Here is a 114023-nt window from a genome sequence, read left to right as displayed (position 1 = left end):
GGACCACCGCCACCAGGTGCCCGGCGGCCTCGTCCAGCGGGGCCTGCCAGAAGCAGTCGGGGCGGTCGTTCTCCGGCAGGCCCATCATCCCGGAGTCCCGGTAGCGGCCCGGGCCGCCCAGGAAGCGGACGTCGGTGACGCCCAGCTCGCGCATCGCGGCGGTCAGTTCGCCGATCCGGTACTCGCCGAGGGTGTCGGTCCGGTCCGCGGTCAGCTCCGCCAGCTCCGGCGGGATCACCTCACCGCCCTCGCCGAGCGTGCAGGTCACCAGCGTGACGGCGGCACCCTCGGCGGCGTACCTGGCCATGGTCGCGCCGTTGCCGATCGACTCGTCGTCGGGGTGGGCGTGCACCAGCAGCAGCCGGCGCTCGGGCCGGTCGGAGGCAGCGGTCATACCGGGCAGCCTACCGACCGGCCGATCCCCTCGGCCCTAGAGCTTGATGCCGTTGATCATGCCGGCCACGTTGCTGGTCATCTGCTGGATCGAGGGGGCGATCGAGCTGGACGCCAGGTAGAAGCCGAGCAACGCACAGATGACCGCGTGCGCCAGCTTCAGTCCGGAGCGGCGGATCAGTACCACCACGATGACCAGCATCAGCAGAGCTGCGGAGATGGAGAGAGCCATCAGGCTCACACCCTTTCTCGGGTGCACCACCCTGGGTGGGCGGCGGGGGGACGTGATGGCTCAAGCAATACCCGATCGGTGAGCGGAGCATTACGTTCCGTGAGTCCTCCGGCCCGTTCGGAGCAGCCCGCCACCCGCCCGCCGGGCCGGTGGGAGAGGGCCCGAAGCCCTCGGCGACGCCGGTGACGATCCCTGCTCCGAACGAGTGATCACCATCTAGGGTTTGGTGCCATGACCTCCGACACTTTTCCCCGGCAGTACGCGCGCACCCAGCGCTTCACCGTCGGCGCACCCCGGTCGTTCGCCGTCGCACCCGACGGGTCCCGGGTCGTCTTCCTCCGTGCCAAGAGCAGCGAGGAGCGCGCCAATCTGCTCTGGACCCTCGACCCGGCCACCGGCGTGGAGCGGATCGCCGCCGACCCGGTGGCCCTGCTCGGCGGCGGCGAGGAGAGCCTGTCAGCGGCCGAGCGGGCCCGCCGCGAGCGCAGCCGTGAGGGCTCGGCCGGCATCGTCGGCTACACCCTGGACGGCTCGGGTGCGCTGGCCGCCTTCGCGCTCTCCGGACGCCTGTTCGTCGCCGACCTGACGGGGGCCGGGCCGACCCGCGAGCTGCCCGCCGCCGGGCCGCTGGTCGACCCCCGGTTCTCGCCCGACGGACAGTACGTGGCGTACGCGACCGTCGAGGGCGAGCTGCGGGTGACCCGGGCCGACGGCTCCGGGGACCGCGCGCTGGCCACCCCCGAGCAGGCCGGGGTGACGTGGGGCCAGGCCGAGTTCATCGCCCAGGAGGAGATGGACCGGGACCGTGGCCACTGGTGGGCCCCGGCAGGTGACCGGCTGCTGGTGGCGCGGGCGGACGACGCCCCCGTGCAGCGCTGGTTCATCGCCGACCCGGCCAACCCCGGCACCGTGCCCGCCGAGGTGGCCTACCCGGCGGCCGGCACCGCCAACGCCGAGGTCGGCCTCTGGCTGCTCGGCCTGGACGGTTCCCGCACCGAGCTGGACTGGGACCGCGAGGCGTTCCCGTACCTGGCCCGGGTGCACTGGTCCGAGCAGGAGCTCACCCTGCTGGTGCAGGCCCGCGACCAGCGCAGCCAGCGGTACCTGACGGTCGACCAGGCCACCGGTGCCACCAGCACGGTGCTGGAGGAGAGCGACCCGGTCTGGTTGGACCTGTTCTCCGGTGTCCCGGCCAGGGCCGCTGACGGCCGGCTGGTCCGGATCGCGGACCAGGACGGCGCCCGGGTCCTGGTGGCCGGGGAGCAGCAGCTGACCGACCGTCGGCTGCACCTCAGGTCGGTGCTCTCGGTGGGCGCCTCGACCGTGCTGTTCACCGCGAGCGGCGGCACCGAGGAGACCGACCCCGTACCCGGCTGGATCGGCACCTTCGAGATCGGTCTGGACGGCTCAGGCTTGAACCGGCTCGGCGCGGCCGGTGTGGTCTCCGCCGTCCGGGGCGGCGACGTCACGGTGCTGGTCAGCACGGACCCGTCCTGGACCGGGGCCCGGGTCGAGGTGCTGGTCGACGGSGAGCCGCTGGCCACCGTCGCCTCGTACGCCGAGACGCCGCTGATCACCGCCCGGCCGGAGTTCGTCTTCGCGGGCGAGCGCCGGATCCCGACCGCCGTCCTGCTGCCGACCGGCTACGACCGGGACCGGGACGGGCTGCTGCCGGTGCTGATGGACCCGTACGGCGGCCCGCACGGGCAGCGGGTGGTGCAGTCGCAGAACCCGCACCTGACCTCGCAGTGGTTCGCCGACCAGGGCTTCGCGGTGATCGTGGCGGACGGCCGGGGCACCCCCGGGCGGAGCCCGGAGTGGGAGAAGGCGATCGCCTTCGACTTCGCCGGGGCCACCCTGGAGGACCAGGTGGACGCGCTCCGGGCGCTGGCCGGGCAGTACCCGCTGGACCTGGAGAAGGTCGCCATCCGGGGCTGGTCGTACGGCGGTTACCTGGCCGCGCTCGCGGTGCTGCGCCGCCCGGACGTGTTCCACGCGGCCGTCTCGGGTGCGCCGGTCACCGACTGGCGGCTCTACGACACCCACTACACCGAGCGCTACCTCGGCCACCCGGACCAGCGTCCCGAGGTCTACGACGCCAACTCGCTGACCGCCGACGCCGCCAAGCTGGAGCGCCCGCTGATGCTGGTGCACGGTCTGGCCGACGACAACGTGGTGGCCGCGCACACGCTGCGGCTGTCCTCCGCGCTGCTCGCCGCCGGGCGCCCGCACACCGTGCTGCCGCTCTCCGGGGTCACCCACATGACCCCGCAGGAGCAGGTGGCGGAGAACCTGCTGCTGCTCCAGGTCTCCTTCCTGAAGGAACAGCTGGGCAGCTGACGCCCTGTCACGGGCCCCTGTCACACGGGGCCCGTGACATCCGTCATGCGGAGCACACGACTGTGCACACTGACGGCGAAACCCCCCTTCCCGGGATTCTTGAGGAGTCAGAACAACGGGGAGAGGGACACAGATGAGTACCGAGGTGGCTGCCTTCCGGCAGGTGAGCAAGAGCTACGGCACGGTCCAGGCGGTGAACGGTCTCGACCTGGTGCTGCGGCCCGGCGAGACGGTCGCGCTGCTCGGCCCGAACGGGGCGGGCAAGTCCAGCAGCCTGGATCTGCTGCTCGGTCTGCGGGAGCCCGACCAGGGCACCGTCTCGCTGTTCGGCGGCAGCCCGCGGGCCGCGATCGAGGCCGGCCGGGTCGGCGCGATGCTGCAGAGCGGTGGGCTGCTGGGCGAGGTCAAGGTCCGCGAACTGGTCAGGTTCGCCTGCGACGTCCACCCCCGGGGCCACAACCCGGCGAAGGTGATGGAGCAGGCCGGGATCACCGAGCTGGCCGAGCGCAAGGTCGACAAGCTCTCCGGGGGCCAGGAGCAGCGGGTCAGGTTCGCCCTGGCGATCGCCGGGGCCAACGACCTGATCGTGCTGGACGAGCCGACCACCGGTATGGACGTCTCGGTCCGCCGGCAGTTCTGGGCCGCGATGCGGGCCGAGGCGGACGCGGGCCGCACAGTGCTGTTCGCCACCCACTACCTGGAGGAGGCGGACTCGATCGCCGACCGGGTGCTGGTGCTGCACCGGGGCCGGCTGATCGCCGACGGCACGTCCGCCGAGATCAAGGCCAAGGCCGGCGCCCGCCGGATCTCCTTCGAGCTGCACCCCGCCGACGGGGCCGCCGAGGAGAGCGTGCTGCGCGCCCTGCCGGGGACCGTGGGACTGGATCTGACGACCCGTCCGGACGGTGTGCGCAGCGTCCGGATCCGCAGCACCGACGCCGACGCCGGGGTGGCCGGCCTGTACCGGGCGGGGCTCTACCCCCGGGCCCTGGAAGTCACCAGCCTGGGCCTGGAGCAGGCCTTCCTGACCATCACCGGCGAGGCCGACGAGGAGAACGCGCGATGAAGACCCTGGTGCAGCTCGAGATCCTGCGGACCCTGCGGAACAAGCGCTACCTGATGTTCACGGTGCTCTACCCGGCCCTGCTCTACGTCTTCTTCATCAGCGCCTACGGCAGCGCGGAGACGGTGGCCGGCGGCCTGTCGGTGAAGACGTACTTCATGGTCTCGATGGCCACCTTCGGCGCGGTCGGCGCGGTGCTCACTGGCAGCGCGCAGCGGATCTCGCTGGAGCGGAAGAGCGGCTGGGTCCGGCAGTTGCGGCTGACCGCACTGCCCGGACGGGCGTACACCATCGCCAAGATCGCCTCCTGTGCGGTCACCACGCTGCCCGCGATCGTGGTGGTCTTCGTGATCGGCGCGTTCGAGGGCGTCTCGCTCTCGGCCACCGAGTGGCTCGGCCTCGGCCTGGCGCTCTGGCTCGGCAGTTTCGTCTTCGCGGCGCTCGGGGTGGCGCTGGGTTACGCGGCCCAGCCGGACGCGGTGCAGCCCATCGTGATGATCGTCTACATGCTGATGGCGCTGCTCGGCGGCACCTGGTTCCCGGTCGGGGACTCGCTCAGGACGGTGGCGCAGTTCAACCCGGTGTACCTGTACAACCAGTTGGCCACCTTCGTGCAGCCCGGCCAGTCGTTGGACCTCGCCGCGGTGGCCGGTCTGCTCGGCTTCCTGGTGGTGTTCGTCGCCGGGGCGGCCTTCCTCTACCGCAAGGACACCAAGCAGGCATGATGGCCGGCATGTCGAAGTTCCTCCCCGCCCGCTTCCGTCCCACTGGGACGGGGGCGGGCGGTGCCGCCGAGTCGTTCGCCGTGGTACCCGGCGCCCGGGTCGAGAACGTCCGCCAACTGGTGGTCAAACTCGCCTGGATGCTGCTCTGGATGGTCTACCTCTACTACCCCGTGGAGGACCTGCTCGGCGACGAGCACACGCTGGCGGGCAAGATCGCCGGCTGGATCGCGCTGACCCTCTTCCTGTGCGCCTACCTGGGCATGGTGGCGGTCCGCTCGATGGCCTCCCCGCACTGGCACGGCGGGCTGGCGGTGGCGGTGCTGATGCTGGTGCTCGCGCTGGTCACCTCGCTCTCCTTCGGGGTGCCCTGGCTGGTGCTCTTCACCTACACCTCGGTCTGTGTCGGAGCGGTGCTGCCGCCCAGACTCGGTCTGATCGGGGTGGCCGGGATCACCGCGATCGCGGTCCTGATCGCCCTGCTGATCCACACCGAGCGGGACACCATGGCGGCGATCGTGCTGCCCTGTTTCCTCAGCGGGCTGGCCATGAACGGCCTGCAGCGGCTGATCAGCACCATGCGCGAACTCCGCGAGGCCCGGGCCACGGTGGCCCACCTGGCGGCCTCGGAGGAGCGGCTGCGGCTGGCCCGCGACCTGCACGACCTGCTCGGCCACTCGCTCTCACTGATCACCATCAAGGCCCAGCTGGCCGGCCGGCTGCTCGACCAGGAGAAGGGCGAGGCGGGCCGGGCCCAGGTGGACGACATCGAGCAGGTCGCCCGGCAGGCGCTGACCGACGTCCGGGAGGCGATCGGCGGCTTCCGGCGCCCGACCCTGGCGGTCGAACTGGCCGCCGCTCGCAGCGCCCTGACGTCGGCTCAGATCACGGTCGAGGCCGACCCGGCGATCGCCGACCCGCAGCCCGGCCTGGAGGCCCCGGAGGCCGCCGTGTTGGCCTGGGCGCTCCGGGAGGCGGTCACCAACGTGGTCCGGCACGGCCAGGGCGCCACCAGGTGCGGCATCGGACTCGACCGCACCTGGGAGGAGGACGGCAGCCGGTTCGCCGTCCTGGAGGTCAGCGACAACGGCCGCGGACCGGGCAAGTCGGCGGCCGGCAACGGACTTTCGGGCCTGCAGGAGCGGCTCGCGCTGGTCGGCGGCCGCCTCGAGACCGGCCCGGGGGCGCGGGGGAAGGGATTCCGCTTGCGGGCCCTGGTCCCGGTCCGGGCGGTGGCCGATAGTGTGCCCGGATGATCAGGGTGCTGTTGGCCGAGGACCAGGGAATGGTGCGGGAGGCGCTGGCCGCGCTGCTCTCGCTCGAGGGCGATATCGAGGTGGTCGCCCAAGTGGCGCGTGGCGACGAGGTGGTGGCCGCGGTGCTGGACCATCAGGTCCAGGTCGCCGTACTGGACATCGAGATGCCCGGGATGACCGGCATCGAGGCGGCGGCGGAGCTCCGCCGGGCCGCACCCGGCACCCGGGTGGTGATCGCCACCACCTTCGGGCGGCCCGGCTACCTGCGCCGCGCGATGGAGGCCGGGGCGGACGCCTTCCTGGTCAAGGACGCCCCCGCGGCGGAGCTCGCGGAGGCGGTCCGGCGGGTGCTCCGGGGTGAGCGGGTGATCGACCCGACGCTGGCCGCGGCGGCGCTGGCCGAGGGTGCCAACCCGCTGACGGCGAGGGAGCGGGACGTGCTCGGGGCGGCGGCGGACGGGGCGGTGAACGCGGAGATCGCGGCGCGGTTGCATCTGTCCGAGGGGACGGTGCGGAACTATCTCTCGATGGCGATCCAGAAGACCTCGGCGCGGAACCGGGCCGAAGCGGTGCGGGTGGCCCGGGAGAAAGGGTGGCTCTAGGAACAGCGAAAGTGCCTGACCATTTACGTACGGATCACCTTTTTTGAGGTCGGCGTCGCAGTTCCCCGAGCCCCTGATGGCTGATGCCCGGAGCGCAGGTGCCCGGAGCAGCCCCTCAGTTGAGGCGGTGGCGGGCGGCGCGGGCTTCGTGGCGGGTGCGGGTGGCGCCGTCGGGGTCGAAGGCGTCGAGGATCTCCGCGTAGGCGTCCATCTCGGCGGCGCCTGCGATGAAGTCTCCGGTGCGGACCAGGAGTTGGGCGCGTTCCAGGCGGAGCTGGGCGGGGTGGCGGGGGAGCAGCAGGGAGAGTTCGGTGGCCCAGAGCTGGGTGCGGGCGTGTTCGGGGCGGTCGGCGGCCCAGCTACGGATGTTGCCGAGGATCCGCAGGACGACGTCCAACGGCTGTGCGGGGGAGAGCATTTCGGGGGAGAAGTGGTGCCCGGCATCGGTGGCCAGCCGGGCCACGTCGGGCAGGTCGAGCAGCCGGCCGCCGTGGTACGGGTCCGCCAGGACGTACTCCTCGCCGCCGGCCGGGTCTCCCACCGCGACGATGAAGTGGCCCGGCAGCGCCACGCCGTGGGCGGTCAGCCCGGCTCGGCGGGCCACGGTCTGCCAGACCAGCGAGAGCATGATCGGCAGGCCACGCCGCCGCCGCAGCACGTCCGGCAGTAGCGAGGACTCCAGCCGCCCGTAGTCGGCCGGCCGCCCGTGGAACCGTTCCCGGCCGCCGAGCACGGCCGCCAGCAGCGCGGCGACCTCGTCGGCCCCGGCCGGCGCCCGCTCGCTCACTGCCAGCCGGACGGCCGCGGCGTGCCGGTCGAGGGCGGCCTGACAGGCCGCCACCAGCTCGTCCAGGGTGGGCGGTTCGGAGCCGTCGGAGGGCGGCTCGGCCAGCGTGTGCTCGGCGGCGGCGAGCACACAGAGCAGCACCGGGTCAGGGTTGTCGGCCCTGGCCTCGGCGCGGAAACGTGTACGGCTCTGCTCGGTCACGGTCCACACTCTCCGGTGACGCTACCGCCGGGGCAGGCCGGCGTAGTGGTAAGTGTGACTGGTGGTGAAGCCCAGTCGATCGTAGAGCGCGATTGCGCCGGTATTCGTCACCTCGACCTGGAGGTAGGCGCCGGTGGCGCCCTCCTCGGCGGCGCGGGCCGCCAGCACGGCCATCATGGTGGAGGCCAGCCCGGTCCGGCGGGCGTGCGGGTCCACCTCGATCGCACCGAAGCAGGCCCAGGGGCCGTCGATGACGCACCGTCCGATCGCGATCGGCGGTTGCCCCGGCAGGCCGGGCACGGTGCCGAACCAGACCGAGGGCCCGCCGTGCAGCACCTGGCGGGCGGCCCGTTCGACCTCGGGGTCGCCGGTGACCCGGCGGTACCGGGAGAGCCAGTCGGCGTCGGCGGTCCGGGAGAGCCGTACCCGGTCGTGCCCCGAGCCGAGCTTCACCAGCGTGGCCAGCGGGGCGGTGCGGACCGTGGTCGGGGCCTCCTCGGCACCGAGCCGGGCGAGCTCGGCGGCCAGCTCGGGCGGTGAGCCCGGAGTGGTCACCTCGAAGAAGGCGGGCAGGCCGCGCGCGGCGTACCAGTCCTGGACCGCGCGCAGCGCCTCGGGCAGCGGCAGGCCCGGATCGCCGAGCGTCTGGACCGAGTTGGCCCGCCGGGTGAAACCGGCGGAGGCACGCAGGGTCCACTCGCCGAGCGGCTCCTGCTCGACCGCAGGCCAGCCCCGGGCGGCGATCCGCTGGAGCTCGACCGGGGAACTGACGGGCAGTGGAGCGCGGCGCGCCGGGAACAGCGGCACCGGCTTGCCGGCCACCAGCAGCTTCTCCGGAAAGGAGACGTCAGGGCCGGTCCTGGGCACCACGGTGAGGCCGTTATCGTCCCAACGGGCGAGCACGCCGATCACATCGCGGAACACCGGACGGTCGTTCACCAGCTCCGAAATACGCCGTACGGAGACCCGTCGCCCCACGTCAGAGCGGTTGAGCCGGACCTCGGGACGGCCTCCGGCGACGGTTCCATCCATCATCAAGGGCACCTCCTGTGCATTTGCGGTCTCTGACCCGCGATACTAGGGGCGGGCATCGACGACGCCGCGCGTATCCGCGCACGCAAGCAATTAGTTTGGGCTGCCACGCCCAACCGAGGAGGAACGACAGCGTGACCTACGTCATCGCGCAGCCTTGTGTCGACGTCAAGGACAAGGCGTGCATCGAAGAGTGCCCTGTTGACTGCATCTACGAGGGCCAGCGTTCGCTCTACATCCACCCGGACGAGTGTGTCGACTGCGGCGCCTGCGAGCCGGTCTGCCCGGTCGAGGCGATCTTCTACGAGGACGACACCCCGGAGGAGTGGAAGGACTACTACAAGGCCAACGTCGAGTTCTTCGACGACCTGGGCTCCCCGGGCGGCGCCTCGAAGCTCGGCCTGATCGACTCGGACCACCCGTTCATCGCGGCCCTCCCGCCGCAGAACGCCGACAGCGGCCACTGAGCAGTGAGCACCGAAGACACCACGCACGCGCCGCTTCCGGGTCACCCGGGGGCGGCGCGCCGCGTCTCAGACCTGTTGCCCACGTTCCCCTGGGACAAGCTGGAGCCGTACAAGCGGACGGCCTCGGCGCACCCGGACGGACTCTGCGACTTCTCCGTCGGCACCCCGGTCGACCCGGTCCCCGACGTGATCCAGAAGGCGCTGGCGGCTTCCAGCGACACGCCCGGCTACCCGACGGTCTGGGGCCCGGTGGCGCTCCGCGAGGCGATCGCCGGCTGGCTGCGTCGCCGGCTCGGGGCCGAGATCGGTCCGGACGCGATCCTGCCGACCATCGGCTCCAAGGAACTGGTGGCCTGGCTGCCCGGCCAGTTGGGGCTCGGCCCCGGCGACCAGGTGGCCTACCCGACGCTGGCCTACCCGACCTACGAGGTGGGCGCCCGGCTGTGCGGGGCCGAGCCGGTCGCGTACGACTCGGTGGACGAGCTCGACCCGGCCCGGGTCCGGCTGCTCTGGCTCAACTCGCCGTCCAACCCGACCGGTCGGGTGCTGACGGCCGACCAGCTCCGGCACGCCGTGGCCTGGGCCCGGGAGCACCGGGTGCTGCTGGTCAGCGACGAGTGCTACCTGGAGCTCGGCTGGGAGGCCGACCCGGTCTCGGTGCTGAACCAGGACGTCTGTGGCGGCGACCACGAGGGCCTGCTCGTGGTGCACTCGCTCTCCAAGCGGTCCAACCTGGCCGGCTACCGCGCCTCCTTCGTGGCCGGAGACCCGGTGGTGGTCCGGGAGTTGCTGGAGATCCGCAAGCACGGCGGGATGATCGTGCCCGCCCCGGTGCAGGCCGCGACTGTCGCGGCGCTGGCCGACGACGCGCACGTGGCCGAGCAGCGCGAGCGGTACGCGGCTCGCCGTTCGGCGCTGCGGGCGGCACTGGAGGCGTACGGCTTCCGGGTCGAGCACTCCGAGGCCAGCCTGTACCTGTGGGTGACCCAGGACCGGCCGTGCTGGGACACCGTGGCGGAACTGGCCGAACTGGGCATCCTGGTGGCGCCCGGGGACTTCTACGGCCCTGCGGGTGACCGCTTCGTCCGAGTGGCCTTCACCGCCACCGACGAACGCGTCGCATCCGCCGTGGCCCGCCTCAAGCACTAGGCACACGGTGCACCCACCAGGGGCTCGGGGAACTGCGACGCCGACCCCTGCAAGGTGATCGTCGCGTAGGTGGTCAGGCACTTTCGCAGTGACCCCGGCGCCAGATCTCCTCGCCCCGCGGCGGATCCGCAAGTCAGCAGAGCCCCGAGCCCCTGGATAGTGCAAGTTTGGGCGCTGCGAAAAAGTGAGGGGCCCCTACCGACGCCGGTAGGGGCCCCTCACTGATGGAGGGTCAGCCGCCGATCGGCAGGCCACCGAGCGGGAGGCCCCCGCCGAGCAGGCCGGTCACCGAGCCGAGCGGGTTGCCCGCGCCGCCGAGGCGGTTGCTGCCGTCGGTCGGGTCCTGGGTGTCGACCGGGAGCTTGCCGGTGTCGGGCAGGACGTTGCCCAGACCGGCCGGGAGGGCGCCGGTGAGCTGGTGGGTGTCCGGCATGCCGCCGGTCGGCAGGGCGCTGGAGGCGAGGCCGGTGAGCGAGCCCGAGGTGAGCTGGCCGAGCGGCAGGCCGGGCATGGCGGCGCTGCGGGTGCCGGCTGCGGGGGAGCCCGGCAGGTGCGGCACCTTGTCGGTGACGGCGGGGGCGAGCCGGTCGACCAGGGCGGGGGCGGCCTTGCCCGCGACCGCGGCCAGGACGCCTGCGGTCTCGGTGGTCTTGGCGGCCGGGGCGGCCACCTTGCCGAGGGTCTGGTCGGCGTCCGGCAGGGCGCCGGCGACGGCCTTGCCCGCGACGTCCGCGGTGGCGGGGACGCCGGTCTGCACGGTGGCCGCGGTGGTGTCGGCGGCGGCGTTGCCCGCGTCGTGGGTGGCCCCCTGGAGCGTCGCGTTCGGGTTGTCGAGCTGGCTCAGCCCGGCCCCCAGGTCGGTCGGCGGCACCAGGTCGGCGGCGGACGCTGCGCCTGCTGCGGCCATCGGGGTCGCGACGGCGGCAACGAGCAGCGCGGCCTGGGCGATCCGGCGCGTGAGGGGGAGAGACATGGTGCTCCTAAGAGGTGAGGTCCCCCCGGCTGTGCACGTGCTCGGGCCAGGGGTGTCCGTCGGGCGGACGACGTTATTACCGCTGGAGCCGCCAGAAGGTTTCGCCGACCGAAGGTCAAGGGTCGGTAAAGATCGGACGATCCTCTTTCGGATATTCGGGACATTTCGCCCAGCTCGCACAGGGGTGGCGAAACGTCACACCTCTTGGCGTACAAGGAAAGTACGGAGACGGCCGATCAGGCCGCCCGGCCGCCCGGTGCCGTCCACCGGGATTGACCGGAATCACCCGGTCGGCCGGTGGTAGCTCACCAGTGCGTCAACCGGCTTTCGGGGCACCCAGTGTGACCAGCACCCGGTCCGCGCCGACGCCCTCGGCCCCCTTCGACTGCCAGCCGTCGGCGGGCTTGTCGACCTTCCAGACCTTGCCGTCGTAGGACACCTGACCGATCCCCAGGTCTCCGGCCTGGGCCACCGCCCACTGGGCCAGCGCCCAGCCGGTCTGCCGCTGCGTGGCACCGGCCTGCGGAGCCATCGCCAGCACCGTCCGGGTCTCCTTGCCGGCCGGCGGGACCGGCGTGGTGGTGACCAGCTTGCCGAACTCGCGGCGGGCCCGGTCGGCCAGACCCGGCTGCTGCTGCTCCTCGTTGGCCGCCGCGGTGGTGGCCGCCAGGTCGTGCACCACGCAGTTCAGTGCGGCGGGCTCCCGGCCGGTCAGGGCCGAGGCGAGCAGGGTCGCGTTGGTCTCGTGCTTGGCGTACGCCTGCGGGAAGCCGCTGCGCTGCACCTCCTGTGCCGCGTCGGTGAGCGGCAGCCGGGCGTAGCCGTTCACCTTGACCAGGCCGTCCAGGAACTTGTTGGTGGCGTACACCGGGTCCTTGATCTGCTCGACGGTGCCCCAGCCCTGCGACGGGCGCTGCTGGAACAGGCCGACCGAGTCGCGGTCGCCGCCGTCCAGGTTGTGGATCTTCGACTCCTGCATCGCGGTGGCCAGCGCGATGGTGACGGCCCGTTCGGGCAGGCCCCGGGAGAGCGCCACGGCGGTGATGGTGGCGGCGTTGGCGGCCTGGGCGAGTTCGAGGTCGCCCTTGCCCGTCCCGGTGGCCACCGTGCAGCCCTCGGGAGGCGGCATCAGCTTGTCCCGGTTGAGAAAGAGCACGGTGCCCGCGAGCACAGCGAGCGCGGTGAGCCCGATCAGCACCCGGCGCACCGGCCGGTGCCGACGGCCCGTCGTCTCCTCTGCCGCAGTCTCGGTCACCACAACCCCTCTCGCTTCGCGTTCCCGCCCGGACACCGTACCCACTCGGACGGCTGTGCGGTGGCGGTGGTTGCAGCGGCGGATACTACGCTGGCCGCCATGACCAGCCCTGACATCTCCCTGCACCAGAGCCTCGACCTCGGCCTCGACGGCGGCACGCTGACCGCCAGGCTGGTCGACTTCCCCTCCGTGAGCGGGAGCGAGGGGCCGCTCGCCGACGCGGTGGAGGCGGCGCTCCGGGCGTACCCGCACCTGACCGTCGACCGGTTCGGCAACAACGTGGTGGCCCGGACGAACCTGGGCCGGGCCGAGCGGGTGCTGCTGGCCGGGCACCTGGACACCGTGCCGATCGCCGACAACGTGCCCTCGCACGTCGAGGGCGACCTGCTCTACGGCTGCGGCACCTCCGACATGAAGTCCGGCGTCGCCGTGCAGCTCCGGCTGGCCGCCACCCTGCCCGACCCGAACCGCGACCTCACCTACGTGTTCTACGACTGCGAGGAGATCGAGGCGTCCCGCAACGGCCTCGGCCACCTGGTGGACCGTCATCCCGACTGGCTGGCAGCCGACTTCGCGGTCCTGCTGGAGCCCAGCGGTGCGATGGTCGAGGGCGGCTGCCAGGGCACCCTGCGGGTGGACGTGAGGCTGACCGGCACCCGGGCCCACTCGGCCCGCAGCTGGCTCGGCGACAACGCCATCCACAAGGCCGGCGAGGTGCTGCGGCGGCTCTCCGAGTACCAGCCGCGCTCCGTCGTGATCGACGGCCTGGAGTACCGCGAGGGCCTGAATGCCAACCTGATCAGCGGCGGGGTGGCGGCCAACGTGATCCCGGACGAGTGCGTGGTGCACGTCAACTTCCGCTACGCGCCGGACCGTTCGGAGCAGCAGGCCGAAGCGCACGTCCGGGAGGTGCTGGCGGGCTTCGAGGTGGTGGTCACCGACTCCGCCCCCGGCGCGCTGCCCGGTCTCGACCAGCCCGCCGCCCGGGCCTTCCTGGCGGCGGTCGGCGGCGAGGCCAGGGCCAAGTTCGGCTGGACCGACGTGGCCCGGTTCAGCGCCCTCGGCGTCCCGGCGGTCAACTACGGCCCCGGCGACCCGAATCTGGCGCACAAGCGCGAGGAGCACTGCTCGCTCACCGCCATCGCCGAGGTCGAGGACCGGCTGCGGGCCTGGCTGACGGCCAACTGACCGTCACCCGGCGTACCTTCCGTTGTTCCCCGAAAACGGGGAACAACGGGCGTAGGGTTTCGTCATGACAGGCACTGGAGACGAAAAGCACTACGGGGACAGCCCTGACCAGGGCCAGGACCCCAAGCGGAAGAACGTTCCGGAGAAGCGGAAGGGCCCGGTCCTGCTCCGTCGCGACCAGGTCGGCACCAGCACCACCGACCAGCGGCTGCTGGACACCACAGGACCGACCGACTGGCTGCACACCGACCCCTGGCGGGTCTGGCGGATCACCTCCGAGTTCGTCGAAGGCTTCGGCGCGCTGGCCGAACTCCCGCCCGCGATCAGCGTGTTCGGCTCGGCCCGGACCCCGGTCGACTCCCCCGAGTACGCGGCCGGGGTGGCCATCGGCCGGGCCCTGGTGGACGCGGGCTACGCGGTGATCACCGGCGGCGGGCCCGGCGCCATGGAGGCGGCCAACCGGGGTGCGTCCGAGGCCGGCGGCCTCTCGGTCGGGCTCGGCATCGAGCTGCCCTTCGAGCAGGGGCTGAACGAGTTCGTCGACCTCGGGCTGAACTTCCGGTATTTCTTCGTCCGGAAGACGATGTTCGTGAAGTACGCGCAGGGGTTCGTGGTGCTGCCGGGCGGCCTCGGCACACTGGACGAGCTGTTCGAGGCGCTCACCCTGGTGCAGACGAAGAAGGTCACCCGGTTCCCGGTGATCCTGTTCGGCTCGGCGTACTGGGGCGGGCTGGTCGACTGGCTGCGGGACACGTTGGTGGCGCAGGGCAAGGCGAGCGCGCACGACCTGGAGCTCTTCCACGTGGTGGACGAGATCGACGAGGTCCTCAAGATCATCGCGGAGAACCGGCGGCCGACCGACGAGATCTAGGCAGGCGCTCAGCCGGTTACGGTCCAGGGGCTCGGGGCCCTGCTGATGTGCGGCTCCGCCGCGGGGCGAGGAGATCTGGCGCCGGGGTCACGTACGAAAGTGCCTGACCATTTACGTACGGATCACCTTTTTCGAGGTCGGCGTCGCAGTTCCCCGAGCCCCTGGTCAGCTCCGGCTGAGCGTCAGGCGAGCCCGCGGCGGGCGACGGCCGGGGGGCGGGTGCCCTGGATGGCGGCGACCATGTCGAGGACCTGGCGGGTCTCGGCGACCTGGTGGGCGCGGTAGATCCGGGCGCCGAGCCAGGCGGAGACCGCAGTGGTGGCCAGGGTGCCGAGCAGGCGTTCGTCGACCGGGCGGTCCAGGGTCTCGCCGACGAAGTCCTTGTTGGAGAGCGAGACCAGCACCGGGAAGCCGGTCGCGGTCATCTCCGGCAGGCGGCGGGTGGCCTCCAGCGAGTGCCGGGTGTTCTTGCCGAAGTCGTGCCCCGGGTCGATGATCAGCGCGTCCCGCCGCACCCCGAGCCCGGCGGCCCGCTCGGCCAGCCCGACGGTGACCCGCAGGATGTCGGCCATCACGTCCTCGTACCCGACCCGGTGCGGCCTGGTCCGGGGCTCCGCCCCGCCCGCGTGGGTGCAGACCAGCCCGACGTCGTACCGGGCCGCGACCTCGGCCAGCTTCGGGTCGACCCCGCCCCAGGCGTCGTTCAGCAGGTCGGCGCCGACCTCGCAGACCGCCTCGCCGACCTCGTGCCGCCAGGTGTCGACGCTGATCACGGCCTCAGGGTGACGCTTCCTCAGCTCGGCCACGAACGGGACGGTCCGGCGCAGTTCCTCCTCGACCGTCACCTCCTCGCCGGGCCCGGCCTTCACTCCGCCGATGTCCAGGATCGCCGCACCCTCGGCCACCGCCCGGTCGGCGGCGGCGAACGCGGCCTCGTCGGCGAAGGTCGCGCCGCGGTCGAAGAACGAGTCGGGAGTGCGGTTGACGATGGCCATGATCACCAGTTCGTCCTCGCCGAATTCGCGTGGGCCCAGACGGAGTGCCACCGGTGTCTCCTCCACAGCTCGCCCGGGTGCAATGATGGGCCCCGGTCTGTTCGGGGACCATGATCCCATCTCGGGCCCTCTCCTACGGAGCACGCCGCCCGCCCGACGTGCTCCGTAGGAGAGGGCCCGGCTAGGTCCACTGGAAGGTACTGGAGGACAGCTCGTGTTCTGGTTGGTCGTGGTGGCGATGGCCGTGGTGGTCGGTGGAACCGCACTGGTGGCGCTGGGTGGTGGCGGGACTCTTCCCGAGGCGGTGCACGACCGGATCGCGGCGCGGCTGCCGCAGGACCGGCCGCTGAGCCGGACGGACGTGGACGAGATCCGGCTGCCGATGGCGGTGCGCGGCTATCGGATGGACGAGGTGGACGACGTGCTCGACCGGCTCGGCGCCGAGCTCGCGCTCCGCGACACCCGGATCTCCGAGCTGGAGGCCGCCGCAGTGCTGGTCGGCGCGGTGGTGGCGAACACGCCCGAGGGCGAGGAGCCGTTGCCCGGCCTGGAGGAGTTCGCCAAGGTGACGCACGGGACGCACGCGACGGACGTGGTGGACGTGACGAAGCGCCAGGACGGCGAGGCCGGGCAGTGACCGGAGCGGTGCTGGGCGCCGACGGCCTGCTGCGCTGCGGCTGGGGCGACTCGGCGGACGACTACCGGGTCTACCACGACACCGAGTGGGGCCGTCCGGTGCACGGCGACGACGCGCTGTTCGAGCGGGTCGCCCTGGAGGCGTTCCAGTCCGGGCTGTCCTGGATCACCATTCTGCGCCGCCGGGAGGGGTTCCGGGCCGCGTTCGCCGGCTTCGAGATCGCCAAGGTGGCGGAGTTCGACGAGGCGGACGCCGAGCGGCTGCTCCAGGATCCCGGCATCATCCGGAACCGTGCCAAGATCGCGGCCACCATCGCCAACGCCCGGGTCGCACGCGAGCTGGACGGCGGACTGGACGCGCTGATCTGGCAGTTCGCGGTCGAGCCCGGCTCCCGGCCGGCGCCGCGGATCCTCGCGGACGTACCGGCGGTGACGCCGGAGTCCACGGCGCTGGCCAAGGAGCTCAAGAAGCAGGGCTTCCGCTTCGTCGGGCCGACCACGGCGTACGCGCTGATGCAGGCGTGCGGGCTGGTCAACGACCACCTGATCGACTGTCACGCGCGCTGAACTTTTCTGCAGGGGCGCCCGGTTGCACTATCCAGGGGCTCGGGGAACTGCGACGCCAACCTCTGGAGCGTTCAACGTGCCTACTGGGTCAGGCACTTTCGCAGTGACCCGCACGCCAGATCTCCTCGCAGTTCCCCGAGCCCCTGACCGTAGATGCTGAAGCACCTGCGAAGGCTTACCGCCCGAGGTAGACCGGCTGTTGCTTGGCGACGAAGGCATTGACCGCGATGCGGTGGTCCTCGCTGGCGCCCGCCAGGGTCTGGAGCTCGTCCTCCTTGTCGAGGAGTTCGCTCAGCGTGTGGGTGGCCCCGTACGCCAGGGCGGTCTTGATCGCGCCGAGCGCGACCGTCGGACCCTGCGCCAGGCGCTGGGCGAACTCCCGGGCGGTGGCGGCCAGTTCGGCGGACGGGACGACCTTGGTGGCCAGCCCGAGTTCGGCCGCCTCGGCCGCCTTCACGGTGCGCGGGAACATCAGCAGTTCGGTGGCCCGGGCGTGCCCGACCAGCCGGGGCAGGGTCCAGGAGGCGCCCGAGTCGGCGGTCAGCGCGACCCCGGCGAACGAGGTGTTGAAGCCCGCGGTGTCGGCCACGATCCGGAAGTCGCAGGCGAAGGCCAGCGAGGCCCCGGCGCCGGCGGCGACCCCGCCGACCGCCGCGACGGTCGGCTTGTTCATCCCGGCCAGCGCCCGGACCAGTGGGTTGTAGTGCTCGGCGACGGTCTTCAGCGGCGCGTCGCTGGTGCCCAGCAGTCCGAGGTGCTCCTTGAGGTCCTGACCGACGCAGAAGGCCTTCTCGCCCGCACCGGTGAGCAGCACGGCCCGGACGGCGCTGTCCTCGGCCGCCGCGATCACGGCGTCCCGCAGTGCCACCTTGGTGGCGATGTCCAGGGCGTTCATCGCCTCGGGCCGGTTGATGGTGATGACGGCCAGGCCGCCGTCGTGTTCGAACAGCACGGAGTCGGACATGGGCGAGGGCTCCCTGGGGGTCGAGGGTGGGACGAAGTCAGCATGCCCGAGCACCACGGGTGCCGGGGAGTGTGAGGTCGGGCACCTTTTGGCGGTGTCGCCGGAGCAGTGCCGCCGGGGCTTCTGGCGGGTAATGCGGTGCTCTGGGCGGGTGTGGTCGGCGGTGCGGAGAGAGTGACGTTGGTCATCAAGCCATCTGATGCGGGATAATGGCTTCCGATCAATGCGTTCGATACCGGCGGTGGACGGACTGCCGGGACGTAGCTGAGCGGTTGCAGGAAGGGGAACGAGCATGGCGGCCATGAAGCCGCGGACGGGTGACGGCCCGCTCGAGGTCACCAAGGAGGGGCGGGGCATCATCATGCGAGTGCCGCTCGAAGGCGGCGGACGCCTCGTAGTGGAGCTCACGCCGGATGAGGCGAGCGCCCTGGGTGACGCCCTGAAGGCGGCCACCGGCTGACCCAGCGGGTGCCCTGCGTTCTCCCTGGAGACACGCGTACGACGCCGAGCCCGGCTCCGGATCACCGGAGCCGGGCTCGGTGCTGTCCGGGGCCGGATCGTGCCGGGGTCAGCGCTTCACGGCGCAGAGCAGGCCGTCGCTGACCGGCAGCAGGGCGGGCAGCAGTAGGTCGCTCTCCCGGACGTCCCGGACCAGTTCGCGGACGGCTCGGGTCTGCGGGTCGCGGTGGTTCGGTTCGGCCAACCGGCCCTCCTGGAACACTCCTTCGAAGCAGACCACGCCGCCCGGTCGGAGCAGGCGCAACGATTCTGCAAGGTACGACTGCGATTCGGCCGGGTCGCCGTCGCAGAAGACCAGGTCGTACTGACCGTCCGCCAGCCGGGGCAGCACGTCCAGGGCCCGGCCGGGGATGAAGCGCGCCCGGTTCGGGGCGAAGCCGGCCGCGTGGTACGCCTCCCGGGCGTACTGCTGGCGGACCGGCTCCAGGTCGACGGTGGTCAGCACGCCGTCAGGACGCATCCCGCGCAGCAGGTAGACCCCCGAGACGCCGGTGCCGGTGCCCACCTCGGCGATCGCCTTGGCGTCCACGGCGGCGGCCAGCAGCCGTAGCGTGGCGCCACCGCTCGGCCCGATCGCCCGGATGCCGGCCCGCGCGGACTGGGCCCTGGCATAGGTCAACACCGCGTCCTCGCCGACGTAGGTGTCGGCGAGAGCCGCGTGCGCGGGCCCGAACTCGGTGATGGCTGCCTCTTCCGGAGCGCCTGATGTCGATATTTCCAGCCACAGATTACTGGCCGGGCGGGAACCGCGTTCGAAGACCGGCCGTTGACCCTGAAGGGAAGTGGTGATCGGCCCATGGAGCGGGTGCTCCCAGGGCGGGAATCGGTGCTTTATCCGGAGCTGACGGGTGAGGTGGATATGGTGGTGGCCCTGCTGGGCAGAAGAGCCGACCGAGGAGGTGTGGCTGAGGGCGACGTCCTGACGCCGTGGCACCTGAGCGGCTCTACGTCGGCCCGTACGCCGAAGCCCGTGATGAACCAGCCTGTGCCCTCCCCCCTGGACAAGTCGACCGCAGCCGACACCGTGGTGGCCGACGCCCCCGCCCCGCTCGCGACCTTCGCCGAGGGCCCCGACGCGCAGACCTGGACGCCGCCGAGTTGGGCGGAGATCGTCGAGGCGCACAGCGCCCGGGTGTACCGGCTGGCCTACCGCCTGACGGGCAATCAGCACGACGCCGAGGACCTGACCCAGGAGGTCTTCGTCCGGGTGTTCCGCTCGCTCTCCACCTACACCCCCGGCACCTTCGAGGGCTGGCTGCACCGGATCACCACCAACCTGTTCCTGGACATGGTGCGCCGCCGCCAGCGGATCCGTTTCGACGCGCTCGGCGACGACGCGGCCGAGCGGCTGCCGAGCCGTGAGCCGAGCCCGGCCCAGCACTTCAGCGACACCCACTTCGACGCCGACGTCCAGCAGGCGCTGGACACCCTGGCCCCTGAGTTCCGCGCTGCCGTGGTGCTCTGCGACATCGAGGGCCTCAGCTACGAGGAGATCGCCGCGACCCTGGGCGTCAAGCTCGGGACGGTGCGCAGCCGGATCCACCGCGGCCGTTCGCACCTGCGTGCCGCGCTCAAGCACCGCGCCCCGGGGTCCGCTCCGGGCCGGGTGCGCCGGGGCGGGGCCGAGCCGGTGGCGGTGGGTGCCGAGCCCGCCGGGGCCGATCGGGGGTCGGCGTGACCTCCGCCGAACCCACCGGCCGGGCCAGGCGAGGCTCCGGCTGGGCCCAACTCGGCCGTCGGGCCGAGCCGGTGACGGAGCTTCGGGCGGTCCCGCTGCGGGCCGCCGCCGAGCCGCTCGCTGAGCAGCACCACCTCGGTGACCGGCTCTCCGCCTTCGTCGACGGCGAGCTGGACCACGACGCCCGCGAGCGGGTCCAGGCCCACCTGGCCACCTGCCCCGACTGCCTCGCCGAGGCGGACGAGAGCCGGGCCGCCAAGCAGCTGCTGACCCGTAGTGCCGCTCCCGACCCCTCCTCGCTGCTGATGGCCCGGCTGCTCGCGGTCGCCGCGCTGCCCGAGGACGACGAGCATCCCGGTGGCCCTTCCGTGCCCGGCGCGGGGACGCTCGGTGGCAGCCGGCTGACCGGCGGTTCGTTCGGCCGGGGTGCCGGGTCCTCGTTCGGGTCCGGAGCCCTCGGCGCCGGCGCCCCCCTGCCGGGGGTGGACCCGAGGGCCCGCCGCTCGTTCCGTCCGCTGGCGGCGGCGGCCGAGTCGCCGATGGCCCGCTCCGCGCCGCTCGGCCGGCGGTTCGTCTTCGCGGCGGCCGGGGCCTTCTCGGTCGCGGCGGTCACCCTGGGCGGGGTCTCCGCGGTCTCCGGTGAGGAACAGCACGGCACGGTCTCCCCGGTGAGCGGTCCCGGCGGCGGCTCCGTGGTGCTCCCGGTGGACTTCCCCGCGGCGTACCCCGTGCGGACGCCCGGCGGGCTGATGGCGGCGCTGCCCAGTTGGCAGCCGGGCGCGGAGGCCGTCCGCAATCCCGTCGCGCCGCAGCACTACCTCCGCTGATCCACCGCGGCGGGCTGCTCGGGGCCTGCTTCTTTGCCACAGCTTCATCAAGCTGGGGCCTTGGGACACGCCGGTGGCCATTACTCTGTACTGACGCTGTCCAGATTTCATCAGGTGCCGGGAGCTCGGGTGTTCACAGACGTAGGCCCACTTGAGGTCGTGACACTGGTCATCCTGGCCATCGTGATCTTCGGTCCGGACAAACTGCCGAAGCTGATCCAGGACGTGATGGGCTTCGTCCGCAAGGTGCGTACCTTCGCGGACAGTGCCAAGGAGGACATCCGCTCCGAGCTGGGCCCGGAGTTCAAGGACTTCGACTTCGAGGACCTGAACCCGAAGACCTTCGTCCGCAAGCAGCTGCTCGGCGGCAACGAGGACCCGCTGGGCTTCAAGGAGATCCGGGACGGTCTCGACATCAAGTCCGTGCTCAACGACGACCCGGCGCCGAGCCGGGCGGTCGCCGACCTGACCAAGTCGGCCTCGCCCCTCGCCTCGCCGATAGCCTCCCCGGTCGCGGCCGATCCGCTGCAGAAGGACGAGCGCCCGCCGTTCGACCCGGACGCCACCTGACCCCTGTTCGTCGCCCCGACGCCCCGCCCGGCCGCCGTGCTGAGCGGGGCGTCGGCGTGTCCGCCGCTATTGTGCTGAATGCTCTATCGATCAGTGCTGTACGAGGAGGCCCAGGAATGGACGCGACGAGCCGTGCGGTGGGGACGGCCACGGTGGGCGCCACCGTGGGAGCACAGACCCGGGCGGCGGTCGACCCGCTGACGCCGTACCTGGCCGCCGACTTCCCCTGGTACGGCCTGGACGACGGCTGGGCCGGGCGACGCTGGCTGATGCAGGCCGGGGCCACGCCGGGCCGGGTCGAGCAGCCGATCGACTACGGCACCCTCGGGCACGGCGAGGAGCCCGCCAAGCACTACGAGGCCCGGGACGTCCGCAAGTTCGCCGTGGTGGTCACGGTGGCCCGCCGGGACAGCCGCCGCAGCGCCGACAACACCGGCATGCTCGAAGCCACCTCCGCCTCCTCCGCCGCCTGGCTGGCCGGCTCGGGACTGCTCGCCGCCACCTGGCCCGGCCAGCTCGACCGCACCCTCCGCCAGGACTGGCTCGACCAGCAGAGCGCCCTCGCCTGGGACCTCGCCGACGACCTCGACGGCCCGGGCTGGTCTCCCCTCACCCTCCCCGTCAACGGCCTCCCGCAGCCCTTCCGCTACCGCGAGTCCGAATACGGCTGGGTCCTCGCGGGCGAGGCCCCCGGCGTCCTCCTCGGCGCCTACGGCCGCGGCATCAGCGCCTACGGCGCGGGCTTCGCCACCGTCCCCGACCTGACGGTCTACAACGGCCGCTGAGTCACCGATCGGCGCACCGGTAGGAGCCGTCGTCCTCTTGGCTGATCGCGGTGTGCCCCGAGCAGTGCAGCATCGGGGCCAGGGTCACCCCACGCCACCCGGCGAGGAGCAGCAACAGCCCGCAGACCGCCCCCGCGGTAGCGACCCGCCACCGTGACCCACCCCGGGCCGCCAGCAGGGCCCCGGCGACGGCGACCACCCCGACCACCAGGAGCAGCAGGGCGATCGGCCCATGGTTGGGCCGCAGCCCGGGGAACTGCTCCGGTGACTCCGCCTCGACGGTCGACGCCATGCTCAGCAGCAGCGTGAACGCTGCGACGGGCAGCAGGCCGACGATCAGACATCCCCTCATGATCCGGGGGACGCCGAAGGCCCCGGAACCGGTTCCGGGGCCTTCGGTGGCGGTGCGTCAGAACTTGTTCTTCGGGGTGAGCCCCAGGGAGAGGCCGGAGAGGCCGCGCTGGCGGCCGCCGAGCTTGCCGGCGATGGTGCGGAGGGCGGTGGCGGCGGGGGAGTCGGGGGCGGCCAGGACGACCGGGCGGCCGTCATCGCCGCCCTCGCGGAGGCGGACGTCGATCGGGATGGAGCCCAGGACGGGGACGGTGGCGCCGACGGAGCGGGTGAGGGCGTCGGCGACGGTCTGGCCGCCGCCGGTGCCGAAGACGTCGATCATCTCGTCGCAGTGCGGGCAGGGCATGCCCGACATGTTCTCGATCACGCCGACGATCTTCTGGTGGGTCTGCAGCGCGATGGTGCCGGCCCGTTCGGCCACCTCGGCGGCGGCCATCTGTGGGGTGGTGACGATCAGGATCTCGGCGTTCGGGACCAGCTGGGCGACCGAGATGGCGATGTCGCCGGTGCCCGGCGGGAGGTCGAGCAGCAGGACGTCGAGGTCGCCCCAGTAGACGTCGGCCAGGAACTGCTGGAGGGCGCGGTGCAGCATCGGGCCGCGCCACACCACGGGGGCGTTGCCGGGGGTGAACATGCCGATCGAGATGACCTTCACGCCGTGCGAGGACGGCGGCATGATCATGTCCTCGACCTGGGTCGGGCGGCCCTCGACGCCGAGCATCCGGGGGATGCTGTGGCCGTAGATGTCGGCGTCCACCACGGCGACCTTGAGGCCGTCGGCGGCCATCGCGGCGGCCAGGTTGACGGTGACCGAGGACTTGCCGACGCCGCCCTTGCCGGAGGCGACGGCGTAGACCCGGGTCAGCGTGCCGGGCTTGGCGAACGGGATCTCCCGCTCGGGAGCGCCGCCGCGGAGCAGGTGGGAGAGCTCCTTGCGCTGCTCCTCGCTCATCACGTCGAGCTCGACCTGAACCTCCGTCACCCCGGCGACGCCGGAGACGGCGGTGGTCACCCGTTCGGTGATGGTCTCGCGCATCGGGCAGCCCGAGACGGTCAGGTAGATCGCGACCCGGACGGCGCCGCCGTCACCGATCTCGACCGATTTCACCATGCCGATCTCGGTGATCGGGCGGTTGATCTCCGGGTCGTTGACGGTCGCCAGCGCCTCGCGTACGGACTCCTCCGTGACGCCTGCCGCAACCTCTGTCTCGTTGGCCATGCCTTGATGGTACGGCGCGCCGAAAGGCCGCCGACCCGGCGGTAACGTGCCGCCGGTCACAACCGGTCTGCGGCGCCCCGGCGTTCGTCCAGTTCCTTGAGCAGGGCCTGCAGTTCGGAACGGACGAAGTCGCGGGTGGCGACCTCGCCGAGCCCGTGTCGCAGGGCCGCGACCTCGCGGGTCAGGTACTCGGTGTCGGCGATGTTGCGGTCGCTGCGGGCCCGGTCCTGCTCCATGTTGACCCGGTCCCGGTCGTCCTGGCGGTTCTGTGCCAGCAGGATCAGCGGGGCGGCGTAGGAGGCCTGCAGGGAGAGCATCAGGGTGAGGAAGATGAAGGGGTAGTCGTCGAACCGCCAGCTGACCGGACCGAGGGTGTTCCAGACCACCCAGGCGACGACCACCACCGTCATCCAGACGATGAACCGGCCGGTGCCGAGGAAGCGGGCGATCCGCTCCGAGAGCTTGCCGAACGCCTCCGGGTCGTACACGGGCAGCGTGATCAGGCCGGGCCGGCTGGTACGCGGCTGGTCCAGCCGGCTGCGGACCGGGCCGCTCGGCTCGGGGCGGGCGGTGCGGCGCAGGGAGCCCTCGCGGGCGCGCAGTTCACGCAGCTCCCGGAGCTCGCGCAGCTCGCCCTGGAGGCGCTGGCGCGGGGTCTCGTCCCGGCGGCCCTTGCGATCAGCGTCCACCAGTCGCCTCGCTCTCGTGTGCGTCGCCCGCGTGCAGGGCGGCCTCGCGCCAGTCGTCAGGCAGCAGGTGGTCGAGCACGTCGTCGACGGTGACCGCGCCGAGCAGGTGGTCGGCCTCGTCCACCACCGGGGCCGCCACCATGTTGTACGCCGCCAGGTAGCTGGTGACCAGTTGCAGCGGGGTGTCCGGCGGCAGCGGGTCGAGGTCGTCGTCGACCAGCGAGCCGACCAGGGTGTACGGCGGTTCGCGGAGCAGCCGCTGGAAGTGGATGGTGCCGAGGTACTTGCCGGTCGGGGTCTCGTTCGGCGGGCGGCAGACGTACACCTGGGCGGCCAGCGCGGGCTTGTTGTCGGAGACCCGGACCCGGGCCAGCGCCTCGGCCACGGTGGCGTCCGGCTCCAGCACGATCGGCTCGGTGGTCATCAGACCGCCGGCGGTGTTCTCCCCGTAGCTGAGCAGCCGGCGGACCGAGGCGGCGTCGTCCGGCTCCATCAGGCGCAGCAACCGTTCGGCCGCCTCCTCGGGGAGGTCGGAGAGCAGGTCGGCGGCGTCGTCCGGGTCCATCGCCTCCAGCACGTCGGCGGCGCGTTCGTCCTTGAGCTTGCCGATGATCTCGACCTGGTCGTCCTCCGGCAGCTCCTCCAGGACGTCGGCCAGCCGGTCGTCGTCCAGCGCGGCGGCCACCTCGGCGCGGCGCTTGGGGGAGAGGTGGTGCATCACGTTGGCCAGGTCGGCAGGGCGGAGCTGTTCGAAGGTGGCCAGCAGGTTGGCCGCGCCCTGGCCCTCCTCGACCAGTGCGAAACCGCTGACGGCGGACCAGTCCAGGGTCAGCGTCTCGCCCTTGGCCTTGCGCAGCCGGGAGACCTTGCCGGACTGGACGAAGACCTTGCTGATCTCCCACTCGCGGACCCGGGTCTGCACCATCGCCACGTCCAGCACGGTGACCTCGGCGCCGGTCTTGGTCCAGGTGACGGTACGGTCCAGCAGCTCGGCCAGCACCAGGGTCTCGGACGGGCGTTGCTCGAACCGCCGCATGTTGATCACGCCGGTGGTGAGCACCTGGCCGGACTCCAGGCTGGTCACCCGGGTCATCGGCAGGAAGATCCGGCGGCGGCCGACCACCTCGACCACCAGGCCGAGCACCCGGGGCGGGCGTCCGCCGATGCGCAGCGAGACCACCACGTCGCGGACCCGGCCGACCTGGTCGCCGTTCGGGTCGAAGACCGCGATCCCGGAGAGGTGGGAGATGAAGACCCGGCTGCCTGGCCCTGCCATGGACTTCCTCTCTCGCGACGATCCGGGCCCAGGCTACCTGGCCGGGAACCGCGCAGCCCGCCGACCGGCGCCGGGTGGGTCGGCGGTACGGTCGGGGTTTCGGCTGTGGAGGGGAAGATCGTGAACGGTTCGTCACATGTCAGGATCGCCAGGCCGTCCGGGGACCTGGCGGCAGCGGAGCGGTTCTGGATCGACGGGCTCGGCCTGAGCGTGCTGTACCGCCACGAGGCCGACGGCACGACCGGGGAGCACTCGCTGCTGATGGCCGGCTGGCCGGACGCCGCCTGGCACCTGGAGCTGGTCGACGCCGGGGAGATCCGGCCCCGGCCGACCGTCGAGGACCTCTTCGTGGTCTACCTGGGCGAGGCCGTGCCGGAGGAGCTGGTGGCCCGGCTGGAGGCGCACGGCGGGCGCCGGGTGAAGGCGCACAACCCGTACTGGGACGAGTGGGGCGTGACGGTCGAGGACCCGGACGGCTACCGGCTGGTGCTCTCCACCCGGCAGTGGTCCAACGGCTGAGGCGCAACGGCTGGGCGCCGTCCGGGTCCTGACCGTGGGTCAGCCTGCGGTGACCGGCTCCTGGAGCTCGGTCACCCAGGTGGACGGGTCGCCCTCGCACTGGATGTACAGCTCGCGGCTGTAGCCGAGCGAGCGGTGGCCGGTGGAGTCGATCCACCGGGCCAGGGTCTGCGAGGTCGGCAGGATGTCGTCCATCGCCCCGCGGTGCACGATGGTGGCCGCCACCGGCAGGGCGGGCAGGTCGGCGACCTCGAAGCCGTACGCCGGGTCGGGCTCGGTGTTGACCGGGATCGCCACGAACGCGCGGACCTGCTCGGTGCCGGGCCCGACCTCCTCGTAGTACGCCAGGCTCGGGCCGGCCGCAGTAAGTCCCGCCTCGGCGAGCAGGCCGCAGAGCCGCCCGAACAGCGGGCCGACCGCCGGGCCGATGTACTCCGGTTCGAAGCTGTCCGCCACGGTGGACAGCCGGGCCACCCGGACCGCCGGGATGCTCTTGACCACAACGTCGTCGGAAGGCATGTGCCCCTCACTCTCGATCGTCCGGAGCCTCGACTCGACCCGGGCCAGCCGGACGGCTGCCTCCTGCACTGCCGCCGCCAGTTCCGCCTGTCGCAGGCGGAGCATCCCGCGCAGCTCCTCCGCGCTCACCTGCTCGTCGACGATGGCGGTCACCTGCTGGAGGGTGAAGCCGAGGTCCTTGAGCGCGATGATGCGGTTGAGCCGGGCGAGTTGGGCCGCCTCGTAGCCCCGGTACCCGGTGAACGGGTCCACCCGGGCGGGGAGCAGCAGGCCGATGGCGTCGTAGTGGCGGAGCATCCGGACGGATACCCGGCCGTGCTTCGCGAAGTCTCCGATGTTGAACATGATGGGGCTACTCCAGAGCCTGACACGGTGTGAGGGTCAACTCTTCGGCACGTGGTGCACCACCAGGGGCTCGGGGAACTGCGACGGTTCGTGGCTGGCGGGTCGAACTGCGAAAGTGCCTGACCGCCTACGCACGGATCACCTTTTCTGGGGTCGGCGTCGCAGTTCCCCGAGCCCCTGGCGTGTGCCACCAAACGCAGCTGCCTAGCGGGAACGCTTGAAGAGCAGCTTCGGCAGCCCCGCCGGGATCGGCTTGCGGGTGGTGGCCGGGGTGGGCATCGGGGTGGTGGCGTGCGAGGTGTCGGGCATGCTGCCGGGCTGCTCGGTGAGTGGGCCGGTGGGCGTCAGCCGGAGGACGCGGCACTCGCGGGCCCACCGCTCGGCGATGGTGTCGGTGTCGGGGGCGTTCAGGCGCTTGCCCTTGAGCTCCTCGACCGCGCCGAGCCAGGCGTCGCTGTCGGGGGCGAGCTCGGTGACGGTGGCGGGCCAGGCGGTGAGGCGGCCCCACTTGTCCTTGCTGCGGACGATGACCTCGGCGGGCTGACCGGCCGTCAGTCCGTGCAGGGGCTGTTCGATGCCGTCGCCGACCACCACCACCGCGCCGTCGTGCCAGGCGTGCCAGAGGGCCCGGCTCTGCGGCTGGCCCTCGGCCCGGACCCAGAGCAGACCGGACTTCTTCGCGGCCTCCTCCAGCAGTGCCCGGTCCAGCGTGGCCCGGTCGGGTCCGGTGGCGGCGTCGGTCGTCGTAGGCTCCATGGCCGACAGCGTAAGGCTTCACCGGCGGGTGCCGTCCGGGTGGTGTCTCACGGCTCAGGACGACAGTTCCATGGGTCTGTTACAGCCCTTACCGTGGTGTCCATCGGTATTCGTCATCCTGAGGAGAGCTGTGCCCGCCGCCCGGCCCGACACCGCCAAGCCCGCCCCGGCTGCGGCACCCGCGCTCACCGCCCACCCGGCCACGCTGCCCAGGGTGGACCTGCTGTTGCTGGCGGTCTCGATCGCCGGCATCTCGCTGTCCGCCCCGCTGATCAGTGCGACCGCCGCCCCCGCGCTGGCCATCGCGTTCTGGCGGAACGTCATGTCGGTCGGGGTGCTCGGCCCGTACGCGCTGCTGCGGCACCGGGCCGAGCTGCGCGGGATCGGCCGCCGGGCGCTGCTGCTGGCGGTGGCGGCGGGGGTGCTGCTGGCACTGCACTTCGCGCTCTGGATGCCGAGCCTGCGGATGACCTCGGTGGCGTCGGCGACCGCGCTGGTGACCACCACGCCGCTGTGGACGATCCTGCTGATGCGGCTGCTCGGGCACCGGCCACCCCGGCTGGTCTGGATCGGTACGTGCGTGGCGTTCGCCGGTGTGCTGGTGCTGACCGGTGTCGACATGTCGCTCTCGCCGGACGCGCTGCTCGGTGACGCGCTGGCGCTGGGCGCCGGGCTGGCCGCCGCCGGGTACATGCTGCTGGGCGCCGAGGTCCGACGGACCGTCAGCACCACCGCGTACACGCTGGTCTGCTACGCCACCACGGCCGTGGTGCTGCTGGCGGTCTGCCTGGTCGGCGGAGTGCAGTTGGGCGGCTGGCCGGCCGGGGTCTGGTGGCAGATCGCGCTGCTGATGGTGGCGGCCCAGCTGCTCGGCCACTCGCTCAGCAACCGGGTGGTGCGCACCCTCGGCCCGTCGGTCACCTCGACCGCGATCCTGCTGGAGACCCCCGGCGCCGCGCTGATCGCGGCGCTCTGGCTCGGCCAGCTGCCGCCGGTCGCCGCGTACCCGGCGCTGGTGGTCATCCTGCTCGGTCTGGTGCTGGTGGCCCGGGGCGGCCGCAGCACCAAGGCGGCCTAGAGCCAGCCGTTGCGGCGGAAGCCCCGGTACATGCCGATACAGAGGACGGCGATGCCGGCCATCACGATCGGGTAGCCGTACCGGGAGTGCAGCTCCGGCATGAAGTCGAAGTTCATCCCGTAGACGCCGGTGACCATGGTGGAGACGGCGAAGATGGCCGCCCACGAGGTGATCTTGCGCATGTCCTCGTTCTGCGCGACCGAGACCTGCGCCAGGTTGGCCTGGAGCAGCGAGTTGAGCAGTTCGTCGAAGCCGTGCACCTGCTCGACCACCCGGGTCAGGTGGTCGGCGACGTCGCGGAAGTACTTGCGGATGTCCGGGTCGACCAGCCGCTGGCCGGGCTCGGAGAGCTGCTGCATCGGGCGGAGCAGCGGCGAGACCGCGCGCTTGAACTCCAGCACCTCGCGCTTGAGCTGGTACACCCGGCCGACGTCCGCACCCCGGCCGCCCTTGTTGGCGAAGACGTCGAACTCGATGTCGTCCACGTCGGTCTGCAGCCGGTCGGCGACCAACAGGTAGTTGTCCACCACCTGGTCGGCGATGGCGTGCAGGACGGCGGACGGGCCCTTGGCCAGCAGGCCGGGGACGTCGCCGATCTCACCGGCGCTCTCCAGCCTGCGCCGCAGCTCGTGCAGCGAGCTGTGCCCGCCGTGCCGGACGGTGATCACGAAGTCGGGCCCGACGAAGACCATCAACTCGCCGGTCTCGACCACCTCGCTGGTCGGGGTGAGCTGGTCGTGCTCGACGTAGCGGATGGTCTTGAAGACCGCGAACAGCACGTCGTCGTAGCGCTCGACCTTGGGACGCTGGTGCGCGTGCACCGCGTCCTCGACGGCCAGCGGGTGCAGCCCGAAGCGCTGGGCGATGCCCTCGAACTCGGCCTCGGTGGGCTCGTGCAGGCCGATCCAGCTGAACGATCCTGCATCCGTCTCCCGGGCCGCGCGGACCCGGCGGGCGGCCTCCCGGGGGCTGCACCGCTCGCCGTTGCGCCTGCCGTCCTGGTAGACCGCGCAGTCCACCACGGCGGACGGGGTCTGGCTGTCGTGCGCCGGGTCGAAGCCGTTCAGCTCCGCCCGGCGGGGGCGTGGACGGACGGCGGCGCGCAGGTTGTTGATCATCGACATGACGGACTCCTCGGGCAGGAGGCGTCGCAGGGCGGCACGTGAGTGACGGACCGTGGTGCGACGGCAAGGCGGCACGTTCATGGCCGGCGGTAGCCGGTGTGCCGGAGCCGCGGAAAAAGTCCAGGTGCCTTGCTGGGGCGCGGTTTGGACGGTGCGACTCCGGGGAATGTGCTCTCCCGGTCGGACGTGACGCTGCCTCAGGAACTCCGTCGAGGAGTGGGGCCACCGCTCAGACGAGGGCGGGGTGAAGGCGACGCGGCCGGGCAGAGCTGCCGGTACTGCATGGTCGGCTGGTATCCACCGCGAACCACCTCCTTCACGTCGCGGCCCTGTGGGCGGAGACTCCCCAGTGGCCAGCTACATACCCTAACAGTTGACGGGGCGCCAGCGCTGTGGGTATGCACCGGCCGGATGCCGGCGGCGGGTTAGGGTCTGGCCATGGCGCACGACTTCCACGACCCCGCCGAGCTCTCCCGCGCGTCCGTGCTGGCCGCGGTCGAGGCCCGTCTACTGGCAACTTTCGGTGAACCGAGCGGCCGGGCCGCCGTCACCTTCCTGGGCGCGGACCGGATCGAGGTGCTGCGCTTCGGCCCGGAGGCCGACGCCCTGGTGAGGTATGTCACGCTCGGGATGTCCGCCGCACCGATGGCCGACCCCACCTCGGTGGTCGCCGATCCGGTCCGCGGCCCCCGGGTCGAGCTGGTGCTGACGGTCCGTGGGACGCACGACGACGTGCTCCGTACGCTGGCCACCTTCGCCGCCACCCCGCAGGTCGAGGGTCTGGTGCTGGCGCCGGGCGGTTCGCTCGACCTCGGTGCGCCGCTCTGGGCGGGCGCCCCGTTCACCTCGGTGCTGGCCGCCGAGCCCGGCGGGCTGGTCCCCGACCTGGAGCTGGCCGAGCCGGCCGAGCCGGTGCGCTTCCTGCCGCTGCTGCCGATGACCCCGAACGAGGCCGGCTACAAGCGGGTGCACGGTGCGGCCGTGCTGGAGGAGCGCTGGCTGCGGCACGGCACCGACCTGCGCGACCCGCAGCGCCGGGGCGTACCGCTGGACTGACTGCCGGTCAGGACTGGTAGTCCTTGATGAAGCCGTAGACGCCGCTGGCCACCAGCTGGACCGCGATGGCCGAGAGCAGCAGCCCGGAGAGCCGGGTGATCAGCACCACGCCGCCCTCCTTGATCAGCCGGATGATCACCAGCGAGAACCGCATGGTCAGCCACATCACCACGTGCATGGCCAGGATCGCGGTCCACACCGCCAGGTCCTGGGCCGCCCCGTGGGTGCCCTGGACCGCCAGGATCACCGCGACGATCGCACCGGGGCCGGCCAGCAGCGGGGTGCCGAGCGGCACCAGGGCGACGTTCACGTCCTTGGTCTGGGTCGGCTCCTCGATCTTGCCGGTCAGCAGGTCGAGGGCGATCAGCAGCAGCAGGATGCCGCCGGAGACCTGGAGCGCCGGGATCGAGACGTGCAGGTAGTCCAGGATCTGACGGCCGAACAGGCCGAAGCAGGTGATCACCCCGAGTGCCACGGCGGCGGCCTGCCAGGCCATCTTCCGCTGCACCTTGGCCGCCCGGCCCGAGGTGAGTGCCAGGAAGATCGGGATGGTGCCGGGCGGATCCATGATCACGAAGAGGGTGACGAAGAGCGACCCGAAGGTCGTGACGTCGAAGAAGGTCATCGGCGGGCGCTGCTCTCAGGGTGAAACGCGGCCTATGTGACGAATCGTCTGATTCTGGCACGTGCCGCGGCCCCAGACCCTCCGGCTCACCCGGAGATCGGCTTGGCTCCGGTCGCCTGGGCCACCAGCGCCTCGTACACGGCAGGGTCGGTGGTGTACTCGCCGAGGCGGACGGTCTTGCGGTGGCCGTGGTAGTCGCTCGACCCGGTGGCCAGCAGCCCCAACTCGGCGGCCAGCACCCGCAACCGGGCCCGGGTCTCCTCGTCGTGGTCCAGGTGGTCCACCTCAAGGCCGCCCAGACCGGCCGCCGCCAGATCGGCGATCACCTGGTCGGAGACCGTCCGGCCGCGCTTCACCGCGCCCGGGTGGGCGAACACCGGCACCCCGCCCGCGGCCCGGACCAGCCGGACGGCCGTCGCCGGGTCGGTCTCGTGCTTGGGTACGTCGGCCCGGCCGCCGTTGGCCAGCCAGTCGTGGGTGAACGCGTCCGAGACGGTCGCCACCACGCCCGCCTCGACCAGCGCGCTGGCGATGTGCGGGCGGCCCACCGAACCGGTGCCGGCGATCCGCTCCACCTGCTCCCAGCTGATCGGCGCCCCCAGCTCCCGGCAGCGCTCCACCACCGCCCGCCCCCGGCGGAACCGGTCGGTGCGGACCAGCTCCCGCTCGGCGGCGAAGGCGGGCTCGGCCGGGTCGAAGAGGTACGCCAGCAGGTGCAGGCTGATGCCGCCGACCCGGCAGGACAGCTCGGCCCCCGGCACCAGGGTCAGCCCGGTGCCGCGGATCGCCTCGGCCGCCTCGGCGTGGCCCGCCACCGTGTCGTGGTCGGTCAGCGCGACCACGTCCAGACCGGCGGCCACGGCGTTGGCGACCAGCTCGGCGGGGGAGTCGGTGCCGTCCGAGGCGTTGCTGTGGGCGTGCAGGTCGATGCGCACGGGTGACGGCTCCTCGCGGGTCGGTGGAGCCCAAATGTACGCGCCGGGGTTGGCCTCAGCCGAGCAGCCTCGGGGACGGTGCCCCACAGGGCAGCAGCCCGAGCTCGGCCCCCGCGTCCCGCAGATCGGTGAGCACCAGCTCGTCGTACATCATCAGCGCCGACTGCTCGGGCCAGGCGATCGCCCAGATCCAGAGCCCGCGCGCCTCGCCGACGTAGACCGCCCGGTCGTCCGGGGCCTCGGGGACGTGGAACATCGGGGTCGGCCGCCCGGCGGCGGTCACCTTGGCGTCGGCCGGCTTGTAGAGCGAGACGCTGGGGCCCGGATCAGGACCGGGCAGGCCCGCGTACCGGGCGCCGAGGCCGACGCCGAGCTCCTCGGCGACCAGCACCAGCTCGCCGAAACCGCCCAGCGGCCCCGGGCCCGAACAGGCCACGGCGGTGGCGCGGGCGCCGGAGACGTCGTCTCCCGCGTGCGCGATCCCGGTGAACAGCCAGCCAACCGGCAGCGGCCACGGCAGCCAGACCGGCACCTGCGACCGCGCCACGGCGACGCCCAGCGCCTCCACACTCGGTGGCAGCACCGGCTGCATCGGGTGCACGGCGCCGTGCTGGTCGCACTGCCAGGTATCGGAGAAGAGACCGGGCGCGCGGACCCGGCCGGCGCACCTCGGGCAGCTTGGCTCGCCCCTCATAACGGACAACGCTCCTCCCTCCGGAGCGCCGAGTCAAGGACGATCACCCGGATGGAGTGCGACTCCCGTCCGGGCCGGTGGCAGCCCCGTTGGGGGATGTCCCGTGGCGGGCGGTGGCAAACGTACGGCAGCTCGGAGCCGGTTGCGCGGCGGGCACACTGACGCCCCGTCACCGGTGCTGCTGGTGACGGGGCGTCAGTGGGGTATCGGGATCTCGGGCCCGGCCGAAGCCGGACCGGCCCCCGTCACACCGTCTTGAACGGGCGGATGTACAGGCGCTCGCCGGTGCGGGCGGCCCGCTCCACGAACTCGCGGACGGTGTCCGCGTCGGCGATCAGGGTGTCGGTGGCGATGCCCTGGACATCGTCCAGGCGGAGGATCTCGAAACGCATGGGTTCTCCCTTCCCTGCCTCACTGCATGACTGAGGCTTCAACTGACAGCTCGGTCTTCGTCGTCCGGGGTGCTGCTGTCGTACTGCTTCACCAATCGGCACCGGGCGGAAGCTGATCGAGCCTCATCAACCACGGTGCCGTACTGCTGCTTCGGGGCGGTTGCCCGCCCGTAAAGTCCCGGTTTCGGCGCACTGGGGCGCCGTACTCATCAACAGGGCGCGGAGCCCGATGATTCCCGGACAGAATCAAATATTACCCGAACTAACGAATCTCTGCCGGTCGAAAACCCGGGCAGGGCGCTGACCAGCGGCTATTCCGTCAGGTTCCAGAAGCCGGCGAGCACAGCGGCGGTCGCCGCCGGCTGCTCCGCGTTGGGCGAGTGCAGAGCCCCGGGCACCGTGGTGTGCCGGACACCCAGCCGGTCGGCCATCGAGATCTGCTCCGGTACCGGCCAGGCGTAGTCCTGCTCGCCGGAGACCACCTGCTTGGCCAGCGGGACCTCGGCCAGCTCGGCCACCAGATCCGGCGCGGAGACCAGGTGTCCGCCCATCACGATCAGTGCCTCCGGGCGGTTGGCCACCCAGCGGCGGTGCAGGAACTCGCCGATCTCGGGGTGCGGCCGGGGCTTGTCCTGATCCATCTGCTGCAGCAGCTGCCAGATCTCCTCCAGGCTCATCCCGCCCAGCGCGTCGATCAGCAGCTTGGTACGGGCGGCCTCGCCCGGGTCGATCGCGGCCGGGCCGGTGGAGAGCAGCGTGAGTGACCGCCACGGCAGCGGCCCGCCGCGCTGATCCGCCGTCAGCACGGCCTGCCGGCTGACCTGGCCACCGAAGGAGTGCCCCAGCAGGTGCAGCGGGGTCGCGGTGCCCAGCGCCGCGCTCAGCGCGATCAGGTCGAGCGCGAGCTCGTCGATCGCGTACGCGGCGGGCTCGTCGTCACCGCCGGTCTCGTACTGGCCGCGCTGGTCGACCGCCACCGTGCGGTAGCCCTGCTCGGCCAGCGGCTCCAGGAGGGCAATGAAGTCCTCCTTGCTCCCGGTGAATCCGGGCACCAACAGCGCAGTCCCCCGCACCGGCCCGGCCGGCTCGGCAACGAGGGAGGCAAAACTCCCCCGCGAGGTCGCCAGCCGAACAGCACTGGCACAGACGGGCAGCTTCAGAAACGGCGGAGTACTCACACCGCCGAGCCTAGTGGGCACATGACAGGGGCTCGGGGAACTGCGACGCCGACCTCGTACAAGGTCACTCCCGCGTGCGGGGTCAGGCACTTTCGCCTGTGACCCGCACGCCAGATCTCGTCGCTGTTCCCCGAGCCCCTAGGCAGTGCAACCTCAGGTCCGGCAGCAGGCTCAGCTCTCGTCGGTGACAGCCCGACGGGTGCGGGTCCGGCGACGCGGGGCGTCACCCTCGGCGGCCGGAGCGGCCTCGACCACTGCAGCCGTCTCGGTGCCGGCGGCAGCCGAACGCGGGCGACGCCGACGCCGACGCGGAGCGTCACCCTCGGCCCCGGCCTCGACCGGCACGGCCTCGGTGACCGCGGCCGCCTCGTCGACGACGACCGCACCGTCGGCGGTGGAGCCGCCCCGGGTACGGCGCCGCTCACGCGGTGCGCGGGCCGGGCGCTCGGCGACGGCTGCTTCGGCAGCAGGCGCCTCGGTGGCGGCCGGACCGGAGCGGCGGCCACGGGCACCACCAGCGGCGGCGGAGCCGCGTGCACCACGCCCACCGGTCTCGCCGAGGTCCTCGATCTCCTCGGCCTTCAGACCCGCCCGGGTCCGCTCGGAACGCGGCAGGACACCGGTGGTGCCGGGCGCGATCTTGAGCAGCTCGTACAGGTGCGGCGAGGTGGAGTAGGTCTCCTCCGGGTCCGGGAACTTGAGGTCCAGCGCCTTGTTGATCAGCTGCCAGCGCGGGATGTCGTCCCAGTCGACCAGGGTGACGGCGGTGCCGAAGGCGCCGGCCCGGCCGGTGCGGCCGATCCGGTGCAGGTAGGTCTTCTCGTCCTCGGTGCACTGGTAGTTGATGACGTGCGTGACGCCCTCGACGTCGATGCCACGGGCCGCGACGTCGGTGCAGACCAGCACGTCGACCTTGCCGGCCCGGAAGGCCCGCAGGGCCTGCTCGCGGGCGCCCTGGCCGAGGTCACCGTGCACCGCGCCGGCCGCGAAGCCGCGCTGGGTCAGCTGGTCGGCGACGTCGGCGGCAGTCCGCTTGGTCCGGCAGAAGATCATCGCCAGGCCGCGGCCGTCGGCCTGCAGGATCCGGGCGACCATCTCGACCTTGTCGAGCGAGTGCGCGCGGAAGATGTGCTGGGTGGTGTTGGCCACGGTGTGGCCGGTGTCGTCCGGCGCGGCGGCCCGGATGTGGGTCGGCTGGCTCATGTACCGGCGGGCCAGCGAGATGACCTGGCCGGGCATGGTGGCCGAGAAGAGCAGGGTCTGCCGCTTGGCGGGCAGCATGGTGATGATCTTCTCGACGTCCGGCAGGAAGCCCAGGTCGAGCATCTCGTCGGCCTCGTCGAGCACCAGTGCCTTGACCTTGGAGAGGTCCAGCTTGCGCTGGCCGGCCAGGTCGAGCAGGCGGCCCGGGGTGCCGACGATGATGTCGACGCCCTTCTTGAGCGCCTCGACCTGCGGCTCGTACGCCCGGCCGCCGTAGATCGCGAGCACGCGCACGTCGCGGACCTTGCCCGCGGTCTGCAGGTCGTTGGTGACCTGGGTGCAGAGCTCGCGGGTGGGCACCACGATGAGCGCCTGCGGGCCGTCGGAGAGCTGCTCCTCGGTGGCCCGGCCGGCGTCCACGTCGGCGCGGACCACGACGCGCTCGATCAGCGGGAGGCCGAAGCCGAGGGTCTTGCCGGTGCCGGTCTTGGCCTGGCCGATCACGTCGTGGCCGGTCAGGGCGACCGGGAGGGTCATCTCCTGGATCGGGAAGGGGTGGATGATGCCGACAGCCTCCAGGGCCTCGGCGGTCTCCGGGAGGATCCCGAGGTCCCGGAAAGTGGTCTTGGTGGGTTCAGCGGTGGTGGACAGGGTGCTGCCTCTTCCATGTGGTGGGGCCGAGAGCGAGAGGGCGGGCGGGCAGCCTCGTGAGCGGCAACGGGCCGCAGAACAGCCCGACTCGTCGGATACGAGGTCGCACAACCGCGCCGGCCCCTGCGGCCTGCCGACCCGAACGGCCCGTGACGGGCGCGTCGATCGGCGGCGTGGGGGAGGATTTCCCGTGAGGGGCCAGGCGCGGGACCTGCGCCAGGGCGGCGCGGTCCGCGGCGGCCCTCGCTCGGCCACTGATGCGGTGCCAGGGCCCGAGGTCCGGGCCATGGTCGGAGCCGATCGGGTCTCCGACCGGGCATCCGCGTACGTGAACGCCCGGTGTCCGTACGCGGCACTTCACCGTGCCACCGGGATACATCGAGCTTCCCTACCACCATACAGTCAGGCGACGACTCGAACACGTGACGTGCCCTACTCTGCGCCGGGCGGCCCGGGGCACGGGCGATAGGGTGGCCACAATGGAGACTCAGGCAGCCGACGACGGCACCCCGCTGGACGCATCCGTCACTTCCGTCGCTTCCGACCCGCCCGCCTCGATCGGCGGCTGGGCCGCCCGTTCGGCCGACCCGGACTACCGGGCCGCCGTGCTGGAGCTGCTCGGCGCCTTGGCGTACGGCGAACTGAGCGCCTTCGAGCGGCTCGCCGAGGACGCCAAGTTCGCGCCCGGGCTGGTCGACAAGGCGGCGCTGGCCAAGATGGCCTCCAACGAGTACCAGCACTACCAGCTGCTGCACGACCGGCTGGTCGAGGTCGGCGCCGACCCGACCGGGGTGATGACCCCGTTCGTCGAGCCGCTGGAGGCGTTCCACCGGATGACGGCGCCCTCGGACTGGCTGGAGGGCCTGGTCAAGGCGTACGTCGGCGACGCGATCGCGACCGACTTCTACCGCGAGGTGGCCGCCCGGCTGGACGACGACACCCGGGAGCTGGTGCTCTCGGTCTCCGGTGACACCGGGCACGCCCAGTTCGCGGTGGACCGGATCCGGCAGGCGATCGAGGACGACCCCCGGGTCGGTGGTCGGCTGGCGCTCTGGGGCCGGCGGCTGATGGGCGAGGCGCTCAGCCAGTCCCAGCGGGTGGTGGCCGAGCGGGACGCGCTCTCCAACCTGCTGGTCGGCGGCGCCGCGGTGCAGGGCTTCGACCTGGTCGAGGTCGGCAAGATGTTCAACCGGATCACCGAGGCGCACACCCGGCGGATGGCCGCGCTCGGGCTCGCTTCCTAGCGCTCAGGCGTGCCGGTGCCGGTGCCGCCCCGTCCCGGCCAGCAGGTCGGGGCGGGCGAGCACCGAGACCAGCAGCACCGCGCTGACCGCCGAGAAGAGCAGCGCCAGCGCGGGCAGGTGGTCGTCCAGCGCGTAGCCGGAGATGCCGCCGCCGAGCAGGGCGGCGATCACCGCGGTCACGACGGTCAGGCTCCGGGCAGCCGGGAAGTACGCGGGCAGCAGCGTCACCGCGCCGACGCCGACGGCCAGGCCGATGAGCACGAAGGCGATCGTTTCGAGGACCACGGGCTGCCTCCCTGAAGGTTCCCTCTCGGCCATACCCCGTTGCCCCGGTCGGTACGCGCACCGACGCCGAACGGCCGCCCCCTGTTCGGGGACGGCCGTCCGGTCGTGCTGAGACTGCGTCAGATGGTGCCGAAGCCCACCTTGCGGACGCTGGGCTCGCCGATCTCCACGTACGCCAGGCGCTCGGCCGGGACGATGACGCGGCGGCCGTGCTCGTCGGTCAGCGTGAAGAGCTTCGAGGTGCCCTCCAGCGCCTTGGCGACCGCGCTCTCGACCTCATCGGCAGTCTGCGTGCTCTCGAGAACGATCTCTCGGGGCGCGTTCTGCACGCCGATCTTGACCTCCACGGCTTCCGTCCCTCCGGGTTGCAGCCATCCATACGCTCGAACCGCTGTTCGCGGGCGTCGCGCCGTACGGCTTCACCATAGACCAGGCACCACGCTCAACGGCGAAGGTCCGCTGATCGCCTATTCGGCGGCAGCATCCGAGGGCTCCTGGCCAGGGTGCATCGGGAAGCCCTTGAGGCCGCGCCAGGCCAGGCTGGCGACCAGCTTGACGGCCGCGTCGCGAGGGATCTCCAGGTCCTGCGAGAGCCAGTACCTGGCGGTGATCTGGGCCAGGCCGCAGACGCCGACGGCGAGCAGCTTGGACTCCGCCTCCGGCAGGTCGGTGTCCTCCGCGATGACCTGGCTGACCAGCGTCGCGCTGGCGTCGGCGGCCCGCTCGACCCGCTCGCGCACGGCGGGCTCGTTGGTCAGGTCGGACTCGAAGACCAGCCGGAAGGCGCCGGACTCGCTGGAGACGTAGTTGAAGTACGCCTCCATGGTCGCGGCCACCCGCAGCTTGTTGTCGGTGGTGGTGGTGAGCGCCTGGCGGGTGGACTCCACCAGGGCGTCGCAGTGCTTGTCGAGCAGCGCGAGGTAGAGCTCCAGCTTCCCGGGGAAGTGTTGGTAGAGCACCGGCTTGCTGACGCCGGCGCGGTCGGCGATGTCGTCCATGGCCGCAGCGTGGTAGCCCTGGGCGACGAACACCTCCTGCGCGGCACCGAGCAGTTGTTCACGGCGGGCGCTGCGCGGCAGGCGGGCACCACGCGGGCGCTCCTGCGCCTCCTGGACGGCCGTCACGGGCGCTCCTCACTTCACGGTCTGCGGCAGCGCCCTCTGGGGCGGGTGTGCCGGGCATTGCTGGCAAGGTGACTGATTCTACTTTTGGGTAACCCGATCCGCGCCGGGCGAGGGCGAGAAAAGCGCCCGGCCCCCTTGTCGGAAGCACACAATACGGGGCTCACCTGCGCTGTCCAGAGCCTGAGACGTCGTGGATGCTGGGCTGGAGCGGTACTGCTCACTACGATCGTGCCTCATGAGCACTGAGCAGCAGGTGGCGGCGGAGGAACCGGGGCCGGAGCGGACCGTGCAGGTCCCCGGGGCGGTGCTCGCGGTGAGCGGTCCCGCAGCGGCCACCGAGGGGCTGCCGCCCGCGCTCTTCGTGCACGGGCTCGGCGGCTCGGGCGACAACTGGACCGAGCTGATCGCCGAGCTCGGCGGGGAGCTCGCGGCCGAGACGGTCGACCTGCCCGGCTTCGGCTGGTCCGCGCCGCCGCAGGACGGCAACCTCTCGCTCTCCGGGCACGTCCGGGCGGTGATCGGGTACCTGGAGGCGGCGAACCGGGGCCCGGTGCACCTGTTCGGCAACTCGCTCGGCGGCGCGGTCGCGGTCCGGCTGGCCGCGCTGCGGCCCGACCTGGTGCGCAGCCTCACGCTGATCTCGCCCGCGCTGCCCGAGCTGCCGCCGCAGTACACCGCCTGGCCGACCGGCCTGCTCGCACTGCCCGGCGTCCCCGCCCTGCTGGGCCGGACCCGCAGCCCCGGCGGCGACGTCGAGCAGGCCACCCGGGAGCTGCTCGCGCTGGTCTACGGCGACCCGGCGGCCGTGCCGCCCGCGCAGTGGGACCGGGCGGTGGCCGAGTACCGGCGCCGGGCCGGGCTGCCGTACGCGCTGGCGGCGCTGGCCGGTTCGGCGCGCGGGATCGTCGCGGCGTACACCGAGCGCGGTGAGCAGGCGCTCTGGCGGCAGGCGGCGCAGGTGAAGGCGCCGGTGCTGCTGGTGTACGGGCTGCGCGACAAGCTGGTCTCGTACCGGTCCGCCCGGCGGGCCTGCGCGGAGTTCGCGGACGCCCGGCTGCTGGTGCTGCCGGAGTCGGGGCACGTGGCGATGCTGGAGCACCCGGAGCTGGTGGCGCGCTCGGTGCGGGAGCTGCTGGCCGAGAGCTGACGGGGCGTCGGATCGGCGGCGGATCGGACGGCCGGAGAACGGCGGACTGCGGTCGAGGTCACGCGGGTTCACTCGTTCAGGTGGCTGCCGGGTCCGTGACCGATGGGTCGTCAGCGTTTCGTTCTACCTTCGTGGTGTCGGACCGAACAGGTGTGGGGGAGCAGCAGGCGTCTGCGGCTGCGCAGGGTGTCGAGCGGTGCGGTGGAGCCCGCCGGGAGCCCGTTCTGAGTACTGGTACGTCGGCTGAGGCCGTGGCGTAACCGCACCCGGTCAAGGGAACCGCTCTGCTCTGGAGGTCGTCGTGCGCATTGCTCTGCTCACCGAGGGTGCCAGCTCGTACGCACAGCGTGCCGACAGCTGGTGCGGGCGGCTGATCGAGGGTCTGCCCGAGCACGAGTTCCGGCTCTACCTGCTGGGCGGGGGTGGCGGGCCCGACGAGGGCCCGGTGCCGGTCGCCGAGCTGCCGCTCTGGGGGCGGCGGCCGAAGGGGCGTGGGCCCGCGCTGCACCGGCGGCGGTCCTACCAGCAGGCGTACCGCGCGCTGATCCGCTCACTGGTGATACCCGGCGAGCGGGAGTCCTTCGGCCCCGCGCTGCACCGGCTGGCGGCGCTCGGTCGGGAGGACGGCGCGCTGCCGGCCTTCCTGGCATCGGGGCCGGCCCAGCGGGTGCTTGAGCAGGCTTGGCGTTCGCCCGGCGCCGAGACGGCGGCGGGCCAGCCGCAGGTCAGGGACGTGCTGGTGGCGGCGGACCTGCTGGAGCAGTGCCTGCGACCGCTCTCCGCGCCCTGGTACGGCACCGGCCCCGGCGGGCTCGGCTCGGCCGACCTGTGCCACGTGGTGGGCGGCGGCCCGGCCGCACTGCCCGCGCTGGTCGCCAAGCAGCTTCACGGCGTGCCCTTCGTGATCACCGAGCACGGGCTGCACCTGCGCGAGCAGTACCGCAGCTACCGCACCGCGCCGTACCGCTGGCCGGTCCGCGCGCTGCTGATCGGCTTCTTCCGGCTGCTCACCGAGGAGACCTACCGGCAGGCCGCCGTGCTCACCCCGGGCAGCGGCTACGACCGGCACTGGCAGGAGCGCTGCGGGGCCGACCCAGCGCGGATCAGGGTGGTGCACGAGGGCACCCCGGCGGTGGCCAGGGCGGCGGCCGGGCCCGAGCCGGAGGGCGGCCCGGTGCTGGTCTGGGCCGGGGCGCTGGAGCCGGGGCGTGATCCGGCGCTGATGCTGCACGCCTTCGCCCGGATCAGGGCCGAGCAGCCCGCCGCCCGGCTGCGGATGTACGGCGAGGAGGGTGCGCCCGGCTTCCTGGCGCACTGCCGGGAGATAGCCGAGCGGCTCGGCGTGGACGCGGCGGTCAGCTTCGAGGGCAGGCCCGAGAGCGGCCCGGCCGAGGTTTGGGCGGCGGGCAGCCTGGTGGTGTTCTCGGCGCTCGCCCAGCGCAGCCCGCGCCTGCTGGCGGACGCGATGCTGAGCGGCCGCGCGGTGGTGGCCACCGAGGTCGGGGTGGCCCGCGAGGTGGTCGGGCCGACCGGCCTGCTGGTGCCGCCGCGCGACCCCGCCGCGCTGGCCACCGCCTGCCTGGCGCTGCTCGGCGACGAGGAGCGGCGGGCCAGGCTCGGTCTGGCCGGGCGGCTGCGGGCCCAGGAGCGTTTTGCGGTGGAGCCGGTGGTGACGGCCTTCCGGGAGATCTACCTGGAGCTGGTCTCCCGCTGGCCCGCCTTCCCGACGGTGGCCAAGGCGGCGGCCCGGCCGTTCGCCCGGCCCGCCGAGTACTGGGTGGCAGGTCCCGCCACCGCCGAGCCCGTGGCCGAGGCCGTCTGATGACCGGGCGGGAGGTGGATCCGGTACGGGAGTTGATGGAGCGTCACCGCACCTCGTGCGAGCAGGCCGTGGACGCGCTGGAGATCGCCGCCGCCCTGGAGGACGCCGGTCTCGGCCCCGCCGAGGCGGCCCGCTGCCGGCACGCCGACGTGTTCTCGCTGGCCGAGGAGCTGTACGCCCGGGTCCCGCGCCGCCCGCCGACCGCCCCGGTCCCGGTGCCGCCGGTGCGCTGGCAGCAGCGGTCCTGGCAGGCGCTGCGCAGTGCCGTCCGGCACGGTCTGCCGGCGGCGGCGCTGGCCGGTGGCGTGGCCGTTCTGCCGCCGGTGGCCCGGGGGCCGCTGGCCGTGCTCTGCGGCGGCTGGCTGGCCTGGGCGGCCGCCCGTCCTGACGGAGCGTCAGCGCCGGACGGAACGGTTCTGCACCGGGCCGGCTACGGCGCCGGAGTGGCCCTGCTGGTGGTGCTGCCGGTGACGACCGGCGGCCCGGCCGGAGCCGTGCTGGGCGTGGCCGTCGCGACGGCCGTCGGCGCGGTCGAGTGGACCACCGGCTGGCTGCGGCAGGTGGGCTGGGGCCACCTCGGCGCGGCCCGCACGATGGCCGACTTCCGGGCCCGGATGTGGCCGGCCCTGCCGGTGGCGTCCGCGCTGCACCTGCTGGCGACGGCCGGACTCGGCCTGACCGGCCTGCTGCTGCTCACCGCCGTCGGCCCGCGCCCGGGCGGCGGCCTGCTGTACGAGGCCGTGCACCGGGCGACCGGCCCGCAGTGGGCCGGCCAGGCCGCGCTCGCGCTGCTGCTGCTCCCGGCGACGGTCCTGCTGCGCTGCGGCCGGGCGACGCCGGCGGTGGCCGGGCTGCTGGCGGCCGGCACGGCGGGCCTGCTGCTCACGGCGGCGGCCCGGTACCGGCCGGAGACCGCCCAACTGCTCGCCTGCGGATCGGCCGCCGCCCTGCTGCTGCCGTACGCCTGGCTGGTGCTGGGCCGCCCGGGCGCGCACCGGCGATAACCCCCTCTGTCCCCCGTACGAATCTCATGGAAGGACACCCCCTGATGAGGGTGCTGCTGCTGGGCGCCGATGGCTTCATCGGCCGTCGGGTCGCCGAACGACTGCTGGTCGAACCGGACCTCCAGGTCACCGTGCTCGGCCGACGCGACTCGGCCGACATCCGCTTCGACCTGACGGCGGGCAGCCCCGGCGCGCTGGCCCGGTTCCTGGACGCGGTGGCTCCGCAGGCGGTGATCAACTGCGCCGGGGCGACCTACGGCAGCTCACGGGCCCTGATCCGGTCCAACACGCTCGCGGTGGCCACCGTCTGCGAGGCGATCCGGCGCAGCCGGGAGCCGGCCAGGCTGGTGCATGTCGGCTCGGCCGCCGAGTACGGGCCGATGCCGAGCGGGGTGCCGGTCCCGGAGACTGCGGAGCCCCGGCCCGCCGGCCCGTACGGGGTCTCCAAGCTGGCCGGGACGGAGCTGGTGCTGGCCTCCGGCCTGGACGCGGCGGTGCTCCGGGTCTTCGACGTGGTCGGTCCCGGCTCGCCGGCGGCCTCGCTGTTCGGGCGGCTGGCGGAGGGGCTGCGTCGGGCGTTGGAGCAGGAGGAGCACCAGGTCCGGATGCCGGACCTGTCCGGATACCGGGATTTCGTCGACGTCAGGGACGTCGCCAGGGCGATCCAGTCGGCCGCGGTCTCGGCCGCCACCGGGGTGATCAACATCGGCAGCGGCCACGCGGTCCGGGCCAGGGACGCGGCGCAGTTGCTGGTGCGGGCGTCCGGGTTCGAGGGTTCGATCAGCGAGGATGCCCGGGTGGCGGCGCTGCCGGTGCAGCCCGGGGCGGGCCAGGAGCACCCGCCGCACTACCCGCCGCACCGCCCGTCCGGCGAGCCGGCGCAGTGGCGGCAGGCCGACGTCAGGACGGCGCGGGACCGTCTCGGCTGGCGGACACAGGTGCCGCTGGAGGAGTCGCTGGGCGACATCTGGCTGGAGACCGCCTGTCGGGTCTGACCGCCGCCCACCAGGGGAGTTGAGCCCTCGGGGAGTGGTCCCAGCATCCGGCGACGACTGTCTCACCCATCGGACCTGCTGTCTCGGAATACCCCGACCGAGTGACACTGTTGGCGTATCAGAGTCACCGATGGTGGCTCATGCCAAGCCCCGAACTGACGACCATCGGAGTCCCCGTGTCGCTGCCACCCCTGGTCGAGCCGGCCGCCGAGCTCACCGTTGACGAGGTCCGCCGGTACTCCCGCCACCTGATCATCCCCGATGTCGGGATGGCCGGGCAGAAGCGGCTGAAGAACGCCAAGGTGCTCTGTGTCGGCGCCGGCGGCCTCGGTTCGCCCGCCCTGATGTACCTGGCGGCGGCGGGTGTCGGCACCCTCGGCATCGTCGAGTTCGACGTCGTCGACGAGTCGAACCTGCAGCGGCAGATCATCCACGGCCAGTCCGACATCGGCCGCTCCAAGGGCGAGTCGGCGCGGGAGTCGGTCCAGGAGATCAACCCCTACGTCAACGTGATCCTGCACGAGGAGCGCCTCGACAACGACAACGTGATGGAGATCTTCTCCGGCTACGACCTGATCGTCGACGGCACCGACAACTTCGCCACCCGGTACCTGGTGAACGACGCCGCGGTGCTGCTCGGCAAGCCGTACGTGTGGGGCTCGATCTACCGCTTCGACGGCCAGGCCAGCGTGTTCTGGGCCGAGCACGGCCCGTGCTACCGCTGCCTCTACCCCGAGGCCCCGCCGGCCGGCATGGTGCCGTCCTGCGCCGAGGGCGGCGTGCTGGGCGTGCTCTGCGCCTCGATCGGTTCGATCCAGGTCACCGAGGCGATCAAGCTGCTGGCCGGCATCGGCGAGCCGCTGGTGGGCCGTCTGATGATCTACGACGCGCTGGAGATGAACTACCGTCAGGTCAAGATCCGCAAGGACCCTGACTGCGCGCTCTGCGGTGAGAACCCGACGGTCACCGAGCTGATCGACTACGAGGCCTTCTGCGGCGTCGTCTCGGAGGAGGCCCAGGCCGCGGCCGCGGGCTCGACCATCACCTCCAAGCAGCTCAAGGAGTGGCAGGACGACAACGAGGACATCTTCCTCGTGGACGTCCGCGAGCCCGGCGAGTACGAGATCGTCAACATCCCGGGTGCCGTGCTGATCCCGAAGAACGAGTTCCTGATGGGGAACGCGCTGGAGACGCTGCCGCAGGACAAGAAGATCGTGCTGCACTGCAAGTCGGGCGTCCGCTCGGCCGAGGTGCTGGCCGTCCTCAAGTCGGCGGGCTTCTCGGACGCGGTCCACCTCGGTGGCGGCGTGCTCGGCTGGGTGAACCAGATCGAGCCGCACAAGCCGGTCTACTAGGACGCGAGCAACGGGAGAGGGGCGCGGGGCCACTGGCCACGCGCCCCTCTCGGCGTTTCGGTTACAGCGCGCCTCTGCGTTGCAGGACGTTGTAGCAGAACCAGCCGGGGATGACGGGCAGCCAGAAGGTCAGCGCCCGGTACAGGAAGACCGCCGAGGTGGCGATCGGGGCGGGGGCACCGCTGATGGTCAGGGCAGTGATCATGGCGAACTCGACCGCGCCGATGCCACCCGGGGTCGGGATCGCCGAGCCGGCCGCGTTGGCGGTCAGGAAGACCACCGCGACGGCGGAGAAGCTCATCGAGTACCCGAAGGCCCGGATCGAGGCGTCCAGGCAGGCGGTGAAGCTCAGGGTGAGCAGCAGGATGCCGCCGAAGCCGGTGAGCAGCTTGGTCGGGGTCTGCAGCAGGTCGAGCATCCGGGGCACCACGCCGAAGAACAGCGAGCGCACCCGGGTCACCACGAACCGCCGCAGCGGGCCCACCGCCGCGATCACCAGGGCCAGCACCGCCGCGGTCAGGATCGCGATGATCACTGCCTTGTCGGCGCCCTCGCCGCCCTCCTTCTGACTGCCCGTCACCAGGCCGAAGACGAAGAGCAGTCCCAGGTGCCCGGCCAGCCCGGCCAGCTGGGAGGCGCCGACGCTGGCCACCGCCGGGCCGGAGCGGATGCCGGAGCGCTGCAGGTAGCGGGTGTTCAGCGCGATGCCGCCGATCGCGGCGGGCGCGACCAGCTTCACGAACGAGCCGGCGATCTGGGCCGCCACCGTCCGCCGGAACGGCAGCCGTTCCGGCACGAAGCCGGTCAGGCTCATCGAGGCCGCGACATAGGTGAAGGCGGCGGCGGCCAGCGCGGCGGCCGCCCAGCCCCAGTTCATCTGGTCCAGGTTGAACTGCTCGGGCTTGATCGTGGTCAGCGCGAAGTACGCCGCGAAGGCCAGCGCCACCACGGTGATCACGGTCTTCGGCTTGAGCCGCTCGAGCTTCGCCGGTGCCAGCGGGGCCTCCGGGACGACCTGGAGGATCTGGCCGCGGATCCGGCTGAGCAGGTCCTCGCTCGCCGTCACGATGTCCTCCTCGGCCTGCTGCTGGGTCCGCTCGCCCGCCGCGACCTGCTCCAGCGCCAGTGCCTGGGCGGCGGACTTGCGCTCCTTGTTCAGCCGGGCCAGGTCGATCCGGGTGGACCGGTTCAGGCCGACCGGCTGGAGCAGCGGCAGCGCAGCCGCGACCCGGTCCGCGCCGAGCGCACCGTTGGCGACCGCCACCGCGCGCTCCGGGCCGATCCGCAGCGCGAAGGTGGTGAGCAGCTGGGCGACGTCGATCCGGAGCGTCAGGTCGCCCGCCGCGATGTCGCCGCCGGAGAGGTTGACCAGGTAGCCGGTCTTGTCGTCGACCACCAGCAGGGATTCGCCGGTCAGCCGCCGGTGGGCGATCCGGCGCTCGTGCAGCGCGTCGATGGCCTCCCAGAGCGAGGTCATCAGCTGGTCGGTGATCTCCTCGTCGGTCAGCTCGTCCAGCGGACGGCCCGTCAGCTTCTCGTACACCAGGATGGCGGCGTCCGGGCCGAGTTCGGAGGTGGCCACCAGCTGCGGGGCGCGGGCGCCGGAGGCGGTGGCCGCGTACGCGATCAGGGCTTCCTGCTCCAGTGCCTGGCGCAGCGACTGCGGGCTGCGGCGGACCGCGACCGAGCGCAGCCGCAGCCGCCGCCAGGCCCGGTAGAAGAAGCCGGAGGCCTGCTGCTCGCGGTCGATGATGTGCACGTCCAGCGGCGGCCCGGAGTGCTGCTCGACGTAGTACCGCCGGGTGCCGCCCGGGGCGTCCGGGGCACGGTGCGCACCGGCCGGGGCGAAGCCGACCTTGCGCAGGCCGATCATCAGGTGCTGCCCGGTCGGGCGGATGTTGGGCGAGCCGATCGCGTACAGCGTGGCGTACGCCACCGACCAGCCGATCAGCACGGTCAGGACCAGCGAGAGCACCGTGGTGTACCCGCTGATCAGCTCGGTCAGCCCGCTGAGCAGCACCACCGTCCAGAGCGCCACCCGCCAGCGCGGGCGGCTCGACATGCCGACCGCCGTCATGTAGGCGATCACCGGCGCGAGATAGCCGTGCACCGGATCGGTCAGGACCGGCCCGCTGCCCAACGACACCTGGGTGAGCGCCTCCTGGACGGTGATCGGCGCACCCGCGGCGACCCACCAGTCCACCCCGAGCGAGGTCCCGTACGCCAGGACCGAGGCCAGCACGCCGTCGGCGACCCGCAGGCCGTCCCGTTTGATCAGCCGCTCGACCGCGAAGGCGAGCGGGACGGCCAGTACCGCGATGCTCGACACCAGGCCGGCGACCGTGGTCAGCCAGCTGGGGATGCGCTCCGCGTTGACCGAGATGTCGTTCTGCAGGCCGAAGGTGGTGGAGACCGCGAAGCGGGCCACCAGGAAGAGCGCCACTATGCCGCAGAGCCCGGCCAGGAAGCGGAGCAGATCGGACGGGCGGTGCGCCCGGGCGGCGAGCAGTGGCTCGTCCACGGCGAGGTGGTCGCCGCTCGGTGGCTCCTCGGCCACTCCTTCTTCCCCCTTGGTCCCCTTGGTCAACGACGGTGCGGGCAGTCCGGGAGCTGCGGTGGCGGACCCGTGCGGGCCCTCGTCCACGTCCACTTCTACCGTCCCGGTCATCTGGTCTTGTCCTCGTATCACCACTCACCGCCCCGAAGATGGTGGCACGCCGGGTCCTCCCATGCGGGACAGGGGCCACATCGGGCGCGCCGAATCCCTCCCTGGGAGTGCCTTGATCGACCGGTTGGTGCCGGAGCCGGTCCGGTTTTTGGCAGGATGCCAGGCGTGACGAACCTTGAGCCGCAGGACGAGCTGCCGCCGTACGTCGAGTCGGTGCTCGAGCTGACCGAGCGGATCCCGCCCGGCCGGGTGATGACGTACGGGGACGTCGCCGAGTACCTCGGCCGGGGCGGCCCCCGGCAGGTCGGCCGGGTGATGGCGCTGTACGGCTCGGGCGTGCCCTGGTGGCGGGTGGTCAGGGCGGACGGCCGGCCGCTGCCCGGCCACGAGCACCGGGCGCTGCCCGAGTACCGGACCGAGGGCACCCCGCTCAGACTGGTCGGCGGCGAGCCCCGGGTGGACCTCCGGCAGGCCCGCTGGGACGGGATCTAGAAACTGCGCCGGTAGGCTCGACCGGGTGTCCTCCCCGTTCCGACTGGTCCGCAGTCCGCTCGCGCAGCCGGCCCCGCCCGTGCTGGACGAGTACCAGCGGGCCGTGGCCGAGCACACCGACGGGCCGTTGCTGGTGCTCGCCGGGCCCGGCACTGGCAAGACCACCACGCTGGTGGAGTCGGTGGTCCGGCGGATCGAACGCGGCACCGACCCCGAGCGCATCCTGGTGCTCACCTTCAGCCGCAAGGCCGCGATGGAGCTGCGGGACCGGACCACCACCCGGCTCGGCAACGGCTCGGCCACTCCGCAGGCCACCACCTTCCACTCGTTCTGCTACGCGCTGCTCCGGGCCCACCAGGAGCCCGCCGCGTACGCCGAACCGCTCCGGCTGCTCTCCGGGCCCGAGCAGGACGTGATGGTCCGTGAGCTGCTGGCCGGTCATGCCGAGGACGTCAGGCTCGGCGCGGGCGGCATCGCCTGGCCGCTGGACCTGCGGGCCTGCCTGACCACCCGGGGCTTCGCCGACGAGGTCCGCGCGGTGCTCGCCCGCAGCCGGGAGCTGGGCCTCGGCGAGGCCGAACTGAGCCGGTTCGCCGCCGGGGTGCAGCGCCCCGACTGGGCCGCCGCCGCGCACTTCCTGGCCGACTACCTGGACGTGCTCGACCTGCGCGGCGTGCTCGACTACGCGGAGCTGGTGCACCGCGCCGTGCTGCTGGCCGAACGGCCGGAGGTGGGTGACGCGCTACGGGCCCGCTACGACGTGGTGTTCGTGGACGAGTACCAGGACACCGACCCGTCCCAGGTCCGGCTGCTGCGCCAACTCGCGGGCGGTGGAAGGGACCTGGTCGCGGTCGGCGACCCGGACCAGTCGATCTACGCCTTCCGGGGCGCTGACATCAACGGCATCCTCGACTTCCCCGACACCTTCCCGAAGGCCGACGGCAGCCCCGGCGAGGTCAAGGTGCTCCGGGTCTCCCGCCGCTCCGGCGCCGTCCTGCTGGCCGCCGCCCGGGAGCTCACCCGGCGGATGCCGATGGGCCGGCTGCCCGCCGAGAAGCTGGCGGCGCACCGCGCCCTGCTGCCCTCCCGCGAGGGCGGCCGGGTCGAGGTGTACACCTATCCGACCCCCGGCGCCGAGCTGGACTCGGTCGCCGACCTGCTGCGCCGGGCGCACCTGGAGGACGGCGTGCCGTGGGGCGAGATGGCGGTGCTGGTCCGGGCCGGTGGCCGGTCCATCCCCGGCGTCCGGCGGGCGCTCGGCGCGGCCGGGGTGCCGCTGGAGATCGACGGCGACGACCTGCCACTCCGTGAGGAGCCCGCCGTCACCCCGCTGCTGACGGCCCTTCGGGTCTGCGCCCACCCCGCCGAGCAGTGCACCGCCGAACAGGCGCACACCCTGCTGACCGGCCCGCTCGGCGGGCTGGACGGTTCCGACCTGCGCCGGCTCGGCCGGGCGCTGCGCGAGGAGGAACGGCAGGCGCTGCGCGGGGCCGAGGAGCCCGCCGTGGTCCGCCCGGCCGAGGAGCTGATCCGGGAGGCGCTGGCCGAGCCGGATCGGCTGGTCGCGATGGAGCCCGGCTACGCCCGCCGGGCCCGCGAACTGGGCATGCTGCTGCGCAAGGTCCGCGAACAGCTCGCGGGCGGCGGCGGAGCCGAGGCCGCGCTCTGGGAGCTCTGGGACGGCAGCCGCCGCTGGCGCGAGCGGCTGGAGCGGGCCGCGCTGCGCGGCGGCGCGGCGGGCCGCAACGCCGACCGGGACCTGGACGCGCTGTGCGCGCTGTTCGAGACCGCGGCCCGCTCGGAGGAGCAGGTGGCCGGGCACCGGGGCGCGCAGGAGCTGCTGGCCGAGCTGGAGGCGCAGGACATTGCCGCCGACACGCTGGCCGTACGGACGGTGCGGCCCGAGGCGGTCCGGCTGATGACCGCGCACCGGTCCAAGGGGCTGGAGTGGCGGGTAGTCGTGGTGGCCGGGGTGCAGGACGGCCTCTGGCCCGACCTGCGTCGCCGGGGCTCGCTGCTGGAGGCCGACCGGATCGGCCGGGACGGCCTGGCCGAACCGCTCTCCCCGGCCGCGCTGCTGGGGGAGGAGCGCCGCCTCTTCTACACGGCCGTCACCCGGGCCAAGGACCGGCTGATCGTCACGGCGGTGAAGGCCCCGGCCGAGGACGGCGACGAGCCGTCCCGTTTCCTGCGCGAGCTGTACCGGGAGGAGCTCGACCCCCGGACCGGCCGGGTGCTGCGCCGTACCCCGCAGGTGACGGTCGAGGACGTGACGCACCGTCCGAAACGGCCGCTGGCGGTCTCCGCACTGGTCGCCGAGCTGCGGGCGGTGACCGTGGACCCCGCGCGTCCGGCCGAACTGCGCCGGGCCGCCGCCGAACGGCTGGCCGTGCTGGCGGCGGCCACCGACGAGGACGGCGCCCCGCTGGTGCCCGCCGCCCACCCCGACCGGTGGTGGGGGCTGGTGGACCGGACCGAGTCGGCCGAGCCGCTGCGGGACGCGGAGCTGCCGGTGCGGCTGTCGGGGAGTGGTCTGGAACAGCTGGAGAGCTGCTCCTTGCAGTGGTTCCTGGAGAAGGACGTCAAGGCGGGCAGCACCACCACGGCCGCCCAGGGTTTCGGCAACGTGGTGCACGCGCTGGCCGACGAGGTCGGCTCCGGGCGGACCCCGGCCGACCTCGCGGTGCTGATGGAGCGGCTCGACACGGTCTGGGACGCGCTGGCCTTCGACGCACCGTGGAAGTCCCAGCAGGAGAAGGAGCAGGCCAGGGCGGCGCTGGAACGCTTCCTGCACTGGCACGTGCTGGAACGTGGCCGGAGCACTGTCGCCACCGAGCACGACTTCGACCTCACGCTGCCGGTCGGGGAGGTCAGCGTCCGGATCCGGGGCTCGATGGACCGGGTCGAACGGGACGAGGCCGGCCGCGCGTACGTGGTCGACTTCAAGACCGGCAAGCAGCTGCCGACGGACAAGTCGCTGCCCGACCACAAGCAGCTGGCGGTCTACCAGCTCGCCGCCCGGGCCGGGGCACTGGACGAGCTCTTCGAGCACCGCCCCGAGGTCGGTGGCGCGGAGCTGGTCCACCTGCGGGCGGAGGCTTCAAAGACGGAGCCGGAGGCCCCCAAGGTCCAGCACCAGGGACCGCCGGAGGAACCGTGGATCGAGAACCTGCTCGCGGACACGGCGGGCAAGGTGCTGGCGGAACGGTTCAGCCCGCGGACGAGTGACTCCTGCGCCCGGTGCAGCTTCCGCGGCAGCTGCACCGCCCAGCGGGACGGGCGCCAGCTGCTGGACTGAGGTGCCGGGCCGCGGTGGTTACCCTTGGCGGAATGCGATCCCTGCTCAGTGACCCGGAACAGCTCAAGGAGCTGCTCGGCGTCCCGTTCAACCGGGAGCAGATGGCCGCGATCGGGGCGCCGCTGGAGCCCGCGGTGATCGTGGCGGGGGCCGGTTCGGGGAAGACCACGGTGATGGCGGCCCGGGTGGTGTGGCTGGTCGGATCGGGGGCGGTACGGCCGGAGCAGGTGCTCGGGCTGACCTTCACCAACAAGGCGGCCGGTGAGCTGGCCGAGCGGGTCAGGACGGCGCTGCTGCGGGCCGGGGTGCTGGAGGACGACGAGGACTCGCTCGGCGAACCGGAGATCTCCACCTATCACGCGTTCGCCGGACGCCTGCTCAAGGAGCACGGCCTACGGCTGGGCATCGAGCCGGACGTCCGGCTGCTCGCCGACGCCACCCGGTTCCAGCTGGCGGCCAGGGTGCTGCGGCACTCGCGCGGCCCGTACCCGGCCCTGACCGGGGCGCTCGTAGGCCTGGTCGCCGAGCTGATCGCGCTGGACTCCGAGCTGGCCGAGCACCTGGTGGAGCCCGCCCGGCTGCGCGACTTCGACCGGGAGCTGCTGGACCACGCGGCCACCGTGAAGCTGAGCAACGACGACCTGCGGGCGATCCCGGTGACGTCGCGGGCCCGGCTGGAGCTGCTGGAGCTGGTGGAGGAGTACCGCCGCCGCAAGCAGTCCGGCAACCTGATGGACTTCGGCGACCAGATCGCCGCCTCCGCCCGGCTGGCCCAGCAGCGTCCTGAGGTCGGGGTGCTGCTGCGGGAGCAGTTCAGGGTGGTGCTGCTGGACGAGTACCAGGACACTTCGGTGGCCCAACGCCTCATGCTGGCCGGGCTGTTCGGTGCGGGCAGCGGTCATCCGGTGACGGCGGTCGGCGACCCCTGCCAGGCGATCTACGGCTGGCGCGGCGCCTCGGTGGCCAACCTGGACGACTTCCCGCGGCACTTCCCGCGCCGGGCCGGCACCCCCGCGCACCGCTACTCGCTCAGCGAGAACCGGCGCAGCGGTGGCCGACTGCTCGCCTTCGCCAACCAACTGGCCACCCCCCTGCGGGAGATGCACGCGGGCGTGGAGGCGCTCAGGGCCGCCCCGGGGGACGAGCTGGACGGCTTCGTCCGCTGCGCACTGCTGCCCACCCACGCCGAGGAGGTGGAGTGGCTGGCCGACCGGATCGCCCATCTGACCGCCACGGGCACCGCGCCGGGCCGGATCGCGGTGCTCTGCCGCAGCGGTTCGGCCTTCCCGGACATCCACGCCGCACTGGTCGCCCGGGAGGTGCCGGTCGAGGTGGTCGGGCTCGGCGGGCTGCTCCAACTCCCGGAGGTGGCCGACCTGGTGGCGGTCTGTGAGGTGCTGCAGGACCCGACCGCGAACGCCTCGCTGGTCCGCCTGCTGATCGGTCCGCGCTGGCGGATCGGCCCGCGCGACCTGGCGCTGCTCGGCCGCCGGGCCGCCGCGCTGGTGCGGACCGGACGGGCCGGGAGTGGCGACGCACTGGCGGCCGCGGTGGCGGAGACCGATCCGACCGAAGTGGTGTCGCTGGCCGACGCGTTGGAGAGCTTCCTGGACAAGGACCAGCCGGACGAGCTGCCGTTCTCGCCGGAGGCCCGGGTCCGGTTCTCTCATCTGGCCCGGGAGACCCGGGAGTTGCGCCGCTCGCTGGCCGAGCCGCTGATGGACGTGCTGCACCGGGTGCTGGCGGTCACCGGCCTGGAGGTCGAACTCTCCGCCTCGCCAACCGCGTTGGCCGCCCGCCGTCGGGAGACCCTGCACTCCTTCCTGGACGTGGCCGCCGGTTTCGCCGACCTGGACGGCGACCCGGGGCTGTCCGCCTTCCTGGCCTTCCTGCGCGCGGCGCAGGAGTACGAACGCGGCCTGGACAGCAGCCTGCCCGGCGGGGAGGACACCGTGAAGGTGCTCACCGCGCACAAGTCCAAGGGCCTGGAGTGGGATGTGGTGGCCGTCCCCGGGCTGGTCAAGGAGGCGTTCCCGAGCGCCAAGGGCCGGGAGCGCTGGACCAGCACCAAGAAGGTCCTGCCGCACGAACTGCGCGGGGACGCCGCCACCCTGCCGGTGCTCGGCGATCTGACGCCCAAGGAGATGAAGCTCTTCAAGGCCGAGATGGCCGAGCACTCGGCCACCGAGGAGCTCCGGCTCGGCTACGTCGCCTTCACCCGGCCCAGGGAGCTGCTGCTCGCCTCCGGCCACTGGTGGGGGCCGAGCCAGAAGCGCCGGCGGGGTCCTTCCACCTTCCTCACGGCGCTGCACGAGCACGCCGCGCAGCCCGGCAACGGCGAGGTCGAGGTCTGGGCCGAGCCGCCGCTGCCGGACGCCGAGAACCCGGCCCTGGACAGCTCGGTGGAGACGCCCTGGCCGCTGCCGCTGGATCCCGCCGCCCAGCTCGCCCGCCGCCGGGTGGCCGAGGTGGTGCACCGCCGGCTGGCCGGGGAGCCCGCGCCGGAACCGGAGCGGATGGCGCCGGAGTCGGAGCGTCAGGTCGCCTCCTGGGACCGCGACCTGACGGCCCTGCTGGGCGAACTGGAACGCTCCCGCCGGGCCGTCCGGGAGGTCCCGCTGCCCGCCTCGCTGTCCGCCACCCAGCTGCTGAAGCTCGCCGCCGACCCGGACGGCTTCGCCCGGGAGCTGGCCCGCCCGATGCCGCGCCCGCCGCAGCCCGCCGCACGCCGGGGCACCCGCTTCCACGCCTGGGTGCAGGCCCGGATCGAACCGCTGCTGCTGGTCGATCCCGACGCGCTGCCCGGGGTGGACGACGACGGCATCGAGGACGAGCACGACCTGGAGCGGCTCAAGGAGGCGTTCCTGCGCAGCCCGTACGCGAGCCGGCGGCCGTACCGGGTGGAGGCCCCGTTCCAGCTGGTGCTGGGGGGCCGGGTGGTGCGCGGCCGGATCGACGCGGTCTACCAGGAGAGTGACGGTGGCTCAGGGTCACCAGCAGCCCCCCGCTGGGAGGTGGTGGACTGGAAGACCCACCGGGAGGAGACCGCCGACCCGCTCCAGCTGGCCGTCTACCGGCTGGCCTGGGCCGAACTGATGGGCGTCGAGCCGGAGCAGGTCACCGCTTCGTTCCTGTACGTCCGTAGTGGCCGGGTCGAAACTCCGGCCGAACTTCCCGACCGAAAAGAGTTGACCCGGCTTCTGATCGGGAATGACACAAGATGAGTCACGCAGAGCATCCATTTCGTCACGGCATCGTGCGAAACCTGTGCGCTGTGCACTATTCGCGCCTATTGTGGGGTCGGTAACCGGTCACCCCCGAACTCCGGCCACCGGTCAGGGCTCCACGACCTGACCCTCTGTCATCACCGCAGGTGTCCCAGGCACCGGCCACCTTCTGCTGGAGAGACCGAAGTTGAGCGCGACCGGATGGATCAGAGACCGGCTCGCGGGGCCGACCCCGGGGGCTGTTCCAGGCACGGTTACCGGGACCTGGCCGAAAACCTCGATGGCGCTGCCCTTCATCGGCATGCTGCTGGTGCTCGCCCTCGACTTCTTCAGCAACTCGGCGGTCACCGTCGAGCCCGCCCTCACCGCCGTCCCCGCGCTGGCCGCGGTGGTCAGCCGACGCACCTGGTACCCGCTGCTGATCGGCCTGTTCACCGAGATCGCCGCCTTCGCGCTGGCCGGCTACCACGAGGTGCTCGGCCAGTCCGTGCACAGCGCCACCGTCTTCGCGATCGCCCTGGTGGCCGCGATCGGCTGGGTCAGCGCCACCCTGAGAGTCCGTCAGGAGCAGGCCCTCGCCGACGCCCAGCTGGTCGCCGAGATCGCCCGCCGGGTCCTGCTGCGCTCCGTCCCCGACCGGGTCGGCAGCGTCCGGGCCGCCGTGCACTACGCCGCCGCCGCCGAACACGCCTCGATCGGCGGTGACCTGTACGAGGTGGTGAACACCCGGCACGGCGTCCGCGCGGTGATCGGCGACGTCCGGGGCAAGGGCCTGGCCGCCGTCGAGACCGCCGCCGCCGTACTCGGCGCCTTCCGCGAGGCCGCCCACCAGGAGCCCGCCCTGGACCGGGTGGCGGCCTGGCTGGCCGTCAGCCTCGACCGGGCCCTGCACGAGAACGACCACCCCGGGGTGGAGGAGGAGTTCGTCACCCTGCTGCTGATCGGCGTCTGCCCCGACGGCACCGCCGAGATCGTCAACTGCGGCCACCCCGCCCCGCTGCTGCTCCGGGCCGGCCAGACCCCGCGCCCGCTCGAACTGCCCGAGACCGTACCGCCGCTCGGCGTCCTCGACCCGGCCGATGTCCGCCCGCCCGTCCAGCGGATCCGGGTCGAGCCCGGCGACCGGGTGCTGCTCTTCACCGACGGCGTGATCGAAGCCCGTGACCACCGCGGCGCCTTCTACCCCCTCGCCGAACGGCTCCCCTACTGCGCGGTCGGCGGCCCCGTCGAGGTCCTCCGCCGCCTGCACGACGACGTGGTCCGCCACGTCGGCCGCAAGCTCGGCGACGACGCCGCGATGCTCCTGCTCCAGTACGAGCCGATCCTCCCGCAGCTCCCGCACCAGTCGGCCGTGACCAGGCAGCTGCTCTAGGCGGTGCACCACCAGGGGCTCGGGGAACTGCGACGCCGACCTCGGAAAAGGTGATCCGTGCGCAGGTGGTCAGGCACTTTCGCAGTGACCCGAACGCCAGATCTCGTCGCCGTTCCCCGAGCCCCTGGATAGTGCAACTTGCGCTCAGAGGTCGACCTCGACCAGGAGCGGCCGGTGGTCCGAGATCCCCGTCCGGGGGGCGATCGCGGAGCCCACTGCGGTGCGGGGCACCCCGGTGGCCAGGACGTGGTCGAACTGGACGGCCGGCCGGTGCGACGGGTAGGTGGGCGTCTTGGCGAGGTCGTGCCACCCCTGGAGACGGGGCCGGGGCGCCCGGCTGCGCCGCCGGGGCAGCTGCCGCTGCGGCCGCCGCCCGAGTGCGGTGGCACCGCCGAGCACGGTCCGCGGCACAGCCCCGATCAGGTTGAAGTCACCGAGCACCAGGTGCGGCTTCGGCAGGTCCGCGATCCACCGCCGGATCGCCGCGAGTTGGGCCATGTTCCACCCGGGTACGAAGGACAGGTGGGTGGCGACCACGGTGAACTCGCCCCGCTCGCCCTGGAGTACGGCGGCCAGGGCGGCCCGTGGTTCGTCCGGTACGGGGGTGAGCCCGCGCCGGCCGGCCACCCGGAGCGGCAGGCCGAACGGCGCCGGGGCGAACCGCCGGGCCCGCCACTGGCTGACGGGCAGTCGGGTGAGCAGGGCGGTGCCGTAGGACGGGTGCGGGGAGTCGCCGACCTCGTCGGGGCCGTACACCTGGAGCCCCGGCACGGCGGGGTCGAGAATCCAGCCGGTGGACGGCGCCGGGCGGCCGTGCAGGGCGGCGGCGAACCGCCAGTCGCTCGCGCCCATCGCCTTGGCGGCCACCGCGGCCTGGTCGGCGAAGCCGGAGCGTTCCTGGTGGCGGTCCACCTCCTGGAGCGCGAGCACGTCCGGGGCCAGCCCGGCGACCGCCTCGGCCAGCGGGTCACCCGGCTCGGCGGGGTAGGGCAACGGGCTGCCGTCGGCGGCCAGCGGCCGGCCGTGCAGGAGGTTGAAGGTGGCGATGCGCAGCGGGCTCACACCAAGTGACGGTACCGGCAGAGCTTGAGGCTGTGGAGCATACCGGGTATACATACTCGGTATGTCCATCCGTCACGGTCTGCTCGCCCTGCTCGATCAGGGCCCGCGCTACGGCTACCAGCTGAGAACCGAGTTCGAAGCCCGTACCGGTGCCACCTGGCCGCTCAACGTCGGTCAGGTCTACACCACGCTCGGCCGCCTGGAGCGGGACGGCCTGGTCGCCCCGCACGGTGAGGACGCCGAGGGGCACGTCTACTACGCCGTCACCGAACAGGGACGCGCGGAACTGCGCAACTGGTTCGACACCCCGGTGCCCCGGACCAATCCGCCCCGGGACGAGCTGGCGATCAAGCTGGCGATGGCGGTCACGGTGCCCGGGGTGGACGTCGAGGCGGTGGTCCAGGGCCAGCGCAGGCACAGCATGAAGGCGCTGCAGGACTACACCCGGCTCAAGGGCCAGGCGCTGACGGCCGAACGGGACGGCCGCTCGGACCTGGCCTGGCTGCTGGTGCTGGAGCAGTTGATCTTCCAGACCGAGGCCGAGATCCGCTGGCTTGACCACTGCGAGACCCGGATCGCGCAGTACCGGCCCGCCCCCGTGTCCGCTCCTGAGCCCGCCCCGCCGCCCGCGCCGGCCCCGGCCGCCTCGGCCGCAGAGACGCCCCGCGCCCGTCGGCGCAGCCGTTTCTGACCCACCGTCATTCGAACAACGTCACAGCAGGGGGAGAGTTGACCACTCAGCAAGTCCGGTCCGGTACCGATGCGGTGCTGCACCTGGAGAACATCACCCGAGTCCACGGCCACGGCGCAGCCGAGGTGCATGCCCTGCGCGGCGTCGACCTGAAGGTGCACCCCGGCGAACTGGTCGCGGTGATGGGCCCGTCCGGCTCCGGCAAGTCCACCCTGCTGACCCTGGCCGGCGGGCTGGACAGCCCGACCACGGGCCGGGTGCTGGTCGAGGGGCAGAGCCTCGGCGACCTGTCCCGCAAGCAGCAGGCGCAGATCCGCCGCCGGGCGATCGGCTACGTCTTCCAGGACTACAACCTGATACCCGCGCTGACCGCCGCCGAGAACATCGCGCTGCCCCGCGAGCTGGACGGCGTCTCGACCCGGGCCGCGCGCCGGGAGGCGTACGCCGCGCTCACCGAGCTCGGCATCGAGGAGCTGGCCGACCGCTTCCCCGACGACATGTCAGGTGGCCAGCAGCAGCGGGTGGCGATCGCCCGGGCGCTGATCGGTGAGCGCCGCCTGGTGCTCGCCGACGAGCCGACCGGTGCGCTGGACTCCACCACCGGCGAGGCGGTGCTCTCCGTCCTGCGGGCCCGCTGTGACGCCGGTGCGGCGGCCATGCTGGTCACCCACGAGGCCAGGCACGCCGCCTGGGCGGACCGGGTGGTGTTCATCCGGGACGGCCGGGTGGTGGACGAGAGCGTCAGCCGGGACGCCGCCAGCTTGCTGGTCTCGGCCGCCACCAACAGCACCGGACCGGTGGCGGAGTGAGGCTCACCGCGTGGCGGGTAGCCCTGCGGATCGCCCGCCGGGACGCCCTGCGGGCCAAGGGCCGCAGTGCTCTGGTGATCGCGATGATCGCCCTGCCGGTGCTCGGCGTGGCCGGGATCGACGTGGTTTTTCGCAGTGCCCAGCTGGAGCCGGAGCAGCGGATCACCAGAACCATGGGCGAGGCCGACGCGACGGTGTCCGGCAGGGGACAGGGCATCATCGTGGCCCAGGCGCCGAATCCGGACGACGGCTCCATGAGCAGGCCGGTGACGAAGGGGCAGCAGCCCACCGCGGAGCAGACCCGGAGCAAGGCCACCACACCGGGCGAGCTGATCACCCAACTGCTGCCCGCAGGTGCCAGGTTGGTCCCGCTCGGCAGCACCGAGAGCACCACGGCCACTACCGCGAGCGGCCAGCTCAAGGTCGCAGCGCTCGAGGCCGATCTGACCGACCCGGTCTGGCACGGTCGGGTCAACCTGACCGGCGGGCGCGCGCCGGCCGCCGCGCAGGAGCTGGCGGCCACCGACGAGTTCCTGCGGACCGCGGGTCTCCGGATCGGTGACACCACGACCTTGCGCGGTCTTGAGGGCAAGCCCTTCACCATCACCGCCTCGGTGGAGTACCCCGACCAGCTGAAGGAGAGTCAGCTGCTGGTCCGGCCCGGCTCGCTGCCCGTGCCGCCGGCCGAGCAGAACCACCCCAGGGGCAAGGGCAGCGGGGGCGGCGACTACTGGCTGGTCAAGCTGCCCGCCGGGGCCGTGCTGGACTGGCCGAAGGTGCTGGAGCTCAACAAGTACGGTTTCGCCGTCGCCTCGCGTGCGGTGCTGCTCGACCCGCCGCCGCGCTCCGAGGTCCCGTTCTACGCCGACCAGGAGCAGTACAGCAGCGGCTTCACGCCGAACATGGCCGCACTGGCGGTCGTGGCCACGGTGGCCGGCATGGCCTTGCTGGAGATCGTGCTGCTGGCCGGACCGGCCTTCGCCGTCGGTGCCCGCCGTTCGCGGCGGCAGCTCGGACTGCTGGCCGCCGGCGGTGGCGACCGTTCGCACGTCCGCTCGGTGGTGCTCGGCGGTGGTGTGGTGCTCGGCCTGGCCGGTGCGGTCACCGGTGTGGTGCTCGCGGTGCTCGCCGTCGCGGTGGCCCGGCCCTGGCTGGAGGACCTGGCGGGCAGCCGCTTCGGCAGCTTCGACCTGGCCCCGCTGGACCTGGCCGGGGTGGCCGCGATCGGCCTGGTCACCGGCCTGCTGGCGGCGGTCGTCCCGGCCGTCCAGGCGTCCCGGCAGGACGTGGTGAGCGCCCTGACCGGCCGCGGCTCGATCAAACCGCCGAACCGCAAGCTGGCCCTGCTCGGCCTGCTGATGCTCGGCGGCGGTGCCGCGATCGCGCTGCTCGCCCCGACCCTCGGTGGGCAGCACGGCAAGCGCGGGGCACTGGCCGTGCTCGGCGGCTCGGTGATCGCCGAACTGGGCATGGTCGCCTGCACCCCGATGTTGGTCGGCCTGTTCGGCCGGCTCGGCCGCTGGCTGCCGCTCAGCCCCCGGCTCGCCCTGCGCGACTCGGTCCGGCACCGGGGGCGGACCGCTCCGGCGGTGGCCGCCGTGATGGCGGCGGTGGCAGGCTCGGTCGCGGTCGGCATCTACGGCGCCAGCCAGAATCTGGAACACCGTCAGGACTACCAGGCCACGCTGCGCAGCGGCGCGGTGCTGCTCGACCTGGGGTACGGCGAGAGCGACGCGGCCCAGTTCCCGGCCCGCCGGGAGGCGTTGGAGCGGATCATGCCCAACCTCGGGCCGCGCGGCGAGATCTTCGAGGCCAGGTACGCGGCGTCGTCGTCCACCAGGAACGGTCCGGGCGGGTACATGCAGCTGCAGGTGCCCGCGGATCTCCGCTGCCCGCTGTACGGCCCGGATCGGACCGAGGAACCCACCGACGCCGAGTACCAGCGGTTCCGGAACGACCCGCGCTGTCTCGATCCGGCGGGCAGCTACTCGACCGCATTCAGCGGCCCGCTGCTGGTCGGGGACACCACCGCGCTGAGCAATCTCACGGGGGTGCGCGATCCGGCCGCCGCGGCTGCGCTGGCCGAGGGCAAGGTGCTCGTCTTCAACCCGGACCACCTGCGGAACGGCAAGGCCACCTTCACCCTGACCGATGCCCCGCCCGAGCTGTCGGCCGATCCGTCCATGACCGACCAGGATGAGTTCGCCAACGTCAGGGCCGTCCCGACCAGGCCGAAACAGCACGACATCTCGGTGGAGGCGGTGCTGTTCCAGCCGGAGCTGCGCAACCTCGGTGCCTTCGCCACACCGGAGACCGCCCGGCGGCTCGGCCTGACGGTGGCCGAGGCCGGTACGGTCTGGCAGCCCTCGGCGATGCCGAGCAGCGAGGACGAGCAGAAGGCCGAGGCCGCGCTGGCCAAGCTCGGTGCGGACAGTCGGTTCACCGTCGAGCGCGGTTACCGGGAGCAGGGCAACCTGATCACCCTCGGCCTGACCGCCTTCGCCGCGATCGTGGCCCTGGGCGCGGCGGGCATCGCCACCGGCCTGGCCGCGGCCGACTCCCAGCGCGACCTCGGCACGCTCGCGGCGGTCGGTGCGACCAGCGGCATCCGGCGCCGGCTGTCCGGCTTCCAGTGCGGGGTGATCGCGGCGATGGGTACGGTGCTCGGCACCATCAGCGGGGTGGTGCCCGCGATCGCGCTGCGGATCATCGAGAGCACGCCGCAGTACCCGGGGGACGCGGGCAGGGACGCCGTGATCGCCGTCCCGTGGCCGACGATCGGGCTGACCCTGCTGGTGCTGCCCGTCGTGGCGGTGCTGCTGGCGATGCTGTTCACGCGGTCGAGGCCGGTTCTGCTGCGCCGCTCGGCCTGAGCCCGAGCGCCTGAGCCCTCGTCACCTGCGTCACTCCCTTCCCAGGGGTGACGCAGGTAACGGGTCCGCTCCTTGGGAGCACGGTTCACCGAGTCCGGGCGGCGAACTAAAGTCGTCCGTATGACGAAAACCCCGGACAGCGTCGTCCGCTCCTTCATCGACCGGCACCAGGACGAGTTCCTGCGCGATCTCGCCGACTGGCTGCGTATCCCCTCCGTCTCCGCGGACCCGGCCCTGGCCGGCGAGGTCCGCCGGTCCGCCGAGTGGCTGGCGGAGCAGCTGCGGGCGACCGGCTTCCCCGTGGTCGAGGTCTGGGAGACCGACGGGCTGCCCGCGGTGTTCGCCGAGTGGCCGTCCGGGGACCCGGCCGCGCCCACCGCGCTGGTCTACGGTCACCACGACGTGCAGCCGGCGGCGAAGGAGGACGGCTGGGCGACCGAGCCGTTCGAGCCGACCGTGGTCGGCCGCCGGCTGTACGCCCGGGGTGCGGCCGACGACAAGGGGCAGGTCTTCTTCCACACCCTGGGTCTGCGGGCGCACCTGGACGCCACCGGCCGGACGGCGCCCGCGGTCAACCTCAAGCTGCTGGTCGAGGGCGAGGAGGAGTCGGGCTCGCCGAACTTCGAGGCGCTGGTCCGCCGGGAGGCCGAACGGCTGGCCGCCGACGTGGTCTTCGTCTCCGACACCGGGATGTGGTCCGAGACCACCCCGACGGTCTGCACCGGCATGCGCGGCCTGGCCGACGCCCAGCTCGACCTGTACGGCCCGGACACCGACATCCACTCGGGCTCCTTCGGCGGCGCGGTGCCCAACCCCGCCGAGGTGGCCGCCGAGCTGGTCGCCGCGCTGCACGACGCGGACCGCCGGGTCGCCGTCCCCGGGTTCTACGACGGCGTGGTGGAACTGACGGACCGTGAGCGCGAGCTGTTCGCCGCACTGCCGTTCGACGAGGCGCAGTGGCTGCGGGTCGCCAAGTCGTACGGCACCCGGGGCGAGGCCGGGTACTCCACCCTGGAGCGGGTCTGGGCCCGTCCGACCGCCGAGGTGAACGGCATCTGGGGCGGCTACACCGGCCCGGGCGGCAAGACCATCGTGCCGTCCGAGGCGCACCTCAAGCTCTCCTTCCGGCTGGTCGCCGGGCAGGAGGTGGAGAAGGTTCGCGAGGCCGTCCGCAGCTGGGTGGCCGAGCAGGTGCCCGAGGGCATCCGGTACGAGCTGACCTTCCCCGGTGCCACCCGCCCGTGCCTGACCCCGCTGGACCACCCGGCGCTGCAGGCCACCGTCCGGGCGATGGGCCGCGCCTTCGAGCAGGAGATCCTGTTCACCCGCGAGGGCGGTTCGGGCCCGGCCGCCGACCTGCAGGACGTGCTCGGCGCACCGGTGCTCTTCCTGGGCATCTCGGTGCCCTCGGACGGCTGGCACTCGGTGAACGAGAAGGTCGAACTGGACCTGCTCAGCAAGGGCGTGGAGACCGCTGCCCACCTGTGGAGCGAGCTGGCCGAGAGCTGGCCGCAGGCATGAACCTTCACGAAGCTTCCGATCGAACGGGGATGGACCGACTTGAGCACCGCGCCTGACACCAAGCAGCTCGCGCTGGCCAGGGCCGGGGTCGACCGGGCCGCCCAGCACCGCTTCGACGAACCGTGGCTGGCCGCGGCCTGGAGCCACCCGAGCACGAAGGTGCTGCCGATCGCCGGCGGCGAGGTCTTCGTGGTGGACACCGAGCAGGGCACCGAGCTGGTGCTGATGCCCTCGTTCGAGGCGCCGCAGACCGGCGACCGGTACTTCCTCGGCACGGACGAGGACGGCACCTCGTACTTCGCGATGGCGGGCTCCAGCCTGCCGGGACGGCTGGACGGCGACGCCCGCCCGGCCGGTCTGCGCGAGGTCGGCGCGCTGCTCTCGGCCCGGGACGCCGGGCTGCTGGTGCACGCCGTCGCGCTGGAGCACTGGCACCGGCTGCACAGCTTCTGCTCGCGCTGCGGCCAGCCGACCGAGAAGGCCGGTGCCGGGCACGTCCGGCGCTGCACCTCCTGCGCCGCCGAGCACTACCCGCGGACCGACCCGGCGGTGATCATGCTGATCACCGACGAGCAGGACCGCTGTCTGTTGGGCCGTCAGGCGCTCTGGCCGGAGGGCCGCTGGTCCACCCTGGCGGGGTTCGTGGAGCCGGGCGAGTCGATCGAGCAGGCGGTGGCCCGCGAGGTGCTGGAGGAGGCCGGGGTCAAGGTCGCCGAGGTCGAGTACGTGGCGAGCCAGCCGTGGCCGTTCCCGTCCAGCCTGATGCTCGGCTTCCTGGGCAAGGCCGATCCGAGCGGCACCGCGATCACGGTGGACGGCGAGGAGCTGGCGGAGGCGCGCTGGATCTCCCGGGACGAGCTGCGGGCCGGGATGGAGGCGGGGGAGATCCTGCCGCCGTCCGGTATTTCGATCGCCCGTCATCTGGTCGAACTCTGGTACGGAGAACCGCTGCCGAGTGCGGCTCGCTGGTAGCCCACCGGTTGGAGTGAAAAAGGGGCGTGCGGCTGATTGCCGTACGCCCCTTTCTGCTCTCACGATTCCGCCGACCGGCTATTTTCGACCGAATTCGAAATTCTCTGCTCAGTCGTTCTTTCGGTCGACTTCCAGCCAGCAGCTGACGGTCTTTCCGGTCAGCCGGGTGGTGACCGACCAGTCGCTGCAGAGCGCCCCGACGATGGCCAGGCCGCGGCCGTGGGCGTCCTCCTCGGCCGCCTCCCTGGCCTCCGGCAGGCTCCGGCCGAAGTCGGCCACCGAGATCTGCAGCGTGCGGTCGGTCAGCGCGAGCGTGATCGAGACCGCGCCCCGGCCGTGCCGCAGCGCGTTGGTGACCAGCTCGGACATCAGCAGCTCGGCGCTGTCGGTGAGTTCGGCGGCACCCCAGGCGGCCAGTGCCGTCCGGGTCAGCTGCCGGGCCCTGGCCACGTTGTGCGGCTGCGGCGGGAAGCTCGCGGTGGCGGACCAGGCGCCCCGGTCGGCCGCCTCCAGGGCCCGCCCCGGGCGATGGTCGGCACCGGCGGCCCCGGTGTGTGGAAGATTGATCGGCCGCGCCTTGAAGTGGCGCGCGGTACTGGTCACGGGCATGGCTCCGCCCCCGGGTGTACGTGGCTGGATGCGACACTCGTCGTCCGGACTTTCGTCAGGACCGGAGAGCCGCCGGGCGACTGCGAACGACCTGGTCGGGGTCAATACCGAGATCCCCGATCTCGGCCAATATTGGCCGGTTTCGCTGAAATGGCGCAAGCCGGATCGCTACATTCACTCGGGTGACAATCCCTCGGGGCACTACCCAATCACCGAAGTACCAACGACTCGCCGCCGACCTGCGCCGCCGGATCGCCGCCGGAGAGTGGCGGGGCGACTCACCGCTGCCGGTCGAGACCGAGCTGGAGCAGCAGTACGGCGTTGCGCGGAACACCGTCCGGCTCGCGGTCGACGTGCTGGTCAACGAAGGCCGCCTGGTCCGCGTCCAGGGCAAGGGCACCTACCTCAAGGAGCACCCGGTGCTGGACCACCGGGTGTACGGCCCGCCCCTGCTGCCCGGGCAGCTGCCGGGGCAGCGGGACTGCCTGGCCGCACCGACCGAGGTCTACGCCAGGGAGGCCAGGGCGGCCGGGCGCCGGCTCACGGTCGACTTCGAGATGCTGATCGTCCGGGCCCGGGTGGACGTCGCCGAGCGGCTCGGGCTGCGGCCCGGCGAGGCGGTGGTGGTGCGCCGTCAGCTCCGGCTGCTGGACCGCGAGCCCTACTCGATCGAGGAGAGCCACTACCGGGCCGGGTTGGCGGCCGGCACCCCGCTGATGGAGCCGGACCCGGTGCCCGGCGGGGACGAGGCGGTGCTCGCGGCGCTCGGCCGGACCGAGATCGGCGCAGTGGACCACCTGGTCTCCCGGATGCCGGGCCCGGAGGAGGCGGCCTGGTTCCAGGGCGGTCCCGGCGCCCCGCTGCTGGTGCAGACCCGGGTCGGCTACGACGCGCGCGGCCCGGTCCGGGTGATCGAGACCAGGTACTCGGCGGACCGCTGCCGACTGGTCTACGGGCTGGGAGAGCTGGCGGCCAGGCCGATGCCGGAGACACCGGTGGCCCCGTCCCAGCCGGAACGGAGCCACGGGTTCTGACGCGCAGTCAGGTCAGCCGGCCAGTGCGGCCTGCACCTGCCGGAGGCTCGGGTTGGTCATCACGACCTGCTCGCCGCCGTTGGCCGGCTTGACGATCACGGTCGGCACCACCTGGTTGCCGTTGTTGACCGACTCGACGTAGGAGGCCGAGGCCGGGTCCTCCTCGATGTTGATCACGTCGTAGCCGATGCCCTCGCGGTCCAGCTGGCTCTTCAGCCGGTTGCAGTACCCGCACCAGGTCGTGCTGTACATCGTGACGCTGCCGGACATGGCGGTGGACTCCTTCGGGAGGGGGCGTACGGACTGTGCCGACAACGTCGCGCGAGTAGCGGAACATTCCGCGCGCGCCGGTTGGCGAGGTGATTATCCGTTGAGCGGCCGGGGCCTGTGGACAACCCGGACCGGAACGTCGGTCCACCCTGCGAGGATGGACGGCATGCAGGAAGAGCTCTTGGGTCTCCCCGACCGGTCCGACACCCCCTACGGCACCGCCTACGGCGACCCGGCGCCCAGCGGCGCCGACGCGGTGCTCGCCGGTCTCGACCCGGAGCAGCGCGCCGTCGCCACGGCCCTGCACGGCCCGGTCTGCGTGCTCGCGGGCGCCGGCACCGGCAAGACCAGGGCGATCACCCACCGGATCGCGTACGGCGTGCGCAGCGGCGTCTACCAGCCGCAGCAGGTGCTCGCGGTGACCTTCACCGCCCGCGCCGCCGGGGAGATGCGCGGTCGGCTGCGCCAGCTCGGCGCCGAGGGCGTGCAGGCGCGGACGTTCCACTCCGCCGCGCTCCGCCAGCTCCAGTACTTCTGGCCGCGGGCGGTCGGCGGCGAGGTGCCCCGGCTGCTGGAGCGCAAGGTCCAGCTGGTCGCCGAGGCCGCTGGGCGCAGCGGCCTGCGGGTCCAGCGCACCGAGCTGCGCGACCTGACCAGCGAGATCGAGTGGGCCAAGGTCACCCAGATCGTGCCCGACGACTACCCCGCCGCCGTGCTCAAGACCGGCCGGGAGGCCCCGCGCGACCCGGCCGAGATCGCCCGGGTCTACGCCACCTACGAGCAGTCCAAGCGCGACCGCGGCGTGATCGACTTCGAGGACGTGCTGCTGCTCACCGCCGCGATCCTGGAGGACCGGCCGGAGATCGCCGGCCAGGTCCGCGCCCAGTACCGGCACTTCACGGTGGACGAGTACCAGGACGTCTCCCCGCTCCAGCAGCGCCTGCTGGACCAGTGGACGGGCGGCGGCGCCAGCCTCTGCGTGGTCGGCGACGCCAGCCAGACGATCTACTCCTTCACCGGCGCCACCCCCGACTACCTGCTCAACTTCCGGGCCCGGCACCCCGAGGCCACCGTGGTCAAGCTGGTCCGGGACTACCGCTCCACCCCCCAGGTGGTGCACCTGGCCAACGGCCTGCTGGCCAAGGCGCGCGGCCAGGCGGCCCAGCACCGGCTGGAGCTGATCTCGCAGCGCGAGGCGGGCCCCGAGCCGGTCTACGCCGAGTACGTCGACGAGCCGACCGAGGCCGAGACCACCGCCCGGGAGATCAAGGCGCTGCTCGCCAAGGGCGTCCGGGCCAGCGAGATCGCGGTGCTGTTCCGGATCAACAGCCAGTCCGAGGTCTACGAGCAGGCGCTCGCCGACCTGGGCATCTCGTACCAGCTCAAGGGCGCCGAGCGGTTCTTCGAGCGCCCCGAGGTGCGGGACGCGGTGATGCTGCTGCGCGGCGCCGCCCGGGCCGGGTCCGACCCGCTCACCGCCGACGCGCCCGACATGGCTGGCCAGGTCCGCGCGGTGCTGGCCAGCCGGGGGTTCACGCCCGCGCCGCCGGCCGGTTCGGGCACCGTGCGCGAGCGCTGGGAGTCGCTGGCCGCGCTGGTCCGGCTCGCCGAGGAGTTCGCGGCGGCCCGGCTGACGGTCGGTCAGGACACCGACCTGGCGGCGTACGTGGGTGAACTGGACGCGCGCGCGGCGGCCCAGCACGCCCCCGCCGTCGAGGGCGTCACGCTCGCCTCGCTGCACGCCGCCAAGGGCCTGGAGTGGGACGCGGTCTTCCTGGTCGGCCTGACCGAGGGCACCCTACCGATCATCTACGCCAAGACCGACGAGCAGATCGAGGAGGAGCGCAGGCTGCTCTACGTCGGCGTCACCCGGGCCCGGCTGCACCTCTCGCTCTCCTGGGCGCTCTCCCGCTCCCCGGGCGGCCGGGCCAGCCGAAAGCCCACCCGCTTCCTGGACGGTCTGCGGCCCGGCTCCAGCGCCTCGGGACCGCGTAGCAAGGGCGGCCGCGGCGGGGTCGAGTTCGGCGCCGAGCGGTCCGCCGCCCGCAAGGTGCGCGGCCCGGTCAAGTGCCGGGTCTGCGACAAGACGCTGACCGACGCGGTCGAGCGCAAGCTCCGCCGCTGCGAGAGCTGCCCGTCCAACATGGACGAGGCGCTGTACGAGCGGCTGCGCGAGTGGCGCTCGGTGCAGGCGAAGAAGCAGGGCGCTCCGGCGTACGTGGTGTTCACCGACGCGACCCTGATGGCGATCGCCGAGGACGTCCCGGCCAACGAGCGCGAGCTGGCGGTGATCTCGGGTGTCGGCGCGATGAAGCTGGACAAATACGGGGCTGCCGTGTTGGCTATGTGTGCCGGGGAGGAGCCCGTGGACGAGTCCACGGACGAACCCCTCGACGAGACTCAGGGGGAGTCGGAGGAGCTGGCCTGAGCCGCTCCCGAGAGCCGCCCGGGGCGCTCTTCGAAACTCGCCGGAAAAATAGTTTGCGCGCCGTACACACCGCGCAATAGCCTGCCGGAGCGGTCAAGGGGACGAGATCGCAAGGCCGTGAAGGTCTCACTTTCGCGCGCCTGCCCAGTACCACCGCTCCACCTGCACCACTTGCACCACCGACCAACATCCGAATTCGGGGCCCGGGAGACCAGGCACCGCGAGCGCCGAGAGGAGGCGAAGACAGTGGAAACCAAGATGATCACCAACCTGACTGGCCAGACCGTCATCGCCATGCCCTCGTGCGCTCCCTCGCAGGTCGGCAGCCTGAACGGTCTGGGTCTCAACGGCACCGGTGTCTCCGGCGTTGTCAGTGGCCTCGGCATTAATGGGCTGGGCAACGGCACCTTTGGCGCCTCCGTCGAGACGGTTCTGTCCCTCACCGGGGCGACGCTCGGCGGCAGCCGCCGGATTCGCAACGAGCGACCGCTCCAGGCATCGAAGGCAGCAGTAGCAGCCGCCAAGCATGGCGACTATGCGCAGCAGGCCGGCGATGCCGGAGCCGCCAAGCAGCACGACGAGAAGCAGATGAAGGCCATGGCCGCCCTGATGGGAGCCAAGGCCGTCCGGATGTGGGCCTTCCGCGGGCCTGAACCCTGGAGAGATCAAACCTGAGTCAGTCTCAGGTCGAGCCTCCAGGGCCGCGGAACCCGTCTACACCGGGATTCGCGGCCCTCTTGTTTTGTCCGGTACGTCAGAACCACCCAGGTCCTCCGGGACCTCCGGCCAGCCCCACCAGTCAGCGGGCCGGATCCACAGCAGAAGACGAGGAAGACGCCACAGTGTCCACGGTCATCACACCGCCACTCCCGTCCGTACCGACAGACATCACCAAGGCCGACCAGGCCGACCCACCGGAGGTTTCTCTTATGCAGCTCACCGCGACCGACCAGGCCGAGGTCAACGGCCAGCCCATCCCGTGTCGTGCCTTCGACCCGGAGGTCTTCTTCGCCGAGACCCCGGCGGACGTCGAGTACGCGAAGTCGCTGTGCGGCACCTGCCCGGTCAAGGACGCGTGCCTGACGGGTGCGCTGGAGCGGCGCGAGCCGTGGGGCGTCTGGGGTGGCGAGCTCTTCGTGCAGGGCGTTGTGGTGGCCCGGAAGCGGCCGCGTGGCCGTCCGCGTAAGACCGAGGTCGCGGCGTGAACCCCGCGTCCGGTGCGGTGACCGTCCGTCGGGGTGAGCAGCCCCCGCTGGACAGTGCACTGCGCAACTCGGTCCGCATCGCGGCCGCCAAGGCCGATGCAGCCCACTCCCGTCCGTTTCCGAGCACGCAGCACGAGCAGGACCACCACATGACCGCCACCGCCGCCAAGCAGACCGTCCGCCTCGAGCAGACCAAAGAACTTTTGATCCAGAACAGGACCCGCGAGATGCAACTCATGCAAGAAACCCTGGCCCGCGCCCATATGCAAGAACGCCTCCAGGAGGCTGAGCACCAACGGGTGGGCGAGCGAGTCGCTCGGGCCGCCAAGCTGGTGCGGCGGGCCGAACGTGCTTCGCTGCGAGCCCGCAAGGCGCTCGCCGTCGCCCTGATGTGAGACCTGACGAAGTAACAGCAACACCCCCGTGACGACGATGGCCGCCCCACTGCTGTGGGGCGGCCATCGTCGCGTGCTGCGTGCTGTCCGGTGGGCCTGGTGGGGCGTCAGCTCCCGGCCGGCTCGTCCACCGGCTGGGCGAAGCCGGGCAGCCACTCCAGCATCTCGGCCCGGAACGGCGCGTTGGCGCCGAGCTGGCAGAGCACGCCGATGGTGCTCAGCGTGACCCGGTGGATCAGCAGGTAGGCCGGCGGCAGGTTGAGCTGCTTGCCGAGGTTGTACGCGGGCGAGCGCGGGTCGGCGATCCGGACCGCCTGGGCCCGCATCCAGGCCCGGGTGAAGTGGAAGGTCTCCACCGTGGTCGGCTCGATGATCGGCAGCAGGTAGTCGAGTACGGCCGCCGGGTCCAGCTCGATCGAGGGTTTGACGAAGCCCTCCTCGCGGAGCATGTCCAGTACGCCGTCGGCGTCCCCGGCCAGCGCCATCCGGAGCGAGTCGCCGATCGGGGCGGGCAGGCCCTCGGGCAGCCGGTCGACGGTGCCGAAGTCCAGCACGCCGAGCCGCCAGCCCTCGACCGGTCCTTCGTCCTTGATCAGCCGGAAGTTGCCGGGGTGCGGGTCGGCGTGCAGCAGACCCGTCCGGGACGGGCCCGCGAACAGGAAGCGGGCGAGCAGCTGGCCGGCCCGGTCGCGCTCCGGCTGGGTGCCGCCGGTGATCACCTCGGACAGCGGGGTGCCGTCCAGCCACTCGCTGACCAGGATCTGGTCGGCCTGGGCGATCACACCGGGCACGGTGATGTCCGGGTCGTCGGCGAACTCCTCGGCGTGCCGCCGCTGGGCCTCCGCCTCCAGCGCGTAGTCCAGCTCCTCGGCGACCCGCGAGCGCAGCTCGGTGATCAGTGGCTTGATGTCGAGGCCCGGGATCAGCGGGCCGAGCAGCCAGGCCACCCGGCTGAGCTGGGCAAGGTCGGAGAGCAGCGCGTCACCCGCGCCGGGGTACTGGATCTTGACGGCGACCGCGCGGCCGTCGTGCCAGACCGCTCGGTGCACCTGCCCGATCGAGGCGGCGGCCGCCGGGCGGTCGTCGAAGCTGCGGAACTTCTTCCGCCAGTTCGGCCCGAGCCGCTCGGCCAGCACGGTGTGCACCTTGGCGGCGGGCATCGGCGGGGCGGCGTCCTGAAGCTTCGTCAGGGCGGCCCGGTAGGGGCCGGCCACCTCCTCGGGCAGTGCGGCCTCGAAGACGGACAGCACCTGCCCGAACTTCATCGCCCCGCCCTTCAGCTTTCCCAGGGTGGCGAAGAGCTGGTCCGCGGTCTGCTGCTGCAGCTCTGCCGTGACCTCGTCCGCAGAACGTCCGCCAAGGCGCTTGCCCAGGCCGAGAGTTGCCCGACCGGCGAAGCTCAGCGGGAGAGCGGCGAGCCGGGCGGTGCGGGAGACGGCCTTGCGCGGAATCTCAGACATGAGCTGCCCCTCGAGCGGTGCGGCCGGCGTCGCCGCAGCCCAGAGCTCGTGTCGTGGTTCGGGTAACTGCCTTGCGCGGACGATCGCTCACCCCAGGGCCTCCCAGCTCCGAGTCCCACCCGCAGGACGTGTCACTGGCCATTGTGCCCGCTCCCCGATCCGGCTCCGCCGGGGCTGCCCGGACCTTGGCAACTCCTAGACCTTCCGTCGGTTGGGGCGCCGCGACGCCGCCCCCCAACCGACGGAAGGTCTTAGGCCTCCTGCCGCTGCTCGGGCGGCCCGGAGGGCCAGGTGCACCCGCAGGCGGGGTGGGTGGGCAGGCGGAGGCGGCGGGTCATTCCGTCGGCGGCGGAGACCTCGCACCAGCCGTCCACGCTGGGGGGCCGGACGCCGTCCAGGTAGAGCTCGACGTGCAGGGCGGCCAGCCCGGCGACGGTGGTGGCCAAGGCGCTGTCGCAGGCGGGGGTGCGGGGGCGGCCGGGGCCGTCGGCGCCGAGCTGGGCGAGCAGCCGGGGCCAGGCCTCATCCTCGTCGCGGCGGGTGAGGGTGGCGCAGGAGCCGCAGGCCGAGGCCCCGGGCAGCACCAGTGGCCCGACGATGCCGAGGTGCTCCAGCACCCCGACGTACAGGTGCGGCACGCCGGCCCGCATCAGCCGGTGGGCCTCGGCGGCGACCCCGGTGAAGGCCCCGGCGCCGTCCCGGGGTGCCAGCACCACCAGGGCGGGCGGCGGCGCGTCCTCGGGCCGCCGGGGGCGCTGCCGCTCCCCGGTGGTGGTGCCTGCGGCCCGGTGCACCACCTCCCGGGCGGCGGTGGCCCGGAGCCGGCCGACGTCGGTCGGCGGGTACCCGGCGGGGGAGCAGTCCCGCGCGGCGACCCGGCCCTGGTCGGCCAGTGTGATGTCGCCGACACCCCCGGCGGCCAGCACCGCGCCGACGGCGGCGCCGACCCGCCCGGCGCCGTGGATCTCCACCCGCGCGGTGGCCCGGCCACGGAGCACGGCGGGGGCCTCGCCAGGGTCCGGATGCACCAGGGAGAGTGACGCCAGGTCAGGCCCGAGCAGCTCCTGCCGGGCCTTCGGGTAGCTGTCGAGCAGGGCCCGGCCGGCCTCGGCGTCGTCCAGCAGGCCGCCCTCCGCCAGGGAGCCGAGCAGCTGCTCGGTGACCTCCCGGCCGAGCCCGAGCCGCTCGCCCGCCTCCAGCAGGGCGGGCCGCTCCCGGCTGCCGTCGAGCAGCTCGAGGAAGGCGGCGACCGGCTGGCTGACCTGGTCCACCACCCGGGCGTGCTGTCGGACGGTGCCGAACTGCAGGGTGTCGTTGTCGCGCCAGAGGCGGGACAGTGCCGGCTTCACCATCAGACGCACGGTGGACCTCCGATCACGGTGGGTAACGGTGAGCTGAGGGAAGCATGCCTCATTCCGCCGCACTCGTGCTCCGGGTTGTCCACAGCCCCCGGGCACTTGTCCGACCATCGTTCTGCACAGCCTGTGGACAACATCGGTCGCCGCCGGGATGTCGGCGGCGCCGGGTAACGTCCCTGGCATGGCAGCCGAACTGGACTCCGCGGTCGAGGTCCGCCGCAGCGCCCGCCGCAAGCGCACCGTCTCCGCGTACCGCGAGGGCGACCGGACGATCGTGCTGATCCCGGCCCGGATGTCGCGGGCCGAGGAGCAGCGGTGGGTGGCCCGGATGCTCGAGAAGCTGGCCGCCCAGGAGAGCCGCAAGGTGCTCGGCGACGACGCGCTGATCCGGCGCGCCGCCGAGCTGTCCGCCGAGTACCTGGGCGGCCGGGCCCGGCCGGAAGTGGTCCGCTGGGTGACCAACCAGAACTCCCGCTGGGGCTCCTGCACCCCGAGCGAGGGCAGCATCCGGCTCTCGCACCGGCTGCACGGCATGCCCGAGTACGTCGTGGACTACGTGCTGCTGCACGAGCTGGCGCACCTGCTGGAGCCGAGCCACGGCCCGCGCTTCTGGGCCCTGCTGGCGGCCTACCCGCGCACCGAGCGGGCCCGCGGCTACCTGGAGGGCGTGGCCGCCGCAGCGAGTCTGCCGCACGCCCGGAGCTGCGACTGACCGCTACGGCGGCGCGAACGCCGGGGCTACCGACCCTCGGTCAGTTTGCGGGCCAGCGCGACGAGTTCGCGTACCGAGGTGTCGGTCAGCTCCGGCAGGTGGTCGTAGTCGAACCAGCGCAGGTCCAGCGACTCCTCGCTGATCAGCGCCTGCGCCCCGGCCGGTGCGAGGGCGACGTACTGGACGTCCAGGTGGGTGTTCTCCGGCCGGTCCTTGCCGGTGCAGCGGACCTGGTGCCGGTCCAGCTTGACCGGGAGGGGCGTGCCGTCGACGGTGAGCAGCTCCAGATCCGCGATGCCGGACTCCTCGGTGGCCTCGCGCAGTGCGGCGGCGGCCAGCGTCCCGTCGCCGGGCTCGCAGTGCCCGCCCATCTGCAGCCAGAGGCCGACCTTCGGATGGAGGGTCAGCAGCACCCGCCCGGCCGACGGGTCGATCACCACCGCACTGGCGGTGATGTGGGCGGGCAGCGAGGACCGCCACATCCCGTCGGGGCGGTCGGCCAGGTGGTCGAGGTAGTCCAGTCGGAGCCGGTCCTGGCCCGGATCGGCCACCGACCAGGACCGCAGCGTCCGGACGGCGTCGGCGTGCAGCTCGGTCACTTGCCGGGCTCCTTGTCGTCGCCCTGACCGGAGCCCTGGTCACCGTCGGAGTCCGGAGCAGAGCCCGGGTCCGAGCCCGGGGTCGAGCCCTTGGCAGCCTCGCCGAGCAGCTTGTCCAGCTCGGTGAAGTCGATGCCGCCCTCGGCGCCGTCGCCGGAGCCGCGGTGCACGAAGCCGTCCGGGTCGTCCAGGTCGGCGGCGGTGGGCAGCATGTCGGGGTGCTCCCAGAGCGCGTCCCGGCCCTCGACGCCCCGGGCGTCGGCCAGCGAGGCCCAGAGCCGGGAGGCGTCCCGCAGGCGGCGCGGGCGGAGCTCCAGGCCGACCAGGGTGGCGAAGGTCTGCTCGGCCGGGCCGCCGGCGGCCCGGCGGCGGCGGACGGTCTCGCGGAGCGCGCCGGCCTGCGGCAGGTGCGGTTCGGCGGCGGCGTGCACGACCGCGTCCACCCAGCCCTCGACCAGCGCGAGCGCGGTCTCCAGGCGGGCCAGCGCGGCCTTCTGCTCGGGGGTGTCCTCGGGCTGGAGCAGGCCGTTGGCGAGAGCCTCCTGGAGCGCCTCGGGGTTGGCCGGGTCGAGCTGGCCGACCAGCTCCTCCATCCGCGTGGTGTCCACCTTGATGCCGCGTGCGTACGCCTCGACCGCGCCGAACAGGTGCGCCCGGAGCCACGGCACGTGGGCGAACAACCGCTGGTGGGCGGCCTCGCGCAGGGCCAGGTAGAGCCGGACCTCGTCGACCGGGATGCTCAGACCCTCGCCGAACTCGGCGACGTTCTGCGGCAGCAGGGCGGCCTTGCCGGCCGGGGCGAGCGGCAGGCCGACGTCGGTGGAGCCGACCACCTCGGCGGCCAGCGCACCCAGCGCCTGGCCGATCTGGGTGCCGAACATCGCACCGCCCATCGAGCGCATCATGCCCATCAGCGGCCCGGCCATCGCCTGCATCTCCTCGGGCAGCACGCCGCCCATGGCGTTGCCGACCCGCTCGGCGACCGGGTCGACCAGGTCCTTCCAGACCGGCAGGGTGGCCTCGATCCACTCGGCCCGGCTCCACGCCACGGCGGTGCCCGCACCGGACGGGAACTCGGTGGCGGAGTCCAGCCAGAGGTCGGCCAGCCGGACCGCCTCGGCGACGGCCGAACGCTCGGTGGCGCTCACCGAGCGGTCCTTGGACTTCCCCTCGGGCTGCTCGGCGACCACGGTCTGCCGGGCGATGTCGCGGGCCAGGTCCCAGTTGACCGGGCCGCCGTCGAAGGACAGCATCTGACCGAGCTGCTGGAACGCCGCGCCGAGGTCGCCCGGATTCAGACCACCCAACATCGCACCGAACGGATTGTCACCTGACGCCCCGCCAGGAGCGCCGGGACCGCCCATCCCGAACAGCGCGCCGAACGGGTTGGCCCCGCCGAAACCGAACGGCTGCGGCGGTGTGGGCTCGGCGCTCTGGTCCTTGTCGTCCTTGTCGCGCTTGGCCTTGCCGTCCTCGGGCTCCTCGGGAGGAACGCCGAATCCGAAGGGGAGGTCGCTCACGGGGTCCTCGATCTGGTCGGCCGTCACGCGCGTGGTGTGGCGGGGGTCTGCGCGCCCGGGAAGGTCGTCGGCCGCGCGGCCCGATCGCGCCGGGTGCACCGCCGGGGCCGCGCCTCGGGCAGGATGGTCGGTACGTGACACTCGTACGTACGCACATAAGCTAACCGTGGAGGATGGCCGGTGAGTTCCCCGCCTTCGGACGTTCGCTCTGGGCTGACCGGAGGTGAGGACGCCCCAGCTGCCGCGGGTTCGCCGTCTCCAGCCTACGGCGGCAAGCCACTGACCGTGGCCGTCACCGGCGCTGCGGGGGTGCTCGGTGAACGGGTCGCGGCCCGCCTGGTCGGCTCCCCAGGAGTGCGCAAGGTGCTCGCGCTGGACGACCGGCGCGGTGAGGTGCCCGGCGTGCAGTGGCGGGTGCTGGACATCCGCGACCCCGCCGTGGCCGAACGGCTGACCGGGGTGGACGTGGTGGTGCACCTCGCGATGGACCTCGGCATGGAGACCGACCCCAGGGCGCGCAGCGCGTACAACGTGCGGGGGGCACAGACCGTGCTGACGGCCGCCGCGGCGGCCGGGGTGAGCCGGGTGGTGCTCTGCACCTCGGCGATGGTCTACGGGGCGCTGCCGGACAACGAGGTGCCGCTGGCCGAGTCGGCCGAGCTGCGGGCCACCGAGGAGGCCTCGCTGGTCGGCGACCTGCTGGAGATCGAGCGGCTGGCCCGCCGCGCGCCTCGGGCGCACCCCGGGCTGCAGGTCACCGTGCTGCGCCCGGCCGTGGTGGTGGGCCCCGGCGTGGACACCGTGCTGACCAGGCACTTCGAGGCGCCTCGGCTGCTGGTGGTGGCCGGGTCCAGGCCGTGCTGGCAGTTCTGTCATGTGGACGACCTGGCGGTGGCGCTGGAGTACGCGACGCTCGGCCTGGTCGAGGGTGAGGTGACGGTCGGCTGCGACGGCTGGCTGGAGCAGGAGGACGTGGAGCAGCTGTCCGGCATCCGCCGGATGGAGCTGCCCGCCGCGCTCGCGCTGGGCACGGCGGCCCGGCTGCACCGGCTGGGCCTGACCCCGGCCCCGGCGGGTGACCTGGCCTACACGATGTACCCGTGGGTGGTCTCCGGGAGCCGGTTGTACGAGGCGGGTTGGCGGCCCGCCTACACCAACGAGCAGGTGCTCGGTGAGCTGCTGGCGCAGGTGGCCGGCAAGCACGCGGTGGCCGGGCGCCGGCTGGGTGGCAAGGAGGCCGCGACCAGCCTGGGCGCGGCGGGTGCCACGGTGGCGCTGATCGGTACGGCGGCACTGGTCCGGCGGGCCCGGAAGAGCCGTCGGATCTGACCACTGAGGGGGCGCGCGGCAGGGGCCGTGCGCCTGTTGCTCCGCGCTTGCTGCGCCCGGAGCGGAGCGGATTCGTTCCGCCTGGCGGAATAGCCCAATCGTGATGCGGAAGCCTCTTGTCGCGGACCCCGGGGGATGAGGAATCATGGTGACCATGTCCGAGAACCACGACCCCATCCGCCTGCTGGCCATCCGCGAGACCCCGCTCTCGCTGGACGAGGTGTACGAGGTGGTCGGCGACGACGCGGCCGGCGGCACCACGGTCTTCGTCGGCACGGTGCGCGACCACGACGGCGGCAAGTCCGTCACCGCGCTGGAGTACAGCGCCCACCCGACGGCCGAGCAGGAGATGCGGCGGATCGCCGAGAAGATCGTCTCCGAGTTCCCGGTCCGGGCGCTCGCCGCGGTGCACCGGATCGGCCGGCTGGACATCACCGACAAGGCGGTGATCGTCGCGGTCTCCTGTCCGCACCGGGGCGAGGCCTTCGCGGCGGCCCGCCGGCTGATCGACGACCTCAAGCACGAGGTGCCGATCTGGAAGCACCAGGTCTTCACCGACGGCGAGGAGGAGTGGGTCGGCGCGGGCTCCTGCTAGGGCCTCTCCGACCCGCCGCCAGACTCGTTCGGTCGCATCCGGTCATACGAATACTTCTCAGTGATGAGCGCAATCGTCGCGCCGTAACCCGAACGGCGGTGCAGCCGTTGGGCTGCCGGGTGGTTAATCTGCTCATACGAACGACGAGCTGGGAGTACGGACATGGCTGCGCTCGCCTGGTTGATCATTCCTGTGGTGGCGGCACTCGTCGCGATGCTCTGGGCCGGCTGGGCCGCCCGCACGCCGAGGGCCACCGGCGACCCGGCCTCACTGGCCGAACACCAGCGGTTCCGGGCCGCGATGGAGCGCAGCACGGGCTCCCCGGCGGAGCCCGGGAAGCGATGACCCGGGCGGCGCGGGAACGGCTCCGTCCCGTACTGTCGGTCCCATGCCACGCCGCTCCGCGACGATGCTCGCCGCCACCCTGCTGCTCATAGCACTGCTCTGTGCGTCGGTCCTGATGAAGGTGCCGTACACGGAGATGAGCCCGGGCCCGACGTACAACACGCTCGGGACGCAGGAGGAGGACGGGAAGCCGGTGATCCAGATCACCGGGCACGAGACCTATCCGACCAGCGGCCATCTCAACATGACGACCGTTCAGGTGACCGGCGCCAAGTACGAGCCGAGCCTGGTGTCGGCGGTGATCGGCTGGCTGCGGGGTGACGTGCTGGTGGTTCCGCACGGCAACGTCTACCCCGAGGGTCAGACCGACCAGGAGGCGCAGCAGCAGAACGCGGAGGAGTTCGCCTCCTCCGAGGACAGTGCCAAGACCGCCGCGCTCAACCAGCTCGGCATCCCGGTCGGCACCCAGGTGGTGGTCAAGTCCGTGGTGGCCGGCGGCCCGTCCGAGGGCAAGCTGCACGCGGGGGACCGGATCGTCGCGGTGGACGGCACCAAGGTGACCACGGCGGAGCAGGTGGCCGAGCTGGTGACCAAGCACCAGCCGGGCGAGACGGTGGTCTTCACGATCGTCCCGAAGGACCGCGGCGGGGCCGCCGCGACCGCGGCCGACGAGGTCCAGGTGCCGGTGGTGACCGGCAAGGCGGCGGACGGGAACCGCGCCGTGGTCGGTATCCGGCCGGACGTCGAGCACACCTACCCGTTCAAGATCGACATCGGGCTGCAGGACGTCGGCGGCCCGAGCGCGGGCCTGATGTTCTCGCTCGGCATCGTGGACAAGCTGACCCCGACCGACCTGACCGCAGGGAAGTTCGTCGCGGGCACCGGCACCATCACCGACGAGGGCAAGGTCGGCCCGATCGGCGGCATCGCGATGAAGCTGATCGCGGCCAGGGACAAGGGCGCCGAGTACTTCTTCACGCCGGCCGACAACTGCGCCGAGGCGACCAAGGACACGCCGAAGGGCCTCCGCCTGGTGAAGGCGGAGACCCTGGACGGTGCGCTCAAGTCGCTCGACCTGATCCGGGCCGGGCAGGGCGAGGCGCTGCCGGCCTGCGCCACAGGCTGACGGGCGCGGGCTGACGGCCGCTCAGTCGGTCAGGAGAAGGTGGCGAGCAGCGCCTCGGTGAGGCCGGGCACCAGGTCCGGGCCGGTCAGCACCTCACGGGCGACGTCCTTGGAGCGCAGCCGGAGCGCGATCTCCTTCTTTCCGTCGCGCAGGACGGCGGCGGTGATCCGGACCTCCTCGCGGGCCGGGTGGTTGGCCGCCCAGTCGGCGAGCTGGGACTCGGTGGCGTTCTTCGGGCGGCTGTGCTCGGCGCCCGGCGGCAGCATCTGACGCTCCACCACCAGCGCGCAGCCGACCACCTGGTCGGGCCAGGCGATGGTGCCGAGGAACTTGTCCAGCTCCATCCCGGCGGGCAGTTCGTCCTGCTCGATCACGGTGAGGTCGCCGGGCTTCTCGTCGGCCAGACCCAGCTGCTTGGCCAGCTTCGGGTCCTGCTTGCGCAGCGCGGCACTGTCCACCAGGGCGAACAGCCGGGTCGGCAGGTCCCAGCCGAGGGTGGCGGCGTACTCGTCGATCTCCAGCGCGGCGCGGGTGAGCGGGGTGGCGGCGGGCGGCTTGCCGCCGGCCAGGGCATCAAGTGCATCGGACATGCCCCAATCCTCACATGCGCGGCGCCCCAGCCGGTTCAGCCCGCCGGAGGGACCAACTCGTGGTGAACCGTGGGAACTCAGGTAAAGACCGATTAAGTTGCACAGGAGACCGGACCAGATCGACCCACACGACACAGCAGAGGTGCCACCTTGGTATTCCAGATGCCGGACCGCCCGGGAGGCCCGGGCTTCCGTGCCAGAGTCGGCCCGCCCTCCCGGCGCACCCGAGTACTCCTGCTGACCGCAGGGGTGTTGGCGGTGCTCTTCCTGCTGTTCGTGATGTTCGCGGGGCTGTGGACCGACTGGCTCTGGTTCAAGTCGGTCCGCTACTCCTCCGTCTTCTCCGCCCAGCTCTGGACCAAGGTCGGCCTGTTCGCCGTCTTCGGCCTGGCGATGGCGCTGGTTGTCGGCCTCAACGTCTGGCTGGCGTACCGGCTGCGGCCGCCGCTGGCCGCGATGTCGGTCGAGCAGCAGAGCCTGGACCGCTACCGGATGGGCGTCGCCCCGTACAAGAAGTGGCTGCTGATCGCGGTCTCGCTGCTGGTCGGCCTGGTGGCCGGGGCGGCGGCGTCGGGGCAGTGGCGGACCTGGATGCTCTGGACCAACCAGACGTCGTTCGGGGTGAAGGACAGTCAGTTCCACCTGGACGTCTCGTTCTACGCCTTCGAGCTGCCGTGGTACGAGTTCCTGCTCGGCTTCGCGTTCAGCGCGGTGATCGTCTCGCTGCTGGCCTCGGTGGTCGTGCACTACCTGTACGGCGGCCTGCGGCTGCAGGGCCCCGGCCGGAAGGCGAGCACCGGTGCGCAGGGCCATCTGGCCGTGCTGCTGGGCGTGTTCGTGCTGCTGAAGGCGGCCGCGTACTGGCTGGACCGGTACGCGCTGGCGGTCAAGTCCGGTTCCTACAAGGGCGTGGACGGCTGGACCGGCCTGCGCTACGTGGACGCCAACGCGTTCCTGCCGGCCAAGACCATCCTGTTCTTCGTCGCGATCATCTGTGCGGCGCTGTTCTTCCTCACCCCGATCCGCAAGACCTGGGCCCCGGCCCTGATCGGCTTCGGGCTGATGGTGCTCTCGGCGGTGCTGATCGGCGGGCTCTACCCGGCGATCGTGCAGCAGTTCCAGGTCAAGCCGAACGAGCAGGCCAAGGAGACGCCGTACATCCAGAAGAACATCGACGCCACCAGGCAGGCGTACGGCATCGCGGACAGCCAGACCCAGCCGTACGCGCCGAAGGCGACGACCGACAACGAGGCGCTCAAGGCGGACGCGCAGACCATCGCCGACATCCGTCTGCTGGACCCGAACGTGGTCTCGCCGACCTTCCAGCAGATCGAGCAGCAGCGCTCGTACTACAAGTTCCCGAAGACGCTGGACGTGGACCGGTACGTCAACGGCCAGATCGGCGGCCAGGACACCGTGATCGGTCTGCGTGAGCTGAACCTCGCCGGGGTGCAGCAGCGGAACTGGATCAACGACCACTTCAAGTACACCCACGGCTACGGCGTCGTCTCGGCCAAGGGCAACCAGGTCAACGACAAGGGCCAGCCGGTCTTCACCGAGTCGGGCCTGCCGTCCACCGGTGCGCTGGGCGACTACCAGCAGCGGATCTACTACGGCGAGGAGACCAAGACCTACTCCATCGTCGGCGGCTCCAACCAGGAGATCGACTACTCCACGGACGCCGGGGACAAGCAGTACCAGTACACCGGCGAGAGCGGTGTCTCGCTGAACAACGTGTTCACCCGGGCCGCCTACGCGGTGCGGTTCGCCGAGCCGCAGATCCTCTACGCGGGTGCCATCACCGACGGCGCCAAGGTGATCTACGACCGGACGCCCAAGGAGCGGGTGGAGAAGGTCGCCCCCTGGCTCTCGATCGACGCCGACCCGTACCCGGTGGTGCAGGACGGCAGGCTGGTCTGGGTGCTGGACGGCTACACCACCTCGGACGGCTACCCGTTCGCCTCCAAGACCACCCTGGGCGACGTCACCAAGGACTCGCTGACCGACCAGCGCGGGCGCACGCTCACCTCGGTCAACAAGGTCAACTACATCCGGAACTCGGTGAAGGCGACCGTGGACGCCTACACCGGCGACGTGACGCTCTATCAGTGGGACGACGCCGACCCGGTGCTGAAGACCTGGATGAAGGCCTTCCCCGGCACCGTCAAGGCCAAGGGCGACATCCCGAGCGCCCTGATGCCGCACCTGCGCTACCCGCAGGACATGTTCAAGGTGCAGCGCGACCTGCTCGGCCAGTACCACATGACGGACGCCAACTCCTTCTTCAACGGCACCGACATCTGGCAGGTCCCGGTCGACCCGACCACCAACACCGGTGCGGTGCAGCCGCCGTACTACATGACGGTCCGGATGCCCGACCCGGCGGTGACCCAGGCGAGCTTCTCGCTGACCACCACCTTCGTGCCCAGCAAGCGGGACAACCTGGCGGCCTTCATGGCCGTCAGCGCGGACCCGGGGCCCGAGTACGGGAAGATCCGCATCCTCAAGGTGCCGGGTGACTCCAACACGCTCGGCCCCAAGTTGGTGCAGTCGCAGTTCAACTCGAACACCGACGTGGCCAACAAGCTCAACACCCTGAAGATCGGTGGCGACTCCGACATCGAGTACGGCAACCTGCTGACCCTCCCGGTCGGCGGCGGCCTGCTCAACGTCGAGCCGGTCTACGTGCGTGGGCGCGGCGCCGACTACCCGGTGCTGCAGAAGGTGCTGGCGGTGTACGGCAACGACAACGTGGCCTTCGAGAACACCCTGGGGGAGGCGCTGACGAAGGTGCTCGGCAACGCCACCACGGGTGCGCCGACCACCCCGACGGCACCCACCACCCCGGGCACCACGCCGGCCCCGGGTACCACCCCGACCACGCCGGGGACGGTCAACACCGAGCAGGCCAAGGCCATCGCGGACGCCCAGAAGGCGTTCAACGACGGCGAGGCGGCCCAGAAGGCCGGCGACTGGGCCAAGTACGGCGAGGCCCAGAAGGCGCTCAAGGCCGCACTGGACGCCGCGGCCGCGGCGAGCCAGCAGAAGGCCGGCTGACGAACGCTGGTTAACGAGCTGCTCCACCCCCGTGTTATGGTTGGGACACAACGACGCGGGGTGGAGCAGCTCGGTAGCTCGCTGGGCTCATAACCCAGAGGTCGCAGGTTCAAATCCTGTCCCCGCTACTCTGAACCGAAGGCCCGGAGATTCTTCTCCGGGCCTTCGGTGCTTCCTTATTGAGGGCGCTCACCCGTGGTGCACTCCGGTACGATGCGTGCCCGGGGTTTGTGGGGGTCAAGTGTCGGGAAATCGACAAAGCGCTGAAGCAATCTCGCCGGGCTTCGGCCCGCCCCGCCAAAACCTGGCCGGGGCAGGTGTACGCGGGTTGCGGGTGATGCGACGATGGACCACATGGGGGACGCCGTACGGCAGTTGACTCCCTTGGCCATGGGGAGTCGACAGCGCCGAATCCGACACGTCCCCGGCGGGTGCCGCAGCACTCGGGGGAAGCGGGAGTCGGCATGAAGCTGATCGGCAGGAACGATCCGGGCAGTGGGGGCAAGGCGGCCGCGGGGGCGGCCGACACCGAGGCATGGGCGCAGAGCGAGGAGACCGCCGCGGCCCTGCCCGCCCAGCGCACCAGTGGACTGACGGTCCCTCGGGAGACCGGGTACGGCCCGGACAGCCTGGTCCGGGTCTCCGCACGCCAGTTCGCGCCCGCCGCCGGCAGCTACGGCCCGCAGCCCGCCGTCGACCCCGCGCCCGACCAGGACAGCTTCGAGACCGCGCTGGCCGCCCGCGAGCAGGCCGCGCTGGAGTCGAGGCACCGTCAGGCCGCCGACCAGGGCGACCCGAACGCCGCCAGCCAGCTCGGCGCGCTGCTGCTCCGCCGGGGCGACCTGGCGGACGCCGAGCCGTACCTGCGCACCGCGGCCGCCGCCGGACTGCGGGCCGCCGCCAACAACCTGGGTGTCCTGCTGCACCAGCGCGGCCACCGGTCCGAGGCCGCCCAGTGGTGGCGGCACGCCGCGGTGGCCGGCTCGGCCCCGGCCGCGCACGCGCTCGGACTGCAGCTGCGCGACCAGGGCGAGGAGGAGGCGGCCGAGTACTGGCTGCACTTCGCCGCCGAGCACGGCCACCCGCTCGGGGCGTACGCCCTGGGCGATCTGATGGAGCATCGGCGCGACGTGCGGGCCGAGCGCTGGTTCAAGGTGTCCGCCGACGCGGGGCACCGGGAGGCTGCCTACCGGCTGGCCCGGATGCGCGAGGCGGCGGGGGACAAGGAGACCGCCGAGACCTGGTACCGGACCGCCGCCGCGCGCAGCCACGCCCGCGCGGGGCTGCGGCTCGGCGTGCTGCTGGAGGAGCGCCGCGACCTCGACGAGGCGGCGCGCTGGTACCGGCAGGCGGCGCAGAACGGTGAGCCGCGCGCGGCCTGCGCGCTCGGCTTCCTGCTCCGCGACGCCGGTGACCTGACCTCCGCCGCCGAGTGGTGGCAGGAGGCCGCCGAGGCGGGCGACGGCAACGCCGCCAACGCGCTCGGTGCGCTGCATGCCGGGCGGGGAGAGGCAGTTGACGCCGAGCGCTGGTACCGCGCCGCCCTGGAGGCGGGCGACCAGAACGGCGCCTTCAACCTCGGCCTGCTCTGCGCGGGCGCCGGGCGCGAGGCACAGGCCGAGCAGTGGTACCGGCGCGCGGCGTACGCCGGGCACCGGGAGGCCTGCAACGCGCTGGCCGTCGTGCTGCTGCAGCGCGGCGACGAGTCGGGTGCCGAGCCGTGGTTCTCCAAGGCCGCCGAGGCCGGGAGTGTGGACGGCGCCTTCAACCTCGGGGTGCTGCACGCCGGGCGCGGGGAGCAGCAGCAGGCGCACGAGTGGTACGCGCGCGCTGCGGCGGAGGGGCACGGTGAGGCTGCGCTGCAGCTGGCCGTGGCCCTGGAGCAGCGTGGGCAGCTGACGGGTGCGCTGGAGCGCTACCGGCAGGCGGCGGCGGGCAGTTCGGCGGAGGGCGCCTTCCGGCTGGCCTCACTGCTGGACCGGCGCGGTGACGCGGACGACGAGGCCGAGCACTGGTACGCGGTCGCGGCCGACGCCGGGCACCGCCGTGCCCAGGTCCGGATGGGTGTGCGGGCCGCCGAGCGGGGCGCCCTGGAGATCGCCGAGAGCTGGTACCGCCGGGCGGCGGAGGCGGGCAGCCGCAGCGCCTCGTTCAACCTGGGCCTGCTGTTGGCCCGTCAGGACGAGGAGGCGGAGGCGATGGTCTGGTACACCCGGGCCGCCGACGCCGGGCACGGGCGGGCCGCGCTGCGGCTCGCGCTGCTCGCCCTCCGCAGGGGCGAGCCGGTGCAGGCGGAGAACTGGTGCCGTCGCGCGGCCGACTACGGGCCGGCCGAGGTCACCGAGCGGGCCTCGCGGCTGCTGGGTGCGCTGCACTCCGAGCTCAGCGCCTAGGGCACACGCTTCGGAAGGTAGGGGCTCGGGGCTCTGCTGATGTGCGGCTCCGCCGCGTGGGCGACGCCGACCTCTGGAGCGTTCAACGTGCGTGCCGGGTCAGGCACTTTCGTAGTGACCCGAACGCCAGATCTCCTCGCAGTTCCCCGAGCCCCTGGGTAGTCGACGGCTGAGCGCCTGCCTAGGAGCAGTCCGGGCAGAGCCCCCGGTAGGTGACCTCGGCGCCGGAGATGACAAAGCCGAAGCGTTCGCCTGCCGGGAGAGCGGCGATCAGGTCACCCTGGGGGTGGACGTCGCGGATGGAGCCGCAGCCGGAGCAGATGAGGTGCTGGTGGGCGTGGCGGGCGTTGGGGTCGTACCGCTTGGCGCGGCCGTCGGTGGCGACCTCCATGACCTCGCCGAGGGAGACCATTTCGCCGAGCGTGTTGTAGACCGTGGCGCGGCTGATCTCGGGCAGCACGGAGACCGCCCTGGCGTGCACCTCGTCGGCGGTGAGGTGGACGTGCTCGCCGTCGAGGACCTCGGCCACGACACGCCGCTGCGAGGTGAGACGCCAGCCGCGTCCGCGAAGTCGTTCCAGCAGGTCACTCATGGGGACAGGGTAAGCCACGTTCTCGACTTGGTTCCAGTGTTGACTTAGACAAAGTCCAAGCTAGGATCAATCCAATACTTAGGCACGGTACGACCGGATACGCGGAGGCATCCCGACATGACCACCCAGGACGAGCTGCGGCCCACGCTGACGACGGAGGCCGGCGCCCCGGTCGCCGACAACCAGAACACCGAGACCGCGGGTATAGGCGGTCCGGCTCTGATCCAGGATCAGACGCTGTTCGAGAAGCTCGCCCACTTCAACCGGGAGCGCATCCCGGAGCGCGTGGTGCACGCCCGTGGCGCCGCCGCGTACGGCACCTTCACGCTGACGGCCGACGTCTCCGCGTACACCCGGGCCGCGTTCCTGTCCGAGGTCGGCAAGCAGACCGAGACCTTCCTGCGGTTCTCCACCGTGGCGGGCAACCTCGGTTCGGCCGACGCGGTGCGCGACCCGCGTGGCTGGGCGCTGAAGTTCTACACCGAGGAGGGGAACTACGACCTCGTCGGCAACAACACCCCGGTGTTCTTCATCAAGGACGCCATCAAGTTCCCGGACTTCATCCACACCCAGAAGCGCGACCCGTACACCGGCTCGCAGGAGGCGGACAACGTCTGGGACTTCTGGGGCCTCTCGCCGGAGTCGACCCACCAGGTGACCTGGCTGTTCGGTGACCGCGGCATCCCGGCGTCCTACCGCCACATGAACGGCTACGGCAGCCACACGTACCAGTGGCAGAACGAGGCCGGCGAGTACTTCTGGGTGAAGTACCACTTCAAGACCGACCAGGGCATCAAGAACCTGCCGGTGGACGAGGCCAACAAGCTCGCCGGCGAGGACCCGGACAGCCACCAGCGGGACCTGCGCACCTCGATCGAGAACGGCGACTTCCCGAGCTGGACGGTGCAGGTGCAGATCATGCCCGCCGCCGACGCCGCGAACTACCGCTTCAACCCGTTCGACCTGACCAAGGTCTGGCCGCACGCGGACTACCCGCCGATCGAGATCGGCAAGCTGGAGCTCAACCGGAACCCCGACAACGTCTTCGCCGAGGTCGAGCAGTCGATCTTCTCCCCGGGCCACTTCGTGCCGGGTATCGGCCCGTCGCCGGACAAGATGCTCCAGGGCCGCCTGTTCGCCTACGCGGACGCGCACCGCTACCGGGTCGGCATCAACGCCGACCACCTGCCGGTGAACCGCCCGCACGCCACCGAGGCGCGCACCAACAGCCGGGACGGCCACCTCTACGACGGCCGCCACGGCCGCTCGAAGAACTACGAGCCGAACAGCTTCGGCGGTGCCGTCGAGACCGGCCGCCCGCTCTGGGCCGCGGTGCCGGTGAACGGCCTGACGGGCAATCACGAGGCGCCCTCGCACAGCGAGGACACCGACTTCGTGCAGGCCGGCAACCTCTACCGGCTGTTCTCCGAGGACGAGAAGGCCCGCCTGATCGCCAACCTCTCCGGCTTCATCGCCAAGGTCTCGGCCGACCGCGACGACATCGTCGAGCGTGCGATCAACAACTTCCGCCAGGCCGACGCCGACTACGGTCAGCGCCTGGAGGACGCCGTCCGCGAGCTGCGCAAGCAGAAGTAACGGCACGCCAGACTGCGGGGCCCCGGAGACGTTCGGTCGTCATCGGGGCCCCGCACCCATGTCAGAGCCGCAGCAGCCCGTCCCTGATCCGCTCCAGCAGCGCCACCGAGGCGTCCCCGACGGCCAGTTCGTGCACCCGGACGTACCGCTCCGCCGCCAGGTCGGCCACCAGCACCCGGGCCACCCCGAGCGGGACGGGCAGCAGGGCGGCCAGCTCGGCCACCGAGCGGGGGGACTGGCAGAGTTCGACGATCCGGTGCCTCTCGAAGCCGAGTGGTGCGGCCAGCGCGGCGGGCGGGGCCGAGACCAGGGTCTCCAGCCGCAGCTCGTCCCGCACCGGCCTGGTCCGCCCTGCTGTCAGTACGAACGGCCGGACCACCGACCCGAGTTCGAAGCCCTCGGTCACCGCGCCACCGCCACCCGGTCGACGGTCAGCAGCCCGGCGGGCAGCAGCACGCTGGCGGTCACCCCGTGCACCGGCGCGGGCGCCAGGCGGACCCGGGCGCCGAGCCGCTCGGCCAGCCGGCCGACCACGTAGTGGCCGAGCAGTCCGTTGCGGCCGACCAGGAAGCTCTCCCGGCCGGTCAACCGGGCGTTGGCGCGCTCCAGCTCGGCCTCGGTCATGCCCCGGCCCTGGTCCATCACCGCGATCAGGTAGCCGCCTCCGCTGATCCTGGCGAACACCTCCACATCGGTGTCGGGTGCCGAGGCGGCCAACGCGTTCTCGATCAACTCGGCCAGCAGGTGCGCGACTTCGGCCACCGCACCACCGTCGAGCCGTGCCTCGTCCAGCTGACGCAGCACCACCCGCCGGTAGTCCTCCACCTCGCCGAGCGCGGCGCGCACCACGTCGCCCATCCCCACCGGCTGTTCCCAGCGGCGCGGGCTGCGCTCGCCGACCAGCACCAGGATGCTCTCGGCGTTCCGTCGCATCCGGGTGGCCAGGTGGTCCAGTTCGAACAGGTTGGCCAGCACGCCCGGGTCGTGCTCCACCTGTTCCAGCCCGGACAGGAAGCCGAGTTGACGGGTGACCAGCGCCTGGTTGCGGCGGCCCAGATTGGCCAGCGACTCGGTGGAGTTGCGCCGCAGCACCGCCTGCTCGACCGCCAGCCGTACCGTGGTGGCCGACACCCGGTCCAACGCGGCTGCCACCTCCGCCAGTTCGTCGGCCTGCGCGCCCCGCGCCGCACCGGGCAGGACGGCATCCTCCGCGGTGCCGACCCCGTCCCTGATCCGGGCCACCGCCTCCGGCAGTACCCGGTCGGCCAGCTCGTTGGCCTCGTCGACCAGCGCCGCCAGCGGCTTGGTCACCGAACGGCTCGCGGCCACCCCGAGCGCCACTGCGCCGGCCACCGCGACCAGCGCCAGGGCAAGCTCCCGGCCCAGCGACCAGAGCGCGGCCGACCGCAGCTCCGCCGCCCTGGCCCGGCTCTCCCCGGCCGCCTCGGCCTGCACTCGGTGCAGATCGTCGACCAGCGTGCTGGCCGCCTGCCACCAGTCGGCCGCCCGCACCGGCAGCCGTCCGCCCGAGTAGCCAGTCAGCGCGCGCTGCTCCATCCCGGCCACCGCCACCGCCGCCGGGCTGCGCAGTGCGGCGGCCAGCGCTGCACTCCGGGCGGCGGTGGCGGTGCGCGGGGCCTGCGCCAGCGCGTTGCTCTTCGCGGACAGCACTCGGACGAAGGCGGGGTAGTCCCCCTCGCCGAACGCCCCGGCGGCGAACACCCCGTTCAGCGTGCCGCGTTCCAGCGCCGCCGCCTCGGCGGCCTCGCCCAGCACCCGCAGGGTGGTCAGCGCGGCCTGCAGCTCAGGGTCCTGGGCGGTGGCCTCGGCGAAGGCGGCGGTGGAGAGCCCGCCGATCGCCTGGCTGAAGAAGTCGAGCGCCTCGGCCCGGGAAGCGGTGCCGGTGTCGGCCCGGCCGCGCAGTGCGGCCAGTGTGCCGAGCCCGCCGAGCGCCGCGCGGACGCCTGGGGTGCCGGGCGGTTCGGCGGCGAGCGCCTGGTCCAGCCGTTGCCTGGCCTGGTCGGCGGTGGCGCGCTGTTCGCCGAGGCGAGCCCGGAAGCTCTCGTCACCGCCGAGCAGACCGGCCGTCAGGCCGCGTTCGCGCTGGAGCTGTTGGACCAGTTCCTGGGTCGTGACCGCCAACGCCACCCGCTGGTCGGTGCGGCCTGCCGCACTGTGCCGGGTGGCCTCGGCGGCCGTGCCGAACGCGGCGATCAGCACCAGCGCACCGGTCGGGAGAGCGAGCAGCAGGGCCAGTCGGTGCCGGATGCTGCGGAGCGTACGCACGTCGGGGTTTCCCCTCGGCAGGCGGCCCGGCGGGGTGGGCGCACGGGGGAGCGGGGCCCGGCCCGGACGGGCCGTGGCTTTACCCCTGGGAGCGTAGGGGGCCGCCGTTGCAAGGGAGTTGCGCCGCCCTCAGCGCAACCGCCCGGCCGCCGGGGAGTACTCGGCAACCGGGCGGACCCCTGTCGGAAATACGGGGTGTCAGACCGTCAGTTTGCGCAGCGTCTCGTCGTGCAGCAGCCCGTTCGAGGCCACCGCGTCGGCGCCGTTCGGGCCCTCGATGCCGTCCAGGCCGGTGAACCGGCCGCCCGCCTCCTGCACCACGATGCACGGCGCGGCCATGTCCCACAGGCTCAGCTCCGGCTCGGCGGCGATGTCCACCGCGCCCTCGGCGACCATCATGTACGACCAGAAGTCGCCGAACGCGCGGGTGCGCCAGCAGGACCGGGAGAGGTCGAGGAAGGCGTCCAGCCGGGCCCGCTCCTCCCAGCCGGTGAGCGAGGAGTACGAGAGCGAGGCGTCCTCCAGCCGGGAGACCGAGGAGACGTGGATCCGGCTCGCCTTGGCCAGGCTGCGGCCCGCGTACGCGCCCAGGCCCTTGGCCGCCCACCAGCGGCGGTGCAGGGCCGGGGCCGAGACGATGCCGACCACCGGGTGCTGCTCACCGTCCGGGCCGACCTCCAGCAGTGAGATCAGGGTGGCCCAGACCGGGACGCCCCGGACGTAGTTCTTGGTGCCGTCGATCGGGTCGATCACCCAGCGGCGCGGGCCGGAGCCCTTGAGGCCGAACTCCTCGCCGAGCACCGCGTCGCGCGGGCGGGCCCGCTGCAGCACGCTGCGCACCAGCTCCTCGGCGGCCTTGTCCGCGTCGCTCACCGGGGTCAGGTCGGGCTTGGTCTCGACCTTGAGGTCCAGCGCCTTGAAGCGCTCCATGGTGATCGAGTCGGCCGAGTCGGCGAGGACGTGGGCGAGTCGGAGATCGTCGTGATAGTCGGCCATGCCCGAAAGATTAAGCGAGCGTCCACGGATCTGGACAGTTCGGCTCGCGAACTGGACGGTCCGTCAGTGCCCGGAGCCGCTCAGTTGGAGACCGATCACGCCCGCGATCACCAGGCTGATCGAGACCAGCTTGAGGACGGAGGTGGTCTCGTCCATGTAGATCATCCCGTAGATGGCCGTCCCGGCGGCGCCGAGCCCGGTCCACACTGCGTAGGCCGGGCCGACCGGGAGGGTCTTGAGCGAGAGGGTGAGGAGGCCGAAGCTGCCCAGGGCGAAGACGCAGAAGCTGACGGTGGGCCAGAGCTTGGTGAAGCCGTCGCTGAGTTTCAGGTTGATCGCGAAACCGGTCTCCAACAGTCCGGCGATGATCACCAGGGCCCAAGCCATCGGAGCCGACTCCCCTCGAAAGGCCGGACCGATTGATCCGACCTTCCTATGATCACCGCGCGAGGGGCTTCCAACACTTCTGACGGGCCGAAAGACTTCCGTCAGTCACCTTCCCGCGCCTCCTTGGAGGAGAGCAGGCGACGGAGCGAGTACAGCCGGGCCTGTTCGGCGTGGCCGTCGGCGACCCAGGCGTCCAGGGCGCAGTCGGGCTCGTCGTGGCTGCACGCGCGGGGGCAGCCCTCGGTGCCGGGCTCCAGGTCGGGGAAGGCCAGGATGACCCGGGACGGGTCGATGTGGGAGAGGCCGAAGGAGCGGAAGCCGGGGGTGTCGATCACCCAGCCGGGATCGAGGGCCTTCTTGGATCCTGGCTTCACCCCGGGCGGCGGCGGCAACCGGAGCGCCAGCGCCGAGACGGTGGTGTGCCGCCCCCGGCCGGTGACCGCGTTGACCACACCGGTGGACCGCTGGTGCAGCGGCACCAGGGCGTTCACCAGGGTGGTCTTGCCGACCCCCGAGTGCCCGATGAAGACGGTGGAGAGCCCGCGCAGGTGCTCCCGGACCGCCTCCGCCCCGGCGGTCTCCAGCTCGTCCCGCCGGGTCACCACGTAGTCGATGCCGAGCGGCGCGTACGCCTCCAGCAGCGGATCGGCCGAGGCCAGGTCCGCCTTGGTGAGCACCAGCAGCGGCCGCATCCCGGCGTCGTACGCCGCCACCAGGCAGCGGTCGATCAGCCGGGGCCGGGGCTCCGGGTCGGCCAGCGCGGTGACGATCGCCAGCTGCTGGGCGTTGGCCACCACGATCCGCTCGAACGGGTCGTCGTCGTCCGCCGTGCGGCGCAGGACCGAGCGGCGCTCCTCGACCCGGACGATCCGGGCCAACGTGTCCGCTTCACCCGAGAGGTCGCCGACCACGTGCACCACGTCGCCGACCACCACGCCCTTGCGGCCCAGCTCGCGCGACTTCATCGCCATCACCTGGCGCTCCTGCTTGGTGCCCGCCTCGACCAGGCAGGTCAGCCGGCCTCGGTCGACGGTCAGGATCATCGCCTCGGAGGCGTCCTCGTGCTTGGGCCTGATCCTGGTCCGGGGCTTGGAGCCCTTGCGGGCCGGGCGGTTGCGGATGTCGTCCTCGTCGGCGTCCTTGCCGTAACGGCGCATGTCCCGACTCCCCGTCAGCCCTGGCCGAGCAGGTCGGCCCACATCTGCGGGAAGTCCGGCAGGGTCTTCGCGGTGGTCGCCACGTTCTCCACCTGCACCCCCGGTACGGCCAGACCGATCACCGCGGCGGCGGTGGCCAGCCGGTGGTCCTCGTAGGTGTGGAAGATGCCGCCGTGCAGCGGGCGCGGCCTGATCCGCAGACCGTCCTCGGTCTCGGCGGCGTCGCCGCCCAGGTCGTTGATCTCCTTGACCAGCGCGGCCAGCCGGTCGGTCTCGTGCAGCCGCAGGTGCGCGATGCCGTACAGGTGCGACTCGGAGTCGGCGAGGGCGGCGACGGCCGCGATCACCGGGGTCAGTTCGCCCACGTCGTGCAGGTCGGCGTCGATCCCGTGGATCTTGCCGGTGCCGGTGAACTCCAGGCCCTCGTCGGTCAGTTGGCAGCTGCCGCCCATCCGGGTGTACAGGTCGCGGAGCTGGTCGCCCGGCTGGTAGGTGTGCTTGGGCCAGTCCCGGACGGTGACCCGGCCGCCGGTCACCAGCGCGGCGGCGAAGAACGGCGCGGCGTTGGAGAGGTCCGGCTCGACCACCAGGTCACGGCCGATCAGCGCGCCCGGGGTGACCCGCCAGACGTCCTTCTCGCCGCCGTCCTCCGGCGCGTCCACCTGGACGCCGGCCTTGCGGAGCATGTCGACCGTCATCCGGATGTGCGGGAGAGAGGGGACGGTGCCGCCGGTGTTCCGGATCTCCACGCCGTTGTTGTAGCGGGCGCCGGAGAGCAGCAGGGCACTGACGAACTGGGAGGAGGACGAGGCGTCCAGCTCGACCGGGCCGCCGTCCAGCGCACCGGTGCCGTGCACGGTGAGCGGGAAGCCGCCGCGGCCGCCGTCGTCGATCCGGGCGCCGAGGGCGCGCAGGGCGTCGATCACGCCGTGCTGGGGCCGCTCGTAGCTGCGCGGGTCGCCGTCGAAGTGCACCGGGCCGTCGGCGAGGACGGCGAGCGGGGGGAGGAAGCGCATCACGGTGCCGGCGTTACCGACGTCCACCTGGGCCGGGCCGTGGAGCTGGCCGGCCGGGATGATCCGCCACGCCTCGCCGCCGCCGGTGCCGCCGCTGGCGTTGTTGACGGTCTCCTCGATGCCGACGCCCAGGGCCCGCAGGCCGTCGGCCATCAGCTGGGAGTCCCGGCTGCGGAGCGGCCGGCGGATCCAGCCCGGGCCGTCCGCCAGCGCGGCCAGCACCAACGCACGGTTGGTCGCCGACTTCGATCCGGGGATGGTCACGGTGGCATCGACGGCGCCGGTCGCAACGGGGGCGGGCCACAGGGCTTCGGTCATGGGGTCAGTCTAGGTGCCGGTCGGCCTCCGGCCCGGTTGCGCTGTCGGGGAGCGGTGAGGAGGTCTGGTGCAGGGGTCGAACGGCAAAGTTCCTGACCACTTATGTAAGGGTGACCATTTTCGAGGCTGGCGTCGCAGTTCCCCGAGCCCCTGGTCCGCCCTACTGAGCGCAGCTGCCTAGGCGAGCAGCCAGGTGCCGCCCACGGTGAGGGAGGCGAGGGCGACCAGGAGGAAGAGGCCGACCCAGAAGAGCGGGCCGATCCGGGTGAGGCGGGCGAGTTGGTCGGCGTCGGTGCTGCGGGCGCCCTCGCGGCGTCGCTTGCCCTGGAGCTCCAGCACCGGGCGGACGCCCGCGAGGAGCAGGAACCAGACGCCCAGGTAGGCGAAGGCGGACTGGAGCTGGCTGCTGCCGTACCAGGAGATCAGGAAGAAGGCGGCTCCGGTGACCACCACCGAGAGCAGTCCGAAGGCGTTCCGGATCTTGATGAGCAGCCCGGCCAGCAACATGATCGCGATCCACAGCAGCTGGGTGACGTAGTGGCCGGTCAGCAGGGCGGCGCCGCCGAGGCCGAGCAGCGGGGGAGCGGTGTACCCGGCCGCCGCGGTGAGGATCATGCCGGGGCCGGTGGGCGGGCCCGAGGAGATGGTGAGGCCGGAGGTGTCGGAGTGCAGGCGGATGCCGGCGAGCTCCCGGTTGGTCAGCAGGGCGACCAGGCCGTGGCCGCCCTCGTGGGCGATGGTCACCACGTTGCGGCTGAGCCGCCAGACCGGGTGCGGGAGGATCGCGAGCAGGGCGACCGCCGCGCTGCCGAGCACCAGCCAGTGGGGTGGGGCCGGCTGGGTGGCGGTGAGGCCGTCCCACAGGGCGTCCCACAGTCCCGCGATGTCCATTCCGTACCTCCTTGCCGCGTTCGGACCAGCACCCTCCCATGCCAGGACGGCGGGAGGGAACCGCCCGGTTCTGCGGATCGGATGAGAAGGCCGTGGCAAGCTGATCACCATGTGCGGACGTTTCGCCTCCACCACCGCGCCCCAGGACCTGGTCGAGGTCTTCGGGGTCGAGCAGTGGGACCCGACCGAGACCATCGCGCCGAGCTGGAACGTGGCGCCGACCGACCCGGGCTTCGTGGTGCTGGACCGGGCGCCGAAGGGCGGCGGTGCGCCGGTCCGGCAGCTTCGGGTGGTGCGCTGGGGTCTGGTGCCGGCCTGGTCGAAGTCGCCGGAGACGGCGGTGAAGATGATCAACGCCCGGGCGGACACCGTGCACGAGAAGCCCGCCTACCGGCAGGCGTTCGCGTCCCGGCGCTGCCTGCTGCCGGTGGACGGCTACTACGAGTGGGAGACCATACCCAGCGAGAAGGGCAAGCCGCGCAAGCAGCCGTTCTTCGTGCACCGGGCCGACGGCACCGTGCTGGCGCTGGCCGGGCTGTACGAGTTCTGGCGGGACCGCCGCTTCCCTGCGGACCACCCCGAGGCGTGGCTGGTCACCTGCACGGTGGTCACCACCGAGGCCGAGCCCGCGCTGGCCCCGATCCACCACCGGATGCCGCTCTTCCTCGACCCGGAGTCCTTCGACGCCTGGCTCGACCCGGCGCTGAGCGACCCGGACGAGCTGCGCGGCCTGCTGGTCCCGCCGCCGCCCGGCGCGCTGCTGGCCCGGCCGATCGGCCCGGCGGTCGGCAACATCCGTAACAACGGCCCCGAACTGCTGCGACCGCTCGGCGAGCTCGAGCCGGACGACAGCACCCTCTTCTGACGGACTCTTCTGACGGAGCGCCATGCTTGTCCCCACCCCGGTCGGCGACGCCCGGATCACGCTGTACCCCGCCGACGGCAAGGCCCGCGCCCTGCTGGCGCTCGGCCACGGCGCGGGCGGCGGGGTCGAGGCCCGCGACCTGCAGGCGCTGGCCGCCGCGCTGCCCGCGCGCGGGATCACCGTGGCGCTGGTCGAGCAGCCCTGGCGGGTGGCCGGGAAGAAGATCGGCCCGGCCCCGAAGACCTTGGACCGGGCCTGGCTGCCCGCGATGGCCCAACTGGCCGGGCAGCGGCTCCCGTTGGTGGTCGGTGGCCGCAGCGCGGGCGCCCGGGTGGCCTGCCGGACGGCCGGGCCGACCGGTGCGGTCGGCGTGGTCGCGCTGGCCTTCCCGCTGCACCCGCCGGGCAAGCCGGAGCGGAGCCGGGCCGAAGAGCTGCTCGGCACCGGCTGCCCGACCCTGGTCGTGCAGGCCGGGCAGGACACCTTCGGCACGCCCGAGGAGTTCCCTGAACTCCCGGTCGGCCACCGGCTGGTGGCGGTCCCGTACGGCAGCCACGGTTTCGCCGTGCCCAAGCGGGCCCCGCTCGGGCAGGACGAGGCTTTGGGGCTGATCACGGCGGCGGTCGGGGACTGGATTCTGGAGCTCTGAACGCCGGGCATTCGACGCACCGGGAATTCCCTGACACCCGGCCGGGTTTACACCTGACGTCAGCAAGGTGTCCCGGTAGGAAGGCAGGGCAGGATGGGTTCGATCGCGTGCCCCGAACGGCCGGACGAGCGGGCGGCGGCCAGTGCCGCAGTGCCCGACTGGTCCGAGTGGCTGGTCGCGGGCGAGAAGCCCGTCAGCCCGATATCCTCGCTGTCGGGTCGGCCCACTCAGGTGCCGGCTCGTAAAGCCGAGGAGGTGGGTCCGGTCGTCGGAGCGGAGCACGAGGCCGAGCCGGTCGAGACGGAGCCGGGCAGCGAGATGCTGACCGGTGACGAGCTGGCCGAGGCGATCGGTGAGGACACCTTCCGGGTGTCGGTCGACGAGACCGACGACGCCAGACGCGACCGCTTCGAGCGGGACGCCCTGGGTTACCTGGACCAGATGTACTCAGCGGCGCTGCGGATGACCCGGAACCCGGCCGATGCCGAGGACCTGCTCCAGGAGGCCTTCGCCAAGGCGTACGCCTCCTTCCACCAGTTCCGTGAGGGCACCAACCTCAAGGCCTGGCTGTACCGGATTCTCACCAACACCTTCATCAACTCGTACCGGAAGAAGCAGCGGGAGCCCCAGCGCACCGCCGCCGAGGAGATCGAGGACTGGCAGCTGGCCAGGGCCGAGTCGCACATGTCGACCGGCCTGCGGTCGGCCGAGACCCAGGCGCTCGATCACCTGCCGGACAGTGACGTGAAGGACGCCCTGCAGGCGATCCCGGAGGAGTTCCGCATCGCGGTCTACCTCGCGGATGTCGAGGGCTTTGCGTACAAGGAGATCGCGGACATCATGGGTACTCCCATCGGCACGGTGATGTCCCGTCTGCACCGTGGCCGCCGTCAGCTGCGCGGCATGCTGGAGGACTACGCCCGTGAGCGCGGGCTCGTCCCGGCCGGCAGCGGGGCAGGGCAGGAAGCGAAGGGCTCGGGCTCATGAGCTGCGGCGATCCGCACGACACCGACTGTGGAGAGGTGCTCGACCACCTCTACGAGCTGCTCGACAACGAGATGGCCGAGGGCGACTGCGCCAAGCTGAAGGTGCACTTCGAGGAGTGCTCCCCGTGCCTGGCGGAGTACGGCCTGGAGCAGGCCATCAAGGCGCTGGTCAAGCGTTCCTGCAGCAGCGAGCACTCCCCGGCCGACCTGCGTGGCAAGGTGCTGGCCCGGATCGACTCGATCCGGGCGGGGCAGCGGGCCGGCGAGTCGCTGACGGTGGCCGAGGCCGCCGAGTAGGTCCCCCCGTAATGGTTCGCCGTCCGGTCGGTCATCACTCGTTCGAGTGAGTTGGCACTGCGCCGACCGGGGCATTCCGTGATCGGGCGTCCGCTCCGCCGGGACGGGCCCTATTCTCCTGACGAGCACTCAGCCCTTGGGTGCCCAAGGGGAACTGTGGCCGTGGCGGGGAGGCGGAGATCGCTGACGAGGACCCGGGCCCGGCTCTGCCGGGAGCGGCGCTGCGATACGGCGCCGTGGTGCTGCTCGGCGCGGTCGGCGCCCTGCTGCCGCTGGTGCTGACCGGCCCCGGCTGGCTGACCGGTCCGGTGGACTGGCCCCGGGTCGGACTGCTGGCCGTGCTGAACGTCTGCTGGGGCTCGCTCGCCCAAGGCGGCCCGACCCCGTGTCTGCGGCTGCTCCGGGCGGTAGTGCTCGGGCGGCGGCGGGCGGCCGAGCAGCCGTCGGCTCCGGAGCGGGCCGGGCCGGTCTTCCTGCCGGTGCTGTTCGCCGGGGTGCTGATGCTCCCGCCTGCCGCTGCCGCGCTGGTCGCGCTGCCCGCCGCGCTGACCGCCCCGGCCGTCGCACCGAAGGCCGCCCGCCGGGTCTGGAACGCCGCCCAGCTGGCGCTCTCCGCGTTCGCCGCGGCCGTGCTGTTCCGGCTGCTGCCCGGGCCCGAGCTGCTGCTCGGTTCCCGGTTCCCGATCGCGGTGCTGCCCGCGCTGGCGGCCGTACTGCTGTTCTGTCTGGTCAACTCCGCGCTGGTGGGCGGGATGCGGCGGCTGGCCGAGCCCGGCCGGCCGAGTGCCCCGCCGGCCGGTGCGGTGCTGCCGGCGCTGCTGCACGGGGCCGGCGGGCTGATGGTCGCGGTGCTCTGGCAGGGCCCGTACGGCGCCTTTGCGGCGGTGCTGGCGCTGCTGCCGTTCTCCATCTCGGCCTGGGTCTCCGCCCAGGGGCACCGGGAGCGGACGGCCCATCAGGCCACCGTCCAGGCGCTGGTGCAGGCGGTGGAGATCAAGGACGCGTACACCCGGGGCCACAGCGAACGGGTCGGCCGGGCCGCCGTGCTGATCGCCCGTCAGCTCGGGATGGCGGAGGACCGGCTGCGGACCCTGCACTTCGCGGGCACCCTGCACGACGTGGGCAAGCTCGGGGTGGCCACCGAGCTGCTGCGGCGGAACGGGCCGCTGACCGAGGCCGAGCGGCGGGCGGTCGAGGTGCACCCGGTGTTCGGCTTCGAGCTGGTCCGGGGGATCGACTTCCTCGGCGAGGCCAGGGACGGCATCCTGCACCACCACGAGCGGCTGGACGGGCGCGGCTACCCGAACGGCCTGGCGGGGGAGCGGATCCCGGAGTTCGCCCGGATCATCTCGGTCGCGGACGCCTTCGACTCGATGACCTCCACCCGCTCCTACCGGCGCGGCCGGCCGGTGGCCGAGGCGGTGACCGAGCTGCAGCGCTGCGCGGGCAGCCAGTTCGACCCGGCGATGGTGCTGGCCCTGGTCGAGGCGGTCCGGCTGCACGGCTGGGAGCCCGCGCTGCCGCCGCCCGGCGGCTGGGCCGGGGAGGTCCCGGACATCCCGCTCGGCGTCCCCGAACCGGCCCGCCGCCCGGCCGGCGACCTGCTGCCAGGTGCGCCGTGACCAGGGCACTCCGGGTCACCGCGGCCCTGCTCCTGCTGCTCGCCTGCGCCGACGCGCTCTCTCACGGCATCTCCGCGCCGCTGGTGGCGGCGGCCTTCGCTGCGGTGATCGCGGTCGGCGAGCGGGTCCGGGTCACTCTCCCGGGCGATCGCGAGCAGGCCCCGATCGGTACCGCCGTCGCGCTGGCGTACGCGCTGCTCGGGCCGCTGCACGGGCTGCCCACCACGCACGGCGTCTCGCAGGTGGTGGCGGTGGCCGGGATCGGCACGCTGGCCGGGCTCGCGCCGCTGCACAGTCGCCACCGGCACCGGCGGTGCCGCCCGGAGCCGGGCCGGGTGGACGGGGCGGTCCGGCGGCTGCTCACGGTGGGGTTCGCGGCGCTGCTGTTCCAGCCGCTCTACAACAGCGGCGCGCTGGACCAGCTGCCGCTGGCCGGGCCCGCGTACGGGGTGTTCCTGACGGGGGTGGCGGCGCTGGCCGCGCTCTGCGACGCCACCCTGGCGGCGGTCCAGCGGCGGGCCAGGACGGGGCTGCGGTTCGCCGCCGCACTGGAGGACGAGCTGCGCTCGCTGCTCGGGATCGGCTCGGCGATCGTCGCCACCGGGATGCTGATCAGCCTGCTGGCGGGGGAGGTGGGGCTCTGGGCGCTGCCGCTGTTCTGCGCCCCGCTGCTGCTGGCCCAGGCCGCGTTCCGGCGCGCGGCGGCCGTCCGGGCCACCACCGGGCAGACCATCGAGACGCTGGCCAGGGCCACCGAGGTGGCCGGGTACACCCCACCGGGCCATGCCCGCCGGGTGGCCGACACCGCCTGTGAGCTCGGCCGTGAGCTCGGCCTGGGCAGCCGGGACCTCGCCCTGCTGGAGTACGCCGCGCTGATGCACGACATCGGTCAGCTCTCGCTGGTGGAGCCGGTCCCGGACGGGGCCACCGCCCTGTTGCCCCAGCCGGAGCAGCAGCGGATCGCCCGGCTCGGCAGCGAGGTGATCAGCCGGACGGGCGTGCCCCGGCAGGTGGCCGGACAGGTGGCCAGGCTGGCCGATCCCTGTCACGGCCCGGATGGCGGCGCGGACCGGACGCTGCCGCTGGCGGCCCGGATCATCCGGGTGGCGAACGCTTTTGACGACCTGTCGGCCGCCGCCCGCCGCCGGGGTCTGACCGAGCAGGCCGGGCGGCAGGAGGTGTTCGCACTGCTCCGGTCGGAGTGCGGCCGGCTCTACGACCCCCGGGTGCTGGACGCACTGGCCCGATCCGCCACAGTCGTCGCCCGACCTGACTGAACTGCCTCGCGAGGAGCGCAGCCGACAGGCGGCGTGGTTGGATGCGGTCATAGCGTGGAAAGCCGGGGATGAAGCCCCGACGGACCGGGAACGGCACACCGGCGGACGACTACGGCAGGGACGGAACGTGAGGATCTTCCACCGCGCACGACACCGGCCGTCGGCGACCTGGCGGCAGACCACCGACCGCGCCTTCACCCTGATCGGTGACGGCCGCTACGAGGACGCCGGGCCGCTGCTGGTGATGGCCGCCGACCTGGAGCCCTGGCTCTCCGACTCCTGGTTCAACCTCGCCCTGCTGCACAAGTTCCGCCGGGACTGGGACCAGGCCAGAGCGGCCGGCCTGCGCGCCGTCGCCCTGCTGGACCGTGATCAGGGCGCCCCGGACTGGTGGAACCTCGGTATCACCGCGACCGCCCTGCAGGACTGGGCGCTGGCCCGGCGGGCCTGGCAGGCGTACGGCCTGCGGCTGCCCGGCGGCGCCCAGGACGGCACCGTCCAGCTCGACCTGGGCACCACCCCCGTCCGGCTCTCCCCGGAGGGCGAGGCCGAGGTGGTCTGGGGCCGGCGGCTCGACCCGGCCCGGATCGAGGTGCTCTCCATCCCGCTGCCCTCCTCGGGCCGCCGCTGGGGCGAGGTGGTGCTGCACGACGGCGCCCCGCACGGTGAGCGGGTCGCGGACGGGGTGGCGTACCCGGTCTTCGACGAGATCGAGCTCTGGGCGCCCTCCCCGGTGCCGACCTACGTGGTGCTGCTGCAGGCGGCCACCGCGGCCGACCGGGACGCGCTGGAGCGGCTGGTCGCCGACGCGGGGTACGCGGCCGAGGACTGGACCTCCTCGGTCCGGTTGCTCTGCCGGACCTGTTCGGAGAGCCGGATGGCGGCCGACGACGGCCGCACCGTGCACCACGACCCGCACGACGACGGCGACGCGGCCCACCCGGGCCACCTCAGCCACCTGAGCCAGGCGGGCTCCGGCCTCTCCTGGCTGACCGAACGGGAGTGCGGGATCGCCGCCCCGGCCCAGCTGGTCGGCAGCCTGCTGGACCGCTGGGTGGCCGTCTCACCCGCCACCCGGGCCTACCGGGACCTCGAAGAGGTCTGCTAGTAAGGGCCTGCGGTATGCCGGGCGCCGTACTCTTTACCCGGTAGATCTCCGGCAGACCCAGAAAGCGGAAGCAACGATGGCGGATCAGCACGACCACGCGCACGACCACGACCACGCGCACGACCACGCGCACGAGGAGGCCGCGGAGCCGAAGGTGGTCGGCGAGCTGCCCGACCTCTCCAAGGGCACCGCCCGCCCGATCACCGTGGTCGGCAACCCCGTGCTGCACCGTGAGGTCAAGACGGTCACCGAGTTCGACGCGGAGCTGGCCTCGCTGATCGACGACATGTTCGTGTCGATGTACGCGGCCGAGGGCGTCGGCCTGGCGGCCAACCAGATCGGCGTGGACGCCAAGGTGTTCGTCTACGACTGCCCGGACGACGACGGTGTCCGGCACGTCGGTCACGTGATCAACCCCGTGCTGGAGGACCTGCCGGCCGGGCAGCGGCAGCTGGACGACTCCCCGGAGGGCTGCCTCTCGGTGCCCACCGCCTACATGGAGCTGGCCCGCCCCGACTACGCCGCCGTCACCGGCCAGGACAAGGACGGCAACCCGATCCGGGTCGAGGGCTCCGGCTTCTACGCCCGCTGCCTCCAGCACGAGACCGACCACCTGTACGGCTACCTGTACATCGACCGGCTCTCCAAGCGGGACCGCAAGGACGCGCTGAAGCAGATGGCCGAGGGCACCCCCAAGTACGCCACCGTCGCCAACGACTGACGACTGGTCAAGGGCCGGTTCCGGGTACGCCCGGAGCCGGCCCTTCGTGCTGCCCCGGCTCCGTGCGGCAGCCCCGCCGCGGCCGACCTGACTGGGTCGGCGCCCGAAGATGGCGGCCGGTCGGAGGTTCTGTTGGACTCGGTCGGCGCAGGACTCGGGGGGCTGTGCGCGCATCCATGAACCTGAGGGGATTCCACACCGATGAGCATCATCAGCTGGAACGGCACCGAACCGGAGAACCCGCTGGTGCCCGGCGACGCTACCGAACGTGACAGCGTGAAGATCGTGAACGCCCTGTTCACCGGTCTGGTCGAGTACGACCCCAACACGGCCGAGCCCCGCACGGCGGTGGCGAAGTCGATCGACTCGGCCGACTCCCGCGTCTACCGGATCACGCTCAACCCGGGGTGGACGTTCCACGACGGCACACCGGTGACCGCCGCGAGCTTCGTCGACGCCTGGAACTACACCGCCTACGGCCCGAACGGGCTGCAGGGCGCCGAGTACCTGTCCCACATCCAGGGCTACGAAGCGACCCAGAACGGGACGACGGAGGAGCTGTCAGGTCTGAGGGTGATCGACGACAGCGTCTTCGAGGTGACGCTGTCGGCACCGTTCTCCGCCTTCGTGACCCAGCTCGGCTACACCGCGTTCTTCCCCCTGCCGCGCAGCTTCTTCGCCGACAGCTTGGCGTTCGAAGCCCATCCGGTCGGCAACGGGCCGTTCAGCTTCGGGTCGCACACCCCCGGCGTGAACATCGTGCTGAACCGCTACGAGGCCTACGCCGGGGCCCGCAAGCCGCGCGTGGACGGCGTGGAGTTCCGGTTCTACCGGATGCTCGAGGACGCCTACGCGGACGTGGTGGCGAACAGGCTCGACTACCTCGACTTCGTCCCGGCGGACGCGCTCGACGGCGGCCGGTACAAGCAGGAGCTGGCCGGGCGCTACGTGGCCAAGCCGTACATGGGGGTGCAGTCGATCTCGTTCCCGATGTGGGACCCGCGCTTCGGTGACCGGCGCGTGCGGCAGGCGATCTCGATGGCCATCGACCGGCAGTACGTGATCGACACGGCCTTCGACGGCGACAAGATGCTCCCCGACGGCCTGGTGCCGCCGATCGTGCCCGGGTACGGCGGCGACGCCAGCGGGGACCTGTGCACCTACCAGCCGGAGAAGGCGAGGGCGCTGTTCGAGACCACCGGCTTCGAAGGCCCGATCGAGCTGACCTCCAACGACGACTCGGCCAACCAGGTGTGGATCGACGCGGCCTGCCGCACGATCACCGCGGCGCTGGGCGTCGAGGCCAGGTACGCGCCGGTGCCGACCTTCGGTGAGTTCCGCAAGCTGATCAACGAGCAGAAGGTCACCACGATCTTCCGTTCCGGCTGGGTCGCCGACTACCCGTCGATCGAGAACTTCCTCAACCCGATCTTCCGCACGGGTGCGGCGGTCAACGGCTCCGGTTACTCCAACCCGGAGGTGGACGCGCTGCTGGCCGAGGCGGATGCGGCGCCCTCGGAGAAGGAGGGCTGGGAGCTCTACCAGCAGGCGGAGAAGATGATCCTGCAGGACATGCCCGCGATTCCGCTCTGGTACCAGAAGGTGGAGTCGGGCTGGTCCACCAGGACCGGGAACGTCACCGTCACGCCGCTGCTGCAGCTGGACCTGTTCGACGTGACGATCGAGGACTGACCCTCGGGGAGGGAGTGCCACCACACCGTCACCACACCGGAGTTGCCTGGATTCGGAACCGCCCTGTCAGCTGAGTGAAAGGACACGACATGCCGTCCCAGACCGTGGAACTGCCGACCATCCGGGTTGCCGCCGAGTCGGCGCCCGCTGGCCGCCACCGAGCCGGACGGTGGCAGCGACCTCTCCACCCTGACCACCCGGGTCGGCCGGGACGGCGACCGGCCCGCCGTAGCGTCCGACCCGCCGACCCACCCTGGGGGGAACGTTGTTGCCGTCCTACCCGCAGATCGACCGACTCCTCGGCACCGACCCGCAGTTCGGGGACTCCGAGGCCATCGAGGCCAGGAACATCGCCCGCTACCGGCTGGGCCTGATGGTGCTCGCCCGGCACTTCCCCGAGGCGGCCGTCCGGTTCGCCCGGCTGGCGGAGTCCGAGGATTCGGCGCTCCGCCCGTTCCTCTACGACCCGGTGCTGCGGAACGCCTTCGAGAACGACCTGGTCGCGCTGGAGAACCACCGGCAGGCCCCGAGCGAGTTCGCCCGGCAGCTGACCGAGGCAGACCTGGACGCCGACGACGGGCTCGGGCCGACCGAGCGGCTGATGGCTCGGCGCTGCCGGCCGTGGGCCGGCCGAGGGGTCGGCTGGGTGTGGACCGAGCTCCGCCCCGAGGTGGCCGAACTGCCGCTCGCCGTACGGCTGGAGGAGCTCAAGCAGGGCAGTTTCACCGACCTGCGCGGCGCCCGCCGGGTCACCCCGGACGAAGCACAGCTGGCCGGGCTCGGTCGGAGTGCCGAGCTGCTGGCCGCCCTGCTGCCGTACGCGGGCGCGGGGGTCTTCCCGCATGTCTCGCTGGTCGGTCTGGCCCAAGGGGCGGCCGACGACGGCGAGTTGCACTCGTTCTCCGGCGGCGACCCGCTGCCCTCGGCGCTGTTCGTCGCGCCTGAGCACCTGAGCGACCCGTGGATGACCGCCGAGATCCTGTTGCACGAGGGGCTGCACCTCAAGCAGTTCGACATGCTGCGGACCGGCTCGCTGGTCGCCGACCCGGGCCACCAGGTGGAGATCCCCTGGCGGTTGACCCCGTGGTCGCTGACCCGGGTGCTGGCCGCCCTGCACGTCTACACCCACCTGGTGCTGTTCTTCGCGGCCGCCGCCGACGCCCCGGCCGAGCTGCGCGAGCGCTTCGGCGCACCGCCGGTCACCGAGGCCGTGGGGGTGCCGACGCCGGGCAGCCGGGCCGCCGTGGAGGGCGGGTACGTCACCAGCGCCGAGCGGGCCGGCCATCTCGGGCGGCAGGCACTGGAGGTGCACGGCGAGGCGCTGACCCCGGCCGGCCGACGGTTCGTCAGGTGGCTGCTGGACGCGGTGACGCCGCTGGCGCCGAGCGTCCGGGTGACCGTCCCCGAGCCTGTTGCCGTCACCCCGGCCGCGCTGCCCGTGCTCGACCCGCGCGGCTACCGCAAGGCCGAGCCGGTGGCGGTCTGTGCACTGCCGGAGCAGCACCAACTACTCGCCTACGCACCGGAGTCGGCGCGGTTCCAGTGGCTCAACGAGCACGCCTGGCTGATCTACGCGCTCTGCGACGGCGGTACGCCGGAGGAGATCGGGGCGGCCTACGCCCGGCAGGGCGGCGTCGCCGACGCCAGGTTCGCGCTCGGCATCGCGGGGCTGGCGGCGGCCGGCCTGGTGGTCCCGGTCACCGGCTGAGGTGCCGCCGGGAGGGATGCCGCACTGCACCTGGCCTGGACAGCGCGGAAGGGCGCGGGGAGAACCCCGCGCCCTTCCGGTGGTACGACGGCCTAGAAGTCGTCGTCGAAGGCGACCGAGCCCTCGACGGCGGTCTGGTAGGCGCTGACCCGGCGCTCGAAGAAGTTGGTCAGCTCCTGCACGTTCTGCAGCTCCATGAAGCCGAACGGGTTGCTGGAGCCGTACCGGATCGGCAGGCCGAGGCGGGCCAGCCGCTGGTCGGCGACCGCCTGCAGGTACTCCCGCATCGAGGCGGTGTTCATCCCCGGCAGGCCCTCACCGCAGAGGTCCTCGGCGAACTGGAGCTCGGCCTCGACGGCCTCCTCCAGCATCGCGGTGACCTGCTTGGCCATCTCCTCGTCGAAGAGGTCGGGCTCCTCGGCGCGGACGGTGTCCACCACCGAGAAGGCGAAGTCCATGTGCATGGACTCGTCCCGGAACACCCAGTTGGTGCCGGTGGCCAGACCGTGCAGCAGGCCCCGGGACCGGAACCAGTACACGTACGCGAAGGCGCCGTAGAAGAACAGCCCCTCGACGCAGGCCGCGAAGCAGATCAGGTTGAGCAGGAAGGCCCGGCGGTCGTCCTTGCTCTGCAGCGAGTCGAGGTGGTCGACCGCGTTCATGTACTTGAAGCAGAACTGCGCCTTCTGGTGGATGGAGGGGATGTTCTCCACCGCGTCGAAGGCCGCCGACCGGTCCTCGGGATCGGGCAGGTAGGTGTCGAGCAGCGTCAGGTAGAACTGGACGTGCACGGCCTCCTCGAACAGCTGCCGGGACAGGTAGAGCCGCGCCTCGGGGGAGTTGATGTGCTTGTAGAGGCTCAGCACCACGTTGTTGGAGACGATCGAGTCACCGGTGGCGAAGAAGGCGACCAGGCGGCCGATCATGTGCCGCTCGCCGTCGCTGAGCTTGGCGAGGTCGGCGACGTCGGAGTGCAGGTCCACCTCCTCGACGGTCCAGGTGTTCTTGATCGCGTCGCGGTACTTGTCGTAGAACGACGGGTAGCGCATCGGACGGAGCGTCAGCTCGAAGCCCGGGTCGAGCAGCATCTTCTCGCGCGCGGGCGTCTCGGGGGTGGTGCTCACTGGCAGGCCTCGCAGGACTCGGGGTTCTCCAGGGAGCAGGCGAGCGCTGCCTCCTCCTCCGGAGTGAGGGTGGTCGGAGCGGCCACCGCGACGGGGGCGGACGGCGCCGGGACGGTGGCGCGGGCGGCACCGGAGGCGGCCTGGGCGATCCGGGTGGCCGGGCGCGAGCGCAGGTAGTAGGTGGTCTTCAGACCGACCTTCCAGGCGTACGCGTACATCGAGCTCAGCTTGCCGATGGTCGGTGCGGCCATGAAGAGGTTCAGCGACTGGCTCTGGTCGATGTACGGCTGCCGGGCGGCGGCCAGGTCGATCAGCGCCCGCTGCGGCAGCTCCCAGGCGGTGCGGTAGAGCGAACGGACCTCGGCGGGCAGCCAGTTGAGGTCCTGCACCGAACCGTTCGACTCGCGCAGCGCGTCCCGGGTCTGCGCGTCCCAGACGCCCAGCTCCTTGAGGTCGCGGATCAGGTACGGGTTGACCTGGAGGAACTCGCCGGAGAGGGTCTCGCGCTTGAACAGGTTGGACACCTGCGGCTCGATGCACTCGTACACGCCGGCGATCGAGGCGATGGTCGCGGTCGGCGCGATGGCCAGCAGCAGCGAGTTGCGCAGGCCGGTCTCGGCGATGGTGGCGCGCAGCGCGTCCCAGCGGTCGGCCCACTGCGGGGCCGTCTCGAAGTGGTCGATGTGCAGCTGGCCACGGGCGGCGCGGGTCTCCGCGTACGCCTCGTGCCGGCCGAGCTGGACGGCCAGCTCGCTGGAGCGCTCGTAGGCGACCAGCATGATCCGCTCGGCGATCAGGGTGGAGAGCTGCTTGGCCTCGGCGGAGTCGAAGTCCAGCCGGAGCTGGAAGAAGACGTCCTGAAGGCCCATCACGCCGAGGCCGACCGGGCGCCAGCGGGAGTTGGAGGTGCCGGCCTCGGTGGTCGGGTAGAAGTTGATGTCGATGACCCGGTCCAGGAAGGTCACGGCGGTGCGCACGGTGGCGTCCAGCCGGTCCCAGTCCATCGCGTTGAGCAGATCGGCGGCGGTGGCGCCGATCGCCACGTGGGCACCGAGGTTGACCGAGCCGAGGTTGCAGACCGCGGTCTCGGAGTCGTCGGTGACCTCGATGATCTCGGTGCAGAGGTTCGAGGAGTGCACGGTGCGGCCGGGCACGGCGGTCTGGTTGGCGGCGCGGTTGGAGGCGTCCTTGAAGGTCATCCAGCCGTTGCCGGTGGTGGCCAGGGTGCGCATCATCCGGGCGTACAGGGTCTGCGCCGGGATGGTGCGGACGGCCTTGCCCTCGGCCTCGGCCTTGACGTACGCGGCGTCGAAGTCGGCGCCCCAGAGGTCGACCAGCTCGGGCACGTCGGCGGGGGAGAACAGCGACCAGTCGGCGTTGGCGTTCACCCGGCGCATGAACTCGTCCGGGATCCAGTGCGCGAGGTTCAGGTTGTGCGTACGCCGCGCCTCCTCGCCGGTGTTGTCGCGGAGCTCCAGGAACTCCTCGATGTCGGCGTGCCAGGTCTCCAGGTACACGCAGGCGGCGCCCTTGCGGCGGCCGCCCTGGTTCACCGCGGCGACCGAGGAGTCCAGGGTGCGCAGGAACGGGACGATGCCGTTGGACTTGCCGTTGGTGCCGCGGATCAGGCTGCCGCGCGAACGGATCCGGCTGTAGGAGAGGCCGATACCGCCGGCGTGCTTGGAGAGCCGGGCGATCTGCGCGTAGCGGCTGTAGATCGAGTCCAGGTTGTCCAGCGGCGAGTCCAGCAGGTAGCAGGAGGACATCTGCGGGTGCTTGGTGCCGGAGTTGAAGAGCGTCGGCGAGGAGGTCAGGTACTCCAGGCGGCTCATCAGGGTGTAGAGCTCGGCCACCTCGGCCACCGACTGCTCGGTGTCGCCGACCGCGAGACCGGCCGCGACCCGGAGCAGGAAGTGCTGCGGGGTCTCGATCACCTTGCGGGTGATCGGGTGGCGCAGCAGGTACCGGGACTGCACGGTGCGCAGGCCGAAGTACTCGAAGCGGTCGTCGCCCTGCTGGTCGATCAGGGCGTCGAACGCGTCGGCGTGCTTGGCCACGAACGCGGCGGTGACGTCGCCGATCAGGCCCTCGGTGTGGCCGACCACGATCGAGGCGGAGAAGGAGACGGCGCCCTGGCCGATCGCCTCGTCCTGGATCTCCAGGGCGAGCAGGCGGGCGGCGAGCTTCGAGTACTGCGGGTCCTCGGCGATCATCGAGGCGGCAGCTTCCACGGCCAGTCCGCGCAGCTCGGCGAAGTCCGAGTTGGCGTTCCGGCCGCGCAGCGCAGCGGCCGCGACGTGGCCGGGGTCCACCTGGGGCAGGTCGATGCTGCGGTCGGTGAGCAGCCGAAGCAGCGCAGCACCAGGGTCGGTGTGAGCGGAGTCGGCAGAACCCTGGGAGGGCAGGGCAACTGAGGCAGCGATGGTCAAGGCGCTTCTCTCCTGGCGGCGGCGGTCGGCGAGGGGCTACCGGACCGTCAGGGCACAGGGGAGCAGCGCGGAACACCTGACGGCGCGCGCGAATACCCCCCCGGCCCGCCCGCGAGGCCCGGATGTCACTGCGGTGCTGCATGGCGTCTGCGGGGAAGCCGTGTCGCACGCCGTCGGCAGGTCCTCGGACTCACGGGCGGCCCTTGGGCCGCGCGCTCACCGCTGCGGGGCAGTCCCGGAATCACACCGGGTTCCCCTGCTTCGACAGCGAGAGCGAGCATACATGTAGTGGCACCCTGCCGACGTGACCCCACATCTTGTGCGCGCAGTGTGTCGGGCTGACTCCTCGTCGGGTTCGGGGACGATGCCGGGGGATCGGTCGGCACACGGTCGGCGCACACTGCCCGGGCACAAAACTGTCACCGATCGGCCCTGCGTCGGCGCTTTGGATTACTATCTCGCCTCATGAGCGAGGGAACGGGTACGCCGACCGGTCAGCAGCCCGAACAGCCGATACCGGGCCAGCCGGTCCCGCAGCCTCTGTACCCCCAGCCGGGGCCGGGGCAGCCGGGCGGCACGTATCTGCCGCAGCAGGCTCCGTGGCAGCAACAGCAGCAGTTCGGCGGGCCGGTCGAGCCGGACTGGGCCGATCTGGCGGACCGTCACGAGCAGGAGTCCCGCAAGCGCCGTCGGCGCCTGATCGGTGGCGTCGTCGTCGCCGTCCTGGTGGTCGGCGCCCTGACCGCCACCGGCGTGGTGATCGCGGGTAAGCGCGGGGAAGATCCCAAGCCCGGCCCGACCACAGCCGTCTCCTCGCCGGCGGCCTCCCCCGCGAAGCCCACCCCATCGCCGAAGGCCGCCGACCTGTTGGCGAGTACGGCCACCGACAAGGGGCCGACCGATGCCGCGGCCCTCTTCCCGGTTCAGACCAGGACGATCGACGGCCGGACCTGGACCCGACTGGTCATGGACAGCGACGCCGCCTGCGGCACGACGACGGGCGGTCTGGGCAAGGTCCTGGTCGGCGCTTCCTGCCGGGGCCTGGTGCGCGCCAGTTACGTCTCCGAGGGCAGCGTGGTGACGGTCGGAATCGCGGTGTTCGAGAAGAAGGAGAGCGCCGACGCGGTGCTGGCCAAGCATGTCGGGGCGATCCAGGGGCTGGTCGAGAAGGGCGCCAACTTCTGCACCTCGGGCGGCTGCCCGGAGACCCACGCCTCGCTCGGCCGGTACGTGTACTACACGGTGGCCGGCTCGCTCAAGCCCGACGTGAAGGACGACCCGATCTCGACGGCCGCGGCCAAGTCCTTCGCGGACTTCACCAAGAAGACCCTGACGGACCGGGTCATCAAGAAGGCCTCGGAGAGCCCGGCCGGCTGACGCCCGCGGGCCGGACGGCTCGTCAGAACACCATCGTGTAGACCAGCAGGCGCACCCCGGGGCGGACGTCCCAGTCCCGCTCGGGGGCCCGCCGGAAGCCCAGCCGCTCGTAGAGCCGGTGGGCCGAGGTCATCGACGGGCGGGTGGAGAAGGCCATCCCGGTCAGGCCGAGCTCCCGGCTGCGGGCGATCGAGGCGCGGACCAGGGCCTCGCCCGCTCCCCGGCCGCGCGCCGCACCGCCGACCGCGAGCATCCGGATCTCACCCTCGGACGGCTCGGCGATGTCGGCGAAGCCGGTGCCGCCGACCGCGAAGGTCACGCAGCCGAGCACTCGTCCGTCGGCCGGATCGACCGCGACGAGGAGTTCCGCCTGCTCGAACCGAGGGCGGGCGTCAAGGAGTTGAGCGGCGTAAGGGCCATCGGCCGGGCTGTGGCCGTCGCCGACGAAGGCTTCGTGGGTGACGGCTCCGACTGCTTCGAGATCGGCTTCGACGGCGCGGCGGATGACGAGGTCCATGCTGCCAGTCTGCCCGAACGCGAGTCCGAGGCGGCGGGCAGGGCGCCGAGCAGCCGGTCGCCGGGAGCGGGTTCGTAGGGATAGCCGCCGGGGTGGTGCCAGTTGTCGCGGCCGTGCCGGGAGTTGCGTTCGACGTCCCGGCCGACGAGCACGCCCAGCAGGGCGAACGAGCCGACAACGGCAAGCAGGGCCAGGGCACTTGCGAGGGTGGAGGAGTTCATGGCTCCACTCTCCCGCCGTCGGCGCGGCGGGACGAGTGGCAGAAATGACCTGTTGCGTCGATATCCTGCCATCGGGCATCCTGGCAGCATGCTGCAGAACGTCGTCACCGTGGTGCTGGAAGAGGTCCACCCCTTCGAACTCGGCCTGGCCTGCGAGGTCTTCGGCCTCGACCGGAGCGACAACGGCCTGCCGGTCTACGACTTCGCGGTGGCCTCCGACCGGCCGGGGAAGCTGCGCACCCACGCCGGGTACAGCATCGACGTCGAGCACGGCGCCGAGCGGCTGGCCCGGGCCGACCTGGTGATCGCCGCCGCCACGACGATCCGGGACGAGTACCCGGCGCCGCTGATCGAGGCGCTGCGGGCGGCGGCCGAGCGCGGCGCGCGCGTTCTCTCCATCTGCAGCGGCGCCTTCCTGCTCGGCGCCGCCGGGCTGCTGGACGGCCGCCGCTCCACCACCCACTGGCGGCACACCGACCGGCTGGCCGCCCGCTTCCCGCTCACCCGGGTGGAGCCGGACGTGCTCTACGTGGACGAGGACCCGGTGATCACCTCGGCCGGCACCGCCGCCGGGATCGACGCCTGCCTGCACCTGGTCCGCAAGCTCCAGGGCGCCGAGGTGGCCCGTGGGATCGCCCGGCGGATGGTGGTCGCGCCGCACCGGGACGGCGGGCAGGCCCAGTTCGTCGCCCGGCCGCTGCCGGAGAACGACGAGGACTCGCTCGGCGGCCTGCTCGACTGGCTCCGCCGGCACCTGCACCAGGAGCTGACGGTGGAGCAGCTCGCCGCCCGGGCCCACATGTCGCCGCGCACCTTCGCCCGCCGGTTCCAGCAGGAGACCGGCACCACCCCGCACCGCTGGCTCACCAACCAGCGCCTGCTCCAGGCCCAGCGCCTGCTGGAGGGCACCAACGAGCCGGTCGAGATGGTCGCGGCCTCCTGCGGCTTCGGCAACGCGGCGACCCTCCGCCACCACTTCACCCGCTGGCTCGGCACCACCCCGCAGGCCTACCGCCGCACCTTCGGCTAGAGGTGGTCGGTGCGGTTCCACGAATCCGGGCGGAGCGAGCCGGCCCGGTTGCGCCAGAGGCTGGTGGAGCAGTTGGCGACCGGGGGGAGATCGAGCAGCTGGGATTCGCTCAACCGGTCGAGGACGTAACGGATCATCAGCACCGGGCAGTCGTGCGCGACCACCAGCACCGGCCGGCCTTCCTCCTCCTCGCGGAGGTCCCGGAGCAGGCTCCGCACCCGCAGCGCGACGTCCAGAAACGATTCGCCGCCCGGCGGGCGGTAGTAGAGCTCGCCCATCTTGCGCCGGCGGGCCGCCTCACCCGGGTGCTCCTTCTCGATCGCGGCCTTGGTGAGCATCTCCAGCACGCCCAACTCCCGGTCCCGCAGCCGGTCGTCGTAGCGGACGGTCAGACCGACCGGCACCGCCCCGAGCCCGCTCGCCTGGGCGAGCGCGATCCGGGCCGTCTCGGTGGTCCGCACGTAGGGCGAGCACCAGACCGAGCGCGGCCGGTCGGCCGGGGGGAGCGCGGCCCACCAGCGGCCGAGGGCCTGGGCCTGGGCCTGGCCGTGCAGCGAGAGCGGGATGTCGGCGTCCCGGCAGGTGATCGGGACGGTCAGCGCGCCGGTCTCGGTGGCGAGCTGGAACTCGACGTTGGCGATGCTCTCGCCGTGTCTGGTGGCGATCAGCACCGAGGGCTGGGCCGCCGGGGTGCCGACGGTGCTGCGGTGGCCGTTCAGGACGTTACTGCTGGGTTCCGCCATGTTCTTCTCCCCGTGGTCCGGTCATACGAATGATCGCGCCGTCCTTCCAGTGTTGACCGGGAGGACGGCGCGATCACAGGGCGCGCGCGGTACGGGCCGATGCGCCCGGGTGAATCAGTGCGCCGCGACAGGCTCCGGAGCCTCCGGGGCGTCGGCCGCCTTCGGCCGGGGCGGGGCCTCGGCCGTGTAGTCGGACCGGCTGGTCTCGTCGACGCTGTCGGCCACCTTGGCGGCCCGCAGGACCAGCGTGAGCACCACGGTGACCAGCACGTTGAGCACGAAGGCGGTCAGGCCGATGTAGCCGATCTCGCCGATGCCGGGGATCTCGGCCGAGCTGCCGCCGAAGTGCTTGGTGGCGGCCGAGGAGACCCCGTACGCCTTCCAGGTGCCGTAGGTCATGCCGACCGCCCAGCCGGCCAGCAGTGCCCAGCGGTGGAACCACCGGGTGAACAGGCCGCCGACGATCGACACGAAGGTCTGCAGGATCCAGATCCCGCCGAGCAGCTGGAGGTTGATTGCGAACTGCTTGTCCATCAGCAGCACGAAGGCCAGCGCGCCGACCTTGACCAGCAGCGAGGCCAGCTTGGCGACCTTGGTCTCGTCCGCCGGGGTGGCGGCCGGCTTCAGGAACTCCTTGTAGATGTTGCGGGTGAACAGGTTGGCCGCGGCGATCGACATGATCGCGGCGGGCACCAGCGCGCCGATCCCGATCGCGGCGAAGGCCACCCCGGTGAACCAGTCCGGGAACAT

At 72.3% G+C, this 114023-nt stretch carries 106 protein-coding genes, 1 tRNA gene and 1 riboswitch (2 of these 108 only partly in view); of the genes, 60 read left to right on the top strand and 47 right to left on the bottom strand.

The features are described from left to right. Together mshB and ASC99_RS01255 are read right to left on the bottom strand one after the other, a co-directional pair. On the bottom strand, nt 1-394 hold the beginning of the coding sequence (gene mshB, locus ASC99_RS01260; protein WP_057227166.1) for an N-acetyl-1-D-myo-inositol-2-amino-2-deoxy-alpha-D-glucopyranoside deacetylase. Its footprint begins 506 nt before the window's first position; 394 of the gene's 900 nt are visible here — the first part of the coding sequence; it begins with the start codon at nt 392-394; its stop codon lies beyond the left edge, outside the window. Nucleotides 395-430: 36 nt separating this feature from the next. Further along, complete coding sequence (locus ASC99_RS01255) at nt 431-625, bottom strand: hypothetical protein (RefSeq protein WP_057227986.1); 195 nt, start codon at nt 623-625, stop codon at nt 431-433. A 231-nt stretch (nt 626-856) separates the two neighbouring features. Here ASC99_RS01255 and ASC99_RS01250 point away from each other — a divergent pair, with 231 nt between their 5' ends. The 5 genes from ASC99_RS01250 to ASC99_RS01230 all read left to right on the top strand — a co-directional run bounded on the left by ASC99_RS01250 (nt 857) and on the right by ASC99_RS01230 (nt 6608). Next, nucleotides 857-2965: an alpha/beta fold hydrolase gene (locus ASC99_RS01250; RefSeq protein WP_057227164.1), complete on the top strand. Its 2109-nt coding sequence runs from the start codon at nt 857-859 to the stop codon at nt 2963-2965. Nucleotides 2966-3098: 133 nt separating this feature from the next. Beyond that, nucleotides 3099-4031, top strand: coding sequence for an ABC transporter ATP-binding protein (locus tag ASC99_RS01245; RefSeq protein ID WP_057227162.1), 933 nt, complete (start codon nt 3099-3101; stop codon nt 4029-4031). Further along, on the top strand, nt 4028-4753 hold the full coding sequence (locus ASC99_RS01240; RefSeq protein WP_057227160.1) for an ABC transporter permease: 726 nt from the start codon (nt 4028-4030) through the stop codon (nt 4751-4753). The genes ASC99_RS01245 and ASC99_RS01240 overlap by 4 nt, the downstream gene beginning before the upstream one ends. 8 nt (nt 4754-4761) lie before the next feature. Beyond that, nucleotides 4762-6006: a sensor histidine kinase gene (locus ASC99_RS01235; protein ID WP_157531322.1), complete on the top strand. Its 1245-nt coding sequence runs from the start codon at nt 4762-4764 to the stop codon at nt 6004-6006. Continuing rightward, entirely contained in the window at nt 6003-6608 is a 606-nt protein-coding gene (locus ASC99_RS01230; protein WP_057227157.1) for a response regulator transcription factor, read from the top strand. Before ASC99_RS01235 ends, ASC99_RS01230 begins: the two co-directional genes overlap by 4 nt. A gap of 115 nt (nt 6609-6723) precedes the next feature. On the opposite strand, the gene ASC99_RS01225 is transcribed toward ASC99_RS01230, so the two are convergent. Beyond that, the gene (locus ASC99_RS01225; RefSeq protein WP_082597988.1) at nt 6724-7596 is read right to left on the bottom strand and encodes a transglutaminase-like domain-containing protein; all 873 of its coding nucleotides are present in this window, start codon (nt 7594-7596) and stop codon (nt 6724-6726) included. Nucleotides 7597-7617: 21 nt separating this feature from the next. After that, the gene (locus ASC99_RS01220) at nt 7618-8631 is read right to left on the bottom strand and encodes a GNAT family N-acetyltransferase (RefSeq protein WP_369824284.1); all 1014 of its coding nucleotides are present in this window, start codon (nt 8629-8631) and stop codon (nt 7618-7620) included. Between the two features lie 131 nt (nt 8632-8762). On the opposite strand from ASC99_RS01220, the gene fdxA reads away from it, so the two are divergent. Together fdxA and dapC are read left to right on the top strand one after the other, a co-directional pair. Next, nucleotides 8763-9095: a ferredoxin gene (gene fdxA / locus ASC99_RS01215; RefSeq protein WP_057227153.1), complete on the top strand. Its 333-nt coding sequence runs from the start codon at nt 8763-8765 to the stop codon at nt 9093-9095. A gap of 3 nt (nt 9096-9098) precedes the next feature. Then, nucleotides 9099-10244 (top strand): succinyldiaminopimelate transaminase, encoded by a 1146-nt coding sequence (gene dapC, locus ASC99_RS01210; RefSeq protein ID WP_057227151.1) that lies wholly within the window; start codon nt 9099-9101, stop codon nt 10242-10244. Nucleotides 10245-10476: 232 nt separating this feature from the next. On the opposite strand, the gene ASC99_RS40020 is transcribed toward dapC, so the two are convergent. Further along, the gene (locus ASC99_RS40020) at nt 10477-11217 is read right to left on the bottom strand and encodes a hypothetical protein (protein ID WP_057227148.1); all 741 of its coding nucleotides are present in this window, start codon (nt 11215-11217) and stop codon (nt 10477-10479) included. A gap of 316 nt (nt 11218-11533) precedes the next feature. Beyond that, a complete protein-coding gene (locus ASC99_RS01200) occupies nt 11534-12472 on the bottom strand; it encodes a hypothetical protein (protein ID WP_235502747.1) in 939 nt (312 codons plus the stop codon). A gap of 99 nt (nt 12473-12571) precedes the next feature. Here ASC99_RS01200 and dapE point away from each other — a divergent pair, with 99 nt between their 5' ends. Together dapE and ASC99_RS01190 are read left to right on the top strand one after the other, a co-directional pair. Continuing rightward, nucleotides 12572-13660, top strand: a complete 1089-nt coding sequence (gene dapE / locus ASC99_RS01195) for a succinyl-diaminopimelate desuccinylase (RefSeq protein WP_057227143.1) — start codon at nt 12572-12574, stop codon at nt 13658-13660. 64 nt (nt 13661-13724) lie between these two features. Then, nucleotides 13725-14531, top strand: a complete 807-nt coding sequence (locus tag ASC99_RS01190; RefSeq protein WP_057227141.1) for a TIGR00730 family Rossman fold protein — start codon at nt 13725-13727, stop codon at nt 14529-14531. A gap of 182 nt (nt 14532-14713) precedes the next feature. On the opposite strand, the gene folP is transcribed toward ASC99_RS01190, so the two are convergent. Then, nucleotides 14714-15526 (bottom strand): dihydropteroate synthase, encoded by an 813-nt coding sequence (gene folP, locus ASC99_RS01185; protein WP_057227982.1) that lies wholly within the window; start codon nt 15524-15526, stop codon nt 14714-14716. Nucleotides 15527-15740: 214 nt separating this feature from the next. Here folP and ASC99_RS36590 point away from each other — a divergent pair, with 214 nt between their 5' ends. Both ASC99_RS36590 and ASC99_RS01175 read left to right on the top strand, forming a co-directional pair. Then, nucleotides 15741-16163, top strand: a complete 423-nt coding sequence (locus tag ASC99_RS36590) for a DivIVA domain-containing protein (protein WP_063856947.1) — start codon at nt 15741-15743, stop codon at nt 16161-16163. Continuing rightward, a complete protein-coding gene (locus ASC99_RS01175) occupies nt 16160-16729 on the top strand; it encodes a DNA-3-methyladenine glycosylase I (protein WP_057227139.1) in 570 nt (189 codons plus the stop codon). The genes ASC99_RS36590 and ASC99_RS01175 overlap by 4 nt, the downstream gene beginning before the upstream one ends. A gap of 175 nt (nt 16730-16904) precedes the next feature. Here the strand turns inward: ASC99_RS01175 and ASC99_RS01170 are convergent, their stop codons facing one another. Continuing rightward, complete coding sequence (locus ASC99_RS01170; protein WP_057227137.1) at nt 16905-17693, bottom strand: enoyl-CoA hydratase-related protein; 789 nt, start codon at nt 17691-17693, stop codon at nt 16905-16907. A gap of 292 nt (nt 17694-17985) precedes the next feature. Here ASC99_RS01170 and ASC99_RS36825 point away from each other — a divergent pair, with 292 nt between their 5' ends. Continuing rightward, the gene (locus ASC99_RS36825; protein ID WP_082597987.1) at nt 17986-18153 is read left to right on the top strand and encodes a DUF3117 domain-containing protein; all 168 of its coding nucleotides are present in this window, start codon (nt 17986-17988) and stop codon (nt 18151-18153) included. Nucleotides 18154-18261: 108 nt separating this feature from the next. On the opposite strand, the gene ASC99_RS01165 is transcribed toward ASC99_RS36825, so the two are convergent. Next, nucleotides 18262-18894, bottom strand: coding sequence for an O-methyltransferase (locus tag ASC99_RS01165; protein ID WP_057227980.1), 633 nt, complete (start codon nt 18892-18894; stop codon nt 18262-18264). A gap of 291 nt (nt 18895-19185) precedes the next feature. Here ASC99_RS01165 and sigE point away from each other — a divergent pair, with 291 nt between their 5' ends. From sigE to ASC99_RS01145, 4 genes are all read left to right on the top strand, one after another. Further along, nucleotides 19186-19890 (top strand): RNA polymerase sigma factor SigE, encoded by a 705-nt coding sequence (gene sigE / locus ASC99_RS01160; RefSeq protein ID WP_157531351.1) that lies wholly within the window; start codon nt 19186-19188, stop codon nt 19888-19890. Further along, the gene (locus ASC99_RS38215) at nt 19887-20717 is read left to right on the top strand and encodes a zf-HC2 domain-containing protein (protein ID WP_057227135.1); all 831 of its coding nucleotides are present in this window, start codon (nt 19887-19889) and stop codon (nt 20715-20717) included. Before sigE ends, ASC99_RS38215 begins: the two co-directional genes overlap by 4 nt. A gap of 129 nt (nt 20718-20846) precedes the next feature. After that, nucleotides 20847-21287, top strand: coding sequence for a sec-independent translocase (locus tag ASC99_RS01150; RefSeq protein ID WP_057227133.1), 441 nt, complete (start codon nt 20847-20849; stop codon nt 21285-21287). Between the two features lie 116 nt (nt 21288-21403). Then, nucleotides 21404-22072, top strand: a complete 669-nt coding sequence (locus ASC99_RS01145; RefSeq protein ID WP_057227130.1) for a hypothetical protein — start codon at nt 21404-21406, stop codon at nt 22070-22072. Nucleotide 22073: 1 nt separating this feature from the next. Here ASC99_RS01145 and ASC99_RS01140 read toward each other — a convergent pair whose 3' ends face one another. Genes ASC99_RS01140 through ASC99_RS01125 form a run of 4 tightly spaced genes read right to left on the bottom strand, consistent with a single transcriptional unit; the run spans nt 22074 to nt 25607 of the window. Beyond that, nucleotides 22074-22424 carry a hypothetical protein gene (locus ASC99_RS01140; RefSeq protein WP_057227128.1) on the bottom strand — a complete coding sequence of 117 codons (351 nt, stop codon included), beginning with the start codon at nt 22422-22424 and terminating at the stop codon, nt 22074-22076. A 57-nt stretch (nt 22425-22481) separates the two neighbouring features. Then, the gene (locus tag ASC99_RS01135; RefSeq protein WP_057227126.1) at nt 22482-23642 is read right to left on the bottom strand and encodes an Mrp/NBP35 family ATP-binding protein; all 1161 of its coding nucleotides are present in this window, start codon (nt 23640-23642) and stop codon (nt 22482-22484) included. Between the two features lie 56 nt (nt 23643-23698). Next, complete coding sequence (locus ASC99_RS01130) at nt 23699-24271, bottom strand: DUF1003 domain-containing protein (RefSeq protein WP_157531350.1); 573 nt, start codon at nt 24269-24271, stop codon at nt 23699-23701. 49 nt (nt 24272-24320) lie between these two features. Beyond that, complete coding sequence (locus ASC99_RS01125) at nt 24321-25607, bottom strand: magnesium transporter MgtE N-terminal domain-containing protein (protein WP_057227120.1); 1287 nt, start codon at nt 25605-25607, stop codon at nt 24321-24323. A 105-nt stretch (nt 25608-25712) separates the two neighbouring features. On the opposite strand from ASC99_RS01125, the gene ASC99_RS01120 reads away from it, so the two are divergent. Further along, complete coding sequence (locus tag ASC99_RS01120) at nt 25713-26126, top strand: VOC family protein (RefSeq protein WP_235502748.1); 414 nt, start codon at nt 25713-25715, stop codon at nt 26124-26126. Between the two features lie 39 nt (nt 26127-26165). Here the strand turns inward: ASC99_RS01120 and ASC99_RS01115 are convergent, their stop codons facing one another. Together ASC99_RS01115 and ASC99_RS01110 are read right to left on the bottom strand one after the other, a co-directional pair. Next, nucleotides 26166-26990: a MerR family transcriptional regulator gene (locus tag ASC99_RS01115; RefSeq protein ID WP_057227118.1), complete on the bottom strand. Its 825-nt coding sequence runs from the start codon at nt 26988-26990 to the stop codon at nt 26166-26168. Between the two features lie 204 nt (nt 26991-27194). After that, nucleotides 27195-27746 carry a hypothetical protein gene (locus ASC99_RS01110; protein WP_057227117.1) on the bottom strand — a complete coding sequence of 184 codons (552 nt, stop codon included), beginning with the start codon at nt 27744-27746 and terminating at the stop codon, nt 27195-27197. A gap of 130 nt (nt 27747-27876) precedes the next feature. On the opposite strand from ASC99_RS01110, the gene ASC99_RS01105 reads away from it, so the two are divergent. Next, nucleotides 27877-28824, top strand: a complete 948-nt coding sequence (locus ASC99_RS01105) for a DMT family transporter (protein WP_369824286.1) — start codon at nt 27877-27879, stop codon at nt 28822-28824. On the opposite strand, the gene ASC99_RS01100 is transcribed toward ASC99_RS01105, so the two are convergent. Beyond that, complete coding sequence (locus ASC99_RS01100) at nt 28821-29948, bottom strand: magnesium and cobalt transport protein CorA (protein ID WP_057227115.1); 1128 nt, start codon at nt 29946-29948, stop codon at nt 28821-28823. The genes ASC99_RS01105 and ASC99_RS01100 overlap by 4 nt on opposite strands. Nucleotides 29949-30386: 438 nt before the next feature. Between ASC99_RS01100 and ASC99_RS01095 the strand changes: the two genes are divergently transcribed. Next, nucleotides 30387-31004, top strand: a complete 618-nt coding sequence (locus ASC99_RS01095) for a suppressor of fused domain protein (RefSeq protein ID WP_057227113.1) — start codon at nt 30387-30389, stop codon at nt 31002-31004. A 7-nt stretch (nt 31005-31011) separates the two neighbouring features. Here the strand turns inward: ASC99_RS01095 and ASC99_RS01090 are convergent, their stop codons facing one another. The 6 genes from ASC99_RS01090 to ASC99_RS01070 all read right to left on the bottom strand — a co-directional run bounded on the left by ASC99_RS01090 (nt 31012) and on the right by ASC99_RS01070 (nt 36568). After that, nucleotides 31012-31629, bottom strand: a complete 618-nt coding sequence (locus ASC99_RS01090) for a MarC family protein (RefSeq protein ID WP_057227111.1) — start codon at nt 31627-31629, stop codon at nt 31012-31014. 86 nt (nt 31630-31715) lie between these two features. Beyond that, complete coding sequence (locus ASC99_RS01085; RefSeq protein WP_057227109.1) at nt 31716-32564, bottom strand: PHP domain-containing protein; 849 nt, start codon at nt 32562-32564, stop codon at nt 31716-31718. A gap of 55 nt (nt 32565-32619) precedes the next feature. Beyond that, entirely contained in the window at nt 32620-33258 is a 639-nt protein-coding gene (locus tag ASC99_RS01080; RefSeq protein ID WP_057227107.1) for a DUF6758 family protein, read from the bottom strand. A 245-nt stretch (nt 33259-33503) separates the two neighbouring features. Further along, on the bottom strand, nt 33504-33650 hold the full coding sequence (locus tag ASC99_RS39610) for a hypothetical protein (RefSeq protein WP_200948257.1): 147 nt from the start codon (nt 33648-33650) through the stop codon (nt 33504-33506). Between the two features lie 311 nt (nt 33651-33961). After that, on the bottom strand, nt 33962-34828 hold the full coding sequence (locus ASC99_RS01075; RefSeq protein WP_057227105.1) for an alpha/beta fold hydrolase: 867 nt from the start codon (nt 34826-34828) through the stop codon (nt 33962-33964). Between the two features lie 171 nt (nt 34829-34999). Further along, on the bottom strand, nt 35000-36568 hold the full coding sequence (locus ASC99_RS01070; protein WP_369824305.1) for a DEAD/DEAH box helicase: 1569 nt from the start codon (nt 36566-36568) through the stop codon (nt 35000-35002). A gap of 593 nt (nt 36569-37161) precedes the next feature. Here ASC99_RS01070 and ASC99_RS01065 point away from each other — a divergent pair. Then, complete coding sequence (locus ASC99_RS01065) at nt 37162-37926, top strand: ferritin-like fold-containing protein (protein ID WP_057227103.1); 765 nt, start codon at nt 37162-37164, stop codon at nt 37924-37926. Nucleotides 37927-37929: 3 nt separating this feature from the next. Here ASC99_RS01065 and ASC99_RS01060 read toward each other — a convergent pair whose 3' ends face one another. The 3 genes from ASC99_RS01060 to ASC99_RS01050 all read right to left on the bottom strand — a co-directional run bounded on the left by ASC99_RS01060 (nt 37930) and on the right by ASC99_RS01050 (nt 39335). Next, nucleotides 37930-38211, bottom strand: a complete 282-nt coding sequence (locus tag ASC99_RS01060; RefSeq protein ID WP_057227101.1) for a hypothetical protein — start codon at nt 38209-38211, stop codon at nt 37930-37932. A 119-nt stretch (nt 38212-38330) separates the two neighbouring features. After that, on the bottom strand, nt 38331-38558 hold the full coding sequence (locus ASC99_RS01055; protein ID WP_057227099.1) for a DUF3107 domain-containing protein: 228 nt from the start codon (nt 38556-38558) through the stop codon (nt 38331-38333). 120 nt (nt 38559-38678) lie between these two features. Then, nucleotides 38679-39335 carry a TetR/AcrR family transcriptional regulator gene (locus ASC99_RS01050; protein WP_057227096.1) on the bottom strand — a complete coding sequence of 219 codons (657 nt, stop codon included), beginning with the start codon at nt 39333-39335 and terminating at the stop codon, nt 38679-38681. A gap of 235 nt (nt 39336-39570) precedes the next feature. On the opposite strand from ASC99_RS01050, the gene ASC99_RS01045 reads away from it, so the two are divergent. From ASC99_RS01045 to moeZ, 5 genes are all read left to right on the top strand, one after another. Then, nucleotides 39571-40482: an alpha/beta fold hydrolase gene (locus tag ASC99_RS01045; RefSeq protein ID WP_057227094.1), complete on the top strand. Its 912-nt coding sequence runs from the start codon at nt 39571-39573 to the stop codon at nt 40480-40482. Between the two features lie 301 nt (nt 40483-40783). Beyond that, the gene (locus ASC99_RS01040; protein ID WP_057227092.1) at nt 40784-42304 is read left to right on the top strand and encodes a DUF3492 domain-containing protein; all 1521 of its coding nucleotides are present in this window, start codon (nt 40784-40786) and stop codon (nt 42302-42304) included. Further along, a complete protein-coding gene (locus ASC99_RS01035) occupies nt 42304-43308 on the top strand; it encodes a hypothetical protein (protein WP_057227091.1) in 1005 nt (334 codons plus the stop codon). The genes ASC99_RS01040 and ASC99_RS01035 overlap by 1 nt, the downstream gene beginning before the upstream one ends. Before the next feature lie 44 nt (nt 43309-43352). Then, nucleotides 43353-44303, top strand: a complete 951-nt coding sequence (locus tag ASC99_RS01030; RefSeq protein ID WP_057227089.1) for an NAD(P)-dependent oxidoreductase — start codon at nt 43353-43355, stop codon at nt 44301-44303. Between the two features lie 176 nt (nt 44304-44479). Then, complete coding sequence (moeZ, locus tag ASC99_RS01025; RefSeq protein ID WP_057227087.1) at nt 44480-45658, top strand: adenylyltransferase/sulfurtransferase MoeZ; 1179 nt, start codon at nt 44480-44482, stop codon at nt 45656-45658. Between the two features lie 61 nt (nt 45659-45719). On the opposite strand, the gene ASC99_RS01020 is transcribed toward moeZ, so the two are convergent. Then, nucleotides 45720-48326, bottom strand: coding sequence for a lysylphosphatidylglycerol synthase domain-containing protein (locus ASC99_RS01020; RefSeq protein WP_082597984.1), 2607 nt, complete (start codon nt 48324-48326; stop codon nt 45720-45722). Nucleotides 48327-48482: 156 nt separating this feature from the next. On the opposite strand from ASC99_RS01020, the gene ASC99_RS01015 reads away from it, so the two are divergent. The 4 genes from ASC99_RS01015 (at nt 48483) to ASC99_RS01000 (ending at nt 56715) form a co-directional block, all read left to right on the top strand. Next, nucleotides 48483-48818 (top strand): MGMT family protein, encoded by a 336-nt coding sequence (locus ASC99_RS01015; RefSeq protein WP_057227085.1) that lies wholly within the window; start codon nt 48483-48485, stop codon nt 48816-48818. Between the two features lie 25 nt (nt 48819-48843). Next, a complete protein-coding gene (locus ASC99_RS01010) occupies nt 48844-52116 on the top strand; it encodes an ATP-dependent DNA helicase (RefSeq protein WP_057227083.1) in 3273 nt (1090 codons plus the stop codon). A 32-nt stretch (nt 52117-52148) separates the two neighbouring features. Next, nucleotides 52149-55340 (top strand): ATP-dependent DNA helicase, encoded by a 3192-nt coding sequence (locus tag ASC99_RS01005; protein ID WP_057227081.1) that lies wholly within the window; start codon nt 52149-52151, stop codon nt 55338-55340. A 283-nt stretch (nt 55341-55623) separates the two neighbouring features. Beyond that, nucleotides 55624-56715, top strand: a complete 1092-nt coding sequence (locus tag ASC99_RS01000; RefSeq protein WP_057227079.1) for a PP2C family protein-serine/threonine phosphatase — start codon at nt 55624-55626, stop codon at nt 56713-56715. A gap of 144 nt (nt 56716-56859) precedes the next feature. Here the strand turns inward: ASC99_RS01000 and ASC99_RS00995 are convergent, their stop codons facing one another. After that, nucleotides 56860-57777: an endonuclease/exonuclease/phosphatase family protein gene (locus ASC99_RS00995; RefSeq protein ID WP_057227077.1), complete on the bottom strand. Its 918-nt coding sequence runs from the start codon at nt 57775-57777 to the stop codon at nt 56860-56862. Between the two features lie 61 nt (nt 57778-57838). On the opposite strand from ASC99_RS00995, the gene ASC99_RS00990 reads away from it, so the two are divergent. The 5 genes from ASC99_RS00990 to nudC all read left to right on the top strand — a co-directional run bounded on the left by ASC99_RS00990 (nt 57839) and on the right by nudC (nt 64643). Next, entirely contained in the window at nt 57839-58468 is a 630-nt protein-coding gene (locus ASC99_RS00990) for a PadR family transcriptional regulator (protein ID WP_057227075.1), read from the top strand. A 38-nt stretch (nt 58469-58506) separates the two neighbouring features. Beyond that, complete coding sequence (locus tag ASC99_RS00985) at nt 58507-59277, top strand: ABC transporter ATP-binding protein (RefSeq protein WP_057227073.1); 771 nt, start codon at nt 58507-58509, stop codon at nt 59275-59277. Next, nucleotides 59274-62150: an FtsX-like permease family protein gene (locus ASC99_RS00980; protein ID WP_057227071.1), complete on the top strand. Its 2877-nt coding sequence runs from the start codon at nt 59274-59276 to the stop codon at nt 62148-62150. Before ASC99_RS00985 ends, ASC99_RS00980 begins: the two co-directional genes overlap by 4 nt. Nucleotides 62151-62270: 120 nt before the next feature. Further along, nucleotides 62271-63671 (top strand): dipeptidase, encoded by a 1401-nt coding sequence (locus ASC99_RS00975; RefSeq protein ID WP_057227069.1) that lies wholly within the window; start codon nt 62271-62273, stop codon nt 63669-63671. 39 nt (nt 63672-63710) lie between these two features. Then, nucleotides 63711-64643: an NAD(+) diphosphatase gene (gene nudC / locus ASC99_RS00970; RefSeq protein ID WP_235502750.1), complete on the top strand. Its 933-nt coding sequence runs from the start codon at nt 63711-63713 to the stop codon at nt 64641-64643. A 108-nt stretch (nt 64644-64751) separates the two neighbouring features. Here the strand turns inward: nudC and ASC99_RS00965 are convergent, their stop codons facing one another. Next, nucleotides 64752-65246, bottom strand: coding sequence for an ATP-binding protein (locus ASC99_RS00965; RefSeq protein ID WP_057227065.1), 495 nt, complete (start codon nt 65244-65246; stop codon nt 64752-64754). A 188-nt stretch (nt 65247-65434) separates the two neighbouring features. On the opposite strand from ASC99_RS00965, the gene ASC99_RS00960 reads away from it, so the two are divergent. Then, entirely contained in the window at nt 65435-66286 is an 852-nt protein-coding gene (locus ASC99_RS00960; protein ID WP_057227063.1) for a GntR family transcriptional regulator, read from the top strand. Nucleotides 66287-66298: 12 nt separating this feature from the next. Here ASC99_RS00960 and ASC99_RS00955 read toward each other — a convergent pair whose 3' ends face one another. Further along, on the bottom strand, nt 66299-66556 hold the full coding sequence (locus ASC99_RS00955; RefSeq protein WP_057227061.1) for a mycoredoxin: 258 nt from the start codon (nt 66554-66556) through the stop codon (nt 66299-66301). A 256-nt stretch (nt 66557-66812) separates the two neighbouring features. On the opposite strand from ASC99_RS00955, the gene ASC99_RS00950 reads away from it, so the two are divergent. From ASC99_RS00950 to ASC99_RS40015, 4 genes are all read left to right on the top strand, one after another. Then, entirely contained in the window at nt 66813-68984 is a 2172-nt protein-coding gene (locus ASC99_RS00950) for an ATP-dependent DNA helicase UvrD2 (RefSeq protein ID WP_057227971.1), read from the top strand. A 246-nt stretch (nt 68985-69230) separates the two neighbouring features. Then, nucleotides 69231-69659, top strand: coding sequence for a hypothetical protein (locus ASC99_RS00945; RefSeq protein ID WP_057227059.1), 429 nt, complete (start codon nt 69231-69233; stop codon nt 69657-69659). A 167-nt stretch (nt 69660-69826) separates the two neighbouring features. Next, entirely contained in the window at nt 69827-70189 is a 363-nt protein-coding gene (locus tag ASC99_RS00940) for a WhiB family transcriptional regulator (RefSeq protein WP_369824287.1), read from the top strand. A 149-nt stretch (nt 70190-70338) separates the two neighbouring features. Next, complete coding sequence (locus ASC99_RS40015; RefSeq protein ID WP_235502775.1) at nt 70339-70584, top strand: hypothetical protein; 246 nt, start codon at nt 70339-70341, stop codon at nt 70582-70584. A 107-nt stretch (nt 70585-70691) separates the two neighbouring features. Here ASC99_RS40015 and ASC99_RS00930 read toward each other — a convergent pair whose 3' ends face one another. Both ASC99_RS00930 and ASC99_RS41855 read right to left on the bottom strand, forming a co-directional pair. Continuing rightward, nucleotides 70692-72044, bottom strand: coding sequence for an AarF/ABC1/UbiB kinase family protein (locus ASC99_RS00930; protein ID WP_057227057.1), 1353 nt, complete (start codon nt 72042-72044; stop codon nt 70692-70694). Nucleotides 72045-72295: 251 nt separating this feature from the next. Further along, nucleotides 72296-73396, bottom strand: coding sequence for a ThiF family adenylyltransferase (locus ASC99_RS41855; RefSeq protein ID WP_162257844.1), 1101 nt, complete (start codon nt 73394-73396; stop codon nt 72296-72298). Between the two features lie 157 nt (nt 73397-73553). Between ASC99_RS41855 and ASC99_RS00920 the strand changes: the two genes are divergently transcribed. Next, entirely contained in the window at nt 73554-74114 is a 561-nt protein-coding gene (locus ASC99_RS00920) for a YgjP-like metallopeptidase domain-containing protein (RefSeq protein WP_057227054.1), read from the top strand. Between the two features lie 26 nt (nt 74115-74140). Here the strand turns inward: ASC99_RS00920 and ASC99_RS00915 are convergent, their stop codons facing one another. Both ASC99_RS00915 and ASC99_RS00910 read right to left on the bottom strand, forming a co-directional pair. After that, nucleotides 74141-74713 (bottom strand): NUDIX hydrolase, encoded by a 573-nt coding sequence (locus ASC99_RS00915; protein ID WP_057227053.1) that lies wholly within the window; start codon nt 74711-74713, stop codon nt 74141-74143. Then, nucleotides 74710-76233, bottom strand: a complete 1524-nt coding sequence (locus ASC99_RS00910) for a zinc-dependent metalloprotease (RefSeq protein WP_057227967.1) — start codon at nt 76231-76233, stop codon at nt 74710-74712. Before ASC99_RS00910 ends, ASC99_RS00915 begins: the two co-directional genes overlap by 4 nt. 180 nt (nt 76234-76413) lie before the next feature. Here ASC99_RS00910 and ASC99_RS00905 point away from each other — a divergent pair, with 180 nt between their 5' ends. The 4 genes from ASC99_RS00905 (at nt 76414) to ASC99_RS00890 (ending at nt 79628) form a co-directional block, all read left to right on the top strand. Continuing rightward, the gene (locus tag ASC99_RS00905; protein ID WP_369824288.1) at nt 76414-77562 is read left to right on the top strand and encodes an NAD-dependent epimerase/dehydratase family protein; all 1149 of its coding nucleotides are present in this window, start codon (nt 76414-76416) and stop codon (nt 77560-77562) included. Nucleotides 77563-77716: 154 nt separating this feature from the next. Further along, on the top strand, nt 77717-78157 hold the full coding sequence (locus ASC99_RS00900; protein WP_235502752.1) for a molybdenum cofactor biosynthesis protein MoaE: 441 nt from the start codon (nt 77717-77719) through the stop codon (nt 78155-78157). A gap of 162 nt (nt 78158-78319) precedes the next feature. After that, complete coding sequence (locus tag ASC99_RS00895; RefSeq protein ID WP_057227049.1) at nt 78320-78502, top strand: hypothetical protein; 183 nt, start codon at nt 78320-78322, stop codon at nt 78500-78502. A 43-nt stretch (nt 78503-78545) separates the two neighbouring features. Next, a complete protein-coding gene (locus ASC99_RS00890) occupies nt 78546-79628 on the top strand; it encodes a PDZ domain-containing protein (protein WP_057227047.1) in 1083 nt (360 codons plus the stop codon). Between the two features lie 29 nt (nt 79629-79657). Here the strand turns inward: ASC99_RS00890 and ASC99_RS00885 are convergent, their stop codons facing one another. Beyond that, a complete protein-coding gene (locus tag ASC99_RS00885) occupies nt 79658-80218 on the bottom strand; it encodes a PPA1309 family protein (protein ID WP_057227045.1) in 561 nt (186 codons plus the stop codon). A 162-nt stretch (nt 80219-80380) separates the two neighbouring features. Here ASC99_RS00885 and ASC99_RS00880 point away from each other — a divergent pair, with 162 nt between their 5' ends. The 3 genes from ASC99_RS00880 to ASC99_RS00870 all read left to right on the top strand — a co-directional run bounded on the left by ASC99_RS00880 (nt 80381) and on the right by ASC99_RS00870 (nt 85668). Continuing rightward, on the top strand, nt 80381-83275 hold the full coding sequence (locus ASC99_RS00880; RefSeq protein WP_057227044.1) for a UPF0182 family protein: 2895 nt from the start codon (nt 80381-80383) through the stop codon (nt 83273-83275). A 54-nt stretch (nt 83276-83329) separates the two neighbouring features. Then, a tRNA-Met gene (locus tag ASC99_RS00875) sits at nt 83330-83403 on the top strand. 336 nt (nt 83404-83739) lie between these two features. Next, nucleotides 83740-85668 carry a tetratricopeptide repeat protein gene (locus ASC99_RS00870; RefSeq protein WP_235502753.1) on the top strand — a complete coding sequence of 643 codons (1929 nt, stop codon included), beginning with the start codon at nt 83740-83742 and terminating at the stop codon, nt 85666-85668. 181 nt (nt 85669-85849) lie between these two features. Here the strand turns inward: ASC99_RS00870 and ASC99_RS00865 are convergent, their stop codons facing one another. After that, nucleotides 85850-86260, bottom strand: a complete 411-nt coding sequence (locus tag ASC99_RS00865; RefSeq protein WP_057227042.1) for a Fur family transcriptional regulator — start codon at nt 86258-86260, stop codon at nt 85850-85852. 117 nt (nt 86261-86377) lie between these two features. On the opposite strand from ASC99_RS00865, the gene ASC99_RS00860 reads away from it, so the two are divergent. Further along, complete coding sequence (locus ASC99_RS00860; protein ID WP_057227040.1) at nt 86378-87856, top strand: catalase; 1479 nt, start codon at nt 86378-86380, stop codon at nt 87854-87856. Nucleotides 87857-87917: 61 nt separating this feature from the next. Here ASC99_RS00860 and ASC99_RS00855 read toward each other — a convergent pair whose 3' ends face one another. The 7 genes from ASC99_RS00855 to ASC99_RS00825 form a co-directional block, all read right to left on the bottom strand. Continuing rightward, entirely contained in the window at nt 87918-88262 is a 345-nt protein-coding gene (locus ASC99_RS00855; protein WP_057227038.1) for a DUF742 domain-containing protein, read from the bottom strand. Next, nucleotides 88259-90142, bottom strand: a complete 1884-nt coding sequence (locus ASC99_RS00850) for a nitrate- and nitrite sensing domain-containing protein (protein WP_057227036.1) — start codon at nt 90140-90142, stop codon at nt 88259-88261. The genes ASC99_RS00855 and ASC99_RS00850 overlap by 4 nt, the downstream gene beginning before the upstream one ends. Nucleotides 90143-90340: 198 nt before the next feature. Beyond that, on the bottom strand, nt 90341-91138 hold the full coding sequence (gene hisN, locus ASC99_RS00845; RefSeq protein WP_057227034.1) for a histidinol-phosphatase: 798 nt from the start codon (nt 91136-91138) through the stop codon (nt 90341-90343). A gap of 63 nt (nt 91139-91201) precedes the next feature. Continuing rightward, nucleotides 91202-91525, bottom strand: coding sequence for a multidrug efflux SMR transporter (locus ASC99_RS00840; protein WP_057227032.1), 324 nt, complete (start codon nt 91523-91525; stop codon nt 91202-91204). A gap of 101 nt (nt 91526-91626) precedes the next feature. Then, nucleotides 91627-92682: a ribosome small subunit-dependent GTPase A gene (gene rsgA / locus ASC99_RS00835; protein WP_057227031.1), complete on the bottom strand. Its 1056-nt coding sequence runs from the start codon at nt 92680-92682 to the stop codon at nt 91627-91629. A gap of 14 nt (nt 92683-92696) precedes the next feature. Beyond that, nucleotides 92697-94016, bottom strand: coding sequence for a 3-phosphoshikimate 1-carboxyvinyltransferase (aroA, locus tag ASC99_RS00830; protein WP_057227029.1), 1320 nt, complete (start codon nt 94014-94016; stop codon nt 92697-92699). A 177-nt stretch (nt 94017-94193) separates the two neighbouring features. Then, entirely contained in the window at nt 94194-94907 is a 714-nt protein-coding gene (locus tag ASC99_RS00825; protein ID WP_057227028.1) for a M50 family metallopeptidase, read from the bottom strand. A 109-nt stretch (nt 94908-95016) separates the two neighbouring features. On the opposite strand from ASC99_RS00825, the gene ASC99_RS00820 reads away from it, so the two are divergent. The 10 genes from ASC99_RS00820 to ASC99_RS00775 all read left to right on the top strand — a co-directional run bounded on the left by ASC99_RS00820 (nt 95017) and on the right by ASC99_RS00775 (nt 105832). Continuing rightward, nucleotides 95017-95772, top strand: a complete 756-nt coding sequence (locus ASC99_RS00820) for an SOS response-associated peptidase (RefSeq protein ID WP_057227026.1) — start codon at nt 95017-95019, stop codon at nt 95770-95772. 22 nt (nt 95773-95794) lie between these two features. Then, nucleotides 95795-96421 (top strand): alpha/beta family hydrolase, encoded by a 627-nt coding sequence (locus ASC99_RS00815; RefSeq protein ID WP_057227024.1) that lies wholly within the window; start codon nt 95795-95797, stop codon nt 96419-96421. 255 nt (nt 96422-96676) lie between these two features. After that, nucleotides 96677-97408: a sigma-70 family RNA polymerase sigma factor gene (locus ASC99_RS00810; RefSeq protein WP_369824306.1), complete on the top strand. Its 732-nt coding sequence runs from the start codon at nt 96677-96679 to the stop codon at nt 97406-97408. Next, the gene (rsrA, locus tag ASC99_RS00805; protein WP_057227022.1) at nt 97405-97704 is read left to right on the top strand and encodes a mycothiol system anti-sigma-R factor; all 300 of its coding nucleotides are present in this window, start codon (nt 97405-97407) and stop codon (nt 97702-97704) included. Before ASC99_RS00810 ends, rsrA begins: the two co-directional genes overlap by 4 nt. Before the next feature lie 140 nt (nt 97705-97844). Then, on the top strand, nt 97845-99326 hold the full coding sequence (locus tag ASC99_RS00800) for an HD-GYP domain-containing protein (protein WP_369824291.1): 1482 nt from the start codon (nt 97845-97847) through the stop codon (nt 99324-99326). Continuing rightward, entirely contained in the window at nt 99323-100603 is a 1281-nt protein-coding gene (locus ASC99_RS00795) for an HD domain-containing phosphohydrolase (protein ID WP_157531316.1), read from the top strand. The genes ASC99_RS00800 and ASC99_RS00795 overlap by 4 nt, the downstream gene beginning before the upstream one ends. Before the next feature lie 127 nt (nt 100604-100730). Then, nucleotides 100731-101711, top strand: a complete 981-nt coding sequence (locus ASC99_RS00790) for a hypothetical protein (protein ID WP_057227020.1) — start codon at nt 100731-100733, stop codon at nt 101709-101711. A 76-nt stretch (nt 101712-101787) separates the two neighbouring features. Further along, on the top strand, nt 101788-102432 hold the full coding sequence (def, locus tag ASC99_RS00785) for a peptide deformylase (RefSeq protein WP_057227018.1): 645 nt from the start codon (nt 101788-101790) through the stop codon (nt 102430-102432). Between the two features lie 201 nt (nt 102433-102633). Then, entirely contained in the window at nt 102634-104124 is a 1491-nt protein-coding gene (locus ASC99_RS00780) for an ABC transporter substrate-binding protein (protein ID WP_057227016.1), read from the top strand. 268 nt (nt 104125-104392) lie between these two features. After that, nucleotides 104393-105832, top strand: a complete 1440-nt coding sequence (locus ASC99_RS00775) for an HEXXH motif-containing putative peptide modification protein (protein WP_057227014.1) — start codon at nt 104393-104395, stop codon at nt 105830-105832. Between the two features lie 92 nt (nt 105833-105924). On the opposite strand, the gene ASC99_RS00770 is transcribed toward ASC99_RS00775, so the two are convergent. Together ASC99_RS00770 and ASC99_RS00765 are read right to left on the bottom strand one after the other, a co-directional pair. Next, nucleotides 105925-106920 carry a ribonucleotide-diphosphate reductase subunit beta gene (locus tag ASC99_RS00770; protein ID WP_057227955.1) on the bottom strand — a complete coding sequence of 332 codons (996 nt, stop codon included), beginning with the start codon at nt 106918-106920 and terminating at the stop codon, nt 105925-105927. A gap of 32 nt (nt 106921-106952) precedes the next feature. Next, nucleotides 106953-109385: a ribonucleoside-diphosphate reductase subunit alpha gene (locus ASC99_RS00765; protein WP_057227013.1), complete on the bottom strand. Its 2433-nt coding sequence runs from the start codon at nt 109383-109385 to the stop codon at nt 106953-106955. A 157-nt stretch (nt 109386-109542) separates the two neighbouring features. Next, nucleotides 109543-109704: riboswitch (cobalamin riboswitch) on the bottom strand. A gap of 146 nt (nt 109705-109850) precedes the next feature. Here ASC99_RS00765 and ASC99_RS00760 point away from each other — a divergent pair. Beyond that, nucleotides 109851-110762 (top strand): hypothetical protein, encoded by a 912-nt coding sequence (locus ASC99_RS00760; RefSeq protein WP_057227011.1) that lies wholly within the window; start codon nt 109851-109853, stop codon nt 110760-110762. A 22-nt stretch (nt 110763-110784) separates the two neighbouring features. Here ASC99_RS00760 and ASC99_RS00755 read toward each other — a convergent pair whose 3' ends face one another. Next, nucleotides 110785-111279, bottom strand: coding sequence for a GNAT family N-acetyltransferase (locus tag ASC99_RS00755; protein WP_057227009.1), 495 nt, complete (start codon nt 111277-111279; stop codon nt 110785-110787). 309 nt (nt 111280-111588) lie between these two features. On the opposite strand from ASC99_RS00755, the gene ASC99_RS00750 reads away from it, so the two are divergent. Then, the gene (locus ASC99_RS00750) at nt 111589-112530 is read left to right on the top strand and encodes a helix-turn-helix domain-containing protein (RefSeq protein ID WP_057227007.1); all 942 of its coding nucleotides are present in this window, start codon (nt 111589-111591) and stop codon (nt 112528-112530) included. On the opposite strand, the gene ASC99_RS00745 is transcribed toward ASC99_RS00750, so the two are convergent. After that, nucleotides 112527-113273 carry a histidine phosphatase family protein gene (locus ASC99_RS00745; RefSeq protein WP_082597977.1) on the bottom strand — a complete coding sequence of 249 codons (747 nt, stop codon included), beginning with the start codon at nt 113271-113273 and terminating at the stop codon, nt 112527-112529. The genes ASC99_RS00750 and ASC99_RS00745 overlap by 4 nt on opposite strands. Nucleotides 113274-113387: 114 nt before the next feature. Continuing rightward, nucleotides 113388-114023 carry the 3' end of a monocarboxylate uptake permease MctP gene (mctP, locus tag ASC99_RS00740; RefSeq protein ID WP_057227005.1) on the bottom strand. It continues 996 nt past the right edge of the window, so 636 of the gene's 1632 nt are visible here — the last part of the coding sequence; its start codon lies beyond the right edge, outside the window; it ends in the stop codon at nt 113388-113390.

The sequence above is a fragment of the Kitasatospora sp. Root107 genome, assembly GCF_001424875.1.
Classification (GTDB): Bacteria; Actinomycetota; Actinomycetes; order Streptomycetales; family Streptomycetaceae; genus Kitasatospora.
Note: the sequence above shows the minus strand (reverse complement) of the source record. Positions and strands in the feature narration are given on the sequence as shown.

Bases quoted from the DNA above. Each gene is read 5' to 3' on its own strand.
- ASC99_RS00780 (WP_057227016.1), top strand. From the start codon at position 102,634: ATGAGCATCATCAGCTGGAACGGCACCGAACCGGAGAACCCGCTGGTG.
- ASC99_RS00865 (WP_057227042.1), bottom strand. From the start codon at position 86,260: ATGAGTGACCTGCTGGAACGACTTCGCGGACGCGGCTGGCGTCTCACC.
- ASC99_RS00880 (WP_057227044.1), top strand. From the start codon at position 80,381: ATGCCGGACCGCCCGGGAGGCCCGGGCTTCCGTGCCAGAGTCGGCCCG.
- ASC99_RS01230 (WP_057227157.1), top strand. From the start codon at position 6,003: ATGATCAGGGTGCTGTTGGCCGAGGACCAGGGAATGGTGCGGGAGGCG.
- ASC99_RS39610 (WP_200948257.1), bottom strand. From the start codon at position 33,650: ATGCGTTTCGAGATCCTCCGCCTGGACGATGTCCAGGGCATCGCCACC.
- ASC99_RS40020 (WP_057227148.1), bottom strand. From the start codon at position 11,217: ATGTCTCTCCCCCTCACGCGCCGGATCGCCCAGGCCGCGCTGCTCGTT.
- sigE (WP_157531351.1), top strand. From the start codon at position 19,186: ATGAACCAGCCTGTGCCCTCCCCCCTGGACAAGTCGACCGCAGCCGAC.
- ASC99_RS00895 (WP_057227049.1), top strand. From the start codon at position 78,320: ATGGCTGCGCTCGCCTGGTTGATCATTCCTGTGGTGGCGGCACTCGTC.
- dapE (WP_057227143.1), top strand. From the start codon at position 12,572: ATGACCAGCCCTGACATCTCCCTGCACCAGAGCCTCGACCTCGGCCTC.
- ASC99_RS01090 (WP_057227111.1), bottom strand. From the start codon at position 31,629: ATGACCTTCTTCGACGTCACGACCTTCGGGTCGCTCTTCGTCACCCTC.
- hisN (WP_057227034.1), bottom strand. From the start codon at position 91,138: ATGGCCGACTATCACGACGATCTCCGACTCGCCCACGTCCTCGCCGAC.
- ASC99_RS01015 (WP_057227085.1), top strand. From the start codon at position 48,483: ATGCCAGGCGTGACGAACCTTGAGCCGCAGGACGAGCTGCCGCCGTAC.
- ASC99_RS00820 (WP_057227026.1), top strand. From the start codon at position 95,017: ATGTGCGGACGTTTCGCCTCCACCACCGCGCCCCAGGACCTGGTCGAG.
- folP (WP_057227982.1), bottom strand. From the start codon at position 15,526: ATGGCCATCGTCAACCGCACTCCCGACTCGTTCTTCGACCGCGGCGCG.
- ASC99_RS00885 (WP_057227045.1), bottom strand. From the start codon at position 80,218: ATGTCCGATGCACTTGATGCCCTGGCCGGCGGCAAGCCGCCCGCCGCC.
- ASC99_RS00760 (WP_057227011.1), top strand. From the start codon at position 109,851: ATGAGCGAGGGAACGGGTACGCCGACCGGTCAGCAGCCCGAACAGCCG.
- ASC99_RS01190 (WP_057227141.1), top strand. From the start codon at position 13,725: ATGACAGGCACTGGAGACGAAAAGCACTACGGGGACAGCCCTGACCAG.
- ASC99_RS00815 (WP_057227024.1), top strand. From the start codon at position 95,795: ATGCTTGTCCCCACCCCGGTCGGCGACGCCCGGATCACGCTGTACCCC.
- ASC99_RS01245 (WP_057227162.1), top strand. From the start codon at position 3,099: ATGAGTACCGAGGTGGCTGCCTTCCGGCAGGTGAGCAAGAGCTACGGC.
- ASC99_RS00890 (WP_057227047.1), top strand. From the start codon at position 78,546: ATGCCACGCCGCTCCGCGACGATGCTCGCCGCCACCCTGCTGCTCATA.
- ASC99_RS00990 (WP_057227075.1), top strand. From the start codon at position 57,839: ATGTCCATCCGTCACGGTCTGCTCGCCCTGCTCGATCAGGGCCCGCGC.
- ASC99_RS01005 (WP_057227081.1), top strand. From the start codon at position 52,149: ATGCGATCCCTGCTCAGTGACCCGGAACAGCTCAAGGAGCTGCTCGGC.
- ASC99_RS00840 (WP_057227032.1), bottom strand. From the start codon at position 91,525: ATGGCTTGGGCCCTGGTGATCATCGCCGGACTGTTGGAGACCGGTTTC.
- ASC99_RS00870 (WP_235502753.1), top strand. From the start codon at position 83,740: ATGAAGCTGATCGGCAGGAACGATCCGGGCAGTGGGGGCAAGGCGGCC.
- rsgA (WP_057227031.1), bottom strand. From the start codon at position 92,682: ATGCGCCGTTACGGCAAGGACGCCGACGAGGACGACATCCGCAACCGC.
- ASC99_RS01035 (WP_057227091.1), top strand. From the start codon at position 42,304: ATGACCGGGCGGGAGGTGGATCCGGTACGGGAGTTGATGGAGCGTCAC.
- ASC99_RS00900 (WP_235502752.1), top strand. From the start codon at position 77,717: ATGTCCGAGAACCACGACCCCATCCGCCTGCTGGCCATCCGCGAGACC.
- ASC99_RS40015 (WP_235502775.1), top strand. From the start codon at position 70,339: ATGACCGCCACCGCCGCCAAGCAGACCGTCCGCCTCGAGCAGACCAAA.
- ASC99_RS01170 (WP_057227137.1), bottom strand. From the start codon at position 17,693: ATGTCCGACTCCGTGCTGTTCGAACACGACGGCGGCCTGGCCGTCATC.
- ASC99_RS00750 (WP_057227007.1), top strand. From the start codon at position 111,589: ATGCTGCAGAACGTCGTCACCGTGGTGCTGGAAGAGGTCCACCCCTTC.
- ASC99_RS01135 (WP_057227126.1), bottom strand. From the start codon at position 23,642: ATGGCCAACGAGACAGAGGTTGCGGCAGGCGTCACGGAGGAGTCCGTA.
- ASC99_RS01095 (WP_057227113.1), top strand. From the start codon at position 30,387: ATGGCGCACGACTTCCACGACCCCGCCGAGCTCTCCCGCGCGTCCGTG.
- ASC99_RS01045 (WP_057227094.1), top strand. From the start codon at position 39,571: ATGAGCACTGAGCAGCAGGTGGCGGCGGAGGAACCGGGGCCGGAGCGG.
- ASC99_RS01125 (WP_057227120.1), bottom strand. From the start codon at position 25,607: ATGGCAGGGCCAGGCAGCCGGGTCTTCATCTCCCACCTCTCCGGGATC.
- ASC99_RS01220 (WP_369824284.1), bottom strand. From the start codon at position 8,631: ATGATGGATGGAACCGTCGCCGGAGGCCGTCCCGAGGTCCGGCTCAAC.
- aroA (WP_057227029.1), bottom strand. From the start codon at position 94,016: ATGACCGAAGCCCTGTGGCCCGCCCCCGTTGCGACCGGCGCCGTCGAT.
- ASC99_RS00975 (WP_057227069.1), top strand. From the start codon at position 62,271: ATGACGAAAACCCCGGACAGCGTCGTCCGCTCCTTCATCGACCGGCAC.
- ASC99_RS01110 (WP_057227117.1), bottom strand. From the start codon at position 27,746: ATGGAGCCTACGACGACCGACGCCGCCACCGGACCCGACCGGGCCACG.
- ASC99_RS00860 (WP_057227040.1), top strand. From the start codon at position 86,378: ATGACCACCCAGGACGAGCTGCGGCCCACGCTGACGACGGAGGCCGGC.
- ASC99_RS01065 (WP_057227103.1), top strand. From the start codon at position 37,162: ATGGAGACTCAGGCAGCCGACGACGGCACCCCGCTGGACGCATCCGTC.
- ASC99_RS01100 (WP_057227115.1), bottom strand. From the start codon at position 29,948: ATGTCGATGATCAACAACCTGCGCGCCGCCGTCCGTCCACGCCCCCGC.
- ASC99_RS00755 (WP_057227009.1), bottom strand. From the start codon at position 111,279: ATGGACCTCGTCATCCGCCGCGCCGTCGAAGCCGATCTCGAAGCAGTC.
- def (WP_057227018.1), top strand. From the start codon at position 101,788: ATGGCGGATCAGCACGACCACGCGCACGACCACGACCACGCGCACGAC.
- ASC99_RS01080 (WP_057227107.1), bottom strand. From the start codon at position 33,258: ATGAGGGGCGAGCCAAGCTGCCCGAGGTGCGCCGGCCGGGTCCGCGCG.
- ASC99_RS36825 (WP_082597987.1), top strand. From the start codon at position 17,986: ATGGCGGCCATGAAGCCGCGGACGGGTGACGGCCCGCTCGAGGTCACC.
- ASC99_RS01030 (WP_057227089.1), top strand. From the start codon at position 43,353: ATGAGGGTGCTGCTGCTGGGCGCCGATGGCTTCATCGGCCGTCGGGTC.
- ASC99_RS01115 (WP_057227118.1), bottom strand. From the start codon at position 26,990: ATGTTCAACATCGGAGACTTCGCGAAGCACGGCCGGGTATCCGTCCGG.
- ASC99_RS01020 (WP_082597984.1), bottom strand. From the start codon at position 48,326: ATGACCGGGACGGTAGAAGTGGACGTGGACGAGGGCCCGCACGGGTCC.
- ASC99_RS01070 (WP_369824305.1), bottom strand. From the start codon at position 36,568: ATGACCCTCCCGGTCGCCCTGACCGGCCACGACGTGATCGGCCAGGCC.
- ASC99_RS01235 (WP_157531322.1), top strand. From the start codon at position 4,762: ATGTCGAAGTTCCTCCCCGCCCGCTTCCGTCCCACTGGGACGGGGGCG.
- ASC99_RS00770 (WP_057227955.1), bottom strand. From the start codon at position 106,920: ATGCTGCTCGACCCGGGCTTCGAGCTGACGCTCCGTCCGATGCGCTAC.
- ASC99_RS01140 (WP_057227128.1), bottom strand. From the start codon at position 22,424: ATGAGGGGATGTCTGATCGTCGGCCTGCTGCCCGTCGCAGCGTTCACG.
- ASC99_RS00825 (WP_057227028.1), bottom strand. From the start codon at position 94,907: ATGGACATCGCGGGACTGTGGGACGCCCTGTGGGACGGCCTCACCGCC.
- ASC99_RS01145 (WP_057227130.1), top strand. From the start codon at position 21,404: ATGGACGCGACGAGCCGTGCGGTGGGGACGGCCACGGTGGGCGCCACC.
- ASC99_RS00955 (WP_057227061.1), bottom strand. From the start codon at position 66,556: ATGTCCGGCAGCGTCACGATGTACAGCACGACCTGGTGCGGGTACTGC.
- rsrA (WP_057227022.1), top strand. From the start codon at position 97,405: ATGAGCTGCGGCGATCCGCACGACACCGACTGTGGAGAGGTGCTCGAC.
- ASC99_RS00930 (WP_057227057.1), bottom strand. From the start codon at position 72,044: ATGTCTGAGATTCCGCGCAAGGCCGTCTCCCGCACCGCCCGGCTCGCC.
- ASC99_RS01000 (WP_057227079.1), top strand. From the start codon at position 55,624: ATGGCGCTGCCCTTCATCGGCATGCTGCTGGTGCTCGCCCTCGACTTC.
- ASC99_RS01240 (WP_057227160.1), top strand. From the start codon at position 4,028: ATGAAGACCCTGGTGCAGCTCGAGATCCTGCGGACCCTGCGGAACAAG.
- ASC99_RS01255 (WP_057227986.1), bottom strand. From the start codon at position 625: ATGGCTCTCTCCATCTCCGCAGCTCTGCTGATGCTGGTCATCGTGGTG.
- ASC99_RS00745 (WP_082597977.1), bottom strand. From the start codon at position 113,273: ATGGCGGAACCCAGCAGTAACGTCCTGAACGGCCACCGCAGCACCGTC.
- ASC99_RS00920 (WP_057227054.1), top strand. From the start codon at position 73,554: ATGTCGGCGGCGCCGGGTAACGTCCCTGGCATGGCAGCCGAACTGGAC.
- ASC99_RS41855 (WP_162257844.1), bottom strand. From the start codon at position 73,396: ATGGTGAAGCCGGCACTGTCCCGCCTCTGGCGCGACAACGACACCCTG.